The sequence below is a fragment of the Aliiroseovarius lamellibrachiae genome (genome assembly GCF_018599245.1).
Classification (GTDB): Bacteria; Pseudomonadota; Alphaproteobacteria; order Rhodobacterales; family Rhodobacteraceae; genus Aliiroseovarius; species Aliiroseovarius lamellibrachiae.
Genome location: NZ_JAHEVJ010000004.1, coordinates 225,479 through 333,690 on the forward strand (window position 1 = coordinate 225,479; position 108,212 = coordinate 333,690).

General features: G+C 55.5%; 109 protein-coding genes and 1 tRNA gene (1 of these 110 cut by a window edge). 59 read left to right on the forward strand and 51 right to left on the reverse strand.

Translation table 11 applies throughout. The features are described from left to right. Together trhA and KKW20_RS09020 are read left to right on the forward strand one after the other, a co-directional pair. Positions 1-446: the 3' portion of a PAQR family membrane homeostasis protein TrhA gene (gene trhA, locus KKW20_RS09015; RefSeq protein WP_214567547.1), read on the forward strand. 196 nt of this gene lie to the left of the window's left edge; the window shows 446 of its 642 coding nt (coding positions 197-642); its start codon lies off the left edge, out of view; its stop codon occupies positions 444-446. A gap of 235 nt (positions 447-681) precedes the next feature. Continuing rightward, entirely contained in the window at positions 682-2,220 is a 1,539-nt protein-coding gene (locus KKW20_RS09020) for a trimethylamine methyltransferase family protein (protein WP_214567548.1), read from the forward strand. Positions 2,221-2,293: 73 nt separating this feature from the next. Here the strand turns inward: KKW20_RS09020 and KKW20_RS09025 are convergent, their stop codons facing one another. After that, a complete protein-coding gene (locus tag KKW20_RS09025) occupies positions 2,294-4,111 on the reverse strand; it encodes an ABC-F family ATP-binding cassette domain-containing protein (RefSeq protein WP_214567549.1) in 1,818 nt (605 codons plus the stop codon). 48 nt (positions 4,112-4,159) lie between these two features. Further along, positions 4,160-4,894 (reverse strand): GNAT family N-acetyltransferase, encoded by a 735-nt coding sequence (locus tag KKW20_RS09030; protein ID WP_214567550.1) that lies wholly within the window; start codon positions 4,892-4,894, stop codon positions 4,160-4,162. Positions 4,895-5,043: 149 nt separating this feature from the next. On the opposite strand from KKW20_RS09030, the gene msrB reads away from it, so the two are divergent. Further along, positions 5,044-5,442, forward strand: coding sequence for a peptide-methionine (R)-S-oxide reductase MsrB (msrB, locus tag KKW20_RS09035; RefSeq protein WP_214567551.1), 399 nt, complete (start codon positions 5,044-5,046; stop codon positions 5,440-5,442). Positions 5,443-5,531: 89 nt separating this feature from the next. Here the strand turns inward: msrB and KKW20_RS09040 are convergent, their stop codons facing one another. Then, entirely contained in the window at positions 5,532-5,978 is a 447-nt protein-coding gene (locus KKW20_RS09040; protein ID WP_246534523.1) for an outer membrane protein assembly factor BamE, read from the reverse strand. Between the two features lie 92 nt (positions 5,979-6,070). Between KKW20_RS09040 and KKW20_RS09045 the strand changes: the two genes are divergently transcribed. The 8 genes from KKW20_RS09045 to KKW20_RS09080 all read left to right on the forward strand — a co-directional run bounded on the left by KKW20_RS09045 (position 6,071) and on the right by KKW20_RS09080 (position 12,906). After that, positions 6,071-6,652: a YceD family protein gene (locus KKW20_RS09045; protein WP_214567553.1), complete on the forward strand. Its 582-nt coding sequence runs from the start codon at positions 6,071-6,073 to the stop codon at positions 6,650-6,652. A 264-nt stretch (positions 6,653-6,916) separates the two neighbouring features. Further along, positions 6,917-7,126 carry a 50S ribosomal protein L32 gene (rpmF, locus tag KKW20_RS09050; protein WP_214567554.1) on the forward strand — a complete coding sequence of 70 codons (210 nt, stop codon included), beginning with the start codon at positions 6,917-6,919 and terminating at the stop codon, positions 7,124-7,126. A gap of 89 nt (positions 7,127-7,215) precedes the next feature. After that, positions 7,216-8,298 carry a phosphate acyltransferase PlsX gene (gene plsX, locus KKW20_RS09055; RefSeq protein ID WP_214567555.1) on the forward strand — a complete coding sequence of 361 codons (1,083 nt, stop codon included), beginning with the start codon at positions 7,216-7,218 and terminating at the stop codon, positions 8,296-8,298. After that, positions 8,295-9,269: a beta-ketoacyl-ACP synthase III gene (locus tag KKW20_RS09060; protein ID WP_214567556.1), complete on the forward strand. Its 975-nt coding sequence runs from the start codon at positions 8,295-8,297 to the stop codon at positions 9,267-9,269. Before plsX ends, KKW20_RS09060 begins: the two co-directional genes overlap by 4 nt. Before the next feature lie 128 nt (positions 9,270-9,397). Beyond that, complete coding sequence (ihfA, locus tag KKW20_RS09065; RefSeq protein WP_214567557.1) at positions 9,398-9,700, forward strand: integration host factor subunit alpha; 303 nt, start codon at positions 9,398-9,400, stop codon at positions 9,698-9,700. Between the two features lie 65 nt (positions 9,701-9,765). After that, positions 9,766-11,493: a MerR family transcriptional regulator gene (locus KKW20_RS16555; protein ID WP_246534524.1), complete on the forward strand. Its 1,728-nt coding sequence runs from the start codon at positions 9,766-9,768 to the stop codon at positions 11,491-11,493. Between the two features lie 84 nt (positions 11,494-11,577). Next, a tRNA-Pro gene (locus KKW20_RS09075) sits at positions 11,578-11,654 on the forward strand. 151 nt (positions 11,655-11,805) lie between these two features. Next, positions 11,806-12,906, forward strand: a complete 1,101-nt coding sequence (locus KKW20_RS09080) for a 2'-deoxycytidine 5'-triphosphate deaminase (RefSeq protein ID WP_214567558.1) — start codon at positions 11,806-11,808, stop codon at positions 12,904-12,906. 27 nt (positions 12,907-12,933) lie between these two features. Here the strand turns inward: KKW20_RS09080 and KKW20_RS09085 are convergent, their stop codons facing one another. The 7 genes from KKW20_RS09085 to KKW20_RS09115 all read right to left on the reverse strand — a co-directional run bounded on the left by KKW20_RS09085 (position 12,934) and on the right by KKW20_RS09115 (position 20,178). Continuing rightward, positions 12,934-13,158 (reverse strand): hypothetical protein, encoded by a 225-nt coding sequence (locus KKW20_RS09085; protein ID WP_214567559.1) that lies wholly within the window; start codon positions 13,156-13,158, stop codon positions 12,934-12,936. A gap of 80 nt (positions 13,159-13,238) precedes the next feature. Beyond that, on the reverse strand, positions 13,239-13,895 hold the full coding sequence (scpB, locus tag KKW20_RS09090; protein WP_214567560.1) for an SMC-Scp complex subunit ScpB: 657 nt from the start codon (positions 13,893-13,895) through the stop codon (positions 13,239-13,241). After that, the gene (locus KKW20_RS09095) at positions 13,892-14,680 is read right to left on the reverse strand and encodes a segregation and condensation protein A (RefSeq protein ID WP_214567561.1); all 789 of its coding nucleotides are present in this window, start codon (positions 14,678-14,680) and stop codon (positions 13,892-13,894) included. Before KKW20_RS09095 ends, scpB begins: the two co-directional genes overlap by 4 nt. Before the next feature lie 9 nt (positions 14,681-14,689). Beyond that, positions 14,690-15,703 (reverse strand): glycoside hydrolase family 3 N-terminal domain-containing protein, encoded by a 1,014-nt coding sequence (locus KKW20_RS09100; protein ID WP_214567562.1) that lies wholly within the window; start codon positions 15,701-15,703, stop codon positions 14,690-14,692. A gap of 36 nt (positions 15,704-15,739) precedes the next feature. After that, positions 15,740-17,023: an SPOR domain-containing protein gene (locus KKW20_RS09105; protein ID WP_246534525.1), complete on the reverse strand. Its 1,284-nt coding sequence runs from the start codon at positions 17,021-17,023 to the stop codon at positions 15,740-15,742. A gap of 146 nt (positions 17,024-17,169) precedes the next feature. Further along, a complete protein-coding gene (argS, locus tag KKW20_RS09110) occupies positions 17,170-18,891 on the reverse strand; it encodes an arginine--tRNA ligase (protein WP_214567563.1) in 1,722 nt (573 codons plus the stop codon). A gap of 150 nt (positions 18,892-19,041) precedes the next feature. Continuing rightward, positions 19,042-20,178 carry a deoxyguanosinetriphosphate triphosphohydrolase gene (locus tag KKW20_RS09115; RefSeq protein ID WP_214567564.1) on the reverse strand — a complete coding sequence of 379 codons (1,137 nt, stop codon included), beginning with the start codon at positions 20,176-20,178 and terminating at the stop codon, positions 19,042-19,044. 154 nt (positions 20,179-20,332) lie between these two features. On the opposite strand from KKW20_RS09115, the gene KKW20_RS09120 reads away from it, so the two are divergent. After that, on the forward strand, positions 20,333-20,662 hold the full coding sequence (locus KKW20_RS09120; protein ID WP_214567657.1) for a HesB/IscA family protein: 330 nt from the start codon (positions 20,333-20,335) through the stop codon (positions 20,660-20,662). 28 nt (positions 20,663-20,690) lie between these two features. Here the strand turns inward: KKW20_RS09120 and KKW20_RS09125 are convergent, their stop codons facing one another. Then, the gene (locus KKW20_RS09125; protein ID WP_214567565.1) at positions 20,691-21,107 is read right to left on the reverse strand and encodes a globin domain-containing protein; all 417 of its coding nucleotides are present in this window, start codon (positions 21,105-21,107) and stop codon (positions 20,691-20,693) included. A gap of 88 nt (positions 21,108-21,195) precedes the next feature. Here KKW20_RS09125 and KKW20_RS09130 point away from each other — a divergent pair, with 88 nt between their 5' ends. The 6 genes from KKW20_RS09130 (at position 21,196) to KKW20_RS09155 (ending at position 26,817) form a co-directional block, all read left to right on the forward strand. After that, positions 21,196-22,365: a BaiN/RdsA family NAD(P)/FAD-dependent oxidoreductase gene (locus KKW20_RS09130; RefSeq protein WP_214567566.1), complete on the forward strand. Its 1,170-nt coding sequence runs from the start codon at positions 21,196-21,198 to the stop codon at positions 22,363-22,365. A gap of 117 nt (positions 22,366-22,482) precedes the next feature. Next, complete coding sequence (gene xth / locus KKW20_RS09135) at positions 22,483-23,289, forward strand: exodeoxyribonuclease III (protein ID WP_214567567.1); 807 nt, start codon at positions 22,483-22,485, stop codon at positions 23,287-23,289. 22 nt (positions 23,290-23,311) lie between these two features. After that, positions 23,312-24,250 (forward strand): nucleoside hydrolase, encoded by a 939-nt coding sequence (locus KKW20_RS09140; RefSeq protein ID WP_214567568.1) that lies wholly within the window; start codon positions 23,312-23,314, stop codon positions 24,248-24,250. Next, complete coding sequence (locus KKW20_RS09145) at positions 24,247-24,693, forward strand: GNAT family N-acetyltransferase (RefSeq protein WP_214567569.1); 447 nt, start codon at positions 24,247-24,249, stop codon at positions 24,691-24,693. The genes KKW20_RS09140 and KKW20_RS09145 overlap by 4 nt, the downstream gene beginning before the upstream one ends. Positions 24,694-24,702: 9 nt before the next feature. After that, positions 24,703-26,118, forward strand: a complete 1,416-nt coding sequence (locus KKW20_RS09150; RefSeq protein WP_214567570.1) for a protein adenylyltransferase SelO — start codon at positions 24,703-24,705, stop codon at positions 26,116-26,118. Between the two features lie 15 nt (positions 26,119-26,133). After that, positions 26,134-26,817, forward strand: a complete 684-nt coding sequence (locus KKW20_RS09155) for an endonuclease/exonuclease/phosphatase family protein (RefSeq protein WP_343207568.1) — start codon at positions 26,134-26,136, stop codon at positions 26,815-26,817. On the opposite strand, the gene KKW20_RS09160 is transcribed toward KKW20_RS09155, so the two are convergent. After that, entirely contained in the window at positions 26,801-27,685 is an 885-nt protein-coding gene (locus KKW20_RS09160; RefSeq protein ID WP_214567571.1) for a DMT family transporter, read from the reverse strand. The genes KKW20_RS09155 and KKW20_RS09160 overlap by 17 nt on opposite strands. Before the next feature lie 97 nt (positions 27,686-27,782). Here KKW20_RS09160 and KKW20_RS09165 point away from each other — a divergent pair, with 97 nt between their 5' ends. The 5 genes from KKW20_RS09165 (at position 27,783) to eno (ending at position 32,757) form a co-directional block, all read left to right on the forward strand. Then, complete coding sequence (locus KKW20_RS09165) at positions 27,783-29,033, forward strand: cation:proton antiporter (protein WP_214567572.1); 1,251 nt, start codon at positions 27,783-27,785, stop codon at positions 29,031-29,033. Beyond that, positions 29,033-29,863 carry a PhzF family phenazine biosynthesis protein gene (locus KKW20_RS09170; RefSeq protein ID WP_214567573.1) on the forward strand — a complete coding sequence of 277 codons (831 nt, stop codon included), beginning with the start codon at positions 29,033-29,035 and terminating at the stop codon, positions 29,861-29,863. Before KKW20_RS09165 ends, KKW20_RS09170 begins: the two co-directional genes overlap by 1 nt. A 120-nt stretch (positions 29,864-29,983) precedes the next feature. Further along, complete coding sequence (locus tag KKW20_RS09175; protein ID WP_214567574.1) at positions 29,984-30,400, forward strand: Fur family transcriptional regulator; 417 nt, start codon at positions 29,984-29,986, stop codon at positions 30,398-30,400. Between the two features lie 136 nt (positions 30,401-30,536). Continuing rightward, entirely contained in the window at positions 30,537-31,433 is an 897-nt protein-coding gene (locus tag KKW20_RS09180; protein WP_214567575.1) for a DMT family transporter, read from the forward strand. Between the two features lie 49 nt (positions 31,434-31,482). After that, complete coding sequence (gene eno / locus KKW20_RS09185; protein WP_214567576.1) at positions 31,483-32,757, forward strand: phosphopyruvate hydratase; 1,275 nt, start codon at positions 31,483-31,485, stop codon at positions 32,755-32,757. 67 nt (positions 32,758-32,824) lie between these two features. Here eno and KKW20_RS09190 read toward each other — a convergent pair whose 3' ends face one another. Beyond that, on the reverse strand, positions 32,825-33,112 hold the full coding sequence (locus KKW20_RS09190) for a DUF1330 domain-containing protein (RefSeq protein ID WP_214567577.1): 288 nt from the start codon (positions 33,110-33,112) through the stop codon (positions 32,825-32,827). Positions 33,113-33,159: 47 nt separating this feature from the next. Then, complete coding sequence (locus KKW20_RS09195; RefSeq protein ID WP_214567578.1) at positions 33,160-33,492, reverse strand: GYD domain-containing protein; 333 nt, start codon at positions 33,490-33,492, stop codon at positions 33,160-33,162. Positions 33,493-33,688: 196 nt separating this feature from the next. Between KKW20_RS09195 and KKW20_RS09200 the strand changes: the two genes are divergently transcribed. Further along, on the forward strand, positions 33,689-34,453 hold the full coding sequence (locus KKW20_RS09200) for a hypothetical protein (protein WP_214567579.1): 765 nt from the start codon (positions 33,689-33,691) through the stop codon (positions 34,451-34,453). A gap of 95 nt (positions 34,454-34,548) precedes the next feature. Here KKW20_RS09200 and KKW20_RS09205 read toward each other — a convergent pair whose 3' ends face one another. Then, complete coding sequence (locus KKW20_RS09205) at positions 34,549-36,057, reverse strand: divergent polysaccharide deacetylase family protein (protein WP_214567580.1); 1,509 nt, start codon at positions 36,055-36,057, stop codon at positions 34,549-34,551. A gap of 123 nt (positions 36,058-36,180) precedes the next feature. Between KKW20_RS09205 and KKW20_RS09210 the strand changes: the two genes are divergently transcribed. The 7 genes from KKW20_RS09210 to lexA all read left to right on the forward strand — a co-directional run bounded on the left by KKW20_RS09210 (position 36,181) and on the right by lexA (position 42,010). After that, on the forward strand, positions 36,181-36,789 hold the full coding sequence (locus KKW20_RS09210) for an anthranilate synthase component II (RefSeq protein WP_214567659.1): 609 nt from the start codon (positions 36,181-36,183) through the stop codon (positions 36,787-36,789). Beyond that, positions 36,786-37,802: an anthranilate phosphoribosyltransferase gene (trpD, locus tag KKW20_RS09215; RefSeq protein WP_214567581.1), complete on the forward strand. Its 1,017-nt coding sequence runs from the start codon at positions 36,786-36,788 to the stop codon at positions 37,800-37,802. The genes KKW20_RS09210 and trpD overlap by 4 nt, the downstream gene beginning before the upstream one ends. Positions 37,803-37,919: 117 nt before the next feature. Continuing rightward, positions 37,920-38,555 carry a uracil-DNA glycosylase gene (locus tag KKW20_RS09220; protein WP_214567582.1) on the forward strand — a complete coding sequence of 212 codons (636 nt, stop codon included), beginning with the start codon at positions 37,920-37,922 and terminating at the stop codon, positions 38,553-38,555. Positions 38,556-38,559: 4 nt separating this feature from the next. After that, on the forward strand, positions 38,560-39,387 hold the full coding sequence (gene trpC / locus KKW20_RS09225) for an indole-3-glycerol phosphate synthase TrpC (protein WP_214567583.1): 828 nt from the start codon (positions 38,560-38,562) through the stop codon (positions 39,385-39,387). Next, a complete protein-coding gene (gene moaC / locus KKW20_RS09230) occupies positions 39,384-39,863 on the forward strand; it encodes a cyclic pyranopterin monophosphate synthase MoaC (protein WP_214567584.1) in 480 nt (159 codons plus the stop codon). The genes trpC and moaC overlap by 4 nt, the downstream gene beginning before the upstream one ends. Positions 39,864-39,973: 110 nt before the next feature. After that, the gene (locus KKW20_RS09235; RefSeq protein ID WP_214567585.1) at positions 39,974-41,146 is read left to right on the forward strand and encodes a molybdopterin molybdotransferase MoeA; all 1,173 of its coding nucleotides are present in this window, start codon (positions 39,974-39,976) and stop codon (positions 41,144-41,146) included. Between the two features lie 165 nt (positions 41,147-41,311). Then, on the forward strand, positions 41,312-42,010 hold the full coding sequence (gene lexA / locus KKW20_RS09240) for a transcriptional repressor LexA (RefSeq protein WP_214567586.1): 699 nt from the start codon (positions 41,312-41,314) through the stop codon (positions 42,008-42,010). 81 nt (positions 42,011-42,091) lie between these two features. Here lexA and phaR read toward each other — a convergent pair whose 3' ends face one another. The 3 genes from phaR to KKW20_RS09255 all read right to left on the reverse strand — a co-directional run bounded on the left by phaR (position 42,092) and on the right by KKW20_RS09255 (position 45,237). Then, positions 42,092-42,655: a polyhydroxyalkanoate synthesis repressor PhaR gene (phaR, locus tag KKW20_RS09245; protein WP_214567587.1), complete on the reverse strand. Its 564-nt coding sequence runs from the start codon at positions 42,653-42,655 to the stop codon at positions 42,092-42,094. Between the two features lie 159 nt (positions 42,656-42,814). Beyond that, positions 42,815-43,258, reverse strand: a complete 444-nt coding sequence (locus tag KKW20_RS09250) for a phasin, PhaP (RefSeq protein WP_214567588.1) — start codon at positions 43,256-43,258, stop codon at positions 42,815-42,817. A gap of 188 nt (positions 43,259-43,446) precedes the next feature. Further along, positions 43,447-45,237 (reverse strand): PHA/PHB synthase family protein, encoded by a 1,791-nt coding sequence (locus KKW20_RS09255; RefSeq protein WP_214567589.1) that lies wholly within the window; start codon positions 45,235-45,237, stop codon positions 43,447-43,449. Between the two features lie 125 nt (positions 45,238-45,362). Here KKW20_RS09255 and phaZ point away from each other — a divergent pair, with 125 nt between their 5' ends. Next, positions 45,363-46,706: a polyhydroxyalkanoate depolymerase gene (gene phaZ / locus KKW20_RS09260; protein WP_214567590.1), complete on the forward strand. Its 1,344-nt coding sequence runs from the start codon at positions 45,363-45,365 to the stop codon at positions 46,704-46,706. A 55-nt stretch (positions 46,707-46,761) separates the two neighbouring features. Here phaZ and KKW20_RS09265 read toward each other — a convergent pair whose 3' ends face one another. After that, positions 46,762-47,472: an alpha/beta fold hydrolase gene (locus KKW20_RS09265; RefSeq protein ID WP_214567591.1), complete on the reverse strand. Its 711-nt coding sequence runs from the start codon at positions 47,470-47,472 to the stop codon at positions 46,762-46,764. 33 nt (positions 47,473-47,505) lie between these two features. Continuing rightward, positions 47,506-48,252: an alpha/beta hydrolase family protein gene (locus KKW20_RS09270; RefSeq protein ID WP_214567592.1), complete on the reverse strand. Its 747-nt coding sequence runs from the start codon at positions 48,250-48,252 to the stop codon at positions 47,506-47,508. Between the two features lie 168 nt (positions 48,253-48,420). Here KKW20_RS09270 and thrS point away from each other — a divergent pair, with 168 nt between their 5' ends. From thrS to KKW20_RS09295, 5 genes are all read left to right on the forward strand, one after another. Beyond that, positions 48,421-50,379, forward strand: coding sequence for a threonine--tRNA ligase (thrS, locus tag KKW20_RS09275; RefSeq protein WP_214567593.1), 1,959 nt, complete (start codon positions 48,421-48,423; stop codon positions 50,377-50,379). A gap of 483 nt (positions 50,380-50,862) precedes the next feature. After that, entirely contained in the window at positions 50,863-51,165 is a 303-nt protein-coding gene (locus KKW20_RS09280; protein ID WP_214567594.1) for a BufA1 family periplasmic bufferin-type metallophore, read from the forward strand. Between the two features lie 61 nt (positions 51,166-51,226). Further along, complete coding sequence (gene bufB, locus KKW20_RS09285) at positions 51,227-52,081, forward strand: MNIO family bufferin maturase (protein WP_214567595.1); 855 nt, start codon at positions 51,227-51,229, stop codon at positions 52,079-52,081. Continuing rightward, positions 52,078-52,860, forward strand: a complete 783-nt coding sequence (locus KKW20_RS09290) for an HvfC/BufC N-terminal domain-containing protein (protein ID WP_246534526.1) — start codon at positions 52,078-52,080, stop codon at positions 52,858-52,860. Before bufB ends, KKW20_RS09290 begins: the two co-directional genes overlap by 4 nt. A 4-nt stretch (positions 52,861-52,864) precedes the next feature. Then, the gene (locus KKW20_RS09295) at positions 52,865-53,413 is read left to right on the forward strand and encodes a DoxX family protein (RefSeq protein WP_214567596.1); all 549 of its coding nucleotides are present in this window, start codon (positions 52,865-52,867) and stop codon (positions 53,411-53,413) included. Positions 53,414-53,463: 50 nt separating this feature from the next. On the opposite strand, the gene KKW20_RS09300 is transcribed toward KKW20_RS09295, so the two are convergent. Next, positions 53,464-53,790 carry an arsenate reductase family protein gene (locus KKW20_RS09300; RefSeq protein WP_214567597.1) on the reverse strand — a complete coding sequence of 109 codons (327 nt, stop codon included), beginning with the start codon at positions 53,788-53,790 and terminating at the stop codon, positions 53,464-53,466. A 259-nt stretch (positions 53,791-54,049) separates the two neighbouring features. On the opposite strand from KKW20_RS09300, the gene KKW20_RS09305 reads away from it, so the two are divergent. Continuing rightward, the gene (locus KKW20_RS09305) at positions 54,050-54,256 is read left to right on the forward strand and encodes a cold-shock protein (RefSeq protein WP_214567598.1); all 207 of its coding nucleotides are present in this window, start codon (positions 54,050-54,052) and stop codon (positions 54,254-54,256) included. A 164-nt stretch (positions 54,257-54,420) separates the two neighbouring features. Here KKW20_RS09305 and KKW20_RS09310 read toward each other — a convergent pair whose 3' ends face one another. After that, positions 54,421-55,575, reverse strand: a complete 1,155-nt coding sequence (locus KKW20_RS09310) for a DUF3644 domain-containing protein (RefSeq protein WP_214567599.1) — start codon at positions 55,573-55,575, stop codon at positions 54,421-54,423. A 105-nt stretch (positions 55,576-55,680) separates the two neighbouring features. Then, positions 55,681-56,589 (reverse strand): FAD-dependent thymidylate synthase, encoded by a 909-nt coding sequence (gene thyX, locus KKW20_RS09315; protein ID WP_214567600.1) that lies wholly within the window; start codon positions 56,587-56,589, stop codon positions 55,681-55,683. A 240-nt stretch (positions 56,590-56,829) separates the two neighbouring features. On the opposite strand from thyX, the gene KKW20_RS09320 reads away from it, so the two are divergent. The 4 genes from KKW20_RS09320 to KKW20_RS09335 are packed head-to-tail and all read left to right on the forward strand — an operon-like array spanning position 56,830 to position 60,495. Further along, entirely contained in the window at positions 56,830-57,882 is a 1,053-nt protein-coding gene (locus KKW20_RS09320; protein WP_214567601.1) for a hypothetical protein, read from the forward strand. Between the two features lie 4 nt (positions 57,883-57,886). Beyond that, complete coding sequence (locus KKW20_RS09325; RefSeq protein ID WP_214567602.1) at positions 57,887-59,242, forward strand: surface lipoprotein assembly modifier; 1,356 nt, start codon at positions 57,887-57,889, stop codon at positions 59,240-59,242. A gap of 55 nt (positions 59,243-59,297) precedes the next feature. After that, positions 59,298-59,726, forward strand: coding sequence for a VOC family protein (locus tag KKW20_RS09330; protein ID WP_214567603.1), 429 nt, complete (start codon positions 59,298-59,300; stop codon positions 59,724-59,726). Between the two features lies 1 nt (position 59,727). Next, positions 59,728-60,495: a DUF1194 domain-containing protein gene (locus KKW20_RS09335; protein ID WP_214567604.1), complete on the forward strand. Its 768-nt coding sequence runs from the start codon at positions 59,728-59,730 to the stop codon at positions 60,493-60,495. Here KKW20_RS09335 and KKW20_RS09340 read toward each other — a convergent pair. The 3 genes from KKW20_RS09340 to KKW20_RS09350 all read right to left on the reverse strand — a co-directional run bounded on the left by KKW20_RS09340 (position 60,489) and on the right by KKW20_RS09350 (position 61,842). After that, complete coding sequence (locus KKW20_RS09340; RefSeq protein WP_425514262.1) at positions 60,489-60,986, reverse strand: MarR family winged helix-turn-helix transcriptional regulator; 498 nt, start codon at positions 60,984-60,986, stop codon at positions 60,489-60,491. The two genes, KKW20_RS09335 and KKW20_RS09340, sit on opposite strands and share 7 nt — an antisense overlap. A 110-nt stretch (positions 60,987-61,096) precedes the next feature. Continuing rightward, complete coding sequence (locus tag KKW20_RS09345) at positions 61,097-61,318, reverse strand: succinate dehydrogenase assembly factor 2 (protein WP_214567662.1); 222 nt, start codon at positions 61,316-61,318, stop codon at positions 61,097-61,099. A 119-nt stretch (positions 61,319-61,437) separates the two neighbouring features. Continuing rightward, complete coding sequence (locus tag KKW20_RS09350) at positions 61,438-61,842, reverse strand: helix-turn-helix domain-containing protein (RefSeq protein WP_214567605.1); 405 nt, start codon at positions 61,840-61,842, stop codon at positions 61,438-61,440. 88 nt (positions 61,843-61,930) lie between these two features. Here KKW20_RS09350 and KKW20_RS09355 point away from each other — a divergent pair, with 88 nt between their 5' ends. The 3 genes from KKW20_RS09355 (at position 61,931) to KKW20_RS09365 (ending at position 63,974) form a co-directional block, all read left to right on the forward strand. Next, the gene (locus KKW20_RS09355; RefSeq protein ID WP_214567606.1) at positions 61,931-63,133 is read left to right on the forward strand and encodes a pyridoxal phosphate-dependent aminotransferase; all 1,203 of its coding nucleotides are present in this window, start codon (positions 61,931-61,933) and stop codon (positions 63,131-63,133) included. 120 nt (positions 63,134-63,253) lie between these two features. Then, positions 63,254-63,655 (forward strand): hypothetical protein, encoded by a 402-nt coding sequence (locus tag KKW20_RS09360; RefSeq protein ID WP_214567607.1) that lies wholly within the window; start codon positions 63,254-63,256, stop codon positions 63,653-63,655. A gap of 4 nt (positions 63,656-63,659) precedes the next feature. Further along, the gene (locus KKW20_RS09365; RefSeq protein ID WP_214567608.1) at positions 63,660-63,974 is read left to right on the forward strand and encodes a DnaJ family domain-containing protein; all 315 of its coding nucleotides are present in this window, start codon (positions 63,660-63,662) and stop codon (positions 63,972-63,974) included. Between the two features lie 158 nt (positions 63,975-64,132). On the opposite strand, the gene KKW20_RS09370 is transcribed toward KKW20_RS09365, so the two are convergent. From KKW20_RS09370 to KKW20_RS09405, 8 genes are all read right to left on the reverse strand, one after another. Continuing rightward, a complete protein-coding gene (locus tag KKW20_RS09370; protein ID WP_214567609.1) occupies positions 64,133-64,879 on the reverse strand; it encodes an anti-sigma factor family protein in 747 nt (248 codons plus the stop codon). Continuing rightward, entirely contained in the window at positions 64,876-65,385 is a 510-nt protein-coding gene (locus tag KKW20_RS09375; RefSeq protein ID WP_214567610.1) for an RNA polymerase sigma factor, read from the reverse strand. The genes KKW20_RS09370 and KKW20_RS09375 overlap by 4 nt, the downstream gene beginning before the upstream one ends. A gap of 44 nt (positions 65,386-65,429) precedes the next feature. Beyond that, on the reverse strand, positions 65,430-66,011 hold the full coding sequence (locus tag KKW20_RS09380) for a COG4315 family predicted lipoprotein (RefSeq protein ID WP_246534527.1): 582 nt from the start codon (positions 66,009-66,011) through the stop codon (positions 65,430-65,432). Positions 66,012-66,092: 81 nt separating this feature from the next. Then, complete coding sequence (locus tag KKW20_RS09385; RefSeq protein WP_214567611.1) at positions 66,093-67,457, reverse strand: MATE family efflux transporter; 1,365 nt, start codon at positions 67,455-67,457, stop codon at positions 66,093-66,095. Between the two features lie 44 nt (positions 67,458-67,501). Beyond that, the gene (locus KKW20_RS09390; RefSeq protein WP_214567612.1) at positions 67,502-68,632 is read right to left on the reverse strand and encodes a lytic murein transglycosylase; all 1,131 of its coding nucleotides are present in this window, start codon (positions 68,630-68,632) and stop codon (positions 67,502-67,504) included. Positions 68,633-68,764: 132 nt separating this feature from the next. After that, positions 68,765-69,793: a polyphosphate kinase 2 gene (gene ppk2, locus KKW20_RS09395; RefSeq protein ID WP_214567613.1), complete on the reverse strand. Its 1,029-nt coding sequence runs from the start codon at positions 69,791-69,793 to the stop codon at positions 68,765-68,767. 391 nt (positions 69,794-70,184) lie between these two features. Beyond that, the gene (locus KKW20_RS09400) at positions 70,185-72,476 is read right to left on the reverse strand and encodes a right-handed parallel beta-helix repeat-containing protein (RefSeq protein ID WP_214567614.1); all 2,292 of its coding nucleotides are present in this window, start codon (positions 72,474-72,476) and stop codon (positions 70,185-70,187) included. A 342-nt stretch (positions 72,477-72,818) separates the two neighbouring features. After that, a complete protein-coding gene (locus KKW20_RS09405; RefSeq protein ID WP_214567615.1) occupies positions 72,819-74,480 on the reverse strand; it encodes a lysine--tRNA ligase in 1,662 nt (553 codons plus the stop codon). An 80-nt stretch (positions 74,481-74,560) separates the two neighbouring features. Here KKW20_RS09405 and KKW20_RS09410 point away from each other — a divergent pair, with 80 nt between their 5' ends. From KKW20_RS09410 to KKW20_RS09420, 3 genes are all read left to right on the forward strand, one after another. Continuing rightward, positions 74,561-75,031 carry a tellurite resistance TerB family protein gene (locus KKW20_RS09410; protein ID WP_214567616.1) on the forward strand — a complete coding sequence of 157 codons (471 nt, stop codon included), beginning with the start codon at positions 74,561-74,563 and terminating at the stop codon, positions 75,029-75,031. A 244-nt stretch (positions 75,032-75,275) separates the two neighbouring features. Beyond that, on the forward strand, positions 75,276-76,571 hold the full coding sequence (locus KKW20_RS09415; protein ID WP_246534528.1) for a uracil-xanthine permease family protein: 1,296 nt from the start codon (positions 75,276-75,278) through the stop codon (positions 76,569-76,571). A 200-nt stretch (positions 76,572-76,771) separates the two neighbouring features. Then, complete coding sequence (locus KKW20_RS09420; RefSeq protein ID WP_214567617.1) at positions 76,772-77,470, forward strand: glutathione binding-like protein; 699 nt, start codon at positions 76,772-76,774, stop codon at positions 77,468-77,470. A gap of 14 nt (positions 77,471-77,484) precedes the next feature. Here KKW20_RS09420 and dacB read toward each other — a convergent pair whose 3' ends face one another. After that, positions 77,485-78,975, reverse strand: a complete 1,491-nt coding sequence (gene dacB, locus KKW20_RS09425; RefSeq protein ID WP_214567618.1) for a D-alanyl-D-alanine carboxypeptidase/D-alanyl-D-alanine endopeptidase — start codon at positions 78,973-78,975, stop codon at positions 77,485-77,487. Positions 78,976-79,071: 96 nt separating this feature from the next. After that, on the reverse strand, positions 79,072-79,680 hold the full coding sequence (locus KKW20_RS09430) for a nicotinate-nucleotide adenylyltransferase (protein ID WP_214567619.1): 609 nt from the start codon (positions 79,678-79,680) through the stop codon (positions 79,072-79,074). Between the two features lie 89 nt (positions 79,681-79,769). On the opposite strand from KKW20_RS09430, the gene ettA reads away from it, so the two are divergent. Together ettA and KKW20_RS09440 are read left to right on the forward strand one after the other, a co-directional pair. Continuing rightward, positions 79,770-81,425 (forward strand): energy-dependent translational throttle protein EttA, encoded by a 1,656-nt coding sequence (gene ettA / locus KKW20_RS09435; RefSeq protein WP_214567620.1) that lies wholly within the window; start codon positions 79,770-79,772, stop codon positions 81,423-81,425. Between the two features lie 114 nt (positions 81,426-81,539). Beyond that, the gene (locus KKW20_RS09440; RefSeq protein WP_214567621.1) at positions 81,540-82,430 is read left to right on the forward strand and encodes a GIY-YIG nuclease family protein; all 891 of its coding nucleotides are present in this window, start codon (positions 81,540-81,542) and stop codon (positions 82,428-82,430) included. A 10-nt stretch (positions 82,431-82,440) separates the two neighbouring features. Here the strand turns inward: KKW20_RS09440 and KKW20_RS09445 are convergent, their stop codons facing one another. The 7 genes from KKW20_RS09445 to KKW20_RS09475 form a co-directional block, all read right to left on the reverse strand. Then, positions 82,441-82,818, reverse strand: coding sequence for an acyl-CoA thioesterase (locus tag KKW20_RS09445; RefSeq protein ID WP_214567622.1), 378 nt, complete (start codon positions 82,816-82,818; stop codon positions 82,441-82,443). 128 nt (positions 82,819-82,946) lie between these two features. Next, a complete protein-coding gene (gene hpaR, locus KKW20_RS09450) occupies positions 82,947-83,378 on the reverse strand; it encodes a homoprotocatechuate degradation operon regulator HpaR (RefSeq protein ID WP_214567623.1) in 432 nt (143 codons plus the stop codon). A 395-nt stretch (positions 83,379-83,773) separates the two neighbouring features. Further along, on the reverse strand, positions 83,774-85,006 hold the full coding sequence (locus tag KKW20_RS09455) for a Tm-1-like ATP-binding domain-containing protein (protein ID WP_214567665.1): 1,233 nt from the start codon (positions 85,004-85,006) through the stop codon (positions 83,774-83,776). Positions 85,007-85,017: 11 nt separating this feature from the next. After that, a complete protein-coding gene (locus KKW20_RS09460) occupies positions 85,018-86,484 on the reverse strand; it encodes an aldehyde dehydrogenase (RefSeq protein WP_214567666.1) in 1,467 nt (488 codons plus the stop codon). Beyond that, complete coding sequence (locus tag KKW20_RS09465) at positions 86,367-88,007, reverse strand: tripartite tricarboxylate transporter permease (RefSeq protein ID WP_214567624.1); 1,641 nt, start codon at positions 88,005-88,007, stop codon at positions 86,367-86,369. Before KKW20_RS09465 ends, KKW20_RS09460 begins: the two co-directional genes overlap by 118 nt. A gap of 7 nt (positions 88,008-88,014) precedes the next feature. Then, a complete protein-coding gene (locus KKW20_RS09470; RefSeq protein ID WP_214567625.1) occupies positions 88,015-88,704 on the reverse strand; it encodes a tripartite tricarboxylate transporter TctB family protein in 690 nt (229 codons plus the stop codon). Positions 88,705-88,783: 79 nt separating this feature from the next. Continuing rightward, positions 88,784-89,725, reverse strand: coding sequence for a tripartite tricarboxylate transporter substrate-binding protein (locus KKW20_RS09475; protein ID WP_214567626.1), 942 nt, complete (start codon positions 89,723-89,725; stop codon positions 88,784-88,786). A 164-nt stretch (positions 89,726-89,889) separates the two neighbouring features. Between KKW20_RS09475 and KKW20_RS09480 the strand changes: the two genes are divergently transcribed. Both KKW20_RS09480 and KKW20_RS09485 read left to right on the forward strand, forming a co-directional pair. Further along, positions 89,890-90,690, forward strand: a complete 801-nt coding sequence (locus tag KKW20_RS09480) for an IclR family transcriptional regulator (protein ID WP_214567627.1) — start codon at positions 89,890-89,892, stop codon at positions 90,688-90,690. A gap of 1 nt (position 90,691) precedes the next feature. Next, positions 90,692-92,044 (forward strand): aspartate aminotransferase family protein, encoded by a 1,353-nt coding sequence (locus KKW20_RS09485; RefSeq protein WP_214567628.1) that lies wholly within the window; start codon positions 90,692-90,694, stop codon positions 92,042-92,044. A gap of 45 nt (positions 92,045-92,089) precedes the next feature. Here the strand turns inward: KKW20_RS09485 and KKW20_RS09490 are convergent, their stop codons facing one another. The 4 genes from KKW20_RS09490 to KKW20_RS09505 form a co-directional block, all read right to left on the reverse strand. Then, entirely contained in the window at positions 92,090-92,458 is a 369-nt protein-coding gene (locus tag KKW20_RS09490) for a VOC family protein (RefSeq protein ID WP_214567629.1), read from the reverse strand. Positions 92,459-92,528: 70 nt separating this feature from the next. Next, positions 92,529-92,840, reverse strand: coding sequence for a 2Fe-2S iron-sulfur cluster-binding protein (locus KKW20_RS09495; protein WP_214567630.1), 312 nt, complete (start codon positions 92,838-92,840; stop codon positions 92,529-92,531). A 129-nt stretch (positions 92,841-92,969) separates the two neighbouring features. After that, complete coding sequence (locus KKW20_RS09500) at positions 92,970-94,259, reverse strand: type I glutamate--ammonia ligase (protein WP_214567631.1); 1,290 nt, start codon at positions 94,257-94,259, stop codon at positions 92,970-92,972. A 46-nt stretch (positions 94,260-94,305) separates the two neighbouring features. Continuing rightward, entirely contained in the window at positions 94,306-95,565 is a 1,260-nt protein-coding gene (locus KKW20_RS09505) for a cytochrome P450 (protein WP_214567632.1), read from the reverse strand. A gap of 84 nt (positions 95,566-95,649) precedes the next feature. Here KKW20_RS09505 and KKW20_RS09510 point away from each other — a divergent pair, with 84 nt between their 5' ends. Then, on the forward strand, positions 95,650-96,366 hold the full coding sequence (locus KKW20_RS09510; protein WP_214567633.1) for a type 1 glutamine amidotransferase: 717 nt from the start codon (positions 95,650-95,652) through the stop codon (positions 96,364-96,366). Here KKW20_RS09510 and KKW20_RS09515 read toward each other — a convergent pair whose 3' ends face one another. Further along, a complete protein-coding gene (locus KKW20_RS09515; protein WP_214567634.1) occupies positions 96,367-97,017 on the reverse strand; it encodes a GntR family transcriptional regulator in 651 nt (216 codons plus the stop codon). It lies immediately after the preceding gene. Positions 97,018-97,223: 206 nt separating this feature from the next. Here KKW20_RS09515 and KKW20_RS09520 point away from each other — a divergent pair, with 206 nt between their 5' ends. The 5 genes from KKW20_RS09520 (at position 97,224) to pta (ending at position 103,723) form a co-directional block, all read left to right on the forward strand. Further along, the gene (locus KKW20_RS09520; RefSeq protein ID WP_214567635.1) at positions 97,224-98,609 is read left to right on the forward strand and encodes an aminotransferase family protein; all 1,386 of its coding nucleotides are present in this window, start codon (positions 97,224-97,226) and stop codon (positions 98,607-98,609) included. Positions 98,610-98,686: 77 nt separating this feature from the next. Further along, entirely contained in the window at positions 98,687-98,980 is a 294-nt protein-coding gene (locus KKW20_RS16650) for a GNAT family N-acetyltransferase (RefSeq protein WP_343207570.1), read from the forward strand. A 257-nt stretch (positions 98,981-99,237) separates the two neighbouring features. Further along, positions 99,238-100,707 (forward strand): MocR-like pyridoxine biosynthesis transcription factor PdxR, encoded by a 1,470-nt coding sequence (gene pdxR, locus KKW20_RS09530; protein ID WP_214567636.1) that lies wholly within the window; start codon positions 99,238-99,240, stop codon positions 100,705-100,707. A gap of 111 nt (positions 100,708-100,818) precedes the next feature. Beyond that, a complete protein-coding gene (gene xsc / locus KKW20_RS09535; RefSeq protein WP_214567637.1) occupies positions 100,819-102,600 on the forward strand; it encodes a sulfoacetaldehyde acetyltransferase in 1,782 nt (593 codons plus the stop codon). A 112-nt stretch (positions 102,601-102,712) separates the two neighbouring features. Beyond that, positions 102,713-103,723, forward strand: coding sequence for a phosphate acetyltransferase (pta, locus tag KKW20_RS09540; protein WP_214567638.1), 1,011 nt, complete (start codon positions 102,713-102,715; stop codon positions 103,721-103,723). On the opposite strand, the gene KKW20_RS09545 is transcribed toward pta, so the two are convergent. Together KKW20_RS09545 and KKW20_RS09550 are read right to left on the reverse strand one after the other, a co-directional pair. Next, on the reverse strand, positions 103,720-104,595 hold the full coding sequence (locus KKW20_RS09545) for a phosphate acyltransferase (protein ID WP_214567639.1): 876 nt from the start codon (positions 104,593-104,595) through the stop codon (positions 103,720-103,722). The genes pta and KKW20_RS09545 overlap by 4 nt on opposite strands. 38 nt (positions 104,596-104,633) lie before the next feature. Further along, a complete protein-coding gene (locus tag KKW20_RS09550) occupies positions 104,634-105,869 on the reverse strand; it encodes a urate hydroxylase PuuD (protein ID WP_214567640.1) in 1,236 nt (411 codons plus the stop codon). Positions 105,870-106,058: 189 nt separating this feature from the next. Between KKW20_RS09550 and KKW20_RS09555 the strand changes: the two genes are divergently transcribed. Further along, positions 106,059-107,405 carry a uracil-xanthine permease family protein gene (locus KKW20_RS09555; protein WP_214567641.1) on the forward strand — a complete coding sequence of 449 codons (1,347 nt, stop codon included), beginning with the start codon at positions 106,059-106,061 and terminating at the stop codon, positions 107,403-107,405. Between the two features lie 215 nt (positions 107,406-107,620). On the opposite strand, the gene KKW20_RS09560 is transcribed toward KKW20_RS09555, so the two are convergent. Then, on the reverse strand, positions 107,621-108,212 hold a 592-nt coding region (locus tag KKW20_RS09560; RefSeq protein ID WP_246534530.1), incomplete at its 5' end, for a methyl-accepting chemotaxis protein.

Sequence of the window (108,212 nt, forward strand, 5' to 3'; positions counted from 1 at the left end):
ACAATATGACATTACACCGTCAAGCAAGATCTGTTTTGCGCAGATTTGATCACGCGGCGATTTTCATCATGATCGCAGGAACTTACACACCGCTTGCCCTGATCGGAATTGGCGGCGCAAACGGGATGGCCCTAAACATGGCCGTTTGGACCATCGCCTTGGTGGGGGTTACGATGAAACTGTTCTTCTTTGGTCGGTTTGAGCGGTTCACCTTTCAACTGACATTGATGCAAGGTTGGCTTGCGGTACTGGCCATCGGCCCACTGATTGCGGCCTTCAGCTTAACGGTGCTGATCCTTCTGGTCGGCGGCGGTGTGCTCTTTACCCTTGGTACGGTTTTTCATCTGCGTGACCACCTCCCTTTCAACCGTGCAATCTGGCACAGCCACGTTTTGGTGGGCGCGGCCATGCACTATGCCGCTGTCTTTTTGATCCTGCGCGGCTGACCCCCTGCGTCAAAACACCGCTCATTTGCGACATCATCAGGTGACGCAAATAGAAAAGACCCCCTTCGAATCTGCACGCTTAATGGGGGAAGGGAGGATGAAATGGGCAGATACGACTGGATCATTTCCATTGTAGTGAGAACGATCGGCGCTGAGCGCGGACGTGCAGCGCGTGGCAGACCCTGAGGGTTCCCCCTCACCCCACACGCAAACTCTCACATACACGGATATTTTCATGAGCTCACCTTCAGCCCGCCGTTCTGGCGGTCGCGCCGCCCGTAAAGCCATGCGCGCAGCCCCCCTTACAGATGACATTCGCCCGGTTCGCCCCGGTATGGAGGGCGGCACCCTACGTGTCCTTTCCGATGCGGACGTTCTGCGCATTCACAACGCCGCCCTTGAGGCCCTGGAAACCATCGGGTTGGCCGACGCGCCCCCCAGCGGGATCGAATACCTGACCAAAGCCGGTGCGATCTTGGGCGACGATGGCCGCCTGCGGTTCCCCCGCGCCTTGGTCGAAGAGACCATCGCCATGGCAAACAAATCCGTCACCCTGCACGGGCGCGATCCAAAGCACGACATGCAGCTGTCCGGCAACCGCGTTCATTACGGCACAGCCGGGGCCGCCGTACATCTTGTGGACGTACACGGGCGAGATTACCGCGACAGCACCGTGCAAGATCTGCATGACGCCGCCCGGATCACCGACAAGCTCGATAATGTCCATTTTCTTCAACGGCCTATGGTCTGTCGTGATATTCTCGACAATTGCGAAATGGACATAAACTCGATCTATGCCAGCTGCTCGGGCACAACCAAACATGTCGGGACCTCATTTTCCGAACCCGGTTTTGTCGCCCCAGCCATTGAAATGCTGCACATGATTGCAGGTGGTGAAGACAAATGGCGCGAGCGGCCTTTTGTGTCCAACTCCAACTGCTTTGTGGTGCCGCCGATGAAATTCGCCACCGAAAGCTGTGAGGTGATGGAGGAATGCATCAAACACGGCATGCCGGTGCTGCTGTTGTCTGCTGGCATGGCCGGAGCCACCGCACCATCCACCGTCGCGGGCGCCATTGTTCAAGCCACCGCCGAAGTGCTGGGCGGTCTGGTCTATGTCAACGCCGTGAAACCGGGCGCACCTGCCATCATTGGCACATGGCCCTTTGGTCTTGATCTGCGCACCGGCGCGATGTCTGTCGGATCAGGCGAACAGGCTTTGCTAACGGCAGGCTGCGCCCAGATGCACAAGTTTTATGGTCTTCCTGGTGGGGCGGCTGCGGGCGCATCCGATTCCAAATTGCCGGATATGCAAGCCGGATGGGAGCAGATGTGCTCTAACGTTATGGCCGGTCTGTCCGGGTTGAACATGGTCTATGAAGCGGCCGGAATGCACGCGTCATTGCTGGGGTTCTGTCACGAAAGCCTGATCCTGGGCGATGACATCATCGGACAGGCGCAACGCTGTGTGCGCGGTATTGAAGTAAGCGATGAAACCATGGCGTTGGATCAAATCGCCGAAGTGTGCATCGGCGGGCCCGGTCATTACCTTGGCACCAGCCAAACCCTCAGCCGGATGCAAGCCGACTATGTTTATCCAACGCTGGGGGACCGAACGTCGCCCAAAGAATGGGCCGAGCTTGAAAAGCCTGATCTGTTGGAAAAAGCGACGGCCCGAAAAGAGGCAATTTTGACAGAACGCTCATCCGCCGCCTTTGAGCCTGACACAGATGCCAAGATTCGCGCAGCGTTTAACATTCACCTGAGCGTGTAAGACACAACACGCGCGGAACACAGAAACGGGGCCGGTGATCACGCACCCGGCCCCGTTTTCATTTCAATCGCAATTAGCTTTGTGCCGCTTCGGCCTTTTCCTCAAGCGCCATCCATTCTTCTTCTGACTTGGCGAGTTTTTGCTGCCGCTCGGTCAGGCCTTCAGTGGCCTTTTTGAACTTCACCGGCGCGTCTGAAAACAGCTTCGGATCCATCAGAAACTCTTCCAGCTTGGCAATTTCAGCCGTCAGACGATCAATCTCAGCGGGCAAAACCTCAAGCCGGTGCTGTTCGGTGAAGGACAGGCCCGTTTTGGGGGCTGCCTTCTCAGCAGGCTTCTCAGACGGTTTGGATTTCTTTTTTTGCGTTGGCGTTTGGGGTACATCTTGTCGCTGCGCTTGATAATCCGACCAACCACCCGGATAAATCACCGCCTTGCCGTTCCCCTCCATCGCGATGGTGCGCAACGCGACCCGATCAAGGAAATCCCGGTCGTGGCTGACCAAAATCGCGGTGCCTTCGTAAGACCCTAGAATGTCTTGCAGCAAATCAAGCGTTTCCACATCCAAATCATTGGTCGGTTCGTCCAAGACCAAAAGATTGGATTGGCGCGCCATGATTTTTGCAAGGATCAACCGCGCCTTTTCCCCACCAGACAAGGACCTGACCGGCGCGCGCGCCTGTGCTTCGTCAAACAGAAATTCTTTCAGATATCCCACCACATGCTTGGGATAGCCGCGCACCATCACCTGATCCGCTTTGCCAGAGACGCGCATTTCTGGATCCCCCGTCAGGTTGTCCCAAAGGCTGTCATCCTCGACCAAGGTGGATCTGTTTTGGTCAAACACCGCAAGCTCAATGCCCGTACCAAAGGACACCGTTCCCGTATCAGGTTCTTCTTGTCCAATCAGCATTTTCAAAAGGGTCGTTTTGCCGGTTCCATTGGGGCCAACCAGGGCAATCCGGTCCCCCCGCATCACGCGCAAATCAAATTCATTCAAGATGCGCTTATCACCGTAAGACTTTGAAATCCCTTGCGCTTCGATCACGCGACGGCCGGATTTCGGCCCTGCCTCGAACACCATCTCAGCCGCACCTTGCCGCTTGATCTGGCTTGATCTTTCATCCCGCAATTTGCCCAATTCGCGCAGGCGACCTTGGTTGCGTTTGCGTCGCGCGCTGATGCCTTCCACCGCCCAACGGGCTTCGGATTTGATTTTACGGTTCAGCTTGTGGCGGTTCAGATCTTCTTCTTCCCACGCCTTGTCCCGCCAAGCTTCAAAATGCTCAAAGCCCTTTTCCTGCCGGCGCACTTGTCCGCGATCAACCCACAGCGTGGCGCGGGTCAGATTGCGCAAAAAGGCCCGGTCGTGGCTGATCAAAACATAGCCCGCACGGGTGGTTGAAAGCTCATCCTCAAGCCATTGAATTGCCTGAATATCAAGGTGGTTTGTTGGCTCATCCAGCAGCATCAAATCTGGGGCCTCGGCCAACAGTTTTGCCAAAGCCGCGCGTCGCCGCTCGCCGCCAGATGCCGTTGCAACGGGCGCATCAAGGTTCATCTTCAACCCTTCTGCCACGCGTGCAACCAGATATTCTTGTCCGGGCTCCAACCCGCTCACCGCGAAATCGCCAAGGGTTTCAAAAGCGGACAGATCCGGGTGCTGTTCCATGTATCCAACGGACACACCGGGCGACAAAACGCGCGTGCCAGTGTCCGCCTCGATCAATCCGGCCATAACCTTCATCAGCGTGGATTTGCCGGATCCGTTGCGCCCAACCAGCGCCACGCGGTCTTGCGGCTGGACCACCAGATCCAAACCGTCAAATACAGGATCACCGCCGAAGGTCAGCGAGATATCGTTCATTTGCAAAAGGGGTATACGAGCCATGGGGCTGAGTTAGGGGGACAAGGCGGTCAGGTCAACGGTAAAGGCGCCTTATCCCACCACAGCCCGCAAAAGACGCGCGCGGGCGGGCGGAACGGAGGCGATTTCCAATCCTGTAAAGACATGCAGCGTGTTCAGGTCGTGATCCACAACCGCGTGATCCGACACCCACCCGCCCATGGTCAAATAGCTGCGCAACAGCGGCGGCATCATCCGCAATCCACGTTTGCGATCTGTTGTGCGGCGTTTGCCCTCGCCATAGCGGAACACTTTGGGCGCCTTCACCCGCGGCAACCACCGTTTGGGCGCTAGATGATTGTCTTTCAACATGGAAAACGTATCAAAATAGGCCGCCTCATCCGTGCCTTTGAACGACGAACAGCCAAACAACATCCCCGTTTTGCTGTCATCCACACATTGGGTCAACATTGCCCAAGCGACGCGCAAAACATCCGCCCCGTCTTCAACCTCTGGGGCGATACAGAACCGCCCAAGCTCCACCATTGGGGCCTTGTAAGACTTGAGCGCGGATAATTCGTAATATTGCGCGGCATAGCTGGTGTTGATCTGAGAGCCGTCCCGAAAGAACATCAGCCGAAAGCACCCCGCCACCTCTCCCGTCGTCTGATCCTCAATCAAAACATGGCGGCACATCGCATCAAACAGATCAACGTCCATGCCATCGCCACCCCGAAAACAGCGATAACGCAAAGTTTGCGCCGCCTGCACATCCGCATCCGTCTCAGCAAACCTGGCCAGATAACGACTGTTACACTTTCTCGGCATTGGCTGTCTCCGGACTTGGCGCAGGGTGTCCCCTCGCCTAAATATGCTCTGCCCCCAGTGAACACACAAGTTTATGCACATCAGTTGTGACATGATTTTGAACATAAAATCGTTTATTTTCACGGGGAACAGGAAAGAAAGAGGCGCAAATGACCAAAATTAAAAAATCCGACGACGAATGGCGCAAAGAGCTTGGCGATGATTTGACCTTTCAGGTCACCCGGAAAGCCGCCACAGAACGCGCGTTTTCACATCCCGGCTTTCCAGAGGAAGACGGCGTGTTTCGCTGTGTCTGTTGTGGCGCGCAACTTTTTGACAAAGAAGGAAAATTTGAAAGCCATTGTGGCTGGCCGTCCTTTTCAACCCCCGCAAAAGACGCCCCGATTGGCGAGAAAAGCGATACAAGCTTTGGCATGACTCGCACCGAAGTTGTCTGTACGGAATGTGATGCCCATTTGGGGCATGTGTTTCCAGATGGGCCCGGGCCAGGCGGGCTTCGGTATTGCATCAATGGGGTCTGTTTGACCTTTGAACCTGCGGAAAAATAGCGTTCCACAGCGGTAAAGCGTTTCAAAGACAAAAAAGGGCGGCCAATTGGTCGCCCTTTGGGATTTTATCACGGTCATCGCGGTGCCGGTTACTTAAGCGAATCTTCCAAAGTGATCCGGCCAAATGAACCAAACAGCTGACGCAAGAAGCTGACGCCCTTGATGTTCGTTGCCGTCACCCGACGCGACAGAACGACCACACGACCGTCTTCCAACCCAAACCGTTCGATGTTTGTCACCGTGCCAGCATCGCTAAAGCTGACCGCAAGAACTTGCCGATCAATTTCTTCCGGTGCATTATAGGTAAAATGTTTGAAACGGCTTTGTACATAGTACCAACCGCTACTTGTCAGCAGACCCGCAGTCCCAGGTTGCCCAATGGCTTGCGCCACGGTTTCACGCGTATCGACGCCAATTTGAAGCACTTCGACATCGGTGTCTGTGGGCATATATCCATGGTTGCGATAAGTCGCCGAACAGGCCGCAATAAGGCCCGCCAGCATCACCGCCAGCCCAAAACGCATCACTCTCGACATAAGCCCCCCCACGTTTGGCATCTTGCATTTTACTGCCTGTCTCGCGTATCGGCTTACCTCAGGATTGCCCAACGTTCAAGAAACGATACATAATGACCCAAACTGACACACCCCTTCCCTTTTCGCACCCGCTGCGCCCGGCCGACCTGGCCACCCATGAACCGACCCGCTTTGAGTTGGTGTTGGACGAGGCCACCTGTGCCGCAATTGCACGCGACATCGATATCCCGGGATTGCGCAAGGTTCGGTTCAAAGGCGAACTTAAGCCCATCGGCAAACGCGACTGGCAATTGACGGCCCACCTGGGCGCAACGGTCTCTCAGGAATGCGTTGTCACATTGGCTCCTGTCACCACACGGATCGAAGATGATGTCACACGGCAATGGCTTGCCGCCGCACGCAAAACCGTGAACGAGCAAGAAGTGGAAATGCCCGAAGACGTGACCCAAGACCCGTTGGGCGAGGTCATAGATCTGGGCGAGGTGTTGATCGAGACCTTGGCCTTGGCTTTGCCTCTCTACCCCCGTGCGGAGGGCGCGGACTTGGCTGAGCAGAACTTCGCCGAGAAGGGCATCACCCCAATGACCGACGAAGACGCCCGCCCTTTTGCCGGTCTGGCGAGCCTGCGGGACAAACTGGCGGGCGAGTCGGACCCATCGGACACTGACACGTAAACATACCAAATGCAGATGTGGCCCAATTGGCCCTCGGATCGACAAAATTCGCTGCTTTGGGCTGAAAACGCCCGTATTGCCCCTTGCGCAAACGCCGAAAAGCAGTATTTTCCCGGCTTCTCCGCAAGATGGGTTGGACAGCGCACGCGAAACCGCGTATGACGCGCCAGACTCAGACGCTGATAACAGACGACTGAACAAGATCACCGGGCGTGAGCCCCAGAATTCAACGGCCCCGCGCCCCTAATACCAAAGGTTGAGACGATGGCTGTCCAACAGAACAAAGTATCCAAATCGCGCCGCAACAATCGCCGCGCACATGACGCTCTGGTTGCTGCAAACCCGAACGAATGCACAAACTGTGGCGAGCTGAAGCGCCCCCACCATGTTTGCCCATCTTGCGGTCACTATGACGACCGTGAAGTTGTTGCAATGACAGGTGAAGCTGACTTCGACGACGAAGACGCAGCGTAAGGCTCTTGCCCTCTTCGGGCGGTCATGTCAGTAAAAGTGCCAAAAGCAGGGGTGCCCACAGGCAGGGCCCTCAGGCCAAGGGACTAAAAATGACAACGAACGCCCCGAAACGTACAATTATTTCGGTCGACGCCATGGGCGGCGATCAGGGGCCGGCAGCTGTAGTTGCCGGCCTTGCGCTGTCTGCGGACAAGAACCCTGATATTGGGTTTTTGCTGCACGGCGACAAACCCACTTTGGAAAAACTGCTCGATCGCACGCCAGAATTGGCGGGAAGCGTAGAGATTCGCCACGCGGAAGAAGTGGTGACGATGGATGCGAAGCCCTCTTACGTCATGCGGAATGGGCAGCAGACCTCGATGTGGTCCACCATTGATGCGGTGAGAGCAGGCGAAGCCGATGTTGCCGTGAGCTGCGGCAACACCGGTGCGCTGATGCTTCTGTCGATGGTGCGCCTCCGCAAATTGCCCGGAGTGAATCGCCCCGCCATTGCCTGCCTTTGGCCCTCGCGCAATCCCGGCGGATTTAATATCATGCTGGATGTGGGCGCCGATATTCGCGCGGATGACACCGACCTTCTGCAATATGCCATGATGGGCGCCTCGTATGCGCGCAACGGGTTGGGCATTACACGCCCGCGCATCGGCTTGTTGAATGTTGGCACCGAGGAACACAAGGGCCACCCCGTTCTGAAATCCGCGCATGAGCTGATCACCAATGCCTCAGATGCTGCCAATATTGATTTTGTCGGCTTTGTCGAAGGGGTCGATATTCCGTCTGATCGGGTGGATGTGATTGTCACCGATGGGTTCACCGGCAATGTTGCGCTGAAAACTGCCGAAGGGACCGCAGATTTGATGGCGGGTTTCATTCGAGAATCGTTTACTGAAACTTTGTTTTCTAAGTTGGCCGCTTTGGTGTCGATGACATCTTTGGGGCGACTCAAAAAACGCATGGACCCGCGCAGGTCAAATGGTGGTGTTTTCTTGGGACTGAACGGGACGGTGGTGAAAAGCCATGGTTCGGCAGATGCAACGGCCATTTCAGCGGCGGTAAAGCTGGCCTTTACCCTCGCTCGATCGGGTTTCAACGAGAAACTGGCCGCACGGGTTGCATCCACCGAGACCCCACGTCAAGATAGCGCATCAACGAAGGGTGAGCAGCAAGAATGACAATTCGCGCCGTGGTAAAAGGCGTCGGGCATTATCTGCCTGAACGCGTTGTGGAAAACTCCTATTTTGAAAGCATCGTCGACACGTCGGATGAATGGATTCGCGCGCGTTCTGGTATTGAACGGCGCCGATTTGCGGCGGAGGGCGAGACGACCTCGCAAATGGCAGCAACCGCCGCCCGCGAAGCCCTGTCGGACGCTGGACTTGATGCAAATGACATTGACGCCATCGTGCTTGCAACCTCGACCCCTGATCTGACGTTCCCTTCTGTGGCCACAATGGTGCAAAGCGAACTGGGTATGACGCATGGTTTTGCTTTTGATGTGCAGGCGGTCTGCGCCGGATTTGTGTTTGCCCTGACCAACGCCAATGCCCTGATCCTGTCGGGGCAAGCAAAGCGTGTGCTGGTCATTGGTGCGGAAACCTTCTCTCGCATCCTTGATATGACCGATCGCTCAACCTGTGTGCTGTTTGGTGATGGCGCGGGTGCTTTGATTCTTGAAGCCGCCGAAGGGACCGGAACCACCGAAGACCGGGGCATCCTCTCGGCGGATCTGAATTCCGACGGGCGTATGCGCGAGATGCTTTATGTGGATGGCGGCGTGTCCACCAACCAGCAATCCGGTTTTCTGCGCATGCAGGGCAACCAATTGTTCCGCCAAGCTGTCGGCAAATTGGCCGAAACCGCGGAAACCGCATTGACCAAGGTCGGACTATGCGATGACGATGTGGATTGGATTGTCCCCCATCAGGCCAATATCCGCATTATTCAAGGCACCGCCAAGAAGCTGGGCGTGCCGATGGAGCGTGTGATTGTGACCGTGCAAGAGCATGGCAACACCTCTGCCGCGTCAATTCCTCTGGCCCTTTACGAAGGACGAAAGCAGGGGAAAATCAAAGACGGCGATTTGCTTGTGACCGAGGCAATCGGCGGTGGTTTGGCATGGGGTGCCGTGGCCCTTCGCTGGTAACCACAGGCGTCAGGCCCGCCCTCTGAGGTGAAAACTCTGCCACAAGTCTTTGATTTTGGTCATCCTTATTGACAGGCCAAAGCAAAATACTCATTCTCTTCCTCAACAACACATCAGGGGGATGATCAATGAGTGAAAAGACTTTGACGCGTATGGATCTAAGCGAGGCCGTGTTTCGCGAAGTGGGCCTGTCACGAAACGAAAGCGCACAGTTGGTTGAAAGTGTACTTGGCCATATGTCCGATGCATTGGTTGATGGCGAAAGCGTCAAGATCTCGTCTTTTGGAACCTTCTCTGTGCGCGATAAAGCCGCACGGGTGGGCCGCAACCCCAAAACTGGCGAAGAAGTGCCAATCCTGCCACGTCGCGTGCTGACCTTCCGCCCTTCGCATCTTATGAAAGATCGCGTCACTGACGGAAATAAAAGCTAATATATCAAATCCTTATCTAGGGTTTGTATCGTAATTGTCGCCACAGTAAATCCGGGTAAACCACCATGGACAAAAAGTCGCCTGACGCCTTCCGCACCATCAGCGAGGTGGCCGAGTGGCTTGGCGTGCCAACGCACGTCCTGCGCTTTTGGGAAAGTCGTTTCACCCAAGTGAAACCTGTAAAACGCGCCGGTGGGCGACGTTACTATCGTCCTGCGGATATGGAGCTGTTGGGCGGCATCCGCAAATTGCTGCATGAAGATGGCGTGACCATTCGCGGCGTTCAAAAACTGCTGCGTGAAAATGGTGTGAAACATGTCGCCGCGATGTCACCGGCCATCGATTCGGATGAATTGCGCGATGGGGGATCCTCAAACGTCGTGTCGCTGGCCACTCTGCGCGACGACGCCCAGGAGGGTGTGACGGCGCCCTCCGACAGTGTTGTACCCGCGGCGGCCCCAACGCCCCCGACAACAGAAGACACGCAAGACGCGCCCCCTGCCCCTGTTTCTGCCCCCGTTGACGCCAGCCAAACTGGATCTGCGGACCCTGTGGCGAACGTAGAACAAATCGAGGCCGAGATCCCAACGCAGGCGCCACCGCTGGAGGATCCGTCATATGAGGTCGAACCAGAAACCGCCCTCTCATCGGATGTTGACGTGTCAGATACGTCAGACGACACCACGACCCCGCGCGATACAGCCCCTGACGTCGCCGACAAACTCGCCGAAACTGTTGCGCCGATTGATCCGCTAGAGCCGATTCCCCATGATGGCCCCACCATCGCCGAAACCTTGGCTGCGCATCACACCATGGACGACCCTCCCGTGCTTGCGACAGATGACTTGCCCGCAACTGACGAACTGCCAACCGTCACCCCGGATGATGTATTGGTCTCAGCGGAGCATGACACCGCGGCCGGCGAAGCCACACCTATGGATTTATTTGCCTTTGCCGACACGGTGTCGTCCGAAGATCCTGCACCAACGGCCCCTGTGTCTGACGAAATCGAAACTGTTGATCTGACAGAGGACACACAAAGCGCGGCCTCGGGCCGTGATGAAACCGCGCCTGATGCTGATACAGATACCGATGATGCCGATGCCGATGCCGACGCCGATGCCGATGCCGATGCCGATGCCGATGCCGATGCCGATGAAACACGCGGGGCGGCGGTACAAGATGCAATAGAAGAGCTCCCCCCTATCGCAGCAACCACCGAAACACCCGAAATGCCGGCACAAGCCGTCAGCTTACCCCCCTCTATGGACAGCGCGCCCAAAGCCGCCACATTGGTCGAGCCTGCCTCGACGCTGCCAGAAATGGCAATCTCTGCCACGGATGGGGACACCGCCAAAGGTGACCTGCCCGAAGTGGGTAACATGCCCGAAGATGTCGTTGCGCCAGAAAGCCAGATGGACGCCCCGACACCAGAATTCGTCGAAAAGACTGCGGCCGCAGGAGCGCCAGATGCCCTGCCAGAGATGCCAGAGGTCGCGGATAAAACCGCTGCTGATCTGCCGCAACCCGAGGCGTCAATACCGCCCGTACCAGAGATGGCCGCCAGCGTGACCGAAGAATTGCCGTCGACTGTGACACCGGATATGCCAGATATCTCGCATATCCCGGCTGATCCGACTCCGGGGCAAACTGTAGAGCAACCTGACAGCGCAACACTCTCCATTCGCAGGGCCCGTGCAAACGGAACCGACGCACATCTGCCCGTTCTTCAGGCCTTGGCGGACCGTCTGGATGCTCTCGCCGTTCAGATGAACCGCTCTGGCAGGTCGTAAGGGAAAAGAAGTGCGCATTAGGGAAGAATTCGTGCGGTTTCCGGCTTGCCCTACTCGTGAAAATCACTATGTAAGGGCCTCAGTCGGGCTATGGCGCAGTCTGGTAGCGCGTCCGTCTGGGGGACGGAAGGTCGCAGGTTCGAGTCCTGCTAGCCCGACCAACATCACCGCAGCAACTGCGGTTCAAATCATGGGCCCCCAGCTTGATTTGACAGACCCCACCGGGGTAGGACAAACACAGAAAACAGCCCGCCCCTTATTGGGGTGGGCGTTTTTGTATATGGGCCCCAATGCCCCACAGGGAGAACCGCAATGACATCAGATGTACAAGCATGTGTATCGGCAGGTGTATTGGCCGATAGTCAAATTCGGCAGATGATCACCGACGGCCTTATTGCGGCCTCCTCTCCGATCCTCAACAATCAAATTCAACCCGCCAGTCTGGATTTGCGCTTGGGCGAGCATGCCTATCGGGTGCGCGCCTCATTCCTTCCCGGACGTGGTCGTACTGTCACCGAACGTCTTGCTGACCTGACCATGCATGAGTTCCCGTTGACCGGCGGCGCGGTGTTGGAAAAAGGCTGTGTCTATGTGGTTCCCCTGATGGAACATCTGACGTTGCCAAGCGGCACCTCGGGGGCGGCCAGCGCAAAATCCTCCATCGGGCGGCTGGACCTCATGACCCGTGTGATAACCGATCAGGGGGTGGAATTCGACCGTGTTCCAGATGGCTACAATGGACCACTATTTGCAGAGATTTGCCCGCAGAGCTTTTCGGTCGTGGCCCAACCCGGACAGATGCTGACACAAATCATTTTCCGGCACGGCCGCACATTTCTCGACGATGAAGAGCTGCGCGAAGTGCATGCCAAAACGCCGATCGTCTCGGGCACTCCGGTCATCTCTGATGGGTTGGGGTTTTCGGTTGATCTGAAACCAACCACCGGTGATTTGGTGGGCTACCGCGCCAAACGCCATTCCGGCGTGGTCGACCTGTCAAAGCTGGCACATTACGATCCGGCTGAGTATTGGGAAGAGGTGCGCACCACCGAAGGGCGCATTATCCTTGATCCCGGTGCATTCTATATTCTGGTCAGCCGCGAAGCGATTTCCATCCCACCCAATTGCGCCGCTGAAATGGCCCCTTATCTGGCCATGGTCGGGGAATTTCGCGTGCATTATGCAGGCTTTTTCGACCCCGGCTTTGGTTATGATGCAGCAGGTGGTTCGGGGTCACGCGGTGTTTTGGAGGTGCGCTGTCACGAGGCGCCCTTTGTGTTGGAACACGGACAGATTGTCGGGCGGTTGGTATATGAGCGTATGTCACAAACCCCGCAGGCGCTGTACGGGGTAGACATTGCGTCAAACTACCAGGGGCAAGGCTTGAAGCTGTCCAAACACTTTAAATCCTAGCGGCCTGTCGCCCGCAAAATCCGTTGTTCAAAACAGCTTTCGCGTGATCCTGGCGCCTTTTCGGGCTTTCTTCGCCAGCGCTTTGGCTTGGGATGCGCGCGCGCGCTCCTCGGGTGTCATCGCTTGAGTGGAGCTGCCGCCCCCACTCCGGCCACGTTTTGCCGCCAAATCAATTCCTGCATCCACACCGCGGTTGATCAGTTTTCCAACGACCCGCCGTATAATCATATTCACGATTCTGTTCACGTTCATGTCTGCTCTCACTTTGTTACTTCCGCGCAGGATAGCAGAGAATTAGGGCGAATTCACGACCCCTTTACGCCCTCGGAGCCTCAATCCTCAAACAGTTCAGACTGGCCCGTGGTGGCCTCATCCTCTTCTTCGCTATCAGGTCCGGGCATCATACCGGGCGGCGGGCGGCTTTCCAACAGACCGGCGGCGCGCAACTCTTTCAACCCCGGAAGATCGCGTGCGCTTTCCAACCCGAAGTGATCGAGAAAATGAGGTGTAACCACAAAGGTAACAGGTCGACCGGGGGTCATTCGCCGACGACCAAACCGGATCCATTCCATTTCGATCAGCTGGTCAACCGTACCGCGTGAAACGGACACACCGCGAATCTCTTCAATCTCGGCCCGAGTAACCGGCTGGTGATAGGCGATGATCGCCAAAGTTTCGATCGCAGCGCGGCTTAATTTCCGTGTCTCGACAATTTCTTTTTGCATCAAATGACCCAGATCCGGCGCAGTACGGATCGCCCATGCATCGCCAACACGCACCACCCGCACACCGCGGCCCTCGTATCGCTTGACCAGATAGGCCAGCGCCTCGGCGGCATCCGCACCATGTGGCATCCGCACCTCAAGTTCGGCAACACTCACCGGTTCTTCGGACGCAAATAATATTGCCTCAACCATGCGCTCTTGCTCACCCATTGGCGGGGCATCAAACAGGCTTTCTTCTTGGTTTTCTGTCACTTGATCACTCATACTGATTTCCTGCGGATCTCAATCGGGGCAAAGGTATCCTCTTGCCTAAGGTCGATGATACCCCGTTTTGCAAGCTCAAGCGTGGCTGCAAAATTGGCCGCCGTGGCCGAGCGCCGCCGCTTGCCATCCAGCACCCAGCCTTCGGGCAAATAATTTGATAAATCGGTCCAGTCGCCCGCGTAGCCAACCAGATCGCGCATCCGTTCCAATGCCTGCTCCATCGTCATCAGACTGTCGCGATCCATAACGAACGGGCGAAACTCGTCCTTGGTGCGAATGCGCGCATACCCTTGCATAAGATCCAGCAGCGTGGCGGTATAGGTGACCCTGCGCACCCGCATCACATCCTCGGGGATGCCGCGCGCAAAGAAGTCCCGCCCAAGCTGATCGCGCGCCATCAACTTGGCTGCGACATCGCGCATCCCCTGCAAGCGCTCCAGTTGGAACGCCAGATGCGCCGCCAAATCTTCACCAGACGGTCCCTCTTCTGTTGGATCCGGAGGCAAAAGAAGGCGCGATTTAAGAAAGGCCAGCCACGCCGCCATCACCAAATAATCCGCCGCCAATTCAATGCGAAGGTGCCGCGCCTTTTCAACAAAGCCAAGGTATTGCTCGGACAATTCAAGAATAGAAATCTGGCGAAGATCCACCTTTTGTGTCCGCGACAACGTCAGCAAAAGGTCAAGTGGCCCCTCAAAGCCCTCGACATCAACAATCAGCGCCTCAGCCGCCAAGCGTTCTGAGACCGACATTACATCTTCTGAAAAAGCGTCCTGCTCTGCCATTCGCCCCGTTCAGTTCTCTGTTGCCTGACCAGTCATCAAGCTTTGAAATTCAGCCTCAAGCGCTGAAATGTCAACAGAAACGGGGGATTTACGCCAAGAGAGCGCGTTTTCGGCACGGAAAGCGGCAATTTCGCTCAATGTCCCAGTCGCGTCGGCAATCTCGGCCATTTCGTCCAGATGCCCATTACAGTGCAGGACCATGTCGCACCCCGCATCCAACGATCGGCGTGCGCGCAAAGAAAGCGGACCATCAAGCGCCTGCATCGACAGATCATCCGTCATCAATAGCCCACCAAAGCCAATTTCTTCGCGGATCAGATCCATCATTATGACCGATTGCGTCGCTGGATGGTCTGGATCGATATCTTCAAAAACGATATGGGCAGACATTCCGATTGGCAGGCTGGACAGACCTTCGAAGGCAAGGAAATCGGTGTTGTGAAGGATCTTGGCGCGTGTATTTACACGGGGCAATTCCTTGTGGCTATCAAGCGTCGCGCGCCCATGACCGGGGAAATGCTTCACAACGGGCAACACACCACCGTCAAGCAGACCCTGCGCCACAGAAAGCGCCCGATCGACCACATGAACAACATCTTCACCAAGACAGCGGTTGCGCAAGATCGGGTGCGTATCCGCAAACGCCAAATCCGCGACCGGCGCGCAATTGCCATCAATCCCCACTGACATCAATTCATCCGCAATCAAACGGTAGCGGATATACATCGCGCGCGACGCATCCCGTTTGTTGAGCTGCGCCTGCTCCAGCGCGGGCAACCAAACGCGCCAATGTGGCGCAGCCATACGTGCGACCCGCCCACCTTCTTGGTCAATGAAAATCGGAACATTTCGACCGACGGATCCGCGCAACTCAGCGGTTAACGCCCGCAATTGCTCGGGCGTTTCGACATTGCGGGCAAACAGAATAAAGCCCCAAGGCTGGGACCGTTCAAAAAAATCACGTTCGGCACGAGACAGTTTTGTGCCTTCGCAGCCAAAAATATAGGCGCCCGGATCAGACATGGCACACTCCTCAACGAATACAGATCGCAAGACCCGTTAACGGGTCACCACAGGAATGCAGGCGGCTTTGCCCGCCATCAAAGCTGAACAGAAACGGCGCGCATCGGCAAGATCTTTGAATCCCATTGCTCGCAACCGATAGAACGTCTTACCACCTGATTTTGCTTTTTGGATCACGCGGGTTTTGCCAGGAATGTAATCTTCAAACCGGTCCGACAGTTTGCTCCATTCCGCGCGTGCCACATCTTCGCTGTCAAATGCGCCAAGCTGCACCAAACGGGTGCCCGCCGCAATCGCATCCGGTGTGATCTCTGCTGTTGTTGCTGCCGTAGGGCTGGACAATGCCACAGGCAAAGGCGCCACGGTTGGCAAGCTTGCGGGCCGTATCAGTGGGCGTGGCGACTGACGCACGCCGGGCACAGACGCCGCAATCACTTTCGGCCTTGTGATCAGCGGGGCGACCGAGGGGCTTGGCGCTGAAACGCGCGTGACCTCTTCGCCAACCTCAGAGAGCGGCTGCGTATTTTTGCTAATCTGTTCGGCAATCGCCAAAGCCGCGGCCACCGGATCCACGGGAAGCGTGGCGATATCAACCGCCGTATCAGAGCCAGACGGCAAAATGCGTTTCGCTGCCACTTCAATAGGTTCCAACGCTTTTTCCGTTGCGGACTGGGCCACCACAGCAGAGGGGTTTGCGGGTAAATCGTCGTCGGCCAACAGATCCGGCGCAGGGGCTAACGCGACCCGATCAGACGGCGCGCTGGCCTCGCCTGACGCCTGAACCGCGTTGACGGCAAGCCCTTGATGGGCCGCAGCTTGTCCGCCCGGATCAACAGGTTGAACCCGCATCGGCCCCTCAAGCGCACGCACCACAGGGATGCCAGAGACATCACGCACCGCAAGCTGGTATCCCCAGACCGCCAAACCGGCGACCAAGGCAAGGGAAACAGCGGCACCAGCATAGTTGGCAATTGCCGAAAAACGCGTTGGGGTTCCGCCATTTGCGGGCGGCATATGTCCATGCATCGGTGCATAGCCGTTTTCGGCATATCCGCCGTGATCGGGCGCCGGGCCCGGATAGGGCGCCGTAAAATGTGCCTGAGGTTGTGAAGGATATCCCGCAGGATCGGGATGTGGATAACCATGCGCCTGTGACGGCAAATGCCCGCCCTGCCCATAGGCCTGTCCCTGCATTTGATTGACACCGTGATACCCATGCGCGCCATAGCCCACAGCATGAGCGGGGTGTGACTGCTTTGCCCCATACCCCGGTTGCTCTGCACCAAATTGCGCGCCATTACCCATGTGTTCTGGGTGCATAGGGGTACGTGTATTGCCCCAATCGTTTTCTGCCATTCCTGCCTCACACCCGGTTGGGACACGTTTTGCGTGTCCTCTCCGGTCTCTGCTCGTTGCCTCGGTGAACGCCCTTAGGGCGCCCTATCCGGACCGAGCTGAGCTTGTGATCAGCGCATTTCCTCGGCCGGAGTTACCCCCAAAATACCAAGACCCGAGGAAATAACAACCGCCACGGCACGCGGCAAAGCGATTTTCGCGGCAGATGATGCGTTATTGCCATCCTGCACAAACCGAAGCTCGGGTTTTTCGTTTCCGCGGTTGTACAAAGACTGAAATTCTGACGCGAGTTCATAGAGATAGAAGGCGACGCGGTGCGGTTCATGGGTGCGCGCAGCGATCTCAACCAAACGCGGCCATTCGGCCAGTTTCTTGGCCACGGCAAGCTCTGCCTCATCCTCGATCAGCGGCGTTCCGTCCAGCGGCACACCTTGTTCAGCGGCTTTACGCAACACCGACCGGATCCGCGCATGGGCATATTGCACATACCAAACCGGGTTGTCGCGGCTGGCTTCTTTCACCTTGTCAAAGTCAAAATCAAGCGGCGCGTCGTTTTTACGGGTCAGCATCACAAAGCGGGTCACATCGGCCCCAACCTGATCCACCACATCGCGCAAGGTCACAAAGGTCCCTGCCCGTTTTGACATCTTAAACGGCTCGCCGTTCTTATAGAGTTTCACCAGTTGTGTCAGTTTGATGTCCAATGGAACCTTGCCGTCAGACAGGGCAGACACCGCGGCCTTCATCCGTTTGACATAGCCACCATGATCGGCGCCAAAAATATCGATCAGCTGATCAAAGCCACGCTCTACCTTGTCATAATGATAGGCAATATCTGGCGCAAAATAGGTCCAGCCACCATCGGATTTCTTGACCGGGCGGTCCACATCATCCCCGTGTTCGGTGGATTTAAACAAGGTCTGCTCGCGCGGTTCCCAATCTTCGGGCGTCTTGCCCTTTGGCGGCTCAAGCACGCCTTCATAAATCAAGCCCTTGCCTTCAAGATGTCCAAGCGCCGCTTCAATCCGGCCGGTGCCGTAGAGCGATTTTTCCGAATAGAACACATCCATCTTGATCCCAAGCTGGGCCAAATCCTCACGGATCAGATCCATCATCTGGGCGGTCGCAAATTCGCGGATCTCCGCAAGCCATTCGGCTTCGGGCTTGCCCACATAGGCGTCGCCGACCTTATCCTTAAGCGCTTGCCCGACCGGAACCAGATAATCCCCTGGATAGGTGCCATCCTCAAACGCGACCTCCTGCCCATGGGCTTCGAGATAACGCAAATAGACCGAGCGCGCCAATACATCGACCTGCGCGCCACCATCGTTGATGTAGTATTCACGGGTCACATCATACCCAGCATATTCCAAGAGACTTGCCAGCGCATCGCCAAACACCGCACCGCGCGTGTGTCCCACATGCAATGGTCCGGTTGGGTTTGCGGACACATATTCCACATTCACCTTTTGCCCGCCGCCCATTGCGGACCGTCCGAAGGTTGCGTTTGCCAGAACATCCTGTACCAGACCCGACCAGAGATCGCCCGCCAGTCGCAGGTTCAAAAAGCCGGGCCCCGCCACTTCGGCCACCTCGATGCGGGCATCCTCTGCCAATTTCACCGCAAGCGCATCTGCAATATCGCGCGGTTTCATCTTGGCTGGTTTTGCCAACACCATCGCAGCATTGGTTGCCATATCACCATGCGCGGCATCGCGCGGCGGCTCAACAGCCACATTCTCAAAACTCAAGCCCTCAGGCAGCGCGCCTTCGGTCACCATCGCCTCAAGGCTTTTGATCACAAGCACGCGAATTTCGGCAAACAAGTTCATGTCACAGGTCCTTTATACGTCCCGCGCAGTCCTATCAGCCCGAGACCAAAGGTCAAGAGATCGGCCAAGCCGGCAGGGGCAGAACATCCTTTTTCTTACACGCAACCTTCGCCGTGGATGACCAAGGCGCAGACGCAAACCCCGGTTTCGTCAACCCAGCCCCAGCCTTGCGTGTTCCTGCAATGCAAAGCGATCGGTCATTCCGGCAATATAATCAGCCACATGGCGCGCAATTGCGGTTTCATTTGCCCCGCCGAGCTGGCCTTGCCAGTTTGACGGAAGATCCGATGGGTTGGCCAGCATATGCGCAAACAAATCCTCAAGCACCTTGGACACCCGTTCGCGCATTTCAACGACAGAGGGCGCGCGGTACATACGTTTAAATAAAAACTTGCGAATGAGTTTAATGTCGGACCAGAGACCATTGGAAAACTGGATCACCGCATGATCAAGCGCGCGCACCTCTTCGACACTGGCCGGGTTATCCTGTTGGATTAACCGCTTAGATGTGACCAGCACATCCTCGACCATCACGCCAAAGACCCGGCGCAAGGCTTCGTGTTGCCGTCGCCCAGCTTCCAAGCCCGGATATTTGACATCCACCTCGCGCACCATGTCACCGACGATCGGCAACACCGCAAGCTCGTCCAAGGTGAACAACCCCGCCCGCAGCCCGTCATGCAAATCATGATTGTTATAGGCGATATCATCCGCCAGCGCCGCCACCTGCGCCTCGGCTCCCGCATGGGTGCCCAGTTCAAGATCGTGATGCGCATTATATTCCGCCAAAGCATAGGGAAGCGCGCCGGTGACCGGGCCATTGTGCTTTGCAATCCCTTCGAGCGTTTCCCAGGTCAGGTTCAAGCCGTCCCATTCCGCGTAATGCTGCTCAAGCGAGGTCACGATCCGCAATGCTTGCGCGTTGTGATCAAAACCACCATGCGGCGCCATCAATTCGTCCAGACGGTCTTCCCCAGTGTGACCAAAGGGTGTGTGTCCCAGATCATGCGCCAAGGCGACCGCTTCGGTCAGATGCGAATTCAGCCCCAATGCCGCCGCAACAGTGCGCGCCACCTGGGCCACTTCGATGGAATGGGTCAACCGCGTGCGGAAGTAGTCGCCCTCATGTTCCACAAAGACTTGTGTCTTGTGCTTCAGGCGCCGAAAGGCCGAAGAATGGATTATTCTGTCGCGATCCCTTTGATAAGGCTCACGAAACGCGCTTTCCCCTTCGGGATACAGACGCCCGCGCGTCCGCTCTGGATGAGTTGCATAAGTGGCGAGCATCTCGCGTGCTCCTTTTCTGCCGATCACTGCGTGGCCCGTGCGCTGTCCCAGCGAAGAAATCGGGCCCATTGCTCAGGGCATCTTGTCGTGCCCTGTTGTCCCACCTATATTCAATTAGCGCAGAACATGAAATGGAATTCCCTCCGATATGGCTATGGATCTCACCCTCCCCCCGAAAGTGACCCCTCGCGCTTTTGAACGGCTCGCCGAAATCGGCGCGGCGGATCAGGGCAAAGCCCTTCGTGTCGCGGTAGAGGGCGGCGGATGTTCAGGGTTTCAATATGATATTGCTTTGGACGCGCCAAATGACGGCGACCTCGTCTTGGAAGGGGCCGGCGAAAAAGTGGTGGTTGATGAAATGTCCCTGCCCTTTTTATCAAACGCGGTGATCGATTTTTCCGAAGAACTGATCGGCGCACGATTTGTCATCGAAAACCCCAACGCCACCGCATCCTGCGGCTGTGGCACATCTTTTTCGATCTAATTCATCAGCTTAGGGCACACCAGACGGATCAAGCGGCGCGATCTTGCGCCCCCAAAATCATTTCGGTGGCCACATAGGCCATCAAGGCACGCCAGGCGTGCTCAAATTCGGGACGCCAGTCCCCCCCTAACAGATCCGACAGAACCGTCACGATGGCCTCCGCGACCACAGGGTAGTGATGATCTTTCACACCACGCGCGGCATGTGCCCCACCTAAACTGCGAAGTTTTGGCCCCAGCACCTTGGGATCATCCAGCAACCCGACCGCCATACGCAACATGATGGATTGGCGCACGGCAAAATCCTCGATCGAATCGTCGAACAGCAGGCGAATTTCGGGCGCACGCACAAAGACCTCCGCATATAAGGCGTCGACAAATCGCTCATCCTGCCCTGCCAGCAAATCAAGACTGTCCTGGCAAACATATGCATCATTGGGATCCATGGGCTTTCCTTTCGTAACAAAGTTGCCATAAATGCCTTAAGAATTTCTGAGCTTTCACCTCTCCAAAAGAACAGCTACCCCGCTTGATATGACATGCAACACACTCATCATAGGCGCCGGAGCGGCAGGGCTGTTTTGCGCAGCGCACAGTGGCAAAGACACGCTGCTGATTGATCACGCGAAACGCGCGGGCGAAAAGATCCGTATCTCTGGTGGCGGGCGATGCAACTTTACCAATATGCACACTGAACCCGGTAATTTCATCAGCCAGAACAAGCACTTTCACAAATCCGCCCTTGCGCGCTACAGTCAGTGGGACTTTATCGACCGGATGGATCGCGCGGGCATCGCGTGGCATGAAAAAACCCTGGGGCAGCTCTTTTGCGATGAAAAAGCCACTCAGATTGTTGATATGTTGGTGCGGGACGCCATCGCCGCGGGGACCAAAATCAATCTGGGATGTGGTGTGACTTCCGTGCGCAAAACGTCCGATGGGTTTCAGGTCATCACCGATCAAGGCACGTTTGACACGCGCAACCTGGTGCTTGCCACCGGCGGCAAATCCATCCCCAAAATGGGGGCGACCGGATTTGCCTATGAAATTGCCCGCCAGTTTGGCCATGACATCACAGAGGTTCGCCCCGCCCTGGTGCCCTTCACCTTTACCGATGGGCGGTTTGCCCCTCTCGCTGGCCTTGCCCTGCCGGTCCGGGCTTTTAACGCCCGCGCCAGCTTTAACGAGGCGATGCTGTTCACCCATCGCGGGTTGTCGGGGCCCGCCATCCTGCAAATATCTTCTTACTGGCGCGATGGCGAGGCGGTGACCATCGACCTGACCGGCGGGCGTGATCTTTTCACCGCCCTACGGGATCAGCGCCAAAGCGAGGGGCGCCGCCAGCTCACCACAGAACTCGGGCGTCTTTTACCCAGCAAACTGGTGGATTTTTTAACGCCCGAACTGGCGCTAACAGGCAACCTCGCTGACCAATCAGATCAGCGCCTGATCGAGATTTGTGATCAGTTGAAAAACTGGACGGTGACCCCGTCCGGATCCGAAGGATATCGCACGGCCGAGGTCACATTGGGCGGGATTTCCACCGATGGGGTCGACAGTAAAACCATGATGTCAAAAACCACACCGGGGCTTTATTTCATCGGCGAATGTCTGGATGTGACCGGTTGGCTGGGTGGGTTTAATTTTCAATGGGCTTGGTCGTCTGGCTATGTGGCGGGCACCGACATCGCCTCCAGATTCTGAACAGCACTGCTTGGCGCATTCCCGCCTTTTGCAGATCGAACCCAACGGACGCAAGGATGACACCTTGTGTCCACCGTCATTTCCCCCCACATTATGCGCAATCAAATGGAGGGCTTCATGAAAATCGCCAGCTACAATATCGCCGGGATCAAAGCCCGCATGCCCGCCTTGACCGCTTGGCTGGAAGACACCCAACCTGACGTGGTGATCTTGCAAGAAGTGAAATCCGTGGATGAGAACTTCCCCCGAGAACACTTTGAAAACATGGGATATAACATCGCGGCCCATGGGCAGAAAAGTTTTAACGGCGTGGCGATCCTGTCTAAATTCCCGCTCGAAGATGTGATGTGTGGCCTGCCGGGGGATGAGACCGATGAACAAGCGCGTTACATTGAGGCCACCATTGTCAATGAACAGGCCATTCGTATTTGCGGGCTGTATCTGCCCAACGGAAATCCCGTTGACTTTGACGCAGACGGCGCGCCGATCCATGAGGGGAAATACGGCTATAAACTCGGCTGGATGGCCCGGTTATATGCGCGCGCGCAGGTGTTGATGGCCAAAGAGGAACCGTTCCTCATGGCGGGCGATTACAACATCATCCCCCAACCAGAAGACGCGGCCCGCCCTGAGGCTTGGACCAAAGATGCATTGTTCCTACCCGACAGCCGAAATGCCTTTCGCAAGCTGGTTAATCTTGGCCTGACCGAAGCCTTCCGCGCACGCAACCCAGCCCCCGAACAATACACGTTCTGGGATTTTCAACGCGGCGCGTGGCAACGCAATGACGGCATCCGCATTGACCACTTCTTGCTGTCGCCAGAATGCGCAGATTTGTTGACGGATTGCCAGATCGACAAAGAGATCCGAGGCCGTGAAAAACCCTCTGATCATGTGCCGATCTGGGTTCAGATTGCAGCGTAACATCCCCCGATAAGGATCTAATATGGCTAGAAAAATCATCATTGACACGGACCCCGGACAAGATGATGCCGTGGCGATCCTTTTGGCGTTGTCCAGCCCAGAGGCGCTTGAGGTTTTGGGTATTACCGCGGTTGCTGGAAACGTGCCTCTGGCCCTGACATTGAAAAACGCACGGATCATCTGCGAATTGGCGGGAAAGCCGGACACCAAGGTTTTTTCCGGTTGTGATTGCCCGATGGCGCGCAGCCTTGTCACCGCCGAATACGTGCATGGTAAAACCGGATTGGACGGGCCAGTCCTACCTGATCCCGTGATGCCCGTGCAGGATCAACACGCCGTTGATTTCATTATTGAAACCCTACGAACTGAGCCTTCGGGAACGGTCACGCTGTGCCCGCTTGGGCCGCTGACCAACATTGCAACCGCTTTTGATCGTGCCCCAGATATCGCCGAACGCGTGCAAGAAATTGTGCTGATGGGGGGGGCTTATTTTGAAGTTGGCAATGTCACCCCCACGGCGGAATTCAACATCTACGTTGACCCGCAAGCCGCTGATATTGTGTTTAAATCAGGCGCGCCCATTGCTGTGATGCCCCTCGATGTCACCCACAAAGCACTGGTCACCAAACCCCGCAACGATGCCTTTCGTGCGCTTCCCGGTCCGGTTGGACATGCGGTTGCCGAAATGACCGATTTCTTTGAACGGTTTGATCGAGAAAAATATGGCTCAGAAGGCGCGCCGCTACACGACCCCACCGTGATCGCCTATTTGTTGCAGCCAGAGCTTTTCAAGGGCCGCCACATCAATGTCGAGATCGAAACCACGTCCGAGCTGACCATGGGCATGACCGTGGCCGATTGGTGGGGCGTCACAGATCGCACGCCCAACGCAACCTTTATGCGCGACCTCGATGCGGACGGTTTTTTCACCCTTTTGACAGATCGGATCGCCAGATTATGAGCGCCCTACGACTTGCCACATCCGATGACCTAGAGCGGTTGATGACGCTGGTTGGCAGCCTGCATGACACCCAAGGCATCACCCAGGATGAAGACACCAGACGCGGGGCGCTTATCCCGCTTCTTGAGGGCTCACCTCATGGGGCGATTTGGATGATTGGGCCGCGCTCTGCCCCGGTTGGCTATATCGCCATCAGCTTTGGCTGGTCGATCGAATTTGGCGGGTTGGAAGCCGCGGTGGATGAGTTTTTTGTCCGTGAACGTGTGCGCCGGCGTGGTATGGGGTCCGAGGCGATGATGGCCTTGGCCCGCGCGCTTTCCAGTGAAGGGATCAAAGCGATGAACCTTGAGGTCGACACCGACAATACCCGTGCGCGCACGCTTTATGAACGCATCGGATTTCGGTCTCGGGATCGTTACCACCAAATGGTTCGACTTTTGTAAGATAGCGATATGACCGTGACATTTGACAACAGCTATGCCCGCCTGCCTGACCGTTTTTATGCGCGTCAAACGCCAACACCCGTCGCCGCCCCATCGACTTTGATTGTGAACAAGGATCTGGCACGCGAACTGGGGTTTGACCCCGACGATCTGTCCGCTGAGGTTCTGACGGGCGACACGCTTTTGCCTGGCACCGATCCGATTGCTCAGGTCTATGCGGGGCATCAATTTGGCGGCTGGGTGCCGCGGTTGGGCGACGGGCGGGCCTGTTTGCTGGGCGAGGTCACTGGAGAGTTCGGCCCCAATGACACGCGGCGTGATGTCCAGCTAAAAGGCTCGGGCGTGACCCCGTTTTCACGGCGCGGCGATGGGCGCGCCTGGCTGGGCCCGGTGATGCGTGAATATCTGGTGTCAGAGGCAATGCACGCCCTTGGCATTCCAACAACGCGTGCGCTTGGGGCGGCGCTGACGGGCGAACGGGTGCAACGTGAACGTGGCTATCCCGGTGCGATTTTAACCCGTGTTGCCGCCAGTCATATCCGCGTTGGCACGTTTCAGTATTTTGCCGGACAAAACGACATTGAGGGGCTGCGTTTGCTGACTGATTACGCCGCCTCGCGTCACTACCCGAATGCTAAAAATCCAATGGAATTTCTCGATCATGTTGTCCGCGCGCAGGCTAAACTGATCGCTGGATGGATGTCGGTCGGTTTTCTTCATGGCGTGATGAACACCGACAATATGGCGATCTCGGGCGAGACCATCGACTATGGCCCCTGCGCCTTTCTGGATGCGTATCATCCCCGCACGGTGTTTTCCTCGATTGACCAAACGGGGCGGTACGCCTTTGCAGCGCAACCCGATATGGGGATGTGGAATTTGGCGCAATTGGCCACGGCTCTTTTACCATTGCACCCTGATGAAGACGCGGCCGTAGAAGAGGCCAGCGCGGTTCTGAACCAGTTCCCGGACCTGTTTCACAAGGCGTGGACCGCAAAATTTCGCGCCAAACTTGGCCTTACGCGGTCAGAAGACGGGGATGGAAAACTCATCTCAGGCCTGCTCTCACGCATGGCCTCCAGCCAAGCGGATTTCACCCTGACGTTTTCCGCCTTGAACACCCGCGATGCGTCACATGAGGTCAGTGACGAAGGCGCGTGGGACAGCTGGGCCCCCGACTGGCAGGCACGTCTGGCCCGCGAACAGGACCCCGACACCACGATGGCCCGCGCCAACCCGGTGGTCATCCCGCGCAATCACCAAATTGAAGCCGCCATTCAAGCCGGGATCGACGGAAATTACGCCCCGTTCCATCGTCTCGCCGCGGCCTTCACGCGCCCCTTTGCGCCCGAGCAGGAGGATATGGATTTGACACGCGCACCGACCCCAGATCAGCGGGTCTTGCGGACATTTTGCGGAACCTAACAAAGCGACAGCCCCGTGGACCTGACCCTTCTGACATATAACATCCGAAAAGCGGTGGGGTTAGACCGGCGCCGCGATCCACATCGGATCCTTGACGTGATCACCCAAGCCGACGCGGATGTGGTGGTGTTGCAAGAGGCGGATCGTCGCTTGGGGCCACGCGTTGCGGCCCTTCCCCACCAAATGATCGAACAGGAAAGCGATTATGCCATTGTCCCTTTGGCGACAAATGGCGTGTCGCTGGGCAGTCACGGCAATGCCATTTTGGTACGGCGCGGGATCGCATTCTCGTCCCCCTTCCGCATTGCCCTGCCGGGGTTAGAACCCCGCGGCGCGGTCAGTGTAGAGATTGCAGGCATCCTTCGTGTGTTTGGATGTCATCTGGGCCTGATGCGCCGTTATAGGCACCAGCAAATGCACCGGTTGGCCAATGAATTGCGTCCCCTGCCCTTGCCCGCTGTGATCCTTGGGGACTTTAACGAATGGTCCACACATCGTGGGTTCGAACCTTTGGACCGCGACTTTGACATCCATGCCTTTGGCAACAGCTTTCATTCCTCGCGCCCGGTTGCCGCACTGGATCGGCTGGTGATCAGCGAGGGTGTTAAAGTCCGTGAAGGTCATGTGTTGCACACGCCGCTCAGCCGTGTCGCCTCGGACCATCTTCCCGTGTGGGCGCGAGTCACGATCTCCGATTGATCAATACAATCCCAATCGCCACCAATACGAGCGCCCCAATGGTCGCCGCATTAAGCGTCTCGCCCAACCACATCCACCCCATTGCCACGCCAAAAATGGGGGACAAAAACGCGAAGGATGCCACTGACGACGCCTTGTATTGCTTCAGCAACCAGAACCAAAACAGAAAGGCGCCCGATGCAATCAGCACAATTTGAAACGCGATCCCCCAATAATGCATCGGCTGGACATCCCGAATAAAGGGGCCAAAAAACATTGCCGAAACCATTAAAATCGGTGCAGAAACAAGAACCTGCCAGAACATCTGCATCTCAGCGCTCAGTTCGCGCAGCGGGGTTAATCGCGCGGTCAGCGACACAGCCATCCAGCCCAATGCCGCCCCTAATGCGGCCAAATCGCCCCAGATGGATGCCTGCCCGCCAGCTGATGACCGATCAAGAATTGCCCAGACCACCCCGGAAAAGGCCAGCGCCAATCCCACGGTTTTTAACCGCGTGAGCTGTTCCCCCGGCAGCGTGAAATGCGCAACCACTGCCATCCATACTGGCATAGAGTAGAATATGATCGACACGCGGGTCACGGTCGTCAGATCAAGCGCCACAAAGAGGCAAATGAATTCGAACGCGAAAATCACCCCGGCCAACAGGCCAGATGCGCGCGTGCCTTTGCGAAAGTCAAAAGAAACTCCGCGCAGGATCATCCATAACCCCAGCACAAAGATCGCCCCAAAACTGCGCACCCCAGCGGCAAAAACCGGTTGGAACCCGTCATTTGTCAGCTTGATCACCACTTGGTTCACCGCCAACAACAGGAAAAACCCGACCAAAGCGGCCGCGCCGAACCCATCCATATGTCGCTTACTTGTCATGGCGCGACTGGACCCGTTGTGGCCGCCCCCGTCAAGCGGTTTATGTTGCGCTAGCGCCGTGATATATAAGCGCAAATCGAGCATATTGGAGCAGCCAATGAGTTTTCTACAAATCGCATCTCTTTTGATTGTCTTGGCTGGTGCATTTGGGGCGGTGAACTATTTGTTTTTAAAACTGCCCTCGGCCATTGGGATCCTTGTCGTGTCCCTGATGGCATCCATATCTGTGATGATCTTGGATGTGCTGATCCCTAGCCTTGGCATGGCTGACCAAGTGCGCGAGACGGTGACCCGCATCGATTTTTCCGACGCATTGCTCGAGGGGATGCTGGGGCTTTTGCTGTTTGCGGGCGCTCTTCATGTAAAAATCTCTGACTTGCGCGCCCAATGGCGGGTGGTGTTTCTGATGGCCACAATGGGGGTCGTTCTATCAACCGTCATTGTGGGGGTTGGGTTCAGCTGGTTGACCGGAATGCCGTTTTTGGTGGCTTTGGTCTTTGGGGCGCTGATTTCACCCACAGATCCCGTGGCTGTGCTGGGGGTTTTACGCGAAGCGAACCTGCAAAAGTCTTTGGAAACCAAAATCGCTGGGGAAAGCCTGTTTAATGACGGGGTTGGCTATGTGGTCTTTCTGGTGCTGGTCGGCATCGCCTTTCCGCATGGGGACAGCCACAGCGGCGGCGGCTTTGATGGCGCGGTTAAACTATTTGGGCAAGAGGCCGTGGGCGGCGCGCTTTTGGGGGTCATCCTTGGCTGGCTCACCTTCCGCGTCATGCGCTTGATCGACGACTATTCCCTTGAGGTTCTGATCACGCTGGGCCTTGCCTTTGGCGGCTATGAATTGGCTGTGGCGCTGCATGTCTCTGCCCCCATTATGGCGGTTTGCGCCGGGTTGCTCATTGGCGATGTGGGCGCAAAACACGGTATGTCCGAGGAAACCCGCCATTATGTCGAAGCCTTCTGGAAGCTGATCGACGAGATTCTAAACGCCGTCTTGTTCCTGATGATCGGGTTCGAGGTTTTCACCGTGGCTTTTACGGGCGACGCGGTGCTGGCCGGGTTTGCCGCCATTGCCCTTGCGCTCTTTGCACGCTTTGCCGCCGTGGCCGTGCCTGTCATGATCCTGAAACCCTTTAGGCGCTTTTCAACAGGCGTGATCCCGATCATGACCTGGGGCGGGCTGAAGGGCGGGATCTCCGTGGCCCTTGCCCTGTCCCTGCCCGAGGGCGATTGGAAGCCATTGATCCTGACCGCCACATATATCATCGTTGTCTTCTCGATCATCATCCAGGGGCTGACCGTGGCCCCACTGGCGGGCCGTTTGGGCCGCGAACCGGAGCTTATGTAATGCAGTATTTTGTCTATGACGTCTTCACCGCCACCCCGTTTGGCGGCAACCAGTTGGCGGTGATCCCCGACGCAACAGGCCTGTCTGACACGGATATGCTGACCATCGCCCGCGAGTTCAACTTTTCAGAAACAAGCTTTGTGCTGCCGCCAGACGACCCAAACCATACGGCCCGTGTGCGGTATTTCACCCCCACGCGCGAGCTGCCCTTTGCAGGGCATCCCACCATCGGCACGGCAATCATGCTGTCAGATCTTGGCAATGATGCGGACATGGTTCTGGAATTGGGCGTCGGACCATTGGTTGCAAAAGCCAAAGACGGTGCCGCCTCTTTTGTGACAGAGCATCCATTAGAGATCAAAGGCACGCCTGACATGACCTTGGTGGCCCGCGCCATAGGCTGTGCGCCAGACGATATCCTATCGCAACCCGTGTTGGCCTCGCTCGGTGGGGATTTCGTGTTTGCCCAACTGAAAGACCGCAAAACCCTGTCCGCGCTTTCGCCAAATTTGGATGCGATGCGCGAAGGCACAGCCCAATTCCCCGGCAATCACGACTTCGCCGTCTATCCTTGGGTGGACGAAGGGGATGTTATCCACGCCCGTATGTTCGCGCCCTTAGATGGCATTCCCGAAGACCCCGCCACAGGGTCCGCCGCCGCCCCGCTTGCCGCCCTTTTGCGCAAGTGGCGCGGTGCACCGGTCGATATCACCATTCATCAAGGCGACGACATGGGCCGCCCGTCACGGATTAAGCTTATCGCCGAGCCCGGTCGCGTCACGGTAGCCGGACGCGCGGTAAAAGTGATGGAAGGCCGTCTGACGGTTTGATCAAGCTGGGGCACGGCCGCGTAACCGCGGATCATTCGGCGCGTGCGAAATCTGTCAATTATCCGTTTTCCCCAAGGCATTTTCGCGCGATAAGGGAGGAAACGGAATCAGGGGCAACTGATGAATAAGAACATTCTGGAACGCTGCGAAGAACGCGGATTGCGCATGACCGAACAGCGCCGGGTCATTGCCCGCGTTTTGCAATCGGCCCATCACGATCACCCAGATGTAGAAGAGCTTTATGCGCGTGCCTCGGAAATTGATGCGGGTATTTCATTGGCCACGGTGTACCGCACTGTGAAGCTTTTTGAAGAATCCGGGATCTTGGTGAAAAATGAATTTGGCGATGGTCGCGCGCGTTATGAAAGTGCCGACCGCGACCACCACGATCACCTGATTGATCTGACCACCGGAAAAGTCATTGAATTTGTGGATCCTGAGATTGAAGAGCTTCAGGAAAAGATCGCGCAAAAGCTTGGCTATACGCTGAAAGATCACCGGCTAGAGCTTTACGGCGTGCCAATCAAAAAAGACTGATGACATTGCGCCGCAAACTCTGTGGCGAAGATTGCCTACTCATCACAATTTGAAATGCGTTACATCACCCTTTCCCCGCTTGTTTCGGATCCGATTTTCCGATTGGGTCCTGCGGTGACATTCGGGGTTGTTTAACATGCAAAATATCAAAGGCATCATCCTTGTGACGCTCTCCATGGCGGCCTTTGCCATGGAGGATGCGTTCATTAAATCCAGTTCGGCGGGCCTGCCTGTATCCGAAGTTCTGGTGTTTCTTGGCGCAGGCGGGGCTTTGGCCTTTGCGGTCGCGACCTATGTGAACCGCGGGACATTTGCGCCTTTGGTGCACCGCGACATGCGCTCGCCCCAAATGCTGTGGCGCAACGCGGCCGAGGGTATCTCTGCGATGTTTTTCATCACCGCCCTTTCCTTGGTGCCCATTTCAACCGTTGCCGCCGTGTTTCAAGCCACCCCTTTGGCAATCACCGCCGGGGCCGCTTTGTTTCTGGGTGAAACTGTCGGTTGGCGACGTTGGAGCGCGATTGGCGTGGGCTTTATTGGTGTGTTGATCATCATTCGTCCGGGGGCCGCTGATTTTGACATGGCCGCCCTTTTTCCCATTGCTGCGGTCTTTGGCATTGCCCTGCGCGACTTGATCACCCGTCAAATCGACCCATCAATCCCGTCGATTTCCGTCAGCTTTTATGGCTTTGCCTCGCTGATCCCGGCGGGGCTTTTGATGATCCCGATCACCGCGCCTTTTGTCGTGCCACAGGGCATCCAATGGGCCTATTTATTTGGGGCAATGGTGTTTGGTGTTGCGGGGTATTACGCCATTGTGCTGGCCATGCGCATTGCGGAAACCTCGATCATCATGCCCTTTCGCTACGCCCGGCTGATTTTTTCGATGATTGTTGGCATGATCGTCTTTAACGAACGCCCTGATATGCTCACTTATTTGGGGGCCATGATCGTGATTTGCACCGGGATTTACATGTTTGTGCGCGAAGGTCGCGCTAACAGGCGGGCTGCCCGGTTGCCCGATGCCGCCTGACGCGTTAAAGAGCCTCAACTGAAGTTTTCTTCTTATTGGGAGCGCTAACATGAGCACCATCGTCGATATTTTCGCCCGTGAAATCCTGGACAGCCGGGGCAATCCAACCGTTGAGGTTGATGTCATCCTCGAAGACGGCTCGATGGGCCGGGCTGCGGTTCCGTCCGGTGCCTCAACCGGCGCACATGAAGCGGTGGAAAAACGTGATGGCGACAAGTCCCGCTACATGGGGAAGGGCGTATTGGCCGCGGTTGAGGCGGTAAACGGCGAGATCGCAGAAATGCTGATCGGCTTTGATGCGACCGAGCAAGAAGCCATTGATGCCGCGATGATCGAACTTGACGGCACCGAGAACAAAGGTCGCCTCGGCGCAAACGCCATTTTGGGTGTCTCTCTGGCTGTGGCCAAAGCGGCGGCGGATGCCTCGGCCCTGCCGCTGTATCGCTATGTTGGCGGCGCCTCTGCCCGCACACTGCCTGTGCCGATGATGAACATCATCAATGGCGGCGAACATGCCGACAACCCGATCGACATCCAAGAATTTATGATCATGCCCGTGGCCGCCGAAAGCATTCGCGATGCCGTGCGCATGGGTGCCGAAGTGTTCCACACGCTGAAAAAAGAGCTGACCGCCGCGGGCCTGTCCACCGGGATTGGCGACGAAGGGGGCTTTGCACCCAACATCGCCTCGACCCGTGATGCGCTTGATTTCATCATGAGCTCGATCAAAAAAGCAGGCTACACACCGGGCGAAGACATCTATCTTGCGCTCGATTGTGCCGCGACCGAATATTACAAAGACGGCAAATATGTGATGTCTGGCGAAGGCAAATCACTGACGTCCGACGAGAACGCCCAGTATCTGGCGGCCCTTTGTGACGACTACCCGATCATCTCAATCGAAGACGGCATGTCGGAAGATGACTGGGACGGTTGGGTTGCTTTGACCGCCCTGCTGGGTGACAAAATCCAATTGGTTGGCGACGATCTTTTTGTGACCAACCCCGCCCGGCTGGCGGAAGGCATTGCCAAAGGCGCCGCAAATTCGATGCTGGTGAAAGTGAACCAGATCGGCACGCTGTCAGAAACCCTGAAAGCCGTCGATATGGCGCACCGCGCGCGCATGACCAATGTGATGTCGCACCGCTCGGGTGAAACCGAAGATGCAACAATTGCTGACCTTGCTGTGGCCACCAACTGCGGCCAGATCAAAACCGGCTCACTTGCGCGCTCTGACCGGTTGGCGAAATACAATCAGCTGATCCGGATTGAGGAAATGCTGGGCGCCACCGCCGAATATGCGGGCCGTTCGATCTTGAAATAATCGAACGTGACAATGAACCATGTGGGAAGGCCGGGGATCTCTCCGGCCTTTTTCATTGGAGACGGCTTTACAGCCCTTCAACCAACACCAAATCCGTCTGTGCGATTTTCTCACGCACGTCGCGTGCCGCCCGGTAAGCCGTGCTGTCGTAAAAGGCGCGAGCCACGTCTGGGGTTTCAAATTCAATCAACACCACCTGCCCACGATTGGGCCCCTCGCGATAGTCCGGTGTTGCGCTGCGCGCCAGAACCTTGCCGCCATAGTCAGCGATCGCCGCCTGCGACAAAAGTTTGAATTCCTCGAAGGCGACCGGGTCATGCACACGGATATTGGCAATCAAATATCCTTTTTCCATAAGTTCCCCTCCTGAAATGGCGCCCATTCAAACTGGACGCCACGGGCTTACCCCCCAACCGCGCGATATGCGGCGCGGCCACTTTGTGCGGCACTCATCGCCGTCATAGCCTCTTTGCTGGTCATCAATTTTGTTGTGGACCCGCCGGACATGGTGCCAGAGGCCCCAACCACCAGCGCACAAGTTGCCATGACGGCATCACTGGGGGCCTCGATCAGCGCCACAACATCATCGTCACCAAAGCAGAAAAACAGATGATGCAGCGTTCCGCCAAGCGAGGCGATCATCTCGCCCGCTGCTTTTTCGCGGTCTTCTGGATTGTCCACCAGCGCACGTAAGCTTTCGGTGCTGTAACGCCCACGGAATAGATAAAATGACATATGAACCTCCCATTTGGTTGGGATAGGTCCTGCCGGTTAACCCTGCCAGTTGCTCCGCTGCTTGGCGTCTTCATAGCACGGATCCCCCGGTGGGTCAGCCCAACCGGATGATCTAACCAAGCCTGCGCAATTTGAAGGATCGGCCGTTCACCCCAAATTTAGTTGCACCGCGGCGCGCGCGCCCTACACTCGCCCCATGTTACAAATTGCGCAATATCAGCTACATCTGCTGCTGGGGTTATTTTTGATCGGAACTTTTGGCACGGCGCTGTTGTTTCGAAAACCGCCGGGGCATCGCGCATGGAAACTGGCGGATCTGGTTTGGGTGGTGCTTGGTGGCATTGGGGCCTTGGTGGCGATTATTGCCGGGCTTTACACCTCGGACAGTTCACGGTTGGATCGCCAGATTGACATTGCCTTTGCTGCCACCGCCGCCTTTGACCGGGACGCCGCACGGTTTCGGCTTAGATTTTGCGAAGGCACATCTGAACCGGCGATCACGACCCTTTGCGAAAAGGTCGAATTCCTGTCAGCCTCCACCGCCAGCAATGCCGAACTGCCGCTGTTTATTGCTGTGACCCAAGAAGTGGCCCCGCTGGCCAGCCTCAGTTTTTTGGTGGGCAAAGGCCACCACGACGATATGAACGAGATGCAAGACATGGCCGCACAAGCGGATGCTTTTGATATTGAAAGGTTTTTGGTCTTCACCTCTCGGGATACACAGACCGAAGCCGCGATAACTCAGCTTCGCAAAAGCGCCCCAATCATCGTTGGTGACTATCAAATTATCGCCAAAAGCTATGATGGTTTGATTGGCCAAGTCGGCAAATTGCGTGAGGAATGGCAATACCTTCAGGACAATGCGCATATCCTGCTGTTGCAACTCGCCGCGCTTTGCATGGTCGCCTTTGCCGCGCCATTCCGCCTTGGGAAATCCATCGTAGAACTGCTTAAACCCTGATGGCGATACGGTGAACGCGTGCCCCAATGGGGCGTCGGGTTAAACCATCAGCCACCTCGGCCTGACGCGATATTGCGAACCGCAAACCGCAGCTGTCATTCCCCCAGCAACACCGCGCTGACGGGCGCCACCGACACGGATTTCGCCCTCGAGCCAAGGCTCCACTCGATCAAGGCCTGCAAGGTGTCAGGACGCGCGCGCCCAAACAGGATTACCCCGTCCATTTGGCGGGCTTTAAACGCCGCATTGTCAAGGAACCGGCGGATTGTGCGCCCATCCTGCCCCTCGCCATCAAGATCCCTAAAAACAGTACCCGCTGGCACGCCCGCTTTGATTGCCAAACGATTTCCTGTGCTTAGCCCCTTAGGAAAGCTCACCACCCCATGTCCGCTGGCCACAAGGATTTGCGCGATCTGCTTTGCAAGATCCGTATCCTCCTGAAAGCCGCTGACGTCATTCATCATCACCGCAACCCCTTGGTCGATGATTGGCGCCTGAACCTGGAAATTCACCTCGGCGTCTGCAGGGGTTGAGGCAGGTGGCAGCATCACCTCGACCACAACCTCCGCGCCCTGAGAACGATAATAGGCCACGGCCTCGACCGCATCAGCGGCCGTGCCATCCACCACAAATGTCACGGGGAAAGGAAGGTTCGTCAGATCGCCAAGATCGGCGCGCGCGCCGCCCTCATCCTTTAACAAAACGGCCATGATCGGTAAGTCAGCAGCCCGCTCATAGGGGGACGCATTGCGGATGATCGCAAGCGGCGACAAAGGTTGGTCTGGCGCAGCTTCCGCGGCATCTGTCTCTTCTGATGCATCCGCATCTGAGATAGAGGGGAGCCGATTTGTTTTCACATTAGGTGCAAGATCCCCAATCGGCTTCACCGGCGCACTTTTGACACCGGGTGTGGGGGCGTCCTCGACCATTTCGGGTGATGTTTCGCGTTGAGCAATCGGTTGTTCAACGGGCTGAGAAGCCTCCGGTACAGCGGGGGCAACGTCGGGCGCATCAACCGGTGGTGCGACCGTCGGCGCGGTTGTATCCGGAACTGGGCCTGCCTCCAATGGCACCTCATCCATTGTGGGCTGTGATGGGGTATCGGCCGTCAGGGCCTGTTCGGTGCTTTCTCCCGTCGGCTGAGTGGCCGGGCTGCCTTCGGTCGGCATGGCTGGCTGCGCTGGCAACACCTCCTGCACCATGGCGCCGGATGTGTCGCCCAATGCGTCCTCGGGCGCGGATGTGACCTCTGGCGTGTGGGCCTCGTCAGGTGAGGGCATAACCGCCGCGCTCTCTGAACGGGGGGCATCACTGTCCGGCGCGGGCGCGGCGCCGTCCGTAAGCTCGCGATCACTGGGCTGCGATATCACGGCCGTGTCAGGATTGGGCTGTTGCGTTTTTTCACTTTCAGACATGGCGATTTCAGCGGCGCCGTCACCCGCCCCGTCAACAGACACCGTGTCGGGTAAAGGCGACATTTTCATATCCAAATCAGCGCCTGCCCCCTGACCATTTGGGGGTGCAGTCATCACTGACAGCCCCGCCAGACCGGCTGCGGACACTACGACGCCCATCGCAATACCCGAAAGAAAACCGCGTGCCATGCTTGCTCTCCTCGAAAATCTCCGCACTGCTCTTGACCCGCAGCGCTTGGTTTGAACATGTATACCCCGACGAGAGACGCGCGTAACCCCCCGTTGCGCCACGAAATGCTGAAAGGCCGCCCAATGATCCTGCTGATCGATAACTATGACAGCTTTACCTACAACCTCGTGCATTATTTGGGCGAATTGGGCACCGAAGTGGTGGTCAAACGCAATGATGTGATCACGGTGGAGGACGCTTTGGCGTTGAAACCCCAAGCCATTTTGCTCTCACCCGGGCCATGTGACCCGGATCAGGCAGGAATTTGCCTTGAGCTGACCCATGCAGCGGCGAAAAATGGCGTGCCTTTGTTGGGGGTTTGTCTTGGGCATCAAACCATTGGTCAGGCATTTGGCGGCAAAGTCGTGCGCGCGGGCGAAATTGTGCATGGCAAAATGGGTACGATGCATCACGCCGACAAAGGCATGTTTGCGGGGCTGCCGACACCGCTTGAGGCCACTCGGTATCACTCGTTGATCGTGGATCGCGACAGTCTGCCAGAGTGTCTTGAGATTACCGCTTGGCTTGAGGATGGCATGATCATGGGGCTGCGCCACAAAACGCTTCCGATCGAAGGGGTGCAATTCCATCCCGAAAGCATCCGGTCGGAATTTGGTCATGCGATGCTTGCGAATTTCCTGAAATCCGCAGGTATCAATGTAAAACCTTTGAAAGATGAGGTTCCGGCATGAGCGACCGTATCAAACCCCTGATCGGCGCCGCCGCAGATCGCCCCCTTAGCCGTGCTGAGGCTGAAGAAGCCTTTGACATCTTGTTCGAAGGCGAAGCGACCCCCAGCCAAATTGGTGGATTGCTCATGGCCCTGCGCACGCGCGGTGAAACGGTTGAGGAATATGCCGCCGCCGCCGCCGTGATGCGCGCGAAATGCCGCCCGGTGAAGGCGCCGGCGGGCGCGATAGATATTGTTGGCACCGGAGGCGATGGAAAAGGCACGCTCAACATTTCAACCGCCACGGCTTTTGTCGTTGCGGGCGCCGGTGTGACCGTCGCCAAACACGGCAATCGCAACCTGTCGTCAAAGTCAGGGGCCGCAGATGCGCTTGGTCAGATGGGTGTGAATGTGATGGTCGGCGCGGATGTGGTTGAGGCCGCTTTGGCCGAGGCGGGCATCGCCTTTATGATGGCACCGATGCACCACCCAGCCATTGCGCACGTCATGCCAACACGCGCGGAACTTGGCACCCGTACGATCTTTAACATCCTGGGACCATTGACAAACCCCGCTGGCGTGACCCGGCAACTGACCGGCGCCTTCTCGCGCGACCTGATCCGTCCGATGGCCGAGACCCTGCAGATGCTCGGCGCGGAAAAGGCGTGGCTTGTGCACGGCTCTGATGGCACGGATGAATTGTCCATTGCCGGTGTCAGCTGGGTGGCCGCATTGGAAAATGACGCTGTGCGTGAATTTGAGATCCATCCCGAGGATGCGGGCCTTCCAGTGCACCCATTTGAGGCGATTATGGGCGGTGAACCCTCGGAAAATGCCATTGCGTTTTCGGCGCTTCTAAAAGGTGAAAAATCCGCTTACCGCGATGCGGTTCTGCTCAACTCCGCCGCCGCTTTGGTTGTCGCTGATAAGGCAAGTTCCCTGAAAGACGGGGTGGCCATGGCCATTGAAAGCATCGACAGCGGGCAAGCCCTCGCAAAAATCGAAAAACTGGCCGAAGTCACGTCGCGTGGATGACCCAAAACCGGAAAACTAGTTTTCTAGTTTTCTAGTTTTCTAGTTTTCTAGTTTTCTAGTGGAATCACTCCATCCAAGCCCAACGTCAATCACCGCCGCAAGAAAAGGCCCAACCGAATGACCCTGCCACACGCCTGGGCCGACCTTCCCTTTTTCACCGACACTTGGCCCGGCATTCGCGATCACATCATTGCTGAGCCACGCGAGATCCTGCCGCCGGACACTTTGCGTTTCGCGGCCCTTGCCGCGTCCTCACCCGACGCCGTACGGGTCGTGATCCTCGGGCAAGACCCCTACCCCACACCGGGTCATGCCAATGGCTTGGCGTTCTCAGTGGAGCCCGATGTGCGGCCTTTGCCCCGATCTTTGCAGAACATCTATAAAGAGCTCGACGCTGACCTTGGCGTGCAGCGCCCCAATGGCGATCTGTCGGATTGGGCTGAACAGGGCGTGCTTTTGCTCAACACATCACTTTCGGTGCCCGCAGGGGATGCAAATGGGCATAAAACCTTGGGGTGGGACATCTTGGTTCATCAAATCTTGGGGCGCGTGTCCTCCACCCCCACAGCCTTCATTCTGTGGGGAAACAACGCCCAAAAGCTTGAGAAATACATCCAGTCCGGCGATCACCTGATCGTAAAAACCGCCCATCCCTCACCACTTTCCGCCCGACGTGGGTTTTTCGGCTCTCGCCCGTTTTCAACCGTGAACAATTGGCTTACAGACAAGGGTGACGCTCCGATAAACTGGTGAGATAATGACCCAATCTGCGACCCCAACCGTTCTTGATAAAATCAAAGCTTATAAGCTGGAGCATGTGGCCGCCTGCAAAGCCGCCCGCCCCCTGTCCGAGGTGGAAGCCGCCGCACGCGACGCAAGCCCGACGCGCGGTTTTGCCAAGGCTTTGATGGCGGATGCTGCCAATGGGTACGGTTTGATTGCTGAGGTCAAAAAAGCCAGCCCCTCAAAGGGTCTTATTCGGGCTGATTTTCACCCCGCAGAACTCGCCAAAGCCTATCAGGACGGCGGTGCAAGCTGCCTGTCTGTGCTGACCGACACACCCTCTTTTCAAGGTGCTGACGAATTTCTGGTGGCCGCGCGTGGGGCTGTCACACTTCCGGCCCTGCGCAAGGATTTCATGTATGATACCTATCAAGTCACCGAAGCCCGCGCTTTGGGCGCCGATTGCATTCTGATCATCATGGCCTCGGTCGCGGACAGCCAAGCGCAAGAGCTTGAAGAGGCTGCGTTTTCTTGGGGCATGGATGCGTTGATCGAGGTTCACGACGAGGCCGAATTGGAACGTGCCCTGTCGTTGAAATCACCGCTTCTGGGGGTGAACAACCGCAATCTCAAGACCTTTGAAACCTCGCTCGACACCACACGACGCCTGTCGAAATTGGCCCCGGCGGATCGCCATCTGGTCTGCGAAAGCGGCTTATCAACGCCGCGGGATCTGGCGGATATGGCCGAATATGGCGCGCGCAGCTTCTTGATTGGCGAAAGCCTGATGCGTCAGGATGATGTGGCCCAAGTCACCCGTAATCTTCTTGCCAACCCGGCACCCGTAAAGGAGCTGTCATGACCAATTCTCCGCTCACACATTTCGACGATCAGGGCCTTGCCCATATGGTTGATGTTTCCGACAAAGAGGTCACCGACCGCGTGGCGATCGCCGAAGGCTTCGTGAAAATGACGTCCGAGACACTGGCGCTGGTCATGGAAGGCACCGCCAAAAAAGGGGACGTTTTGGGGGTCGCGCGTCTTGCCGGCATCATGGGCGCCAAAAAAACCTCCGACCTCATTCCGCTTTGCCACCCGCTGCCGATCACCAAAGTCGCGCTGGAACTGGACCCCGTCCCCACCCTGCCCGGCGTGCGCATCACTGCAACGGTGAAAACCGGTGGGCAAACTGGCGTAGAGATGGAGGCCCTCACGGCCGTTTCTGTCGCGGCACTGACCGTCTATGACATGCTGAAAGCCGCTGAAAAAGGCATGGAAATCAAAGACATCTGCCTGTTGCGCAAAGAGGGTGGGAAATCCGGGATCTATGAACGTTAATTTGCATCTTTGATCCATTTCAAGGTGTGTCCCGAATGAATATGCAAAACGGGGCAAGTTGAAGGGCCACATGACATTTGGCCAAAACGAATGAGACATGAGGCCACCACATGATCCCCGTCACCGAAGCACTTGATCACCTGTTTTCTCTCGTCGCCCCCGTGGGCACCGAGGATGTCCCATTGGCCGAAGCCGCAGGTCGCATCTTGGCCGCCCCGGTGACAGCCACGCGCCGTCAGCCCCCCTTTGCGGCCTCTGCGATGGACGGTTATGCGGTGAATGGGGTTGAGGCGGACCCGGAATCGATGTTTCAGGTCATTGGTGAAAGCGCCGCGGGACATGGTTTTGATGGTAAAATCGGCGCAGGACAATGTGTTCGCATTTTCACCGGCGCCCCGATGCCAGAAGGCGCAAACCGCGTTATTATTCAAGAGGATGTGACCCGCAAAGGGGCTCTGATCACCCTAGCGCGCAAGCTCGACAAAGGGCCGCATGTGCGCCCGGCTGGGGCGGATTTTGACGAAGGCGATCAGGTTGCCGCCCCTTTGCTTTTGACCCCTGCCCATCTTGCACTGATCGCGGCTATGAACACCGCCAAAGTCACCGTACGACGCAAACCGATTGTCGCGTTGATGGCCACCGGGGACGAGCTGGTCATGCCCGGCGAGACACCCGGACCGGATCAAATCATTTCCTCAAATTCCTTTGGTCTGAAAGCGCTGATCGAGGCAAACGGTGGCCATGCCCGCATGTTGCCCATCGCGCGCGACACCAAAGGCAGCCTGCGCACCGCGTTTGAGCTTTGCGAGGGGGCTGATTTGATCATCACCATTGGCGGCGCTTCGGTTGGTGATCATGATTTGGTCGGGGATGTAACAGAAGAACTCGGCATGGCGCGCAGTTTCTATAAAGTCGCCATGCGCCCCGGCAAACCGTTGATGGCCGGAAAACTTGGGAACACGCCCGTCATTGGGTTGCCGGGAAATCCGGTCTCGGCGATGGTCTGTGGTCATGTTTTTCTTGTCCCGGCCTTGCGCGCAATGCTCGGCTTGGGCGCCACCCCTGCCCCACGCAAAACCGCCCCCCTTGGCGCATCCATCGCCGCAAATGGACCGCGCGAACATTACATGCGCGCCGTTGTTCAGGATGGCAAAATCACCGCGTGTAATCAGCAAGATAGCGCGCTTTTATCCGTGCTCGCCGGCGCAAATGCCCTGCTTGTTCGCCCGGTTGATGATCCCGAACAGGGCGCAGGGCACGTCATGGAATATTTGCCTATCTAAGAATGCCCAAACCAAGGGCGCTGTGCGTTTACCAAATATTTGCACTCGGTTGACACAAAAAGAGAACATGGGTAGAACAGACCTTGAACGCCGGGAACCACCCGGCGCGCTTGTGGGATGTATCCCATGTCAAAAAATGCCGGTGCAACTCGGAGGTAAAAGCAGATGCTGACCCGTAAACAGTTAGAATTGCTAAACTTTATCCACAAACGCATTCAGCGCGACGGGGTTCCACCAAGCTTTGATGAAATGAAAGACGCTTTGGATCTGCGCAGCAAATCTGGCATCCACCGGTTGATCACCGCGCTTGAAGAACGTGGCTTTATTCGCCGCCTTGCCCATCGTGCGCGCGCCATTGAAATTGTGAAACTACCCGAAACGATGGACTCCGGTGGTCGCGGTGGGTTTGAACCCAAAGTGATCGACGGCAGTCGCCCTGAAAAAACACCCCATACCGCCATCCCGCTTGAGGGTCGCGGCATCAGTGACCTGCCTTTGCTGGGCCGCATCGCAGCAGGCGAACCGATCGAGGCGATCTCGGATGAGGCGCAACATATCTCGGTTCCGGATAATATGCTGGGGGCTGGCGGTCGCCACTATGCGCTGGAGGTCAAGGGCGACAGTATGATCGACGCGGGGATCAACAGTGGGGATGTTGTGGTGATCCGTGAAACCAGTCTCGCCGACAATGGCGATATTGTTGTCGCGCAGGTGGATGGCTATGAAGCCACCCTCAAACGCTTTCGCAAAACAGGTGGGATGATTGCCCTTGAGGCCGCCAATACTGCCTATGAAACGCGCATCCTGCCGGAAGGTTCTGTCAAAGTTCAGGGAAAATTGGTGGGGCTGATCCGCACCTATTGATTGGACTGGCCTGATATTACGAAAAGGGAGGCTTCGGCCTCCCTTTTTTGTCGCATTTTTCCTGGGCCGAAGGCTAAAATATTACCCCAGCCCCGACAATTTGGCCTGAAGGGCGGCAAGTTGCTTCTTAATCTCGTCCAGCTCTTCTTCTTTTGTGGCCGTCTCATCGCCTGAAGAGGCCTCACCTTGCGGCGACGTCCCACCTGAAAATCCGCCCATCATAGCCTTTAAAAACGCTTCTTGCTGCGCCTGCATCGCTTCCAAACCAGGAATTGCGGGCATTGAAGGGCTCATCGTGCCCAGATTTTCCATCACTTTGGATTGCCCGTCCCGCAGCATTTCGAAACTGGCGGCCAGAAACTGTGGTACAACACTTTGAGCTTGCGTCGAATAGGACCTGACAAGATCGGTCAGGACATCAACGGGCAGCACATTTTCGCCGCGGCTTTCATGTTCTGCAATGATTTGAAGTAGATATTGCCGCGTCAGATCATCACCAGATTTCAGGTCGATGATCTGAACCTCGCGTCCACCGCGGATGAAACCCGCAATATCATCAAGCGTCACGTAATCGGATGTTTCTGTGTTATACAATCGCCGACTTGCGTAGCGTTTGATCAGAAGTGTTTCTTCTTTTTGAGCCATTATTCCTCCCCACAGCAAATTTGATTGCTGCACTGCAAAATCCTATTCCAGCGCGCCCCTTATTGGCAAGGCATTTGATCAAACGAAAAAAAGGACGAGCCGATGCTCGTCCTTTCAGGGAGGACCGGTCGGGAGGAGACCGGCAGATTTGTCCCTAACTTATTTTGCAGTCGCTTTTTTGGCAGCTTTGGCAACATCGTCAGTTGCTTTTTTAACAGCAGCCTGAGCTTCTTCGCCGAGATCTTTGCCAGCAGCCATCATCAGCTCAACGGTTTCAGACTGAACGCGTTTTGCAACTTCTGCAAAAGCCGCCATGTTTTCAGCAGCCAGCTCAGCTTGAGCCGAAGCGAAATCGGTCATTGCTTTGGAGTAATCAGCCGCTTCTTCTTTCGCAGCAGAGACGTCGCCCAGTTTGGCCAAAGTTTCTTTGGTCCATTTGGTCGAGATTTCAGCTGATTTATCAGCAGCTTGCAGCGCCACTTTCGAAAACTTCTCGCTCATGGCGGCTTGGTTTTTGAAAGCGTCTTGTGCGGCAGACATGTCAACTGGGAATGCGCCCATCATGTCTTGGATCATTTTTGAATAGTCTTGTGCGTTAGCCATTGGTCATCTCCGAATGTGGGCGGGCCTGAGTGTTCAGGTTTGGAGCGCCCTTATTTCTGCGTCTGCAAACAATATGCATGCTGCGGTGCAGCAAATCAAGCTTTTTCTGCACTGCAGCATGTAACATTTTTAAAACACGGAAATTTCAGTAAGTTGTGGCCACTCAACCCACGATTTTGCGGAGCTTGTCAGGTTTTTTTGGCCAGCACATAGGTTCCTGGTGCGGGCGCAAGCGGCGTATGGGACGAATCGCCCACCGCGCGCGCATCGACCTTTTTGCCAGACTTCCCAGACAGCCAATTATCCCATCGCCCCCACCATGACCCCTGATGGAACTCTGCGCCTTGCAACCAATCTTCTGACGCCTCTGGCCACGTCTCATTGGTATAGTGCCCATATTTCTTTTTAGAGGGCGGGTTGACGATTCCCGCAATATGGCCGCTTTCAGACAGGATAAAGGTTCGATCTTTGGACCCCATCTTGCGCATCCCATTATACGACGACTTCCAGGCAGCAATGTGATCCGTCTCACAGGCAATCGCACAAATCGGCACCTCAACATCCGCGATCGACAGATGTTCGTTCAACAGCTCAAAGTCGCCCCGCGCAAATTGATCGCCCTGACACAACCCACGCAAATACTCGACCGTCATCTTGGCGGGTAAATTAGTGCCGTCCCCGTTCCAATACAGCAGATCAAACGCAGGAGGGGTCTTGCCCAACATATAGCTGTTGATCGCCGGGCCATAAACCAGATCATTTGAACGCATATAAGAAAACGTCCGTGACATGAAAAAACTGCTCAGATAGCCGGTCTCTTTTACTTCTTCTTCGATGCCACTGACAAAATCATCATCCAGGAAAACACCCACTTCGCCTTGATCAGAGAAATCCGTGAGCGTGGTGAAAAATGTGGCGGAGTTCACCGAGGTATCACCGCGCTTTTTCATCAAAGACAGCGCCAGCGACAGCGTGGTTCCCGCTATGCAATAGCCGACCACATTGACCTTTTTCTGGCCCGTTATGGCTTTGACCTCATTGATCGCCGCCAAATACCCCTCTTCGATATAATCCCCCAACCCAACCTCGGCATAACGAGCATCCGGGTTGACCCAGCTGACCACAAACAATGTGTATCCCTGATCAACAATCCATTTGATCAGGCTGTTTTGTTCTTTTAAATCAAGGATATAAAATTTGTTGATCCAAGGCGGAAAAATAATCAATGGCCGGGCATGAACCTTTTGCGTGGTGGGTTTGTATTGAATCAGCTCCAGCATTCTATTGCGATAAATGACCGACCCTTCGGTGGTCGCGATATTTTCGCCCACCTCAAACGCGCTTTCGTCCACCAGCTTGACCACAAGTTCGCCGTCATTACTTTCCAGATCACGCACCAGGTTTTCCAACCCGTCGACCAAAGATTGCCCCTCGGTTTCTATTGCCCGTTCCATCGCATCAGGATTGGTCGCCAGATAGTTTGTCGGGCTCATCATATCGATCATCTGACGGGTGAAAAATCCAAGCTTTTGCTTGTCGCGCTCGTCCAGCCCCTCCACATCCGACAGCGTATTTTCCATCGCTTCAGAGGTGATCAAATATTGCTGTTTGAGATAGTTGTAATAGGGGTGCGTTTCCCAAAGCGGGTTGGAAAACCGCCGGTCTTTGGGGGTGTGATCCTCGGGGGCCACAAGTTCCCCCCCTGAGAGCGCTTGCTGAGCTTCCATCGCGTGCTGCAGGCTTTTGCCCCAAAACGCAACTTGTTGTTCGATGATTTTCGCCGGATTTGCCAGCACGTCATTCCAGCAGGCAGCAACCGCCTTGGCGTAAAATTCCTGACCCGGCCCCTGCAAGCTTTGCCTGACGGCTTTCTTCCCGGCCACAATATTGGTTAAACGCGCAGACAACTCCTCAATCTTGGCTAGATTTTGATTTAACTCATTCAACTCATGGCCCTGATTTTTTTGGCTGGTTGTCATAAAGCAATTTCCCCACTATCTTATTTCGCACATGCAGCATTTTCTATCTGCGATGCAGCATCAGAAAAACAGCATATGTTTATAACTATGCGGTAGGTTGGTTTGAAAAAGCAAAGGGTAATTGCATGCGGTTTATGGCGACTTATGACTTGATGGAAACGATGCGCAACACCAACCAATGGTTGGGCGCGACGGCCGCCGCATTGGGGTCTTACCCAGCTACGGCTTTGATCCCGAACCCCTTTTTCCAAATGCTGTCCGCTTGGGGCGAAGTCACGGAACGCAGTTTTCACCGTATGCAAGAAAAACCAGATTGGGGCATCAACACCGTCGTGACCGAAGATGGCCGCGAACGATTGGTGGAAATTGAAACGCTGGTGGAACGCCCATTTGGTGACCTGATTAAATTCAACGCCGTGGGCCGCGCCCCCCGAGCGCGTCGAATCTTGTTGGTTGCCCCCATGTCCGGCCATTACGCAACCCTGCTGCGCTCAACCGTGCAAAGCCTGCTGCCCGACGCGGACGTCTATATCACCGACTGGCACAATGCGCGCGATATTCCCGTCAGTGAAGGCAAGTTTGATATCGAGGATTATACCCTTTATCTGGTCGATTTCATGCGCCACCTCGGGCCGGATATCAACGTGGTGGCCGTATGCCAACCCGCCCCACTGACGCTGGCTGCCACTGCCTATCTCGCCGAAATCGACCCAGAGGCACAGCCCCAAACCTTGACCCTGATCGGCGGCCCGATTGACCCGGACGCCGCCGCCACTGATGTCACAGACTTTGGCCGCCGTGTCACCATGGGCCAGTTGGAAGAGTTTTCCATTCAGCGCGTGGGTTTCAAATATGGTGGCGTTGGTCGCTTGGTCTATCCGGGGCTTTTACAACTCGCGGGGTTCATCTCGATGAATTCCGAGATGCATTCAAAAGCGTTCCAAGATCAGATCAATCGCGTCGCGCGTGGCGCCGCGTCAGAGCATGACAAGCACAATAAATTCTACGACGAATACCTCGCAGTGATGGATATGACCGCCGAGTTTTATCTGTCCACGGTCGAGCGGCTGTTCAAAGACAGTGAAGTGGCCAGCAATTCATTTGTCGTGGACGGCCATAAAGTCGACATTGGCGCAATTACCAATGTCGCGGTGAAAACCGTCGAAGGGTCCAAGGATGATATCACAGCCCCCGGCCAATGCGTCGCAGCCCTGGATCTTTTGACCGGACTTTCCGACGACAAAAAGGCCAGTCACCTCGAAGAAGGCGCCGGGCATTACGGGATTTTCGCAGGCAAAAGCTGGCGCAACAACATCCGCCCTCTTGTGCTAGATTTCATTGACCAAAATACTTCTGCACCTGCCGCGCAAGCGACAACCAAAAAAGCGGAAAAGCCAAAGACGGCAAAACCGAAAGCCACAAAATCCGATAAGGATGATGGGCCGCTCCCAACGCGCATTCCGGTTTAACCCGCAGATCAGAAAAGGCGCCTTCGGGTGCCTTTTTTGTCAAAGCTCCAGTCTGTCACCGAAGCTCCAACGGCATTTTCATCCACGCCTTGAGGCCAAGTGTCACCTCTTCTGGACACTCGAGCATCGGCATGTGACCGGCATTGGGCAGGATCACCAACTCTGCCCCCGGAATAAGTTCCGCCATATTTTCATGACGCTTGGGGGGGGTCAGCTTGTCATGTGCCCCGCATAAAACCATCGTCGGAACCTTGAGCTTTTGCAGGCTGCGCTGTGCGTCTGGGCGGCGTTGCAAAGCACGCGATTGTCGCACAAAACACGCCGCACCAAAATCTTGCGCCATGTCGTGCACAAGCTGCAAAATCTCGGCAACATTTGTCCCCGGCGCCAGAACATTTTCGTTCATGGTTTCCTGCAATGCCTCCGCCAACCGCCCCGCTTGCGCACGCACGATTTGCGGCTCGCGCCATGCAGCTTGTGCGGGGGTATCTGTCAGCGGGCTGGTCGACAATAACGCCAATCGGCTGACCCGCTCGGGTGCGCGGCGGGCCACTTCCATCGCGACAATTCCGCCCATGGAATGCCCCGCAAGGGCAAACCGCGCGGGCGCTTGCGACAACACTTGGGCCGCCATGTCACGGATACTGTCCGACTGCGCAACTGACGCCACCTGAACGCTGACCTCACGCGACAACGCATTGACCTGCGGCGCAAACGCACGCGCATCACACATCATCCCCGGTATCAGCACCAATGGTTCTAGCATTCCCTCACCCCTTCGATCTGCACATCCCAAACGTCACCCCGCACGTTTGATCACAACAAGTGTCATTTTTTGAATGAGATCAAGGCATTCCCCATCGGAAAAGCGGTGATCCGCCCCTTTTACCAAGGTCAGTCGAATATCATCCCCCTCGGCATGTTCCAACAGCTTCACCGCTTGGGATGTGGGCACCGCTGTATCCTCGGTCCCTTGTAAAAACCGCACGGGCATTCCCAAACGAAGCGGGCTGCGCAGAACCAGATTGTTGCGCCCCTCTTCGATCAAATGCTTGGTGATCACATAATCTTCGTCATATTCTGACGGGATCGACACTTGGCCCGCACGGTGCAACTCCGCCTTTTGATCCTCTGAAAAGCTGGCCCAATAACCGTCTTCGGTGAAATCAGGCGCCGCCGCGATTGTGACCAAGCCCGCCACACGATCCGGACGTTCGCGCGCCAGCAACAGCGCCTGCCATCCCCCCATGGACGAGCCAACAACCACAATCGGCCCATCGGTCAACTGATCCACCACCGCCAAACTATCCTCGTGCCAATCGCCAATGCACCCTTCGACAAACGCGCCGGAGCTTTGCCCGTGACCTGAGTAGTCAAACCGCAAAAAGCCATAACCCTTCTGGGTCGCCCATGCCTCCAGCGCGACCGCTTTGGTGCCCTCCATGTCCGACTTTAACCCGGACAGAAATACGATCGTCGGACCAGCACCTTCGGTCTTTACATAACCAAGGCGGCGGGATTGCGGGGTGTCGAGATACTCAACCATTTGGGCGCTCCTTATTTGATGCACCAACCATAATGCGCGGAAAAACTTGGGCAATCCCCCTTATGCGTAATTCAATATTGACAGTCCTGCGCCCGCGCGCGAAAACCCATAAACACATAACCCGCAACCGGGCGTTCCGTGGGCGCCAAAACGACGAGGAGAAGGCCAATGAGCCAGATTTCCGAAAAAATCACCCTGACATTCCCCGACGGCAATTCACGCGATTATGACGCCGGCATCACCGCCGCCGAAATCGCTTCCAGCATCTCTAACTCCTTGGCAAAAAAAGCGGTTTCCGCCACCGTTGATGGCCAGCATTGGGATCTGCAATGGCCGATTAACGCAAGCGCGTCGATTGCCATTCACACCATGAAAGACGACGTGCAAGCGCTTGAGCTGATCCGCCATGATTTTGCCCACGTCATGGCGCGCGCCGTGCAAGAGCTGTGGCCAGACGTTAAGGTCACCATTGGCCCGGTCATCAAAGATGGCTGGTATTACGACTTTGATCGCCAAGAGCCATTTTCGCCCGAAGACCTCGGTGCGATTGAGGCCAAGATGAAAGAGATCATCAACAAGCGTGACCCTGTCACGACTGAGATTTGGGATCGCGACCGCGCGGTGAAATTCTATGAGGCCAACAACGAGCCTTATAAAGTAGAGCTGATCGAAGCCATTCCCGGCGACGAGCCCCTGCGCATGTATTGGCACGGCCATTGGCAAGACCTCTGCCGTGGGCCGCATTTGCAGCACACCGGACAGCTGCCCGCTGATGCGTTTAAACTGATGTCGGTGGCTGGGGCCTATTGGCGCGGTGATTCAGATCGCGCCATGTTGCAACGGATTTACGGCGTGGCGTTCCAGAACAAAGAAGGGCTGAAAAAGCATCTTCACATGCTGGAAGAAGCCGCCAAACGCGATCACCGCAAGCTGGGTCGCGAGATGAACCTGTTTCACATGCAGGAAGAGGCCCCCGGCATGGTGTTCTGGCACCCGAACGGCTGGAAAATCTATACCACGCTGCAAGATTATATGCGTCGCCAGCAAACCCGTGGCGGCTATGTCGAGGTGAACACCCCGCAAGTGGTCAGCCGCAAGCTGTGGGAAGAAAGCGGGCATTGGGAAAATTACCAAGAAAACATGTTCATTGTTGAGGTCGACGAAGAGCACGCCCGTGAAAAGGCCGTGAACGCGCTGAAACCGATGAACTGCCCCTGTCACATCCAAGTCTTTAACCAAGGTCTGAAATCCTATCGCGACCTGCCTCTGCGTATGGCCGAATTTGGATCGTGCAACCGCTACGAACCGTCCGGCGCGATGCATGGCATCATGCGCGTGCGTGGATTTACGCAAGATGACGGCCATATTTTCTGTACCGAAGATCAGGTCGAGGCGGAAACCAAGAAGTTTGTCGATTTTCTCGCCAAGATCTATGCCGACCTTGGGTTTGAGAACTGGCGCGTGAAACTGTCGACGCGTCCCGAAAAGCGTGTTGGTACCGAAGAAAGTTGGGATCAGGCCGAAGACGCGCTGGCCAATGGGATCAAAGCCGCCGGTTATGATTATGAGGTGCAAGAAGGCGAAGGCGCGTTTTACGGACCAAAGCTGGAGTTTGTTCTGACCGATGCGATTGGCCGGGATTGGCAATGTGGCACCCTGCAAATCGACCCGAACCTGCCTGAACGGTTGGGGGCAAATTACATCGCCGAAGATGGCGCCAAACACCGCCCCTTGATGTTGCACCGCGCCACACTTGGGTCGTTTGAGCGGTTCATCGGCATTATGATCGAAGAGCATTCGGGGAAATTGCCGTTCTGGCTGGCCCCGCGCCAGGTGGTTGTGGCCTCCATCGTGTCGGATGCAGATGAGTTTGTGCAAGAGGTCGTCGCCAAGCTCACCGCCCAAGGCGTGCGCGCCGAAGCAGATATCCGCAACGAGAAAATCAACTACAAGGTCCGCGAGCATTCCGTCGGCAAGGTTCCGGTGATCTTGGCCGTGGGCAAAAAAGAAGTTGAGGATGGCACTGTTTCCATGCGCCGTCTGGGCGAGAAGCATTCAAAGGTTCTGCCATTGGATGAGGTGGCAGGCATCTTGGCGGCTGAGGCAACCCCGCCTGACCTCGTCTAAAACACACACAGAACGAAGACAAAGGCCGGTGACATGCGCACCGGCCTTTTTTTGTCCGCGATCGGGCATGGGTATAAGAAACATGTATCTTTCCTTTGCATCACAGGGCCTTGCCCGATTTCCCGCAAAGACGTCACAATCCTCACGAAACCCGTGATCACCGCTTTGCATGGCCGCCTTGCCCCTGAAACATAGCTGCGACTGTCACATCTCACTCGCGCCAATTGTGACACATGCACCGAATGCGCGCGCCCACCGTCCTGCCAATACCCCTAATTTTACTGTGATTTAGCCAATAGCAGCAAACCGACCCGATCACAGACCCGTGACCAGGCATCCCCATTGCCTTCACGCCCCTGTGACTGACGCCGTCGTGAGTGGCAGGGGCCGCCGCCGCCGCCTAGGTTTTCCTCACCGCCACCGACAAACAGTTCGTCAATCGGACCGGGGCGATACGAGTTTTAAACCTGAAAGGAAGTACACATGTCGCAAGTAAAATCCATCGCCATCCTGGGTGCCATCACCGCCGCTGTTGCTGCAAACGCTACCGCTGCTCTCGCTGACGGCGACCAAGAAAAATGCTTCGGTGTCGCACTCGCCGGCCAAAATGATTGTGCGGCTGGCCCAGGCACCACATGTGCTGGCACGTCCACGGTTGATTACCAAGGCAACGCTTGGAAACTTGTTCCCGCCGGCACCTGTGAGACCATGGAACTGACCGATGGTGGTGGGATGATGCACAAAGGTTCGCTGGAAGCCACCAAAATGAACCTGCCTGCGAGCTAAATTGATACTCCGGCCGCCCCGGTGGCCGGAGCCTCATACCTTCAGGATCCGGGAGCGTTCCATGTTAGACATATCCCCAAAAGATACGTTACCAAAAGCTGGCGGTGTTGGTTACAAACCTCAGCATTTCAACGAGTTAATGAACGCCCCCGGGTCCGTCACCTGGCTGGAGATCCATGCCGAAAACTATATGGGGGCTGGCGGACGTCCCTTGGCGCAATTGCGTCACCTTGCCGAGAAATTTCCCATTTCCGTACACGGGGTCGGTTTGTCGATCGGTGGTGAGACCCGCCTTGATCCAGAACATCTGTCCCGTCTGAAGACCCTGATTGATTGGCTGAATCCCGCGATGTTTTCGGAACATCTTGCCTGGTCCACCCATGACGCGCAGTTTCTGAATGATCTGCTGCCCCTGCCCTATACCAATGACACGCTGACCCGTGTGACAGCGCATATCAACGAAGTGCAGGACCATCTGGGGCGCAAAATGCTGCTCGAGAACCCCTCCTCCTACCTCGCATTTGCCCAAAGCACCTGGTCCGAGCCTGATTTCCTGCGTGAACTTGCCCGGCGCACCGGCTGTGGGCTGCTTTTAGACGTCAACAATGTCTTTGTGTCAGCAACCAATCTGCACTTCGACCCCCGCGCCTATATTAACGCATATCCACTTGATTTGGTGGAGGAATTCCACCTTGCTGGCCATGATGAAGATACCGACGAATTGGGCCGAAAGCTGCTTATAGACAGTCACGGAAAACCCGTGGATGAACCGGTCTGGGCTTTGTTTGACCATGTAATTGCCAACGGCGGGGCACGCCCCGCGCTGGTAGAATGGGACAATGACGTGCCTGACTTTAATGTGCTCGAGGCGGAAACCGCCCGTGCTGCGAGACATATGCAAGGGGTGGTCGCATGACATTGGACCTGACAACATCTGCGCAAGACATGACCGTCAGTCAAAGCCGGTTTCGCAACGCGCTCTTGGACCCGGAAACACCTGCGCCTGATGGGTTGGTGACCCCCGAAGGCACCCATGCCGAAAAACGGTTTGGCGTCTATCGCAACAACGTTTCCCATTCCCTGGCCAGCGCACTGGTTGACGGGTTTCCGGTGCTGACGAAATTGCTGGGCGAAGCGTTTTTCCGCCAAATGGCGCTGGTTTATCTGCGCATACATCCGCCCGCGTCTCAACTGATCATGCATTATGGTGCGGCGATGCCCACATTTCTGGTCGGGTTTCCCGGCACCGTGCATCTGAAATACCTGCCCGACGTGGCCCGATTAGAGCTGGCGTTGCGCCGCGCCTATCACGCAGGCGACGCCGAGGCGATTGCCCCCGCGGATCTGACCCAACTGGATCAAGCCACGCTGATGGACACCCGCCTTGTGCTGGCACCAGCCGTTGAAACCCTCACCTCGGAGTTTCCGGCACTGTCGATCTGGGAATTCAACATGCAAGATGGGCCAACACCCACGATGCAAGCTGAAACCATCCTGATTTCACGCCGTGGGTACGACCCAGTGGCACAACGCCTGCCCCTTGGAGGTGCCGTTTTTGTAAACGCCTTAAAAAAAGGCCACGCCTTTGGCACGGCGTTGGGTTTGGCCACGTCCCAGGTGGCTGATTTCGACCTCACCGCAACGCTCAGCGCATTGATTGCCGGGCATGGGATCATCAAGATCGAAAAAGGATAACAACATGAACGCTCTTGTGGCATTTCACAATACGCTGGCTGATAGGGTCGAGCGTCTCTCCCCCGCTGTCCTGCCGACATTGGCACGCTTCACCTTTGCGGCGACCCTGTTGGGGTACTTCTGGGCCTCGGGCCTGACCAAGGTTGGTGCGGGGGTGTTTGGCATCTTCTCCCCCTCGCTTGGGGCCTACGCGCAGATTTTCCCAAAAGCGATGGAGGCCGCGAGCTATGACGTCGGCCAGCTCACCGCCTTTCACACATTGGTTGTCATCGCCGGAACCTTGGCGGAGTTTATCCTGCCGCTCTTGTTGGCGGTTGGCCTCTTCACCCGGTTAAGCGCCCTTGCCATGATTGGATTTGTAAGCGTGCAATCCCTGACCGATCTGTTCGGCCACGGCGGCATTGCACATCACGAAACGCTGGGCGCCTGGTTTGATCGGATCCCAGACAGTGTCATCCTGGATCAACGGTTGTTTTGGATGGCGGTGCTGATCACGTTGGTGATCAAGGGCGCTGGTCCGTTATCGCTGGACCGGTTGCTGAAACTGCGCTGACCGAGGGTTACGGTTGATCATTGGCCCCGCCGCAAGGTTGGGGCCATTTTTCATGCCCCCCATACGGCCCGTGCTTTTGCATCCCAGCCAAGGGTCATCTGATCGCCCATTTCCACCACGGGACGCTTCATCAAGGTCGGATTGGCGGCAATCAACGCCACAGGATCCCCCGCGCGTTCCGCCTCATTTAATCCCCGCCATGTGGTCGAGCGTTTATTCACAATCGCGTCACCAAACGCGGCATAGAAGCGCGCCAGATCCGCAGGTGCCACCCCATCCGCGCGCACATCCACAACCTCAAGGGTATTGCCAGCATCGGCCAACGCCTTCTGTGCCTTTTTGCAAGTGTCACAGGTCTTTAGTCCCCAAAATCGCATTTCCCCCCCTTTTTTACTCACATTGCGTTTCCGTCAGAAATTGCCCGACGCACTTTTAAAACTCAATGAGAAAAAGGACATATAAGCACATAAAGCCGCCCCATCCCGAAATGAAACCCTTGCCTTTTGGCGCATTCTGTTGCATGTGGGAAACGTACGACAGACTATCTTCCGCCTCACTACACGCAGTCGGTAAGTTCAAGACTGCGATACCAAGGTCGCCGCATGTTGCGGGTGACATACTTTAGGAGAGACGGAAATGGCTTCTGGCACCGTAAAATGGTTCAACACAACTAAAGGCTACGGCTTCATTCAACCTGACGATGGCGGCGCAGATATCTTTGTGCACATCTCAGCTGTTGAGCGTGCTGGCCTGACCGGCCTGGCCGACAACCAGAAAGTTACCTTTGAGCTGGAAACAGGTCGTAACGGTAAAACTTCAGCTGGTAACCTCGAGCTGGCCTAAGCATTTTCCCGCAAGCATGTTGCGTAAAAGTGGGAACCGGTTTTACGCTTCCCGAACATGCGCCATGCTGCGAGTAATGTGAGACCCCCGCTGATCTTGAGATTGGCGGGGGTTTTCTTTTTTTTGGGGTTACTCATAGCCTGTGCTTAATACTGATTATCTATTTAGCAACCGACCTCTTTGCAAAGCAGTTGGACCCATCGCTCATTGTAGGAATAACTTTTGTATGTTGGGTTGTAGTAGCAATAATCCAAATTTGTTTTCTCCGGCCTTTCCACCCCACCCACTGGTCGAACTTTCTTGGACTTCCAAGCTTGCGTATGCATATGCTGGTTAAATTGACCACCAGTACGATTATTCACCTCAATAACAACCTGCCCCGCCAAAAACGGGTGAGTTAAGGCAGAGGGTTTATGCTTCACTAAAACGTTTTTCACGTCCTCGCCTTCAGCACTATCTGGCGAAATAAAGCGCACAAAAGAAGATGACTTCGAACCTGCAACAGTGGTGTAAACAACAGAAAATTGGAATTCTTGGTCAGATTGTTGGTCTTCTGTCAGCCCATCAAAAACTTCCGAGTTAATCGCTTTAATTGCTTGTGGCAGCTCGGACCGGAGCATTGTTTCGGACTGCTCAATAGAGATTCCAGAAAATTGAAGTGAGAAAGCTAACTCTTTTGAAAGCGAAAGCCGTTCGCCAAAAAGTTCAACAATCTTCTTTTCATAGTTGACACAACAAGCTTGGAACACCCCCAACCAGTCACCGATACGTGGGCCGACCAGATTGTGCTCTACGCTATCCCGAATGCTAATAACAGCCTTGAGATTGTTCTTGATACCTTCGGAAAAGGGGCATCCGTTATGCTTCAAAAAATCGGAAAGTGAAATTGCACTACCATTTTGCCGTTTGGTTGGGAGGTCGTTTTCATCTGCGAATTCGATCGCAAGATAGGTCCACGCAATCACGGCGAGCACTGAAAAGGTTTCAGCTCGAAAGCTGATGGCGGGACTGTTAAATACCTGAACAGCTAACAACATAGCTTCACGCGACTTAACCAACCTTTCATCCAAAAACGGGCTCAAACCCGTTTGAGCGTCAAACGACCGCTTAAAGGCTCGATATTCTTCCAACTCCTTTTTAGCAGCGGCCTTTTGGTTTGGATCATCGCGAACGTCGTAGATTCTCCCGACATTTACCGTGCAGGGACGAAAAGAGTTAATCTCAGTAACAATATCCTGTGCACGCCAGTGCTCATTTAAGAACCCCCTAACAATCCGTTTCTCATAGACATTTAAGCCACCAGTTTTTCCAAATTGCATTCTACCCCTCCATAATTGAGAGTTGGCCGCGCCTCACAGCGCGCCTGTTCTTCACTTCATTTGATCCCCCAGATCAAATGATCAGGGCTTAGCCCCGACCGTTCATCACCCCTTCAACTCACCCTCAAACTCACGCCATTCGCCCTTCGACATGCCGGAGTTTTCCTGCGTGACCTCTTCGCCCTTTAACATCCGGCGAATGCACTCCATCGCGCGGCCGGACATATTGGCCCCGCCCATGCGGTAATCCTCAAACGCGCCGTAGGCGGCGGGCACCCAGTCGGCGACGATTTTGCACATGGCGTCGGCGTAAACGCGGATTTCATATTGTGCGTGATGGTCGGCCCGCAGGCGCAGGAAGTGGAACAGGTTGTGCAGGTCCACTTTCCAATACCACTGGGTATAAATATTCGCCGGAAGGTTCATCCGCGCAAGCTCGCGCGCCAGCCCCTGTTGCCCGTCGTCTGAAATCATCGCCTCGTAATTGTCATAGGCCCGGTTGCTGTCGGCCTTAAGGATTTCCAGAACCCGTGCGGCCTCTTCCCCCTCAAGCGTTGCCCCGCGCCCTTGGTTGTTCACCACCGATTGCGCCGCCACATGCTCGGGCGCCGGGATATAAAACTCCCGATCCAAGATCGAATACCGCGCGGAGTATTCGTTCACATTCGCCGTCCGGTGACGGATCCATTGACGCGCCACAAACACCGGCAATTTCACATGCAGCTTAATTTCGCACATCTCAAACGGGGTCGAATGCCAGTGCCGCATGAGGTAGCGGATAAGCCCCTCGTCGTTTTGCACAGATTTGGTGCCCTTGCCGTAACTCACCCGCGCCGCCTGACAAATCGCAGCATCATCCCCCATGTAATCAATGACGCGGACAAAGCCGTGGTCCAGCACCTCATGCGCGGTATAGAGATGCTTTTCCATCCCCTCACTGACGGCACGCAAGGTCGTTTGGGGCTGGCTGCGCTGCTCTTCAATCTCGGCTTTCTGCTCAGGGGTAAGGGGCATGACGAATCTCTCTGTGGCTGTGTCTGGCGCCACTATATCTAGGCGCAGGTGATTGCTAAACTGCTATATACCGGAAAATCCGCACAATAGATGGCCGCCCATCGAGGCAGCGCAAGCGACGCAAGCGCACAACACCCACCGGCAAAAATCATCTAAGGCCAAGGGAAACTTGACAAATCACCCCCACCCCGCCCTGATATGAAAAAAACTAAATCGAAATATCCCTTGAGGGGCAGGTCAATGAAAAAACTACTAGTGGCAGGAGCTGTTTTAACAGCACTGGGGGCCTGTAATGGCCAATACAACCCGTTGACCAATCCAAAGCCTGCGGAAACAGAGCTTCCCCCTGGGACAGAAGACCCCGGGTCAGGCAGCTCGGTTGAACGTTATGAAGCTGAGGATGGAAATGGCAACGGCTATGCCCAGTCCATCACCTACGATGAGGCGAGCAACACATTCACCGTCGACAACCTCGCGTTTGATGGCGCCAATGAATACACGCAAGACGATGATGTGGCGACCTTACGCAGCTACCGCGTGTATGAAAACGCCTCAACATTCAAAGACAGCGTAACCGGCACGCCGATCAACCAATTCAGTCATAAGGCCATCCTTGGCATCAGCAAAAACACCAATGCCGATGGCACACCCGTCAGCCAATTTGCTGTTGTGCGCACGGGCGCCTATCGGGGTTATGGTTTTGGCGGCTTTATGTATGAACGCAATGGGGGCGTGGTGTTGCCCACTTCCGGACAAGCAACATTTAGCGGCGACTATGCCGGTTTGCGCGACTTTAACGGCCAGGCCGGGCTGGAATACACCACCGGCGATATGGTGTTGGACATTGATTTCAATGACTTCAACGCAGGCGACGCCGTGAAAGGTCGCATTACCAAGCGTCAGGTTTATAGTCTCGATGGCATCAACCTGACCAGCACCTATGTCACAGAAATCAACGCCGACAACGCCAGCTCTGATGGTTGGGTCGATCTTCCAACCACCCCAAACCAACCGACGGGTCCGAGCGAGCCAACCAATCCGGCCAACGCGGTTTACCTACCCACCTTAACCCTCACCGTAAGCTCGGATACCTTAAATTCCGCTGGCGAATTGACCAACGGCATCAGCAGTAGCCATTCAGGTGTTGTCCTTGAAAATGGCAATTATTACGCCGTTCTTGCTGGCGAAGGTGCAGATATGGAAGTGGCAGGCATCGTTGTGATCGACGGCAAAGATCCCGGCAACGACAGCGTCACAATCCGCGAAACAGGCGGCTTTATTCTGTACCGTTGATCCGATGACACGTTTGAAACCTTGGCTTATTGCTGGCCTATTGGCCCTGTCCCCGCTTTCGGGTCAGGCGCAATCCGTCACGCTGTCCCCGGTGCAAATGCACCAAACCGCGCGCGCGGCTTTGGCTGCACATAACCCTGCGCTTGCCTTGGCCTTGGCCGATGCACTTTTAAAGGTTTCCCCTGATCAATTTGGTATTTTGATCCTGAAATCACGGGCAGAGCGGGATTTGGGCAAGTTTTCCGCCGCTCGAAAGTCCGCGCGCCGCGCGTGGAAATTGGCCAAAACACCCAACGCGAAATTCGCAGCCTCCTTGATCACGGCGCAAGCCTTGTCTTCGGCAGGCAGCAAAACCCGCGCGCAAATCTGGTTGCGGCGCGCATCTGATCACGCCACAACACCGGCCCAAAAAGCGCAATTACGGCGAGATTTCAACTATGTTCGCGCGACGAACCCGTGGCGCGTCAATCTCGGCTTTGGCATGAACCCCAGTTCCAATGTCAACGGTGGGTCGTCTAAGGATACGATCACGCTGTTTGGGTTCCCATTTGCCTTGTCAGACGATGCAAAGGCGCTGTCCGGGTTTCAGGCCTTTGCAACCGCCGATATCTCCTATCGCCTGAAGGAAACGCAACGCTCCCGGACATCTTTGGGATTTCAGGCCTATCATCGGGAAACATGGTTAAGTGATGACGCAAAAGAGGCCGCCCCAACCGCCAAAGGTGGGGATTTTCGCTATACCTCTGCGGCCCTGACCTTCAAGCACCAACATATCATTTCGAACAAAGGCACACGGCTTGATCTGTCCGCCCGCCTGGGGCGCAATTGGTACGGCAACGCGCCCCTATCCAATTTCGCAGGCCTTGGCGCGGACGTGCATTGGCGTCTTTCAGCCGGCAAAAGGCTAAGCCTGCGCACGCGTTTTGATCTTCAAGATCATCAGGACGACGAAACCCCAAACACCTACATCGGATCTTTTGGAGTACGTTATAGCTTGCCCGCACTGGGGCATCGCTGGACGCTTTCCGGCGATTACCAACAAAGCTTTTCAGAAAGTTTATCCCGCGAATACAAAGAGTTTCGCGCAGGAGTGGATGTTGCTTTGGGAAAACCAATTGCAGGTATGGATGTCTCAATGGGCGTACAAGCCAGCACGCGTTCTTATGACGTTTCACGCTATGCAGCCGATGGACGGCATGACACCAGCATTGAGGCAAACGCGGCCATCACCCTTAACACACTTGGCCATCTGGGCTTCTCTCCTGTCGTGACACTGCGCCACCGCCACACAAACTCGAATGTCTCACTCTACAGCACCAACGAAACGGCGCTCGGGCTTTCGCTGACCTCGAATTTCTAACCTTTCCCTCGGTTTAAGTTCTGCTAGGCTTGTGCCAGTCAAAGGAGAGATTGAGATGGATATCCGCTATCTGCACACCATGGTTCGGGTCAAGGATCTGGACAAAACCATCGCATTTTTTGAATTGCTGGGGTTGGAAGTGATCAGCCGTCGTGATTTTGAACAAGGGCGGTTTTCATTGATTTTCATGGCGCCTCCCGGTCAGCCTGAATGCCCCGTTGAGCTCACCCATAATTGGGATGGCGATGAAGGCCTGCCCACAGACAGCCGCCATTTCGGCCATCTCGCCTATGAAGTAGAGAATATTTACGAGATGTGCCAACACCTTGCCGACAACGGTGTGGTGATCAATCGCCCGCCGCATGATGGGCGCATGGCTTTTGTGAGATCACCTGACAATATTTCTATCGAGTTTTTGCAAAGGGGCGAGGCCCTGCCAAAACAGGAACCATGGGCAAGCATGGAAAGCATCGGAAGCTGGTAACATGCGCAATTGGGTTGTTGGGTTTGTCATCCTGGCATCAACCGCCTCCCCTGGCACGGCCGAGACCTGTCGTCAGGCCTTAGCGTTGGGGTTGGATGTCTCGGGGTCTGTTGATGCCAAGGAATACCGGCTGCAACTCGATGGGTTGGCGGTCGCGTTGCGACAAAAGGATGTCCAAACTGCTTTTTTGGCCCAGCCCAACGCCCCCGTAGCCTTAGCGATTTATGAATGGAGCGGGCCCAGCGACCAACGGATGTTAACCGGGTGGCGCAGCATTCAAACCGCAAATGATTTGGGAATTGTGGCGGAACAATTGGCACAGACCCAACGCCTTCCAATGGATCCCTCAACTGGGCTGGGCACCTCTATTTCATATGGGGCCGCTCTTTTGGCGCAACGCCCAAATTGTTGGCAACACACGCTCGATATTTCCGGGGATGGGATGTCTAACGCCGGGCCGCGACCGCAGGACGTTCGCCATTTCCCAGATGTAAGCGCGATTACGATCAACGCCTTGGTCATCGCCCCGTCGCCAACCGAGCGCGAGGCTGGCGCCAGCGAGTTGGTGCGCTATTTTGAAGAGCTTGTAACGCAAGGCCTGTTCAGTTTTGTAGAGCAGGCAAACGGGTTTGATGCCTATGCTGATGCGATGGCGAAAAAACTGCTACGCGAACTATCTGGCATGGTCCTCTCTTGGCAGGAACCAAAAGCATTGCAAAAGCGGCAAGCCGCGCCCACGCCAGGCCACTTTGCAGATCACCCTCAATAGATATACCGAATTTGATCCATCCAGTACCGTTCCACACGCTTCAGTGCCGAATTGATCTCTTCAACCCCTTCAGGTCCTAAAACACCGCGGGATTGCAACCCTTCGGCATGTCGTTCAAACAGCCCACCGACCACATCGCGAATGGCCCGGCCTCGTTCCGTCAAACGCACGCGCACGGAACGGCGGTCAACTTCGCATCGTTGATGATGCATGAACCCCATTTCGACGAGCTTCTTCAGGTTATACGAGACATTGGACCCTTGGTAATACCCTCGGGACTTTAACTCGCCAGCGGTGACTTCATTGTCTCCGATGTTAAACAACAACAGGGCCTGGACGGCGTTCACCTCCAGAACACCGACACGTTCAAACTCGTCCTTGATCACATCAAGAAGCAGTCGATGCAGACGTTCGACCAGCGCGAGTGAGTCCAAATACTGGCTCACAAAAGTCTGGTTGACGGTCTGCGCAATTGGGGAATGCATGCTCATTCGTTACTCCGACATTTTACTTGTCGACCAGTTTTCAGAGCAAAATCAGAATATTCAGTTAAATACCTAAGGTAGTTAGGGAAAATTTTCGATAAATCAAAGGGCGCGCGTCACCGCGCCCCAGCATAGGCTGCAATCTCTTCGATCAACACCGAAAATCGTTTCGGGGCAGCGACTTGACCACTGACCCATTGGTACAAATCCTGATCATTTTCCGCCAATAGGCGTTCGTAGTGGTCAAGATCGTCCGCCGACATTTTGTTCAGATGGCCGTCTGAATATTTTTTCAGGATGATATCCATCTCTTTGATTCCCCGCCGCATCGACCGCATTGACAGTCGTTTTAGCCGATGTTCAGGGGTTTCATTTTCGGCCCCGGTCGGAAGCTCGCTCAGAAGAGCATTCAGCGCATCATTCTGGGCCCGTTTTTGTTCATCGTCTTGTGGGGTATTCACAATTCACCTCCGTCCATCCGTTTGCGTAGTTTCTTTTCAAGACGTCCCAAACGATCAGCCGAGGCGGTCATCTGCGTTTTAATATCCCGAATTTCGATCAGAATGTCGCGAATTTCTGGAATTCCATTGTCGTCAAGTTCGGGCTGATCGACCCCTTCTCCCTCGCCGGTCAGCAACCATTTCAGCGAGACGTTCAAGACGCCCGACACCATCTGCAGCTTATTGGCACGCGGCTCTGACAGATCCTCTTCCCAGCTGCGCAGCGTTTTGATCTTAACCCCCAAACGGCGCGACAGGTCAGATTGTGTCATTCCGACAGCTTCACGCGCCCCCGCCATACGATCGCCGAATGTAGCTTCGTGTTCCGAGTACCACCCGCCTGTGTTGTCAGTCTCACTCATCGAAATGCCCCTTTTTGGTCAACATGCTTGAACGCAATTCCTGCGCAGCCTAGAAGCTTCGGGAACAAGATACAAACAGAGGTGACACATGGCTTTCCTTTCTGCGACATTGAACCGCGTTAAACCTTCTCCGACCATTGCTGTTTCGACCCTCGCAAACGAGCTGAAGGCCGCAGGGCGTGATGTGATTGGTCTGGGCGCAGGGGAACCTGATTTCGACACGCCACAAAACATCAAAGATGCGGGCAAAGCGGCGATTGATGCGGGCAAGACGAAATACACGGCCCCCGACGGTATGCCCGAGTTGAAGCAAGCCATTGTCGACAAGTTTAAACGCGAAAACGGGCTGGACTATACGCCGGCGCAAATCTCGGTCGGCACCGGCGGCAAACAGATCCTGTACAACGCGCTGATGGCGACCCTGAACCCGGGCGACGAGGTGATCATCCCGGCCCCCTATTGGGTCAGCTATCCGGATATGGTGCTGCTTGCGGGCGGCGAACCTGTTGTGGTCGAATGCCCGATTGAAACCGGCTTTCGCATGACACCCGAACAGCTAGAGGCGGCGATCACGCCGAAAACCAAATGGCTGATCTTTAACTCGCCTTCAAACCCAACCGGGGCCGGTTATACCCGCGGCCAGCTTAAGGCGCTCACCGATGTGTTGCTGCGCCACCCCCATGTCTGGGTGATGACCGACGATATGTACGAACACTTGGCCTATGACGGGTTTGAGTTCTGCACCCCGGCCGAGGTGGAACCGGCGCTTTTTGATCGCACCCTCACCTGTAACGGCGTGTCCAAAGCCTATGCAATGACCGGCTGGCGCATTGGCTATGCCGGGGGCCCGGTGGAGCTGATTTCCGCGATGCGCAAAATCCAGTCGCAATCCACCTCCAACCCCTGTTCGGTCAGCCAATGGGCGGCGGTTGAGGCCCTCAATGGCACGCAAGATTTCATCCCGGAAAACAACAAGGTGTTTGTGCGCCGCCGCGATCTGGTGGTTGAGATGTTGAACCAAGCCAAAGGGTTGGAATGCCCGGTGCCGGATGGGGCGTTTTACGTCTACCCGTCGATCAAAGGCTGCATCGGGAAGGTTACCAAAGCAGGCACCTTGATTGAAAACGACGAGATCTTCGCCAAGGCCCTGCTTGAGGAAACCGGCGTGGCGGTAGTGTTTGGCGCGGCCTTTGGCCTTAGCCCCAACTTTCGCGTCAGCTACGCGACCTCAGATGATGCCCTGCGTGAGGCCTGCACCCGCATTCAAACCTTCTGCGCCGAGCTCAGCTAACAAAACCGCTGCCCCCCCCCGTGTCGTTGGGGGCAGCAAATTCCCCCCTGTGACGCAGAATGCAACATTTCAACACGCCACCGTCTCTGATATATGTTGAATGTGATCAAGGAGCGACCGATGGCCACTGAACTGCCAGAATATTATTTCCGTGTGCGTGACAACGGGGCCTTTGTTTTTCGTGTGGATACCGAGAACCGCCAGCGCCGTATCGACATGGACCAAATCGCCGTCGTCAACATCCGCAATGGCGAGATCCGACCGCAGGGCGACCGCCAATTGTCTGATGACGACGCTGCGGCCATTCAAAACTGGATGGAAGAACGGCGCGCGATTTTGGCAAAACGTGATATCGACGATATTCTGCGTGCGGTGGATTATCTGAACACCACAACCCACTGGGCGCAATCCAAAGCGGCCGATGAGGATCTGGAAGAGGTCACTGATGCGCTGTTGTTGGCGATGCATGATCTAAGATCCGTGCTGGTGCGCAAAAAAGCCGACCGTATGTTAAAAGGGTGATCCCATGCCCCATCCTCTTGACGCGTTGATCAATGAAAAGCTGCAACAAGCGAAAGAAGAGGGCGCCTTTGACAATTTGCCCGGTGAAGGCAAACCCATTGATCACGGCCACAGCCCCAAAGACGCGCTTTTTAACCGCTTGATGGTGGAAGCCAAAGCAAAGCCGCCAGTGGTCACGCTGACCGAGGAGATTGCGGCCTCACGGGCACGATTGGCATCGCTGACAGATGACGCCCCCCGCAAGGCTGAAATGAAGATCTTGGCAGATCTTCAGACCCGGTTGGCGATCGAGAAAGAACTCCATCAACGGTATGGGTAAGGATGTATTCGGCTCAATCACAGCTCCGCTGACAAAGCGCCAATTCGCTGCGGCTACGCAAATGGCTGCTTTTTGAGCGGACAGATGATTTTTCTTCGAAAGCACAAGCTTTTCGTCTGCTTAAGCTGTGTTGTGACTGAGGCGGACCAGTTTCGACTTTATATGAGCTGTTCCTGAATCTCTCGTGCTATCTGACCCATTGGGTCGCGCGCCTGATCGCCCACCAATGAATACTGCCAAGGCCCATCTTGCCAGTAAACCGTCAAGAAGCTGTCTTCCTCATGATATCTGAACGACCGACGCTGTGTTGTAGCGCCATGCGTGGCCATAAGGCTGAGCCGGTCGCCATCGCGGTTCTCATACATAAAAAGAGCCGAGGCATGATCGCCCGCAGGCAGAAGACGCCCGCCAATAAGAGTATATCCGGTTTTGCCCAGTTGCGGCGCAATAATCGTTGCGCCAAGTCGGTTCGACAGCCAAGTTTGCAAATGATCTTTTTCGTGGGCGGCGACTTCGACAGGGTGCAAGACCTCACCGACGTAGAGGGCATGCGCGGCTGTTGCCTGTTCTGCAAACACCGCAAGATCTGTGCCCACCTCGCCGTTGCGAAGCGATACCGCATAGCCAACCCCAAGACCAACGGCAAAAATGGCGATAGATGCGGCAATGTTCCAAACGGGGCTTGGCGTGCTGTGAACCTGACCTCGCAAGCTGCGAAGCCGCGCCGCTGAAGGCACAGGGACCGCCTTGTCAATCAACGACGATTGACGGCGAAGCGCATCGTGCAATGATCGGTGTTCGGGGTGCGTGGCCAGATGGGCCTCTAGGCGGTCTTGTTCTTCGGCGGAAAGCTCTGCGTCAATGCTGCGCGCAATCAACTCTTCCACGGATGTCTTCAGGGTCATTTCACGCTCCTGATTTGTGTGATGGCTGATGCGCCAACATCAGTCTTGATCTTAGCGCGTGCACGCGAAATGCGCGACATCAGCGTTCCCTTGGGAATGCCGAGCGCCTTTGCCGCCTCGTCATAGCTCAACCCAGCAATTACAACCGCCAGCAAAGCCTCGCGCTGGTCTCGCGGAACTTTTTCTATGCTGCGCCAGACCTCTTTGATTTCAAGCCGCTCTTCCGCCGTACTGGTGATTGCGGCCAGATCTCCGACCTGATCAAGATCAACGGTGGGAAAGCGCGTTTCGCTTCGCCAACGGTCGCGAAAAATGTTGAGTAGCATCTTGGTCAACCAAGGTTTCAGAGGTCGCCCGGGCAACCATAACAAACGCTTTCGTAGCGCGCGTTCGATGCAGTCTTGCACCAGATCATCTGCGGCGTCCTGATCGCGCGTCAGCGACCAAGCATAGCGCCAGAGATCTGGCAGACAGGTTTCAAGCTGGGTTTCAAATGATTGGATCATAAGGGGTAATGGGGATGGACAAGGCCCATCCCCAATTCCTGAAATTAGGGGCGCGCCGTATGCCAAACACCTTTAACACCGTCACCGGTCATGTCACCTGGCTTTTGGTCTTTGAACCACAGATAGAGCGGCTGATCTTCATAAGCGACCTGCAGGCCACCATCCTTGCGTTCGATCAAGCTGTAACCCTTCTCCAACGCCATTTCTGCGTTCCCCATCAGCGGCGGCCATTTAGCGGCGCAACCATCATAGCAGTTGGATGTGCCTTTCTGGTCCTTGTCAAAGGTGTAGAGCGTCATCTTCTGCGCATCCATCAGGTAGATCTCTCCGTTGAATTTTCCTGTAGCTGCGGGCGCGGCCCCGTGGCCATCGGCGAATGCAAAAACAGTGGTTGCGACCAGCGCAGCGCTGGCCAGAGCAAGGGATTTGAACGACATAGTCTTCTCCAGTTTTTTCAAGCCTGCCAAGCCGCAGACAAAACAAATACGGATGGGCGGCGAAAATATTCCCGCTTGCGAAATTTTTTTTACGAACCAGCCATTCGTTGCTCTTGCAGCATCCGCCTTTGTGGGCTCAAAGCAGACCTTGGACGCGCCCCAGCATGAGGGTGTACTCAGGTCGGTCAACACCATCACTTACGGATCAAACCAGCTGTTTCGCAAGATGGCTCAGGTTGTGGCGCAGAACACGCCGATCACCACCACAGCCTACCCCACCGGCACCCCAATACGAGAGGACTTTGTCCAGAACCGCCAGCTCATGAACACACCGGCAATCGCAAGGCCAATGACCAGACCCATCCAGACCCCTTCACCACCATACCCCCAGCTTATGCCCAGAAAATACGACATCGGCATCCCGATGATCCAATAGCTGATGGTGGCGATGATCATTGGCACTTTGGTGTCATGCACCCCGCGCAATAGCCCCAGGGCCATGACCTGAGCCGCATCCGCAAATTGAAACAGCGCCGCCACCGCCAAAAGCGATGTGCCAACCCGCAGGATATCATCGCGCAGCACTTCGTTCGGATCCAGGAACAAGCCAATCATCTGATGCGGCAGCCCAAGGAAAATCACCACCGAGATCACCCCAAACAAAACCGAAATGGACGTGATGACCAAAGCCCCTTTGCGTAAGCCCGCTTCGTCCTTACGGCCCAGCGCGCGCCCTGCCCGCACAGTGGCCGCATTGGACAGGCCAATATGCACCATGAAAAATGCCGACACGATCTGAAGCGCAATACCGTGCGCGGCCAACTCCAAGGTGCCGATCCAGCCCATGACCACGGTTGAGGCTGAAAACAGCCCCGCTTCGGCCAGCGATGTCAGGCCAATTTGACTGCCCATCCGGCTGACTTCCCGCAAAGCTTCCCAATCCGGGCGCCACATACGGTGAAACAACGTATGCTCCGGCAAGGCTTTCGCGGCGTAAATCGCCAAGGCCAGAAAGGCCGCCAGCTGCACCGTCAAAGACGCAATCGCCGCCCCGCGTACACCCAATTCTGGCGCGCCAAAATTCCCGAAAATCAGCACATAATTCAAAAACCCGTTCAACACGGCGGCAAACAAAGTGCCCCAAAGCACAACGCGTGTCAGTTCCAGCGCAGACAGATAGCTTTTCAGCACCATAATGCCCAGCGCCGGGAAAAGCCCCCAGCCCGCGATGCGCAGGTAATCTTGCGCCACAGCGGACAGGTCAGGGTCTTGCCCCATCGCCAGCAGCAAAGGTTCCGACCACCACAATAGCGGCATGACAACGATGCCGACAATTCCAGACGCCCAGAACGCCATACGCGTCACCCGGCGCACTTTGGTGTCATCACCCGCCTCTGACGCGGACGCCACCATCGGCATCACCGCCCACGCACAGCCTGATCCCATGATCAGCAGCACAAAAAAGAACGTGCCCGCCAGGACCACAGCCGCCAGCGCTTCAACGCCGTACCAGCCAAGCATAACCGTATCGACAATCTGGATCGCAAATTGCGCCAGATGTGACCCGATCAGCGGCAACCCAAGGGTCAGGGCCGCACGCGCGTGATAGGAATATGTTTGCTCTGAATATGTCATCCGAACATGCGTAGGGGCAATTTCGCCCCCCGGCAAGCGCGAAGTCAGAGTTTGGCCAACAGCCCTATCGATGGCTTGCCGGTCACGGCCAGCCCCCGACTTTGCTCAAAGCTTCGAACAGCGGCAATTGTCTTTGGACCGATGACACCATCCGGTTCCCCCACATCATAACCCGCGCGCGCCAAAGCCTTTTGCAAGCGGATCCGGTCGGCCAAGCGCATGCCATTGGCATCCGGCCCAAACCGGTGCCGAAGCCCCCCACGCCCGGCCAACAGATCAGACAAGATGCCAACCCCGATGATGTATTTCTGCGCGTTATTATACCGCCCCAGAACCTTATAGTTCGGACCAGCAGAGAACCGCGGCCCCTCAGCACCCGCCGGGGCAATATCCCCCCCCGCACTTTCGCGTCCCCAGCGCGCGCCCGTCACCCAGCCATTGCGCGACAGATAGGCCGCAGCCGAGGCCAAAGCGTCGGTCGGGTCATCGTCCCAGATATCCCGGCGACCATCGCCGTCAAAATCCACCGCAAACGCCTGATAGCTGGTGGGGATGAACTGCGTATGCCCCATTGCACCTGCCCAGCTGCCGTTCATGCGCGCGGGCGAGATATCCCCGCGCTGGATAATCTGCAGTGCTGCAATCAGTTGCTTTTCAAAAAATGCGCCGCGCCGTCCGTCATAGGCGAGCGTTGCCAGGGCCGATAGTGTGGGGATATCGCCGCGGCGGGAACCATAGCGGCTCTCAAGCCCCCACACCGCGGCGACAACCTCCTTTTCGACACCATATTTGGCTTCGATCTTCGAAAAGAGGGCTGCGTGTTTGGATAACATCGCCCGCCCCGTTGCCACGCGGCTTTCTGATGTGGCAATCGCCATGTAATCCTCAAAACTGCGCTTAAACTCGCTTTGGTTGCGATCCGTTTTGATCACGTCGGGCAAATAGCCAATGGTCGGAAAGCTGCGCGACAGGGTTTTATCAGAAATGCCGCGTGCCTTGGCACGTCCGCGCGCGCCCGCCAGCCAGCGGTCAAAATCCGGGTTGGCCACAACCGCAACACGCGACCGGCCCACAGGTTTCGCACTGGACTGCGGCCCCCCTCCCCCTGTTGATCCCATACAGCCCGAAAGCACCAATGCCGCCACGCTGGCAGAGAAGAAACGTCGATCCATCATAATCACCTGTTATCAATATGGTGATCAGTCTAGCGGTCACAGGCCCAGACACAAGATGCCGTTGCCCCATACGGAAAAGGGCGGCAGGTTTCCCCACTGCCCTTCAGTGTTACTGGCCGCCAGTCCGACGACTTAGCTGCTGTGGCGTTGATCCGGATGCAGGCTGGCCCCGAGAATATGGCTCGCGTTGTGGATCACCTGACTGGCGTGTCCGACAATGAGCGGATCGGGATTGTTCACCAGCTCGTGGTCTTTGTCGGGATATTCCACGGTGGACAGGAAGTGGCGCATACATTCCAGGCGCGCACGCTTCTTGTCGTTCGACTTGATGATGGTCCAAGGTGCATCTGCGGTGTCGGTGTAAAAGAACATCGCCTCTTTCGCCTCGGTATAATCATCCCATTTCGACAAGGACGCCACGTCGACCGGGCTCAGCTTCCAACGCTTCAACGGATCATCTTTACGGCTGTCAAAACGGCGCTTTTGCTCTTCTCGTGTGACCGAGAACCAGTATTTGTAAAGGCGAATGCCAGAACGCGTCAGCATGCGTTCATATTCCGGGGTCTGACGCATGTATTCGAGATATTCGTTGGGCGTACAGAAGCCCATGACCCGTTCCACACCGGCGCGGTTGTACCAAGAGCGGTCATAAAAGACCATTTCCCCTTTGGTTGGCAGGTGCGAGACATAGCGTTGATAGAACCACTGGCCACGTTCCGCATCGGTTGGTTTATTCAGCGCAACAACACGAGCTTCGCGAGGGTTCAAATGCTCCATAAAGCGTTTGATCGTTCCGCCCTTACCTGCCGCATCCCGGCCTTCAAACAGCAATACAAATTTCTGACCGGTCTCACCAACCCAACGCTGAACTTTCAAAAGCTCCGCCTGAAGCTTGGCTTTCTGACGTTCGTAATCCTTTTTGCCCATTTTGACATCATAGGGGTATTTGCCATTTTCAAAGGTCGGCTTGCCCGCGTCGGAGGCAACATTTGGAAACCCAGCAGCATTGGCCCGTGTCGCGGTCACATCCACGCTTTCAGACGAGGGGGGTGTTGCCGATTTTTCGATCGGTTTTCCCGCAGGTTTCGCCGCCACTTTCACGGTGGTTTTGTCCGCTGGGTTGCTGTTTGCACTGTTCGCGCGCGCCGTGGATTGAGCCATATGCTACTCTCCTAATCTGACCTTTGTTGAATTCGTCTTCAGCTACCCTATCCAGATCAAACCTGCCTTGATCCGGGTCAAAAAATTGTAACGAATTCACCTTCTAAATGGTCAGTTTCGGACAATGTCGTAAAAAAGAAAATCTCTTGTTAACACCTGTCTGTTCAAAAGGTATCTGTAAACCAGAGCAGTGCTGGAGGCCCCGACGTGACCATCTTTTCTATTCTGAGCTTTGATCAGATCGCCGCGAGTGTGATTGTCATGGCGTTGTTGTTTGAACTGCGATGGGCCGTGGCAACCCCGCCCCCGCGCAGGGACCACTAACAGCGGCCAATAGAAGTCGCCCCAGCACAGCAAAAGCCGAGCCAGGGCGAACTTGTTTTCTTGACCCTTAGACCGGGTTATCGGTTCGGATCGTCGCATAGACCTTGCCACGACAGGCCCGCGGCCATTTCAGCTGTACCAGTTCATTTGAACTGCCCTGTGCAAGCTTGACCAATGGCATCTCGTGCATCGCCGCATTGGCACCGTCTTTCAGACCATCTTCAAACACCAGCCCAGAACAGCGGCGCGCTTTGCCACCAAAGGGCATGTATTCGCCCGCATCCAAACTCCAGGTCGACGCATTGCTGTTTTGGCTATACTCCAGCAACACCGGCGAAATTGTTCGCTGATTAACCCCGAAATACGCGTTATTTTCAAAGGTCATATTCCGGTAATTCCAACCATTTAACGTCGCATGCGTGGTCGAAACCCCCTCGACGCGGTTAATATTGCCCAAATAGGTGCGGAATGTGTTGTTCGTCACATGGAACCCCGACACATAATGACCGGTGCCATAGGGCTTGATGATGATGAAGTTAAACCAAGCCGCCGCATCAATGGTGACAAAGATATTGCCGGTGATGGTCATGCCACCAAAGGAATACTCCGAACTGAAGTTGGGCTTCGGGTCATGTTCATTGTTCAACTCCACCGAGCAATTGTCGATGTAATTGCCGGTCAGAACCGTGTTGTTGTTTTCATAGGTGAAAATCAAACCCGACGTGCGCGGCCCCTTGTCAACTTCGTCCCCCTGGAACATGTGGTTGCCTTGGATGATGTGGTTTGACCCATGCATCACCGCCGTGCCCCCCATCCGCTGGAATCGGTTGTCACGGATTTTGGCATCATTTGCGTTCATGTTGAATGCAAGGGACTGGCGCGCGGTGGCCGCAAGCCCTTGTTCATTCGAAATGAACTGACACCGTTCGATGTGCAAATCCTGACAGCCGCGCCCGATAGAGGTGATGCCACGGTTTTTCGGCTTGATGAAAAAGCAATCCTGGAAAATCGCATTTTCCCCATCACGCGCCAAACGCACCCCGGACGCTTCGCCGTTACATTGAAACTCAACCTCAGACAGGGTCATCCGATTCACTTTGGTAAACCCTGCAAAATCAAGCACATACTTGAAGCGCGTAAACGTATAACTTTGCGAAGAGCTCGCCCCCCATAACCCTTGTGAAAGCGTAATGGAGTTGCTCGCGACATCCACATCGCGCACATATACCTCGCGTCCGACACCATTGCCGGTGATCAAATCCCCGCGTTTGATCGAAGCGATATTCGAGACACTGGTCAGTTTGAACGGATTGTTGGAATTATAGCTGCCGTTGGCGGTCACACTGCTGGTGTCCCACGCAGGCCCATCAATCACATAGAACTGGCCGTTTTTGATCACCCGGCGGATTTCGAACTTGGTCATTGTATTGACCGCATCCTGCATATCAATCGGTGCGGTCACATCCAACCGCCGCCCGCACATGTCCAGAACCTCATGGTCCGCATAATTCAACAGCGCCTGAAACGCCTTTTTGAACCCCAGCATCTCGTCGCCAAACGCGTCAATATAAGTGGGCAGATCAAAGCTTCGGGTCAGCGACAGATAGACGTTGTCAGGCATCGAAATCGTGCCTTCAAAACGCACATCCGAATGTAAGGTCAAGTTCGATGTAATGCGATACACCCCCTCGGGGATCAACACCGTACGCCCGTTGGCCGCAGCATCCGCCGCCAAAAACGCATCGCGGTCATTGGTGACACCATCCCCGGCGGCCCCAAAATCGCGCACATCCACCCAGTCCATCATATCGCGCAGATACGCACCGGTGATATCCTGAATGACGATCTCATCAATACGGACAATCCCGCCATTGGATCCGGTCATTTCCAACCCAAGATGCGCATAGGCCACATCCGCGCCCCAGATCATATCGACCCCATTGCGCGACCCCGATCCGATAATGGCTGAAACTTCAACCACTTCGCCGTATGCTGTTAGCGGAACACTGGGTCCCTGTTCGACATAGCCGGTGGCGTGGCTGCCACCTGACTTCGCCGCCCAGGCCACCGCGCGCACGTTTGGTAACGGGCCGCTCACCGCCTTTACCTTGGCTGAAATGCGCAGATAACAGCCCTGTTCAAAGGGGGTCTGGCCCATATAGGTCAGTTTGACATTATCGTCGTTTTTAAAGATTTCCAGACAGCTGTCAAAATCCTGATCAGCGGGCACCAAAGCGGCATTAAACGCGCCGTCATAGGTGTTGGATCCGGGGGTGCCATCCTCGCTTGACCATACGTTCAGACCATCGGCGAAGGGGGGCGGCATGAAAACCACCCCGTCGGTAAGTGCCTTGTTCATTCAATTCCCTTTCAGGTCAATAAATCTGCCAGCCCGGCGGGCCTGCGATGCGGCAAGGACAAAGCGATGCCCCAACGCGGTCTCATGCGCGGGATGTCGGACACAGCGGTCCGCAACGGGGAAAGAGGTAACAAATGTGGTTTAACGCCCGTTAACAGCACCGTGCGCTGCGCGGTGGTACGCAACAGATGGGTGTTTTCAAAAAAAGGGGCGCTGCCCCTCGGGCTGCGCCCTCACCCCGAGATATTTGAGGCAAGAAAAAAGCAGGATTATTGAAACCGGCGAGCCCCTGACATGGGGTCAGAAGGGGTGGGGGGCGACAATCGTCGGCCCCCACATATCTTATTTCAAAAGGTCGCCCGCCAGACCGCGTTTGATCAGCGCCACAGTTTCATCCACGCCATAAAGGGCGGCAAAGCTACCGAACCGCGGGCCTTGGCTGGCGCCCAGAAGCACTTCGTAAAGCGCCTTGAACCAATCGCGCAGGTTTTCAAACCCGTGCAGTTTGCCCACAGCAAAGACGATGGACTGAAGGAATTCATCGGATGTGAAATCCACTTCTGGCAAAGGATCGTCATTGCCCATTTGCGCATTTTTGCGGGCGATCACGTCGCGTGCGGTGGCGCTGTCGCCAAAGGCGGCGGCCAGCTCTTGCAAGGCGGCGCGTTCTTGATCGGAAGGCATGCGGAACACTTTCTCAGGCTCAACAAAGTCCTGATAATATTTCACCGCATAGCCCGCGGCTGCATCCAGATCCGGGTGCGTGTCGGCCGATGCTTCCGGGGCATAGCGTTTGATAAAGCCCCACAGCTGGTCCTTATCATCAGCAGCGGCCACAGACGCGAGGTTCAGCAGCATTGAGAACGATACAACCATGTTTGATTGTGGCACATCGCCGCCATGAATATGCCAGACCGGGTTGTTCAACTGCGCCTTAAGGTCTTGTTTGTGATAGGCTTTCAGCTGTTGATGATATTCATCCATCGCCTTGGGGATCACATCAAAGTGCATCCGTTTTGCCGTTTTGGGCTTAAGATACATAAAGTAGGACAGGCTTTCGGTGGAGGCATAGGTCAGCCATTCATCAATCGAAATCCCATTACCAGAGGTCTTGGAGATCTTTTGACCATTGGCATCAAGGAACAATTCATAGGTGAAATGCTCTGGCGCACGCCAGCCCAGCACACGGCAGATCTTGTCATAGATCGGCGTGTTGGTGGAATGGTCTTTCCCATACATCTCAAAGTCGACCTCAAGTGCTGCCCAACGGGCGCCGAAATCGGGCTTCCACTGTAGTTTCACATTGCCGCCGGTGACCGGAAGCGTCCATTCTTTGCCGTCTTCGTCGTCAAAGGTGATGGTGTGGTTCTCTGGGTTCACCTCTTTCATCGGCACGTAAAGCACACGGCCGGTTTCGGGGTGGATCGGCAGGAAAATCGAATAAGTCTGACGACGCTCTTCCCGAAGGGATTTCAGCATCACCTCCATCACATCATCATATCTCTCAACCGCGCGCTTCAGAACCTCGTCAAACTGACCAGATTTGTAAAACTCGCGTGCCGAGTAAAATTCGTATTTGAACCCAAAAGTGTCCAAGAACCGGCGCAGCATGGCGTTGTTGTGATGGCCAAAGCTTTCGTGCGTGCCAAAGGGATCGGGCACCGAGGTCAGCGGCTTTTGCAAATGTTCCTGCAGGCTTTCGGAATTCGGCACATTTCCCGGCACCTTACGCATGCCGTCCAAATCGTCCGAGAAACAAATCAGCTTGGTCGGAATATCCGAGATCACCTCAAACGCGGTCTGGATCATCGTGGTACGCGCCACCTCGCCAAAGGTGCCGATATGTGGCAAGCCCGACGGGCCGTACCCGGTTTCAAACAGCACATATCCCTTCTCAGGCGCGCCCTTTTGATAGCGTTTAAGCACCCGGCGCGCTTCTTCAAAGGGCCAGGCTTTGGACGCCATCGCGGCGTCACGCATCTCAGGACTGATCTGATCCGTCATCTGCTGTTTCCTTACATATCCATCGGCGCACATCCGCCCCAATCGGGGCCCAATGCCCCCAAACATCTCTCCCTATTGCGATGACGGCGTTAGGTCAATATTCTGCACCGCAACAAAAGGAGCCACCTGTGCAAGATATCCCCCATTCGCTGACCGCCCAAGACAGCCTGATCGCCGTTATGATGGCTGTTTCAGCCTCGGACGAAGAGATTACCTCCGCCGAGCTTTTGACCATTGAGCGCGTCGTGAATCACCTGCCTGTGTTTGCAGGCTATGACCCCGACCGGGTCAAAAACGTGTCCCAAACCGTGTTTGACCTTTTTGCGGTTGAGGACGGGCTGGATGCGCTTTTCGGCCTCGTGCGCGACAACCTTCCCGAAGCCCTCTTTGAAACCGCCTATGCGCTGGCCTGTGATGTGGCGGCCTCGGACGGTGTTCTACAAGGGCCAGAGCTGCGGATCCTGGAAGAAATCCGCTATGAACTGAGCATCGACCGCCTGCACGCCGCCGCCATTGAACGCGGTGCGCGCGCGCGACATATGACACTGTAAGCGCCGCGCCCCCAAGCGAAGTTCAGGACAGACAAAGACGGTTTCGAAAGGCCTCGCATTGCGGGGCCTTTTGTTTGCCTTTCACCTCAGAACCCCCTTCGTAAATTTCTGCACCAAATCGCCCCTGTTTCCGCTCGCGGTGCTGGCATAACCCTCTGCAATGTTTCAAAAGTGACCAATCGAGTCGCTTGGGCCGGTTTACGCCCCCATGCCCCCCTCATCTTGTCTGCAGAGGAAAAATGAGATGACCACCTCCCCCAATATTGATGACACCCCCCCATCAGATATGACCACAACCGAGTATAGATTCGGGGTGGGCCAGGCGCTGATTGGCGCGCAAATGCTGTTTGTGGCCTTTGGGGCGCTGGTTCTGGTGCCGCTGCTTACAGGGCTTGATCCCTCGGTGGCTTTGTTCACGGCGGGCCTTGGCACGTTGATCTTCCAAATCACCACCCGTGGGCAGGTCCCCGTCTTTCTCGCCTCATCTTTCGCTTTCATCGCGCCGATCATCTACGGCGTGCAAACATGGGGGCTGGCGGCCACAACCGGGGGCTTGGCGGCCGCCGGTCTTTTATATGTCGCGCTCAGCTTTGCCATCCGCATCTTTGGCGCGGGTTTTTTGCATAAAATCCTGCCACCCGTTGTGGTTGGCCCGGTCATCATGGTCATCGGCCTGTCACTGGCACCAGTGGCGGTGAACATGGCCACGGGTGTTGCAGGGGACGCGCAGATCGTTCCCAAAGGTATCGCGCTGACGCTGGCGCTGATCGCGCTTGGCGCCACCATGATCACCGCCATTCTTGGCCGTGGCATCATGCGTGTGGTGCCAATTATCGTAGGCGTGATAGCGGGTTACGTGGCGGCCCTTGTCATTGGCATGATGACCGGCGAAAGCCTGATCAACACCGCCCCCATGGCGGATGCCGCTTGGTTTGCCCTGCCGAATTTTGTTCGGCCCGAGTTTAACCTCGCCGCGATCCTCTTTATCCTTCCTGTCGCCATCGCCCCCGCCATTGAGCATTTCGGCGACATCATGGCCATCAGCAGCGTGACCAAACGCGACTATATGGAAAAGCCCGGCATTCAAAACACCATGCTCGGGGACGGTCTTGCCACCACGGCGGCGGGGCTTTTGGGCGGCCCCCCCAACACCACCTATTCCGAAGTGACCGGTGCCGTGACGCTGACCCGCGCCTTTAACCCAGCGATCATGACATGGGCGGCGATCTTCGCCATCGCCCTGTCGTTTGTCGGCAAACTCAGCGGCGCGCTTGCCTCAATCCCGATGCCGGTGATGGGCGGTATTATGATCCTGCTGTTTGGCATGGTGACGGTTGTTGGTCTGTCGGTCGTGGCAAAGCTTGGCGACAGATTGGTCGAGGCGCGCAATATGGTGATTGTGTCAACGGTGTTGATCATCGGGCTTGGCGGCCTGACGCTCAGCTTTGGTGAGGGCTTCACCCTCGCGGGGATCGGCCTGTCGGGTGTCACGGGTTTGGTTCTGAACCTGATCTTGCCCCGCGCAAAAGAAGAGGCCTAATCGCCCCACGCCCATCTGCAATACTCAGAACGTCGCGCAGCCATCCCGGAGGCGCGGCGTTTTACGTTTGAGACACAAAGGCGTGATCCCCCCGATCTTGAAGGGCGGTGGGAAAGCCCCATATTCTGCTGACCAAAACCTTAAAGAGTTTAAACTTTCGCTGTTTTAACCTTTAAAGAGTTTAAAGTTAGGGGATCAAAATGTTGCAAGACTTTAAAGTTACCAAGCGCTGGCCCGCCGCCAACCCGGATGTCATTCAGCTCTATTCACTGCCCACACCAAACGGCGTGAAAGTGTCCGCGATGCTCGAAGAAACCGGTCTGGCGTATGAGCCGCATCTGGTCAGCTTCGCCAGTGATGATCAACTCACACCTGAGTTTCTGTCGCTTAATCCCAACAATAAAATCCCCGCAATCATTGACCCAAATGGTCCAGACGGCGCGCCGCTCCCATTATGGGAAAGTGGCGCCATCTTAATTTATCTCGCTGAAAAATCGGGGAAATTCCTGCCAGAAGATCCCGCAAAGAAAGCAGAAACCTTGCAATGGTTGATGTGGCAAATGGGCGGTTTGGGTCCAATGCTTGGCCAATTTGGGTTCTTCCACGCCTTTGCCGGTAAAGAGATCGAAGACAAACGTCCGCGTGATCGTTACCTGACCGAAGGCAAACGCCTGTTGGGTGTTTTGGACGCGCGCCTTGAGGGTCGCGACTTTATTATGGGCGAAGATTACACCATCGCCGACATCGCCGCCTGGCCGTGGATCCGCGCCATCTTGACCGCGTATAACGCAGCGGAAGAGATGGAATTATCAAGCTTTTCCAATGTGATGCGCTGGTATGAGACCTGTTCTTCACGTCCCGCGTCACACGCGGCGGTGAACATTCCGCCACGGCCTTGACACCAAAAGCGAGGTCATGTGCCGTACAGCGTGGCCCAGCGATTGATCAGTTTATATTGGAGCAGGCGTGATCGTCTGCTCCACCCTTTTGCGCCCTGCGGACGTTCACGATCCGCCCGTTTAATCCCCCGGCGTTGCTTGAGATCCGCGGTGAAAATCGCAAACACCATGGGCGTTCCATCCGCACCAACAATATATCCGGCCAACGCGCTTACAAAATTGAGTGTGCCGGTTTTTGCGCGTACCTTATAGGCTGCAGATTTGATCGTTTTCCCGTCTTGCCCGCGCGCAGGGATTTCCTTCATCAACCCATGCAACGGGCCGTTTGCGCCCAATGAAACAAGGGCATTCACCATATCTTGCGCCGAAATTCGCGACGCATCGGACAGGCCGGAATGATCCACAAACTTTGCAGACTTCGCCCCCAAATTGCTTTGCACCCAAGCTGACATTTCGCGGGCCGAGGCCGACAGGGAACTGGGCGCCCCCCCCCGTTTTTGCGTGGCCGACAAGCCAATCACTTCCGCTGTCAGGTTGGTAGAATACTTCAACATGCTACGCGCTATATCGCTAAGGGGCGCGCTGGAATGCGACGCCACCACCGTCCCTTTCGGCATCTTTCGTGCCGCCTTCGGTTTTGACAACCGGATCCCCTGAGATCGCGCCAGAACCTGAAACACCTCTGCGGCATAAAGATCCGGTCGCCGCACAGGCAGCCAGCGTGATCCCCCTTTGCCCAAAGCCCCCTTGGCCACGGTCCAATTGTCCACACCAGAGGACGCCTTGTAGGTGTAAACCGGCAAGCTTCTGTTCACGATTTTCATTCGGGACATAGACACCGCTGGGCGAAAATGATCCGACCGCGCATCCATCGCCACCGAATAACCTTCCCCGGAGCGTTTCCACTCGAAATGGACACGGTTATGGTTCAGGTTAAGCCCCGAGATTGCAGGATTATATCCCAGATGATCTGGTTGATCCGGGTCGATTGCGGCCACATATGGAAGCGCCGCAGAATAGACTTTAAAGCCCCCCGACAGGCCGGTAATACCTTTTGCTTTCAACGACTTCACAAGTTGAGCCAACCCATCGGTATCCAGCACAGGATCCGCCCCCCCGACCAAGACCAGATCCCCCTGTATCTTGCCAGATTTGATCGGCCCTGTGGCAACCACCTGTGTGGAAAATCGATGCCCCGCTCCCAGATGAGCCAACCCATAGGCCGTCGTGATCGACTTGGCCACCGATGCGGGCGGCAAACCAGTGTTCGGGTTGCGGGCCTCAAGCACCAGTCCGGTACGTGCATCCGCAACCACATAACCGATCTCACCGCTCAAGTTTGCCTGCGCAATGAGTGCGTCAACGGGGGACACTGTCCGCTTGATGAAATCCGTGGGCCGTGACGGTGGAACCAAACTGGTAATGGGGGCATCTGCGAGGGCCGCCCAGCCCAGCCCGCTGCCCAATCCCGCCAAAAGAGCGCGTCTTGTAATTGTCTTTATCATGTGGCGAGTTAACCCGCTCGGCACAACCAATTCAAGACAAGATCAATGGGCAAATGGTCACAATATCAGGCCGGATATCACAAACATTACGATGTCTCACCACTTCCCATCCGCACGAATTTGGGTCGAGGACACGTTAACCATCGGGACGTTCACCAGGCACCAGCACGGAGCAGGCATTTGCGCCAATGCCCGCGCATCTCGCCCCCGCAATCGTGACGTGCGATAGATCGACGCCGCAGGCGACATACGCGCCGCCACCCGGTCGCCCGGACGGGCGATAACGCCAATCGGGACATTGTCCATAATCCACTGCCACCGATCCCAATGGTGAAAATCGGTCAGATTGTCCGCCCCCATGAGCCAGACAAACCTGACATTGGGATAGAGCTTCTTCAAGGCTGCTAGGGTTTCAGCGGTGTACCGCGTGCCGGTTTTGGCCTCGATATCTGTGACTTTCACCCGTGGATGTAGCATTTTCTGACGCGCATGTGCCAAGCGTTGCACCATCGGCGCAGGGCCTTGTGATTTCAAGGGGTTGCCCGGTGTGACCAGCCACCACACTTGATCCAAGCCAAACCGCTTTAACGCCTCACGCGTCAAATGCACATGTCCCTCATGGGCTGGATCAAAAGACCCGCCCAACAGGCCAATGACCTGGCCGGGATGTGCATATGGCAAATTATATCGCAAATTATCCGTCATAATTGCATTGCCCTAACGCGAGCCAATTGCCCTCGTCCAGCGAAATCGCTATTCCCTACCAAAACCGCGACTTTCAACGGAGCATCCCAATGGCCGCTTATCAATATGTCTACCACATGGACGGCGTTTCCAAGACCTATCCGGGTGGCAAGAAATGCTTTGAAAACATCCGCCTCAGCTTTCTGCCCGGCGTGAAAATCGGTGTTGTCGGCGTGAATGGCACCGGTAAATCAACCTTGATGCGCATTATGGCCGGCATCGACAAGGATTTCCAAGGCGAGGCTTGGGCCGCAGAAGGGGCCAAAGTCGGTTACCTGCCGCAGGAACCCACGCTGGATGAAACCCTTGATGTGCGTGGCAATGTCATGCTGGGCGTGGCCGAGAAGAAGGCTATCCTCGATCGTTACAATGATCTGGCGATGAATTATTCCGAAGAAACCGCCGAAGAAATGGCCAAGCTGCAGGACGAGATTGACGCGCAGAACCTTTGGGATCTGGACGCACAGATTGACGTCAGCATGGAAGCCCTGCGTTGCCCGCCCGACGACGCGAATGTGGCCACGCTTTCGGGCGGTGAAAAACGCCGCGTTGCGCTGTGTAAACTGCTGCTTGAAGCACCTGATATGTTGCTTTTGGATGAACCGACCAACCACTTGGACGCGGAAACCATCGCCTGGCTGCAACAGCATTTGATCGATTACAAAGGCACCATCCTGATCGTCACCCACGACCGCTATTTCCTGGATGACATCACCAGCTGGATCCTTGAGCTCGACCGTGGTCGCGGCATGCCTTACGAAGGCAACTACACCGCGTGGCTTGAGCAAAAGGCCAAACGCCTAGCGCAGGAAGCCCGCGAAGATAAGTCCAAGCAAAAGACCTTGGAGCGCGAGTTGGAGTGGATGCAGCAAGGTCAAAAAGCCCGCCAAGCCAAGCAAAAAGCCCGGATCAACGCCTATAATGAACTCGCCGATCAGTCCGAACGCGAAAAGGTTGGCCGCGCCCAGATCGTTATTCCCAACGGTCCGCGCCTTGGGTCAAAGGTGATCGAGGTTGAGGGCTTGAAAAAGCACATGGGCGACAAGCTCTTGGTCGAAGGTCTCGATTTTTCATTGCCGCCCGGTGGCATTGTCGGCGTGATCGGCCCCAACGGCGCGGGTAAATCCACGCTCTTTAAAATGCTCACCGGTGAAGAGACACCGGATGAGGGTACGATTGAGCTGGGCGACACGGTTCAGCTGTCTTATGTCGATCAATCGCGCGATGATTTGAACGCGGATGAAACCGTTTGGGAAGCAATTTCCGGCGGAGCTGAACTGATTGAACTGGGCGACGCGCAGGTCAATTCCCGCGCCTATTGTTCAAGCTTCAACTTCAAAGGCGGAGATCAGCAGAAAAAACTGTCGCTGTTGTCCGGCGGGGAGCGCAACCGCGTGCATATGGCGCGGCTGTTGAAAGAGGGCGGCAACGTGCTGCTGCTCGACGAACCGACCAACGACCTCGACGTGGAAACCCTGCGCGCGCTCGAAGATGCGCTGGTGGATTTCGCCGGCTGCGCCGTGGTCATTTCACACGATCGCTTTTTCCTAGACCGGATCTGCACCCACATCCTTGCCTTTGAAGGTGAGGCGCATGTGGAGTGGTTTGAGGGCAACTTTGAAGATTACGAAGAGGATAAAAAGCGACGGCTTGGGGCTGACGCTTTGGAGCCGAAGCGCATGAAGCATAAGAAGTTTTCGAGATAAATAAATGGCCCCCTTTCGGGGCCATTTTTTATCGGCGCGAGGCAGCGGATTTGACATCAAATCCGCGTTCGCGCATAGGTTTAACACCTCGGCGCTGCAACTAAGTAGGAAACCATGATGATAAAAGGCAGATCGGTTCGGCTGTTCTTAGCGGAAGGAACCCCTACGGGGGTACTGACTGCAGAGATCGTGAATTGGACAGGCCATGTTCTAGCAGCGCCTAGAACAAAATTAGATATTGCCCTAAAAAGGGACGAGCTGCGCAGGACCGGAATTTATATACTCTTTGGCTCCCCATTAAACTCTAGTTTGCCGAGTGTTTACGTCGGAGAGGGGGATGACATTTCCAGGCGACTCTATTCGCACTCAAAAGACGAAAACAAAGATTTCTGGGATCGTTTTATTGCAGTCACGAACAAAGATATGAACCTTACAAAAGCGCATGTTAAATATCTGGAGGGGCGTATGATTTCTTTGCTGAAGGAAGCAAAGAAAAGCTGCGTAGTGAATAAAACGGAGCCAGAATTTGACCGCTTACCCGAGGCGGACATTTCCGATATGGAAACTTTTTTAGAAGAGATCCAACTCGTATTACCTGTAATTGGTGTTGATTTTTTTAGAAAAGTTGGCGGCGTATTTGCAGCGGCCTCTGACGATCCGTCCGATAAGAACCCCGAGTTTTTCCTACGTCATACCAAAAAGGGAATTAATGCGTTTGCCACCGAAATTGATGGCGAATTTGTTCTAAGGGCTGGTTCCATTGGTGACTTAAATGAATCTGCGTCTTTTAACGAACGCGTGGCGGCGATTAGGCAGCAGATCCTATCATCGGGGAGAGCAAAAAGCATCGAAAACGGTTGTTTTAAGCTGGTTGATGACGTCGCCTTCTCAAGCCCATCTGCAGCCGCCGTATTTCTCTTTGGAACCTCACGAAATGGCCGATCAGATTGGCTTATGAAGGAAACTAAACAAACTTATGGCGACTGGAAAGCCAGCCAGCTTTAGACAGGTGACTTCACCCCTCCACCCGCACCTTATTCCCCTCATCATCCAGATGCACAAAAACAAACACGCCCTCGGTGACTTTGGTTTTTGACCGGCCTCGATCGCGTTCTGACCAAGCTTCGATATGAATAGCGAGGGAGGTGGTGCCGATCCGGCCGACCTCACCATAGATGCACAACACATCCCCCACCTTCACCGGAGAGATGAATTTCATCGCATCCACTGCCACGGTGGCCACCCGGCCCCCGGCACGTTCTGCGGCCAACACACCGCCCGCAATATCCATTTGTGACAGCACCCAACCGCCAAAGATATCCCCCGCGACATTGGTGTCCGCGGGCATGGCCAAAGTGCGTAGGATGATGTTGCCTTCTGGTGTCTCACTCATGGGCTGTCCTCTCGCGCGTGTTTTCCCTTAGCTACCGGCAAGCGCCCGCAGGCTCAAGTAAAGCGCTGCGTCACAGACCGACATGCGCGCCGGATGACATGATCTTCGCAGGTTCTAGCACAGAAATTTCAGAGCTTCTCGCCCTCTGCAACCTCACGAAGCTCGGTCAGAAGATCAAGCAGCGTCTCCATCTTTTCTTCGCCAAAATGGGCTTCAAGATTTGCATAAATCCGCGCGGCTTTGCCCGACATTTCGTCGTATTTCTTGACCCCAGCCGGGGCGATTTTCACGCGGCGGCGGCGACCATCGCTGTCATCCACCCGTTCAATCAACGCGCGTTCCGACAGGTTTTTCAAAATCCGACTTAAGCTGGGCGGCATCAACACGCAGCGCTCTGCAAGTTCGGTTGCACAACAGGCTTTCCCTTCCGCGAGAACCCGGATCACCCGCCATTGTTGTACGGTCAGGTCGATCTGGTCCAACTCGTGACGAAATGGTTTCAACGTCGCCTCGCGGGCGTGCAAAAGTGCAATCGGAAGGGCGCGGTCTAGGCTTTTCATCGGTGTGTCCTTTTTCCGATTGCCGCGTGGAGAGGGCCCCATGAGCTGCGGCGGAACCGGGTTACAATTTCCTGAACTTCGAGGCTGGGGAGAACCGGCAGATCATCCGACTGACGGCCATTTGCGCCACAAGAAATGGCATCAACCGGCATCTCGGCCCTATGCACGCAGAGCCGTCCAAAGGAACGATACCCCTTAATCTGAAGGGTCGCATGCTTGCACTGGGCCGGCTCACCCATATCTACGCACGCGTCCAATCCGCGGCTGAATTCAAACGAAAGATGCGGCATCAAGCCCTCTTTTTTGTTGATCCTTCACCGTATTTTTTGACAGGAAAGCACCAGATCATTGCAGGCGCAATAATTTTCCCACCGCAAATTCGGCCCAGACAAACATTAAGGGGAAACGACACCTGCACCTTGCCATAGATCAAATTGGGACAAAACGGCGTCGGAAAATTCTGCATCGTTGATGTGGCAATCCAGCTCTATCAACCGCACATTTTCGGGACAATAAGTGCGAAATTCATCAAGAAATGCGGACAGGCCTTCTGCATCATGCAGTGGGCCACCGGGGCGATCCCATTCATTTCCACCCTGCGTGGGAAGGATCGCAAGCGTTGGGCCTTTTGCACCGGCAAGCTGGGCACACATCGCGCGCGCCATTTCGCGGCGTTGATCTGGCGTCATCATGACCGAGGACAACAGACGGTTGTGGGCGTGCACCTCTTGGCCCGCCAGCTTTTCGGGCGTTGCCTGCCAGCCCACAATATCCACCAAATCATAACAGCCAATGGACACCATTTGGGGGGTTGCGGACGCCCCTGCATGGGTCATTCGGTCGGGGCCAGCCGAGATGGCGGACCCCATGATGTGATTGCCCAGCTCTTGTGGCGCAAAGTCCATCACAGCGGCAAACGCGCCTTCCGCCGCGAGGCTTTCAAACGCGCGCCCGCCCATGCCCGTGGCGTGGAAAACGGCGACTTCGAAACCGCGTGCTTCAAGGGCGGGTTTCAAGTCGACCATATAGCGCAGAACCGTTTTCCCAAAGCTGGTCATCCCGATGAGAGGCTTAGAAAAGCTGGGCTTTTCCACGGCGCGCGCCGCGCCTAACACTGCCCCTGCGGCCTGCGACAGCGACGCCTTGCAAATGGAGTTAAGCCCGTATAGCCCCCCGGCCCAAAGGATCATCTGAACATCCGCCGGCAAGCGTTCTGGCGGGATCAGCGGTGAAAAGCTGACCGTTGAGACAACATATTTAGGCACTCCAATCGGCAGCGCCTGACACAGATCCAACGCCAGATCGGTTCCCATTGTACCACCTAAAACGATAAGCCCATCGAACGCCCCTTCGCGGTAGAGTTTCAACGCCAGCATCGCTGATCCGGTAGCCATAATTTGCATCGCGGTGTTCTCATCGCCGCTGTCGATGGCCGCTTTAATCGATGATCCGCCCGCTTCGGCCACGTCATGTTTTGAGTAGTCACAAGGCGCACTTGGATCCCCAAGAACAGACACATCCATGGTTTTGACCGCGCCGCCCTGCCCTCGGATGACGTCAGAAAGATAATTCAGCTCGTCATCTTTGGTGTCATAGGTGCCGACCACCAAAATGGTTTTTCCGTTCATGCTGATCTCTGTCATAGGCTTATCCAAGCGGTTTTCAGGTCGAAGTATTTGTCAAAGGCATGCATGGATTTGTCATGGCCGTTTCCAGATTGCTTCACCCCCCCAAGAGGCACCGAATTATCCGCCCCTCCATAAGTATTTACGTGCACAACGCCCGCTTGAACCGAGCGCACCATCTTATGTGCGCGCGACAGGTTCGACGTCCAAACTCCTGCGGATAAACCATAATTTGTTGAATTGGCGATGCGAACGGCTTCCTCATCTGATGAAAATCGCGTCACCGCCAGTACCGGGCCAAACACTTCGTTTTGGGCCACATTATGCGCGGGTTGCACGCCAGTCAGAACCGTTGGTTCCATATACCAGCCACCAGTATCCTGCATCACGCGCGCCCCCCCCAAGGCAAGATCCGCGCCCTCCTCCAAGGCTTTGGTCACGAACCCAAGATTGCCTTCTAGCTGCGGAAGGTTGTTCACCGCGCCTATGTTGGTGGACAGCTCCAGCGGGTTTCCCACTTGCATGGCGGCGGCGTGGCGGGTCAGCGCCTCCACAAATTCATCATGTACGCTGTCTTCGACCAAAAGGCGTGATCCTGCGATGCACACCTGCCCCGCATTGCGAAAAATTCCCGCGGCGGACACTTTTGCCGCGGCTTCAAGATCAGGAGCATCGGCGAACACAATGTTAGGGGACTTCCCGCCAAGCTCCAGATAACATCGTTTGAGGTTTGAACGCGCTGAATATTCCAGCAAACGCCGCCCCACGCCGCCGGATCCGGTGAACACCAATACATCCACATCCATCGACATGGCCAAGGCTTCGCCCGTCACAGCGCCCTCGCCGGTCACCACGTTCAGCACGCCATCAGGCAGGCCCGCCTCGGACGCCAACTCCGCAATCCGCAACAAGGTGAGCGAAGCGGTTTCCGCTGGTTTCAAAACAACGGAATTCCCAGCGGCCAATGCTGGCGCCAGTTTCCACGCCCCAATCATCAGCGGAAAGTTCCACGGCACAATTGCGCCAACAACGCCGACGGGTTCTTTGTGGACAAGGCCCAGAACATTCTCTGCCGTGGGGGCCACCTCGCCATAAACTTTATCCAAAGCCTCGGCATAATACCGAAATGTGCCCGCAGCGGATCCCGGTTCCGCCTTTATCGCCATGCCGATTTCGGTGCCATTGTCCCGCACCCCAAGAACCGCCAACTCCAGCGCATGTTCCTCAATCAAATCCGCCAGCTTATGCAGCACTTTTTTCCGCACAGCAGGGGCTGCGCGCGACCACCGGCCATCCTCAAAGGCGCGGCGCGCGGCGGCCACCGCCCGATCCACATCCGCCTTTGACGCCCGAATGGTGGTGGTTAGCGTTTGTCCGTTGATCGGCGAGAGAACGTCTTGCGTTTCCCCCGCACCTTCTTCCCACGCTCCGTCAATATAAAGTTTCTGCGGCGCGACAGGATGGCGGGAAAGCTCGTTGATGCGTGACTGGTCGACCATTCGTTGGCCTTTCTTTTCGAGTGATCCAGCCAGACCCGGCGGAAATGCAGGATCAGGACCAGAACGATCATGACAAAGAGGATCGCCGCAATTGGGCGATCGATGAAATCAAGTGGCGTTTTGACCCGCGCCATGGCCGAGCGGAGCTTCACTTCCATAATCCCGCCCAGAACCATGCCCAGAACAATGGGGACAACAGGCAGTTGCAGGCGTTTCATGACAAAGCCAAAGATGCCAAATGCCGCCGCCAGAATGCAGTCGGTGAACGAATTGCGCAGCGAATAGACGCCCACAAAGCTTAGGATCAGAATGCAAACCCCAAGAAACCGATTGGGGATTTTCACCACTTTGATCAGCTGATTGGTGGCGATCAAAAGGAACATCACAACCAGAACATTCAGGACCAAAAGAGCCAAATACAGCGCGACCACAAAGTCCATATCATTTTGGAAAAGCTGTGGACCGGGAATGACGTTGTGCACGTAAAACACCGAAAGCATCATCGCCGTAAGCGCCTCGCCTGGAATACCGAGCGCCAAAAGCGGGATCATCGCCGCACCTGGGACCGCATTATTGGCGGTTTCAGCAGCAATCAACCCTTCGGACGAGCCATGGCCAAAGTCTTCGGGCCGTTTTGAGGATTTTTGCGCGTAGGTGTAGGACATAAACTGCGCGGTAAACTCGCCCACGCCGGGGATCATTCCCATCAAAACGCCAAGGCTGGCCGAGACACCCGCGATACGGGGATGGCGGGCAAGCTCTCGAAATCCTTGGAAAAAACTACCTTTGATCTTGGTCAAGCGCACCTTCTCATCATCACCTTGCAAAAGGGTAAAGGCTTGGCTCAATGCAAAAAGGCCAAGCACAACCACAATCAAATTCACCCCACCCGACAGCCACGATTGGTCATATGTGTAGCGTTTGGAAAAGCTCGCTGTGTGCAAGCCGATGGTGTTCAACCAAATTCCGAAACAGGCCATCGCGGCCGCGATAAGCGTGTGTTTATGATGTGCTGTGACGACCAGAATTAGCCCGAGCAAAGCCGCTAGAAAAATCTCGCGCGAGCCGAACATCGGTGCGATTTTGGCCAGAACCGGCGCAAAGAAGATCAGACAGATGACGGAGAATACCCCGCCGAAAAATGACGAACTATAGGCCAATGACAGCGCGCGCCGCGCCTCGCCCCGCGTGGTCATCGGATACCCATCATAAGTGGTCAGCGCATTCACAGCGGTGCCCGGTGTGTTGATCAGAATTGCGGGAATGGATCCCCCGTACATCGAGCTTCCGTAAATGCCCAAAAGCACGGTCAGCCCGACAATTGGGTCCATCGAAAATGTCGCGGGCAACAGGATGGCAATGGCCACCGCAGGGCCCACACCGGGGATAGCACCAATCAGGACGCCCCCAACCGAACCAACAAACAGGGCAAGCGCCACGTCCCACCGCGCCAGATAGGACGAACTTGCGCCAATCTGTTCCAGAAATGCGTAGATCAGGTCCATTGCGCCCTCAGAAGTTCAGGATAAAGAAAGAGCGCAGCGCGCTGGGAAGATATTCATATATTGCCGCGCCAGGGATTTTCACTTGAAGAAAGCTTTTGAAAACCAGCACCACAAACAGGGCAAATCCGACGGAAATCCAAAGCATTAGCCGATCACGATAGCCAATCCGCCATGTCAACATGGGCGCAAACAACAAGGTCATCGGAAGGTATCCAAGGATCGGCACCAAGGCGACGTAGGCCAAGAACCAGCCCGCCCACTCAAAGACAGACAACCAGATCTTAAACTCGCGCCGATCCACCCAATGGGTGAACAGCCACGCCAAGCGCACCGTTGCAATCAACCCAACATAAGGTGCGGCACGTAAGGGCCCCAGCCACAGGGAAAGCGACAGCGCCGCAAATGCCCAAAACAGGCTTTCCGCCCATTGAAACCAATCGGCTTCGCGCATCCAACGCGGAAGCGTGCGTGGTTTTTTCGGCAATTGCCAAAAATGCAGTGCTGTAAACAACACCATCCCCCCCACGCCGACCGCGGGCCAAAACCTTGGCTGAGAGAAAAGTGCCTTCTTTCTCAGCCACTTGGTCTGCTCCTCAATCCCAGCCAGAAGCACCAGAGCGCAGATTAGAAACAGGGCGGCAAACAGGATCTGACCGCGCAAGGGCCGGTCAGGATGTTCGGAAATTTCGTCGCTCATTCCGGCCTCATGTTCCGTGGTCGATGTAAAACTGTTTCAAAAAGGGGCCGCATCTGCAGCCCCTTTTCTAAGCGCTCAGTTACTGAAGGATCTCGCCAATGACGGCCACAGTGGCCTTATCGCCCGCAATGCGTTCAGCCGATTTTTCCGCATCCATCCAATAGACCAATGCACCGGTTTCTTTGGCAACGGCCTGCGCGCGGTCGCTCATGACGGTTTTTGCGGCAACAGCCGCGATTTTCTCGCGCACATCAGCAGGAGTGTCTTTGCCAACGAACAGCCCGTTCCACAGCGCGATATCCAAGGTTTTGTCCAGCTCGCCAACCGTGGGCGCATCAGGGACCAGAGAAATACGTTCATCCGTGACAGCCATCAGAACTTTGACATCATCCAGGCAGGGCAGGATCAGTTGCAATGTGGTGTTGATAACGTCTGCATCACCCGATGCCAATGTGTTGCAATCCAGCGCGTCAAAGGCTGCATCTGAACCCCATTCAAACCCTGCATTTATGGCAAAGGCTTTGGTCACCTGTGTTGGGGTCAGCACATCGCCAAAATGCCCCAAAGCCACGTCATTTTCTTTGGCATAAGCCGCCAATTCTTCCATTGAGTTATAGGGCGCATCGCCTTTGGCTGCGATGACAAACGGATAGGTCAGGAAAATGCCAATTGGGTCGAACTTCTCTGGGGTCAGCTCATCAATACCAATCTCATGTCCAATCACCGGCACTGCGGGGACAAAGCTGCCGATGGTGTAGCCATCCGCGGGGGCCGTCGCCACATCAATCGCGCCGGGGAAAGGCCCACCGCCGCCACCGGGCTTGTTCACAACAGCTGCTGAAATGCCATATTCCGCCTGAAAATCCTCAGCGATCATACGCGTCAGAACGTCTTCGAGATCACCGGGGGGCCACGGCACGATAAAGCTCACTGGTTTTTCCGGGTACTCGGCAAGTGCGGGTGCCGCAACCGCAGCAAGCGCGACGCCAACCAGTCCTGCCATCAGGCTAGATTTCTTCATGACATTCTCCCTATTCAGTCATTTGTAGCGGTTCATTATTTGAACCATTGGTTTTAAAATAGATTGACAGAGGGGGATGCTTCCTGTCAAGAAAACATTGAACATGTGAAGCGTTAAGGCGCTGTGCTTTGCGCGCTCACAAATAAGGGACCGTAAGTCAGACTATGGGAACAGCCTCCAAAGCCCTGTCATTGTTGAACTATTTCACCAGATCTACCCCGAAAATCGGGTTGAGTGATCTGGCGAGGCATTCGGGTTACAACAAAGCCACCGTGCATCGATTGCTGTCGGAACTGGCGCGACATGGATTCGTTGAGCAGATCGGGTCTGGCCGTGAATATCGACTTGGACCCGCCTTTTTGCGACTGGCGGCGTTACGTGAAAACGCTGTGCCGATGCGGGAACTGGCCACGCAAACCTTAACGGAGCTCAGCACTGCAACGGGTGAAACGGCGCATATGTCGCTGCTCAACGGGGATGTGCTTTCGTCCTTTTCCTACACCTATTCCACGGCGCATGGCACGATGGTGATGATGGAAGACGCCGAGGTGTTGGATCTGCACGCCACAAGTTCCGGTCTTGCCGTTCTGGCCCATTCGAGTTCGCAGTATGTCGACGACATCTTAAGCGCGCCCCTGATCAAGCGGACGCCGGAAACAGAAACCGACCCTGATGTCATTCGCGCGATGCTTCCAGGTATTCGCGCCACCGGAGTGGCCATATCCATTGGCGGCTATGAACAAGACGTCCATTCCTATGCTGTGCCCGTATTTGATGCAAACAGCGCCTGTATTGGGGCGGTAGCCGTGGCGACACCTGTTGCGCGCATGACCGATATCCTTGGCGAGCAAATCATATCAGAGCTCACCACCCGCACCGCCACACTGACCCGCCTTTTGGGCGGCTTCCCACCTGATACTTTTCCAACATTTTTGCAGGCAAACCCGCCGCAAATAGGAGGCTGACATGAAAGATTCGAACTTTCTTAAGGAAAAAAATGCACGCTCTCTTTGGCACCCAATGGCCCATCCAGCTGATTGCCAAAACACCCCTCCGACCATCGTAACGGGTGCCCAGGGTGTCCGGATCACCGACATTGATGGGCACGAAGTGGTCGACGGCGTTGGCGGGCTTTGGAATGTAAACCTTGGGTTCTCCAGCCAACCAATCAAAGACGCCATCGCGGCCCAGCTGGATCAGCTTCCGTATTACTCAATCTTCCGCGGCACCACCAATGATCAGGTGATTGAGCTGGCAGAGGAGTTGCGGGCCTTTTTTGAACCCGACGGGCTGACGCGGGCGTTTTATACCTCTGGCGGGTCCGACAGCGTTGAAACCGCGCTGCGTTTGGCGCGGCAATATCACAAGATCAAAGGGGACCCCGGGCGGGTGAAATTCCTGTCGCTGAAAAAAGGGTATCACGGCACCCATATGGGGGGCGCATCGGTGAACGGGAACGCAAATTTCCGCACCCAATATGAACCCCTTTTGCCGGGCTGCTACCACATCCCTGCCCCTTACACCTATCGCAATCCGTTTAACGAAACGGATCCGGAGAAGCTGGCCCAACTGTGCTTGCAGGCGATGGAAGATGAAATTGCATTTCAGGGAGCAGGGACAATTGCCGCAATGATCATGGAGCCGATCCTTGGTGCCGGCGGTGTCATTGTGCCCCATGAAAGCTTTATGCCCGGCGTGCGTGCGATATGTGACAAACACGGTATTTTGCTGATCGCGGATGAGGTCATCACCGCCTTTGGTCGCACCGGAAGCTGGTCAGGATCACGCCATTGGGGCGTTAAACCCGACTTTATGTCGACCGCAAAAGCCATCACAAACGGCTATTTTCCCTTTGGTGCCGTCATGATCGCAGAGCATGTGGCCGAGACCTTTGAAAAGGATGAAACAGGAAAAGCCGCGATTGGTCATGGCTACACCTATTCCGGTCATCCGGTTGGGGCAGCGGCGGCTTTGGCCTGCCTTAAGGAAACCAAACGCCTGAACGTCCCTGAAAATGCGGCAGCCCGCGGCGCAGAGCTATATGCGGGATTGCAATCCTTGGGGGCAGAGTTTGACGTCATTGGTGACATACGTGGCGGGCATGGATTGATGTGTGCGCTAGAGCTTGTCGCAGATCGTGACACCAAAGCGTCGATCGACAAGGCCAGCACCGCGACATTGCAAGAGGTCGCGTATCAGAATGGCGCAATGGTGCGCATTTCAGGCCCAAATGTGATCCTGTCACCGCCATTGGTCCTGACATCAGACGATGTGCAGGTGATCCTTGGTGCGCTAAAAGCAGGCTTTTCTGCGCTCTGATCGGACTTGAAAAACTGATAGGTGCCAGTCCATTCTGGCGCCTTTTCAGCGATGCTGATCTATCAGAATTAGAAACCCATCCGGGTCGGTGACCATAAAGCTGGCCGGGCCATCTTCACCGCCTTGTTCTTGTGACACGACAATTCCCTGTTCCTTCAGGCGCGCCTTGATCGCGCGCACATCATCAAACGGATCGACATTGGTGGCCGACTGGCTCCACCCCGGATTAAAGGTCAGCATCGCGCCGTCGAACATGCCCTGAAACAGGCCAATCAACGTATCCCCCTGTTTCATAATCAGATAATTATGCTCTTCTGTCCCACCAAAAGCTTCAAATCCCAAGGCTTCGTAAAAACCTTTGGATTTCGCCAGATCTGTGACCGCCAAGCTGACGGAAAATGCACCAAGTGACATCGCGCGCTCCTTTTTTCAAATGGAGCATCCATAATAGCAGATCTACGCCTATCAAGACAGGTTGCGGCGCCTAGGTTGGCACCGTCAGACGTATCCCATCCAAATCGTCGGACATGACAATCTGACACGACAGCCGCGACGCATCCGACACATCGCCGTCAGCCATCTCCAGCATCGCCTCTTCAAATTCGCCCTTTTCGCCAGCTTTATCACGCCAATCCTCAGCCACATGAACATGACAGGTCGCACAGGAAAGCGAGCCGCCACACTCCCCTTGAATGCCCGCGACATTGTTGTTTTGTGCCGCTTCCATAAGGTTCAGACCCGCAGCCACATCAGCCACAACATCCTCGCCCCCAGGCAAGACCCAGGTTACTTTCATCTTCATTCTCCCTTATTTTTTAGTCAGTTAGAGCGTTCCCAACTCACATTGTATCGCTTGTTCGCTGCCTTTCGCTTTGCTCAAACGCAAAAAGCGATGACAGATGCTTCAATGAAAACTGGAAACGCCTTAGACAAAGTTCACATAGAAATCACGCAGCCCATCCCCTTCAAGGTCACGGGTCTTAATCACCTCTTTGCGTTTCATGAAAACATGGTTGTCAACCAGCAATTGCCCCACTCGTTCGCTAAGCACACGGTCAGCTTCCAGATCATTCATCGCAGCTTTCAAATTCACCGCGGTGCCATCACGCGCATCGGTACGATCAAATCCATCACCCGTTTCCATCGGGCCAAGCGCATATCCGTTTTCAACGCCCAACAAAGCCGCCTGCAAGACCGCTGCAACAGCCGTATAGGGGTTGGCCGTTGCATCCGCCATTCGGTGTTCAAGCCGAGATTTCGCCCCGCCCTCGCCCGAAATCCGCGTGGTTACATTGCGATGATCGCCCCCCCAATTGCGCCAATAGCCAGACAAGGACCCCGGCTGCAGACGCTGGTAAGAGTTCGACGTTGGCGCCACCAACCCAGACAGGCCTTTATGGTGATGCATCAAACCAGCAATACACCCGCGCGCCAGATCATTCATGTTCTCGGGCCCACCCACGGGGCCATTATCAAGCGCATTGTTGCCGTTTTCATCGCGGAAAGAAAAGTTGATATGCATGCCAGAACCGCCTGCCTCGGCAATGGGTTTGGGCATGAAGGTCAGCACCAACCCATGCTCTAACGCCACCTCGCGCGCCATTTGACGAAAGAGGACGATGTCATCGAGCTGCTTTAGCGCCTCATCAAAGGTCAGTGTGAATTCAAACTGCGGGCTGTCATATTCCGCCGTGATCATATCGAGGTTGAATCCCAGATGGTCAGCACGTTCCCAAATATCGTCTGTGAAGCGAAGCGGATCAGAAAATGGACCCGTCCCATAAACCACACCACCCGGCGCATCATAGGGCACAAGGCGCCCGATTTCATTGGCCATCAGCGCAAAACACTCAAGTTCAATGCCAATCATCGGCGTTAATCCCCGCGCTTTCCACGCCGCAATCGCGCGTTTAAGGGCTTGGCGACCACAAAGCTCCAAGGGTTCCCCGTGATGATCATAAAGATCGCCAATGACAATCTTGGTCGCGCTTTCCCAACTGTCGCGAATATCCTCGGCCCGCCAGCGCAATTCCATATCCGGCAAGCCCTGCTTCATCATCGCCCCCGGCGCATCAAGCAGATCTTTGTCGTAATGCACGCCGAAAGTGGACCGGCAAAACCGTGTGTCGCTGGTTCCGATTTGGCGCTCAGGCAGGTATTTGCCGCGCAGAATGCTCAGATGATCGCACCATAGGGCACGCAAGCGATCTTTCATGTTTCCTCCCTGCCCGGCTTGCCGGGTCTTCTCCCCACTTTTGGGGTTATTTCGCCTGAAGAGTGACAGGCAATTCTTTGATCCCACCGACAAAATTTGAACGCAGGAATTTATGCGGCCCGGCAGGTTCAATCAGTTTGACACGCTTGACGAGTTCTTCAAACAAAACCCGCACTTCAAGCCGCGCGAGGTGCATCCCCAAACAGACATGCGGACCACCTTGGCCAAACGACATATGGCGATTGGGGCTTCGCATCAGATCCACACGGTTCGGGTTTTCAAACATGGTTTCATCCCGGTTGGCAGACGCCCACCAATACAAAACTTTGTCCCCCTCACGGATGGTTTTGCCGTGAATTTCATGATCACAACGTGCCGTCCGACGAAAGTACAGTGCGGGGGTCGCCCAGCGGATGATCTCATCCGGTGCGGTGGCCCAGACATCGCCGCCCTCTTGCATTTGCCCCAAAAGTTCGGGCTGGTGACACATCGCCTGAAGCCCCGCCGCGATCGAGTATCGGGTGGTGTCATTTCCGGCCGCAACCAACAGACAAAAGAAATTCCGAAATTCATTTTCGGGCATCACATTGCCATCTTTGTCGGGCTGCAAAATGTAATGCAAAACACCCGATGTATCGCCAGCGGCATTTTTCTTTGCCAAAAGTTCTTTTGCATAATCAAACAGTTCCGCCCCGGCAGGTGAGTTAAACGGCATCATCCGATATTCGTCGGTCTGCATTTTGTCCAAGACGTGATCGGTGAAATCCGGATCAGTGTTGGCAATCAATGCATCCCCCTTTTCCACAAGCCAAGGCAGGTCCTCTTCCGGGGTGCCAAGGATTTGCCCCAACATCATCATCGGCAATTTACGCGCGATGATTTTGGTTGCATCAAAGGTTCCCATTTCAAGGGCTTCATCCAAGATGGGCTGGCACAACGCGCGAATTTGGTCTTCGAAATCCGCAACAACCGGACGCGAAAAAGCTTTACCAACCTTCATACGCGTTTTCATATGCTCTGGCGGGTCCGTTTCCTGAAACGTACGCCGTGCCAGATACTCTTCATATGTCTGATCCTCCATCCGAATGCCGCGTGCAGAGGACATGACTTGCCAGTTTCGGTTCAGCTCGGTGATATCTGCATGACGCACGATGTTCCAAAACCCCTCCCCCCCGTCCCAGCCTGTCCAACTTATGGGATCATCGCGGCGCAAGCGCGCAAATGTATTATGCGGTGAGCCATTCATAAATGTGTCGTGGCTTGACAAGTCGGCAAAGCCGTCATCGGTTGGCGTCCATACGGTCATGGTAAGGGCTTCCCTTTTTTGCTTGTATCATGCGCGTCACAAAATATATTATATAACACGTTAAATATGTAAAGCGGAGAAATCATGCGCATCGCAATCTTGATGACAAACACCGATGAAAGCGAATTTGCGACCCGTCACCCAAAGGACGGAGACAAATGGCGCAAGCTATTGTCGCCCAAACGGCCGGATTGGACATTTACCGTTTACAACGTAAAAGACGGAGATTTTCCGCAGGACATGTCGCAACACGATGGTTGGATTGTCACCGGAAGCCCCGCTTCGGTTCATGATGACGTCCCGTGGATTGGCGATTTACTGACACTGATCCGCGACATCAACGCCTGTCGTGCGCCGCTATTTGGCGCCTGTTTTGGGCATCAGGCGATTGCAATGGCATTGGGTGGAAGCGTTGGAACCAACCCACATGGCTGGGTGTTTGGCGCCACAGAAACGCAAATCACGGCCCCACCACCATGGATGCGCGCGCGCCGCATCTGGCAATATGCGGCCCATATCGAACAGGTGACCACGCTGCCCGATGCGGCGCAAATCATCATGTCACATCCTGGGTGTCCAGTGGGTGGCATGGCCATTGGAGATCATGTTTTCACAACCCAGAACCACCCGGAGATGACCGATAAATTCATTGCGGCATTGATTGAAGAACTGGCGGAGAGCAAACCAAAAGACGTCATAGAGCGGGCCCGAAGATCGCTGAAGTTAGGCGCGGATAACAGCATATTTGCCGACTGGATCTTAAAATTCTTTGAGATGGAGCGCTCTGCGGGATCAGTCTAATCAGCCAAGTGCCGCCAAAAGATCCATCACCGTAACCCGGTCAAATTGCACATGTGCCTCCATATGCGCCTCAACCTCATCGGCCCGCCCGGAATAAATCATTTCAGCGATTTCACGATGCTCGAGCGCGGATTGGGCAATTGTTCCGGCATAGCGATATCGCGCCCGATAGTAGGCCAATAGCTTGCGCGCGTTCATCTTAATCATGTCCAACAAAAAGGGATTGCCCGAGGCCTCGCCGATCGTTTTGTGAAAGGCCAGATTAAGCTGATAATACCCGTCGGGATCCAAATCCCCCTGCGCGCGCGCGTGGGCCTCGCACGCGACAACAGTTGCCTCTAGCTGTGTCCGCAGATGCGGCGAAAGACGGCGCGCGGCAAGCCCGGCGGCCTGTGCTTCGAGGCGCGCATGAACTTCGAGAATGGCCAAGAATTCCTCCAGACTTGGCTTAAACAGCATTGCCCCTTTTCGCGGCGGGCGCACAACAAGTCCCATAGCCTCTAACCGCAGCAGCGCCTCTCGCAGCGGGGTGCGAGACACACCATATTTCGCAATCAACGATGTTTCATCAATGACATCGCCGGGGTTCAGCTCCCCCCGGTCTATTCCGGCCAGAATAGATTTCAGCAATGTCTCAGTTTGTCCCGCCATACGCCCGAATAAACCATATCTCATTGAAATATCCAGCCCTTTACACAGCGCCGAGCAGCAAACCCGGATCCGCAACGCGGAATCCGAGAAAACTGGACCTAAGCAAAGAACAATTTGGCCCTATTCTCCCCCCCCTATTTTCCGCTCATTATTTGATCAAAGAATCAAGTTATCCCCGCTTAAAAGCACAACGTCAGGAGGTCCCCATGGACGGCGCTATGAAAGACAACGACATTTCGAAAGTGGTTGAAGCTGATAAAGCCCATGTCTGGCATCACCTGACCCAGCATAAAAGCTTTGAAACCACAGACCCGCGCATCATTGTCGAAGGCAAAGGCATGCGTGTTTGGGACCAAAACGGCAAAGAATTCCTTGATGCGGTGTCTGGTGGCGTCTGGACTGTGAACGTCGGCTATGGCCGCGTTGAAATCGCCGATGCCATTCGCGACCAATTGGTGAAGCTGAACTATTTCGCAGGCTCTGCCGGATCTATCCCCGGTGCCATCTTTTCCGAGCGTTTGATTGCCAAAATGCCTGGCATGAGCCGGGTGTACTACACAAACTCAGGGTCAGAGGCGAACGAGAAAGCGTTTAAAATGGTGCGCCAAATCGCCCATAAACGCTATGGCGGCAAGAAAACCAAGATCCTGTATCGTGACCGCGACTACCATGGCTCAACCCTCGCGACGATGTCAGCGGGCGGGCAAGACGAACGCAACGCACAATATGGTCCTTTTGCACCTGATTTCGTACGTGTGCCCCATTGCATGGAATACCGCGCACAGTGGGATCTTTCGGGCGAAGAATACGGCCAGCGCGCCGCTGATGCGATCGAAGAAGTGATCCTGGCCGAAGGTGCAGACACCGTTGGCGCGCTCTGCCTTGAGCCGATCACGGCGGGCGGCGGCGTTATCACCCCTCCTCCGGGGTACTGGGAGCGTGTGCAAGAGATCTGCGAAAAATACGACATCCTTCTGCATATCGACGAAGTGGTCTGCGGCGTGGGCCGGACGGGCACTTGGTTTGGCTATCAGCACTACGGAATCAAACCCGATTTCGTCACAATGGCAAAAGGCGTGGCCTCGGGCTATGCGGCGATTGCGTGCTGTGTCACCTCGGAAAAGGTTTTCGACTTGTTCAAAGACGATGCAAGCGATCCCATGGGCTACTTCCGCGACATCTCGACCTTCGGTGGCTGCACCGCGGGCCCCGCGGCGGCCTTGGTCAACATGCAGATCATCGAAGACGAGAACCTTTTGGACAATTGCACCCGTATGGGCGACCGTATGCTTGGCAACCTTTCCGAGTTGATGGAGAAGCATAAGGTCGTTGGTGACGTGCGCGGCAAAGGTCTGTTCCTCGGGGCTGAATTGGTTGCCGATCGCGGAACAAAAGAGCCCGTCAGTGAGAAAGAAGTGGGCGCCGTGGTCGCAGAATGCGGCGCGCAGGGCGTGATCATTGGCGCGACAAACAGATCGCTTCCAGGGCTCAACAACACCCTGTGTTTCAGCCCGGCCCTTATCGCCACAGCGGATGACATCGACAAAATCACCGATGCTGTCGACAATGCTTTGACCAAAGTGTTTGGCTGATCCACAAGATGGACTGGTAAAAAATCAAGAAAGCGGATCCTGCAAGGGGTCCGCCTTTTTTGCGGTTTCAAGACCATATGATCTTGAAAGGAACGCCCCCCGTCACTTCAGTCGGTCAACACACGACCCTGTTGCCCTTATCCCTTGACCATTTTCAGGATTTGAAACGAGCCACCGAAGATGCTGAACTAAGCACGATTTGGCACACGGTCATTCCCTCAGCTGAGGGGATGCAAGCTGACATCGAGCACCGCCTTTCATTGCAAGATGCAGGAAAAATGCTCCCCTTCGCAGTCTGCAGCCCAGGCGGCCGACCCGTTGGTATGACCACCTTCATGAACATCGACCCGGCAAAGCCGCGCGGCCATTGAACGCTTAGGCGCAAAACTGGATGGCGTTTTACGCAGCCATGTTCTTGGACCCAATGGCACGCTTCGCGATACGGCCGTTTACTCTATCACCGCAGCAGAATGGCCCACTGTAAACACTATTCTCGCGGGCGCACTGGCAAGGCGGAGCGAGGAACCATAAGTCCAGTTCAGTTACAAAAGCAGGCCAGTGATCGTGAGGGGATCAAAATCAATCATACCAGATTGATTTTGAATTAAGTCCAAGGTAGCATGAATTCATGACCGTACCTGTCGAAACCTTCTTTCTTGACCCTGACGCTCAAGGAACACTTCAAGCGCAAATCCAACAGATGATCGCCGAGGCCATCCTGTCTGGGCGATTGCCTCGTGGAGAAAAGCTCCCGTCGACCCGCGCTTTGGCAAAACATCTGGGCGTCAGCCGCATCACAGTGACCTTGTCCTATACGGAACTTCAGGCCAGTGACTACCTGACATCAAAAGGTCGAAGTGGCTTTTATGTATCTGAAAATGCTCCGGAACCTCCTTCTTTTCAACCCCGCATCCGGATGGAGGATAAAGTCGATTGGAACCGCGCAATCGGTAACTCTTTTGGTGAAAGCAACACGCCACAGAAGCCACAAAATTGGCGGCAGCACCGGTATCCGTTCACCTATGGCCAATCAGATGAAACCTTGTTTGATCATAATTCTTGGCGTCTTTGCGCCCTGAAAGCCCTTGGCCAAAAAGACCATGATGCCATGGTTCGTGACTATTATGACCAGGACGACCCAGAGCTAGTCGAATTCATTGCACGCCACATCTTACCGCGCCGTGGAATTCTTGCCCGACCAGAGGAGATTTTGATCACTTTGGGCGCACAAAATGCGCTTTGGCTGTCGGCACAGATTTTGCTGACCCAACGCAGGACGGCGGCCATCGAGGATCCCTGCTACTATTCTCTGCGTGATATCCTCACACAAAGTCGCTGCCATTTGGCCCATGTCCCTGTGGACAGCGAAGGCTTGCCCCCCGAGAATTTGCCCGACGGTACCGATGTGATTTTCACGACACCAAGCCATCAAAGCCCGACGACAGCCACCATGCCGCTGGAGCGCCGCAAGCGATTACTCAATCGCGCCCGAGCGCTGGATGCATTGGTGGTTGAGGACGATTACGACTTTGAAATGTCATTTCTACAACCGCCGTCCCCCGCGCTGAAATCACTCGATAAAGAGGGCCGAGTGATCTATGTAGGCAGCTTTTCAAAATCCCTGTTTCCTGGGCTTCGACTTGGGTACTTGGTGGGATCAGAACCGTTTATTCGCGAAGCTCGCGCGCTTCGCTCGACGGTATTGCGCCACCCTCCCGGCCTCATTCAACGTAGCGTCGCTTATTTCTTATCTCTTGGCCACTATGATGCCCTGATCCGACGCATAGGAAATGCCTACGAAAAGCGACGTAAAGTCATGGAAACTGCCATTGATGATTATGGCCTAACCATCTCTGGTCGTGGTGTTTTTGGTGGCTCCGCCTTTTGGATGGAGGCCCCAGAAACGGTCGACACAAGCGCGCTGGCAAATGCGCTAAAAGAGAAAAGTGTGCTAATCGAGCCCGGAAAACCCTTTTTCTCTGGGCAAAACAGACCTCACCACTTCTATCGCCTCGCCTATAGCTCCATCCCAGCAGATCGTATCCCTGAGGGAATTTCGCGTGTTGCCGCGGGAATCCGAAAATACGAAAACTGGTAATATTTCGCCGACCGATCTGGCCCTATAGCGAAACTCTACAGACGCCTAACATCTCCTCGACAACACACACCACACATTGCCCAAGAGCATGTGACAGAAGGATGCTGCATCATGAAAATGACCACCGAAGAAGCCTTTGTAAAAGTATTGCAAATGCACGGGATTGAACACGCTTTTGGTATTATCGGCTCTGCGATGATGCCAATTTCCGATATTTTCCCGGATGCGGGCATTACGTTCTGGGATTGCGCCCACGAGGGTTCCGGCGGGATGATGGCGGACGGTTACACCCGCGCCACCGGGAAAATGTCGATGATGATTGCGCAAAACGGCCCCGGAATCACCAATTTTGTGACCGCTGTGAAAACCGCGTATTGGAACCATACACCGGTTCTGTTGGTCACGCCGCAGGCCGCCAATAAGACCATCGGTCAAGGCGGTTTTCAGGAAATGGAACAGATGCGCATGTTTGCGGATTGTGTTGCCTATCAAGAAGAGGTGCGCGATCCATCGCGAGTGGCCGAGGTCCTAAACCGCGTGATTATGAACGCCAAACGCGCATCAGCCCCAGCCCAATTGAACATCCCACGCGACATGTGGACCCAAGTGATCGACATCGAACTTCCCGCGATTGTCGAGTTTGAACGCCCCTCAGGTGGGGATGATGCGGTGGCTGAAGCGGCCCAATTGCTGTCGAATGCGAAAAACCCCGTCATCTTGAATGGTGCTGGTGTGGTGCTCTCCAAAGGCGGCATTGAAGCATCCAAACAACTTGCAGAACGTCTGGATGCGCCTGTTTGTGTTGGCTACCAGCACAATGATGCCTTCCCTGGATCGCACCCGTTGTTTGCCGGCCCTCTAGGTTACAATGGATCCAAAGCAGGGATGGAGCTGATCAAAGACGCAGATGTGGTGCTGTGCCTTGGCACCCGTCTGAACCCGTTTTCAACCCTGCCCGGATATGGCATGGAATACTGGCCATCTGATGCAAAAATCATCCAAGTTGATATCAACCCAGACCGGATCGGCCTGACCAAGACGGTATCTGTTGGCATCATTGGCGATGCGGCAAAAGTGGCAAACGGTATCCTTGCCCAACTGTCAGACACGGCGGGCGATGCTGGCCGCGACGACCGCAAAGCCACCATTGCACAGAAAAAATCCGCCTGGGCACAGCAACTTAGCTCGATGACCCACGAAGATGATGATCCGGGCACATCTTGGAACGAACGCGCGCGCAGCGACAAACCCGAATGGATGAGCCCACGTATGGCTTGGCGCGCCATTCAATCGGCCCTGCCGAAAGATGCGATCATTTCATCCGATATTGGCAACAACTGCGCCATTGGCAATGCCTACCCGTCCTTTGATGAGGGTCGCAAATATCTGGCTCCGGGCTTGTTTGGTCCCTGTGGTTACGGCCTTCCAGCTGTAGCGGGTGCCAAAATCGGCTGCCCAGACGTGCCTGTTGTGGGCTTCTCTGGGGACGGTGCATTTGGCATTGCGGTTACGGAATTGACAGCAATCGGCCGCGGCGAATGGCCTGCCCTGACCCAAATCGTATTCCGCAACTATCAGTGGGGCGCTGAAAAGCGCAATTCGACCCTGTGGTTTGATGACAACTTTGTTGGCACCGAGTTGGACACAAACGTGTCTTACGCCGGGATCGCAAATGCTTGTGGCCTGAAGGGGGTTGTGGCCCGCACCATGGACGAGCTGACCGACGCGCTAAACCAAGCGATCAAAGATCAGATGGAAAACGGTGTGACGACATTGATCGAGGCGATGATCAACCAAGAACTTGGCGAGCCTTTCCGCCGCGACGCAATGAAGAAACCCGTGAAAGTCGCCGGGATCAGCAAGGACGATATGCGCCCACAAACCGGCGTCTGATGTTCTCCCCAGGGGGCGTGGCGCAGTTTGCTCGCGCCCCCAACTTGTTTCAATTTTCTTTTCACCGGCATCATTTTAAGGGTGCCTCAGTCGCCTTGCCAAAAGGGTCAGCATGAAACCGTTAGAAACGCTTCTTCAAAATGCCGCCCGCTCGAAGTTTCGAATTGTCCTGTCTGAAGGCGCCGATCCCCGTGCGGTCGAGGCCGCGCTAGCCGCCCAAAAGGATGGGATCGCTAAGATGATCTTAGTTGGCCCCAAGGCTGAAATCACCGCAGAACTCTCGGCCCAAGACGCGCCAACAGACCACGGGGTTCGGATCGAAGATCCCTGCCAATCAGACCTGTTGCCCGAACTCGCCAATTTATATTATGAACTGCGGTCGCATAAAGGCATCAACGCCGAAGAGGCCTTAAAAGCGGCCCAAACGCCCCATGTTTTTGCAGCTCTTTTGGTGAAATCTGGGCATGCGGATGGCACCGTTGGCGGCGCTGTTGCAACCACGGCTGATATTGTGCGCGCCGCAATTCAAGTCATTGGGCCAGCCCCGGGCAGCACCCTGATCTCGAGCTTCTTTCTAATGTTGTTTTGTGCCTCCCATCACGAAAAAAAGGGCGCGTATGTCTTTGCCGATAGCGGTTTGGTGGTTGATCCCAACGCCGACGAAATGGCACAGATCGCGGTGTCTTCCGCCGCTTCATTCGAAGCTTTGACCGGAGAAACGCCTCGCGTGGCCATGTTGTCTTTCTCGACCCACGGCAGCGCAAAACATGAGTCGGTGTCAAAAGTGGTGATGGCGACTGAAAAGGCGCGCAATGCAAACCCACGGCTCTTGATTGATGGAGAGCTACAGTTTGATGCCGCGTTTGACGCTGGCGTCGCCAAGAAAAAGGCCGAGCTTTCGCCATTAAAAGGCGAGGCAAATGTCTTCATTTTCCCCAATCTGGAAAGCGGTAATATCGCCTATAAAATTGCGCAACGGTTGGGTGGGGCAACGGCGATTGGCCCAATCTTACAAGGTTTGGCAAAACCAGCAAATGACCTGTCGCGGGGATGCACATCTGAGGATATTTTGCACATGATCGCGGTGACTGCAGCCCAAGCCAGTGCGCAATTGGCCACTTAACGCTCAGCCTCTTCCGCCTGCGCCAAAGCAATCGAAATCACTGTCGCGGCAACGATGTCCTCGACCGTTGCGCCACGGCTAAGGTCGCAAACAGGCTTTTTAAACCCCTGCAAAAAGGGGCCGATTGCTTGCGCCCCAGCCAATTCCCGCAGCAATTTGTATGCGATGTTACCTGAGTTCAAATCCGGAAATATCAACGTATTGGCAACACCCGCGCCGCTGGCCCCTTTCTTGGCTGCAATTGCGGGGTTTAACGCAGCGTCGGCTTGGATTGGCCCCAAAAAACCCGTCAGTTCGGCCGCTGTACGGACCTTGTCAACGGATGGTCCAACACCAGAACTGCCTGTAGAAAAGGACAAGAGCGCCACATCAGCGCGTCCCAACAAAAGGCGCGCCGACTTGGCAGACATGCGCGCAATCTCCGCCAGTTCATCGCTATTGGGATCACGGTGGACTGCGCAATCAGCCAGAACCAACGAGCGGCCATCTGGCATCTGCATCAGGAAAAAAGACGACGGCGCGCGTATGCCATCCGCAAACCCTACCGCAAGGCTCGCGGCCTCGATCACACGTCGCGTTGGCGCATTGGCTCCTGCAACCATAACATCCGCTTCGCCACAGGCCAGCATCGCAGCCGCCCGCATCAACGGGCGTTCGAGTATGCGTTCAGCGATGGTGCGCTTCATTGGACGTTGGGCCAGAAGCGCTTCAACCTGGCGTTCTGATGGCGGCGTTAGGGCAATTGGTTCGGCAAGCCCACCACGCGAAAGCTGATCTGCAGCCTGTAGAATTCGGTGATCTTCATATTCTGGAAACACCACGCGACGGGGTCGCATGGCGGCAATTTCGGTCGCCTTTTCAAGCGTAGTCATCCATCGCCCTCGGTTCGGACCACCAAGGATTGCAGGTGCTATCCCTCGGTCGCAGATTTATACCAAGCCACAATCTTGGCGCGCTCAATCGGTTCCATATAGGAAATATTCGCCGGCGGCATCGCATTTGTGACCCCTGCCTGTAGATAGACCCGCTTTGCCTGGCGGGCAATCTCTTCTGCGGTGTCCAGCCGAACACCTTTAGGTGCGGTGGCAATCCCATCCCAATAAACCTCTGCTGCATGGCACATTGAACAACGACCGAGAAGGATCTCATGCACCTCTTCAAACCCTTCTGCCTCCACGAACTTCTGCTGCCCGGCCGTCAAGGCGCGCGCCTCATCCTCGCCATAACTCACATGAAATCGAGGTGACGCCGACAGGTAAACAATGGTTGCAAACAAAAGCGCAGTCGCCGCCCAGGTCCAGATTGGTCGCCCTTTTCGGGCATGCATAGAGTTGAAATAGTGTCGAATGGTCACGCCCATCAAAAAGACCAAGGCCGCAATCACCCAATTCATCGAACTGGCAAAGGCCATCGGGTAATGGTTCGACAACATGAGGAAAATAACCGGCAATGTCAGATAGTTGTTATGGGTCGAGCGTTGCTTGGCAATTTTGCCATATTTCGCATCGGGTACCCGACCAGCGATCAAATCCGCCACCACAATTTTTTGGTTCGGAATGATCGTGATAAAGACATTAGCGGACATGATTGTCGCCGTGAATGCCCCGAGATGCAGCAAGGCCGCGCGCCCCGTGAACACTTGTGTATAGCCCCACGCCATAGCCACGAGGATCACAAACAACAAAATCATCAGCCGGGAATTATCATCGCCAAACTTGCTTTTACACAGCAAATCATAGGCGACCCAGCCAAACCCGAGAGACCCCAGTGAGATCAGGACGCCGCCCCAAACCGGGATATCCAGTACGTTTGGATCCACCAAATACAGCTCTCCACCCAGATAATAGACCAACGCCAACATCGCAAATCCAGACAACCACGTCGCATAGCTTTCCCATTTGAACCAAACGAGATCCTCTGGCATCCGCTCAGGGGCAACCAGGTATTTCTGAATATGATAAAATCCGCCCCCATGCACTTGCCACTCTTCCCCGTGTGCTCCGGCAGGAAGATCAGGCACCTGACGCAAGCCCAAATCAAGCGCAATAAAATAAAAAGACGAACCAATCCAAGCAATTGCGGTGATAACATGCAGCCATCGCACAGCAAATTCCACCCACTCCATCACGATAACAACGTCCAGCATAATCTCTCCCTACGGGTCATTTTCCTGTGCCCCATCTACTCGGGCGTTTCTTCTTTATACAATGAACACTCGACAAGACCATAGATTGTCAACAAAATGCTCCTGCAAGCTGGTGACAAACTGAAAAACAACCCGCTGCATTCAACAGGACCTGAAAATGGTGGCGTTCCACGCCAACAGGGAGATGACATGACACTGACTTCACCCGGAGAGAACCTCCGAGATCCAAATTACACCCCCCCATTGGCACAAGCCGTGCCACTTGGCATTCAACATATTCTGGCGATGTTCGCCTCCAATGTTACGCCCGCCATTATTGTGGCAGGGGCGGCTGGGTTTGGCTTTGGCTCCAACTCACCCGATTTTCCAATCATGCTTTACATGATCCAGATGTCGATGCTGTTTGCCGGCATTGCCACTTTGTTTCAAACCATTGGTATGGGCCCGGTGGGCGCGCGGCTGCCAATTGTTCAAGGCACAAGCTTTGCATTTTTGCCGGTAATGATTCCCGCCGTGGCAGGACAAGGGGCGGCTGGCATCGCTGGTTTGATGACCGGTGTTGTCATCGGTGGCGTGTTCCACTTTTTACTTGGTTCGGTGATTGGGCGCATTCGGTTTGCGCTGCCACCGCTGGTCACCGGATTGATCGTCCTGATGATCGGGCTTTCGTTGATCAAAGTGGGCATTCAATATGCGGCGGGCGGCGTTCCGTTGATCGGCAAACCTGCCTTCGGCAGCCTCGCTCTCTGGACCCCTGCCCTCGTGGTGATCGTTGTCACGCTCGCCATAAAGTTCTTCACAAAAGGGTTCCTTGCCGCAGCGGCAATCCTTTTGGGGCTGATAGCAGGATATCTCGTGGCCTTGATGATGGGGCAGGTCAATTTCGGCAATGTCGGAAAAGCATCGTGGTTCGCCCTGCCGACACCATTTAAATTCGGATGGGAAATGAACGGGGCGATTATCATTGGTATGTGTTTCATGGCAATCATCTCGGCCATCGAAACCGTAGGCGATACAACCGGAATCACCAAAGGCGGAGCGGGTCGCGAGGCTACGGATGACGAAATTTCCGGTGCCACATATGCTGATGGTTTAGGGACGGCAATTGCAGGTGTTTTTGGCGGATTGCCAAATACATCCTTTAGCCAAAATGTCGGTCTGATCAGCATGACTGGCGTGATGAGTCGCCATGTTGTGACCATTGGCGCACTGTTTCTGGTGCTATGCGGCTTGATCCCGCGGATTGGTGCACTCGTTTCAACTGTGCCAATCAACGTACTGGGCGGCGGCGTAATTGTCATGTTTGGCATGGTCGCTGCCGCTGGGATCAACATGCTGTCGGAAGTAAACTGGAACCGACGCAACATGGTGATTTTTGCCGTATCGTTGTCGGTTGGACTTGGTTTGCAGCAGGTGCCAGATGCGTTGCAGCATTTGGGTAGAACATGGCAAATCCTGTTGACATCAGGACTGTTGCCCGCTGCCTTTCTGGCGATTGTTCTAAATCTTCTCTTACCTGAAGATTTGGATACGTAAGAAAAGACGCTCAATTCTTGGTTCACGTGCTCCAGGCCCTTTAGGGATTGTGTTGAAAAAGGATCGCCCCAAATTGGGGCGATCCTGCGTTTGGGGCAGTTTAGCCACACCGCCCTCCACGTTCTTCATCTTCAGAGCTGCTCGACGCAATGTGAAAGAGAAAGACGCGTGGGAATTAGAAAATCCCAAGCGTAGTCCTCTAGCCAATCGCCCGATCAAAAGTCATCCCAATCGTCTAGATCATCTTGCGGCAGGTCCTCGATTTTTTGCACTGCGGTCACCTGCGTCATAGGTTTGGCTGCGGAGTGTGTCTGGGCGCTGACATCTGCATTCCCCGCCCCCCGTGCGGCAAACCTTGGGGAAATCACCTCCCCCTCCGACACTCTGGCTGCGCCCGTTTTAAATCGTCCCATCGTGCTGGTCAGCGTTTCCGCCTCGCGCGTCAATGAATGGCTTGCCGCTGTGGTTTCTTCAAACATGGCTGCGTTTTGCTGGGTCACTTGATCAAGTTGGTTCACCGCCTCGTTGATTTCCGCAAGCCCGGAACTTTGCTCGCGTGCAGAGACGGCGATCTCACCAACATTGTGGCTGATCTCGCTGACGCTTTCCACGATCCCGGCCAGCGCCTCTCCGGCTTGATCCACCAACTGCACGCCACGTTTCACCTGAGTTCCCGACGCCGAAATCAGCTCATTGATCTCACGCGCGGCATCTGACGAACGCTGCGCAAGCGCGCGAACCTCTGACGCCACCACCGCAAACCCCCGGCCGGCCTCACCCGCACGCGCCGCTTCGACACCCGCATTC

Coding starts and splice junctions, on each gene's coding strand:
- KKW20_RS09020 (WP_214567548.1), top strand. CDS start 682: ATGAGCTCACCTTCAGCCCGCCGTTCTGGCGGTCGCGCCGCCCGTAAA.
- KKW20_RS09025 (WP_214567549.1), bottom strand. CDS start 4,111: ATGGCTCGTATACCCCTTTTGCAAATGAACGATATCTCGCTGACCTTC.
- KKW20_RS09030 (WP_214567550.1), bottom strand. CDS start 4,894: ATGCCGAGAAAGTGTAACAGTCGTTATCTGGCCAGGTTTGCTGAGACG.
- msrB (WP_214567551.1), top strand. CDS start 5,044: ATGACCAAAATTAAAAAATCCGACGACGAATGGCGCAAAGAGCTTGGC.
- KKW20_RS09040 (WP_246534523.1), bottom strand. CDS start 5,978: ATGTCGAGAGTGATGCGTTTTGGGCTGGCGGTGATGCTGGCGGGCCTT.
- KKW20_RS09045 (WP_214567553.1), top strand. CDS start 6,071: ATGACCCAAACTGACACACCCCTTCCCTTTTCGCACCCGCTGCGCCCG.
- rpmF (WP_214567554.1), top strand. CDS start 6,917: ATGGCTGTCCAACAGAACAAAGTATCCAAATCGCGCCGCAACAATCGC.
- plsX (WP_214567555.1), top strand. CDS start 7,216: ATGACAACGAACGCCCCGAAACGTACAATTATTTCGGTCGACGCCATG.
- KKW20_RS09060 (WP_214567556.1), top strand. CDS start 8,295: ATGACAATTCGCGCCGTGGTAAAAGGCGTCGGGCATTATCTGCCTGAA.
- ihfA (WP_214567557.1), top strand. CDS start 9,398: ATGAGTGAAAAGACTTTGACGCGTATGGATCTAAGCGAGGCCGTGTTT.
- KKW20_RS16555 (WP_246534524.1), top strand. CDS start 9,766: ATGGACAAAAAGTCGCCTGACGCCTTCCGCACCATCAGCGAGGTGGCC.
- KKW20_RS09080 (WP_214567558.1), top strand. CDS start 11,806: ATGACATCAGATGTACAAGCATGTGTATCGGCAGGTGTATTGGCCGAT.
- KKW20_RS09085 (WP_214567559.1), bottom strand. CDS start 13,158: ATGAACGTGAACAGAATCGTGAATATGATTATACGGCGGGTCGTTGGA.
- scpB (WP_214567560.1), bottom strand. CDS start 13,895: ATGAGTGATCAAGTGACAGAAAACCAAGAAGAAAGCCTGTTTGATGCC.
- KKW20_RS09095 (WP_214567561.1), bottom strand. CDS start 14,680: ATGGCAGAGCAGGACGCTTTTTCAGAAGATGTAATGTCGGTCTCAGAA.
- KKW20_RS09100 (WP_214567562.1), bottom strand. CDS start 15,703: ATGTCTGATCCGGGCGCCTATATTTTTGGCTGCGAAGGCACAAAACTG.
- KKW20_RS09105 (WP_246534525.1), bottom strand. CDS start 17,023: ATGCACCCAGAACACATGGGTAATGGCGCGCAATTTGGTGCAGAGCAA.
- argS (WP_214567563.1), bottom strand. CDS start 18,891: ATGAACTTGTTTGCCGAAATTCGCGTGCTTGTGATCAAAAGCCTTGAG.
- KKW20_RS09115 (WP_214567564.1), bottom strand. CDS start 20,178: ATGCTCGCCACTTATGCAACTCATCCAGAGCGGACGCGCGGGCGTCTG.
- KKW20_RS09120 (WP_214567657.1), top strand. CDS start 20,333: ATGGATCTCACCCTCCCCCCGAAAGTGACCCCTCGCGCTTTTGAACGG.
- KKW20_RS09125 (WP_214567565.1), bottom strand. CDS start 21,107: ATGGATCCCAATGATGCATATGTTTGCCAGGACAGTCTTGATTTGCTG.
- KKW20_RS09130 (WP_214567566.1), top strand. CDS start 21,196: ATGACATGCAACACACTCATCATAGGCGCCGGAGCGGCAGGGCTGTTT.
- xth (WP_214567567.1), top strand. CDS start 22,483: ATGAAAATCGCCAGCTACAATATCGCCGGGATCAAAGCCCGCATGCCC.
- KKW20_RS09140 (WP_214567568.1), top strand. CDS start 23,312: ATGGCTAGAAAAATCATCATTGACACGGACCCCGGACAAGATGATGCC.
- KKW20_RS09145 (WP_214567569.1), top strand. CDS start 24,247: ATGAGCGCCCTACGACTTGCCACATCCGATGACCTAGAGCGGTTGATG.
- KKW20_RS09150 (WP_214567570.1), top strand. CDS start 24,703: ATGACCGTGACATTTGACAACAGCTATGCCCGCCTGCCTGACCGTTTT.
- KKW20_RS09160 (WP_214567571.1), bottom strand. CDS start 27,685: ATGACAAGTAAGCGACATATGGATGGGTTCGGCGCGGCCGCTTTGGTC.
- KKW20_RS09165 (WP_214567572.1), top strand. CDS start 27,783: ATGAGTTTTCTACAAATCGCATCTCTTTTGATTGTCTTGGCTGGTGCA.
- KKW20_RS09170 (WP_214567573.1), top strand. CDS start 29,033: ATGCAGTATTTTGTCTATGACGTCTTCACCGCCACCCCGTTTGGCGGC.
- KKW20_RS09175 (WP_214567574.1), top strand. CDS start 29,984: ATGAATAAGAACATTCTGGAACGCTGCGAAGAACGCGGATTGCGCATG.
- KKW20_RS09180 (WP_214567575.1), top strand. CDS start 30,537: ATGCAAAATATCAAAGGCATCATCCTTGTGACGCTCTCCATGGCGGCC.
- eno (WP_214567576.1), top strand. CDS start 31,483: ATGAGCACCATCGTCGATATTTTCGCCCGTGAAATCCTGGACAGCCGG.
- KKW20_RS09190 (WP_214567577.1), bottom strand. CDS start 33,112: ATGGAAAAAGGATATTTGATTGCCAATATCCGTGTGCATGACCCGGTC.
- KKW20_RS09195 (WP_214567578.1), bottom strand. CDS start 33,492: ATGTCATTTTATCTATTCCGTGGGCGTTACAGCACCGAAAGCTTACGT.
- KKW20_RS09200 (WP_214567579.1), top strand. CDS start 33,689: ATGTTACAAATTGCGCAATATCAGCTACATCTGCTGCTGGGGTTATTT.
- KKW20_RS09205 (WP_214567580.1), bottom strand. CDS start 36,057: ATGGCACGCGGTTTTCTTTCGGGTATTGCGATGGGCGTCGTAGTGTCC.
- KKW20_RS09210 (WP_214567659.1), top strand. CDS start 36,181: ATGATCCTGCTGATCGATAACTATGACAGCTTTACCTACAACCTCGTG.
- trpD (WP_214567581.1), top strand. CDS start 36,786: ATGAGCGACCGTATCAAACCCCTGATCGGCGCCGCCGCAGATCGCCCC.
- KKW20_RS09220 (WP_214567582.1), top strand. CDS start 37,920: ATGACCCTGCCACACGCCTGGGCCGACCTTCCCTTTTTCACCGACACT.
- trpC (WP_214567583.1), top strand. CDS start 38,560: ATGACCCAATCTGCGACCCCAACCGTTCTTGATAAAATCAAAGCTTAT.
- moaC (WP_214567584.1), top strand. CDS start 39,384: ATGACCAATTCTCCGCTCACACATTTCGACGATCAGGGCCTTGCCCAT.
- KKW20_RS09235 (WP_214567585.1), top strand. CDS start 39,974: ATGATCCCCGTCACCGAAGCACTTGATCACCTGTTTTCTCTCGTCGCC.
- lexA (WP_214567586.1), top strand. CDS start 41,312: ATGCTGACCCGTAAACAGTTAGAATTGCTAAACTTTATCCACAAACGC.
- phaR (WP_214567587.1), bottom strand. CDS start 42,655: ATGGCTCAAAAAGAAGAAACACTTCTGATCAAACGCTACGCAAGTCGG.
- KKW20_RS09250 (WP_214567588.1), bottom strand. CDS start 43,258: ATGGCTAACGCACAAGACTATTCAAAAATGATCCAAGACATGATGGGC.
- KKW20_RS09255 (WP_214567589.1), bottom strand. CDS start 45,237: ATGACAACCAGCCAAAAAAATCAGGGCCATGAGTTGAATGAGTTAAAT.
- phaZ (WP_214567590.1), top strand. CDS start 45,363: ATGCGGTTTATGGCGACTTATGACTTGATGGAAACGATGCGCAACACC.
- KKW20_RS09265 (WP_214567591.1), bottom strand. CDS start 47,472: ATGCTAGAACCATTGGTGCTGATACCGGGGATGATGTGTGATGCGCGT.
- KKW20_RS09270 (WP_214567592.1), bottom strand. CDS start 48,252: ATGGTTGAGTATCTCGACACCCCGCAATCCCGCCGCCTTGGTTATGTA.
- thrS (WP_214567593.1), top strand. CDS start 48,421: ATGAGCCAGATTTCCGAAAAAATCACCCTGACATTCCCCGACGGCAAT.
- KKW20_RS09280 (WP_214567594.1), top strand. CDS start 50,863: ATGTCGCAAGTAAAATCCATCGCCATCCTGGGTGCCATCACCGCCGCT.
- bufB (WP_214567595.1), top strand. CDS start 51,227: ATGTTAGACATATCCCCAAAAGATACGTTACCAAAAGCTGGCGGTGTT.
- KKW20_RS09290 (WP_246534526.1), top strand. CDS start 52,078: ATGACATTGGACCTGACAACATCTGCGCAAGACATGACCGTCAGTCAA.
- KKW20_RS09295 (WP_214567596.1), top strand. CDS start 52,865: ATGAACGCTCTTGTGGCATTTCACAATACGCTGGCTGATAGGGTCGAG.
- KKW20_RS09300 (WP_214567597.1), bottom strand. CDS start 53,790: ATGCGATTTTGGGGACTAAAGACCTGTGACACTTGCAAAAAGGCACAG.
- KKW20_RS09305 (WP_214567598.1), top strand. CDS start 54,050: ATGGCTTCTGGCACCGTAAAATGGTTCAACACAACTAAAGGCTACGGC.
- KKW20_RS09310 (WP_214567599.1), bottom strand. CDS start 55,575: ATGCAATTTGGAAAAACTGGTGGCTTAAATGTCTATGAGAAACGGATT.
- thyX (WP_214567600.1), bottom strand. CDS start 56,589: ATGCCCCTTACCCCTGAGCAGAAAGCCGAGATTGAAGAGCAGCGCAGC.
- KKW20_RS09320 (WP_214567601.1), top strand. CDS start 56,830: ATGAAAAAACTACTAGTGGCAGGAGCTGTTTTAACAGCACTGGGGGCC.
- KKW20_RS09325 (WP_214567602.1), top strand. CDS start 57,887: ATGACACGTTTGAAACCTTGGCTTATTGCTGGCCTATTGGCCCTGTCC.
- KKW20_RS09330 (WP_214567603.1), top strand. CDS start 59,298: ATGGATATCCGCTATCTGCACACCATGGTTCGGGTCAAGGATCTGGAC.
- KKW20_RS09335 (WP_214567604.1), top strand. CDS start 59,728: ATGCGCAATTGGGTTGTTGGGTTTGTCATCCTGGCATCAACCGCCTCC.
- KKW20_RS09340 (WP_425514262.1), bottom strand. CDS start 60,986: ATGAGCATGCATTCCCCAATTGCGCAGACCGTCAACCAGACTTTTGTG.
- KKW20_RS09345 (WP_214567662.1), bottom strand. CDS start 61,318: ATGCGGTCGATGCGGCGGGGAATCAAAGAGATGGATATCATCCTGAAA.
- KKW20_RS09350 (WP_214567605.1), bottom strand. CDS start 61,842: ATGAGTGAGACTGACAACACAGGCGGGTGGTACTCGGAACACGAAGCT.
- KKW20_RS09355 (WP_214567606.1), top strand. CDS start 61,931: ATGGCTTTCCTTTCTGCGACATTGAACCGCGTTAAACCTTCTCCGACC.
- KKW20_RS09360 (WP_214567607.1), top strand. CDS start 63,254: ATGGCCACTGAACTGCCAGAATATTATTTCCGTGTGCGTGACAACGGG.
- KKW20_RS09365 (WP_214567608.1), top strand. CDS start 63,660: ATGCCCCATCCTCTTGACGCGTTGATCAATGAAAAGCTGCAACAAGCG.
- KKW20_RS09370 (WP_214567609.1), bottom strand. CDS start 64,879: ATGACCCTGAAGACATCCGTGGAAGAGTTGATTGCGCGCAGCATTGAC.
- KKW20_RS09375 (WP_214567610.1), bottom strand. CDS start 65,385: ATGATCCAATCATTTGAAACCCAGCTTGAAACCTGTCTGCCAGATCTC.
- KKW20_RS09385 (WP_214567611.1), bottom strand. CDS start 67,457: ATGACATATTCAGAGCAAACATATTCCTATCACGCGCGTGCGGCCCTG.
- KKW20_RS09390 (WP_214567612.1), bottom strand. CDS start 68,632: ATGATGGATCGACGTTTCTTCTCTGCCAGCGTGGCGGCATTGGTGCTT.
- ppk2 (WP_214567613.1), bottom strand. CDS start 69,793: ATGGCTCAATCCACGGCGCGCGCGAACAGTGCAAACAGCAACCCAGCG.
- KKW20_RS09400 (WP_214567614.1), bottom strand. CDS start 72,476: ATGAACAAGGCACTTACCGACGGGGTGGTTTTCATGCCGCCCCCCTTC.
- KKW20_RS09405 (WP_214567615.1), bottom strand. CDS start 74,480: ATGACGGATCAGATCAGTCCTGAGATGCGTGACGCCGCGATGGCGTCC.
- KKW20_RS09410 (WP_214567616.1), top strand. CDS start 74,561: ATGACGGCGTTAGGTCAATATTCTGCACCGCAACAAAAGGAGCCACCT.
- KKW20_RS09415 (WP_246534528.1), top strand. CDS start 75,276: ATGACCACCTCCCCCAATATTGATGACACCCCCCCATCAGATATGACC.
- KKW20_RS09420 (WP_214567617.1), top strand. CDS start 76,772: ATGTTGCAAGACTTTAAAGTTACCAAGCGCTGGCCCGCCGCCAACCCG.
- dacB (WP_214567618.1), bottom strand. CDS start 78,975: ATGATAAAGACAATTACAAGACGCGCTCTTTTGGCGGGATTGGGCAGC.
- KKW20_RS09430 (WP_214567619.1), bottom strand. CDS start 79,680: ATGACGGATAATTTGCGATATAATTTGCCATATGCACATCCCGGCCAG.
- ettA (WP_214567620.1), top strand. CDS start 79,770: ATGGCCGCTTATCAATATGTCTACCACATGGACGGCGTTTCCAAGACC.
- KKW20_RS09440 (WP_214567621.1), top strand. CDS start 81,540: ATGATGATAAAAGGCAGATCGGTTCGGCTGTTCTTAGCGGAAGGAACC.
- KKW20_RS09445 (WP_214567622.1), bottom strand. CDS start 82,818: ATGAGTGAGACACCAGAAGGCAACATCATCCTACGCACTTTGGCCATG.
- hpaR (WP_214567623.1), bottom strand. CDS start 83,378: ATGAAAAGCCTAGACCGCGCCCTTCCGATTGCACTTTTGCACGCCCGC.
- KKW20_RS09455 (WP_214567665.1), bottom strand. CDS start 85,006: ATGAACGGAAAAACCATTTTGGTGGTCGGCACCTATGACACCAAAGAT.
- KKW20_RS09465 (WP_214567624.1), bottom strand. CDS start 88,007: ATGGACCTGATCTACGCATTTCTGGAACAGATTGGCGCAAGTTCGTCC.
- KKW20_RS09470 (WP_214567625.1), bottom strand. CDS start 88,704: ATGAGCGACGAAATTTCCGAACATCCTGACCGGCCCTTGCGCGGTCAG.
- KKW20_RS09475 (WP_214567626.1), bottom strand. CDS start 89,725: ATGAAGAAATCTAGCCTGATGGCAGGACTGGTTGGCGTCGCGCTTGCT.
- KKW20_RS09480 (WP_214567627.1), top strand. CDS start 89,890: ATGGGAACAGCCTCCAAAGCCCTGTCATTGTTGAACTATTTCACCAGA.
- KKW20_RS09485 (WP_214567628.1), top strand. CDS start 90,692: ATGAAAGATTCGAACTTTCTTAAGGAAAAAAATGCACGCTCTCTTTGG.
- KKW20_RS09490 (WP_214567629.1), bottom strand. CDS start 92,458: ATGTCACTTGGTGCATTTTCCGTCAGCTTGGCGGTCACAGATCTGGCG.
- KKW20_RS09495 (WP_214567630.1), bottom strand. CDS start 92,840: ATGAAAGTAACCTGGGTCTTGCCTGGGGGCGAGGATGTTGTGGCTGAT.
- KKW20_RS09500 (WP_214567631.1), bottom strand. CDS start 94,259: ATGAAAGATCGCTTGCGTGCCCTATGGTGCGATCATCTGAGCATTCTG.
- KKW20_RS09505 (WP_214567632.1), bottom strand. CDS start 95,565: ATGACCGTATGGACGCCAACCGATGACGGCTTTGCCGACTTGTCAAGC.
- KKW20_RS09510 (WP_214567633.1), top strand. CDS start 95,650: ATGCGCATCGCAATCTTGATGACAAACACCGATGAAAGCGAATTTGCG.
- KKW20_RS09515 (WP_214567634.1), bottom strand. CDS start 97,017: ATGGCGGGACAAACTGAGACATTGCTGAAATCTATTCTGGCCGGAATA.
- KKW20_RS09520 (WP_214567635.1), top strand. CDS start 97,224: ATGGACGGCGCTATGAAAGACAACGACATTTCGAAAGTGGTTGAAGCT.
- KKW20_RS16650 (WP_343207570.1), top strand. CDS start 98,687: ATGATCTTGAAAGGAACGCCCCCCGTCACTTCAGTCGGTCAACACACG.
- pdxR (WP_214567636.1), top strand. CDS start 99,238: ATGACCGTACCTGTCGAAACCTTCTTTCTTGACCCTGACGCTCAAGGA.
- xsc (WP_214567637.1), top strand. CDS start 100,819: ATGAAAATGACCACCGAAGAAGCCTTTGTAAAAGTATTGCAAATGCAC.
- pta (WP_214567638.1), top strand. CDS start 102,713: ATGAAACCGTTAGAAACGCTTCTTCAAAATGCCGCCCGCTCGAAGTTT.
- KKW20_RS09545 (WP_214567639.1), bottom strand. CDS start 104,595: ATGACTACGCTTGAAAAGGCGACCGAAATTGCCGCCATGCGACCCCGT.
- KKW20_RS09550 (WP_214567640.1), bottom strand. CDS start 105,869: ATGCTGGACGTTGTTATCGTGATGGAGTGGGTGGAATTTGCTGTGCGA.
- KKW20_RS09555 (WP_214567641.1), top strand. CDS start 106,059: ATGACACTGACTTCACCCGGAGAGAACCTCCGAGATCCAAATTACACC.